This is a genomic window from Acinetobacter sp. CAU_H_S170_2 (assembly GCF_058890445.1).
In genome coordinates, this window is the sequence record NZ_JBZYAE010000001.1 from 2,818,966 (window position 1) to 2,934,308 (window position 115,343).

General features: G+C 41.4%; 113 protein-coding genes and 1 pseudogene (2 of these 114 only partly in view). 52 read left to right on the forward strand and 62 right to left on the reverse strand.

Annotation, left to right across the window (positions count from 1 at the left end):
* The 7 genes from arsB to AC5EUN_RS13870 all read right to left on the reverse strand — a co-directional run.
* Positions 1 to 47 carry the beginning of an ACR3 family arsenite efflux transporter gene (gene arsB, locus AC5EUN_RS13840; RefSeq protein WP_493352387.1) on the reverse strand. Its footprint begins 997 nt before the window's first position, so the window shows 47 of its 1,044 coding nt (coding positions 1-47); it begins with the start codon at positions 45 to 47; its stop codon lies beyond the left edge, outside the window.
* A 7-nt stretch (positions 48 to 54) separates the two neighbouring features.
* Positions 55 to 528, reverse strand: coding sequence for an arsenate reductase ArsC (locus AC5EUN_RS13845; RefSeq protein WP_493352388.1), 474 nt, complete (start codon positions 526 to 528; stop codon positions 55 to 57).
* A 6-nt stretch (positions 529 to 534) separates the two neighbouring features.
* The gene (locus tag AC5EUN_RS13850; protein WP_151707329.1) at positions 535 to 855 is read right to left on the reverse strand and encodes a metalloregulator ArsR/SmtB family transcription factor; all 321 of its coding nucleotides are present in this window, start codon (positions 853 to 855) and stop codon (positions 535 to 537) included.
* Between the two features lie 59 nt (positions 856 to 914).
* The gene (gene arsC / locus AC5EUN_RS13855; RefSeq protein ID WP_151707328.1) at positions 915 to 1,349 is read right to left on the reverse strand and encodes an arsenate reductase (glutaredoxin); all 435 of its coding nucleotides are present in this window, start codon (positions 1,347 to 1,349) and stop codon (positions 915 to 917) included.
* Between the two features lie 209 nt (positions 1,350 to 1,558).
* Positions 1,559 to 3,388: a ferrous iron transporter B gene (gene feoB / locus AC5EUN_RS13860; RefSeq protein WP_151707327.1), complete on the reverse strand. Its 1,830-nt coding sequence runs from the start codon at positions 3,386 to 3,388 to the stop codon at positions 1,559 to 1,561.
* Entirely contained in the window at positions 3,378 to 3,635 is a 258-nt protein-coding gene (locus AC5EUN_RS13865) for a FeoA family protein (protein WP_004655745.1), read from the reverse strand. Before AC5EUN_RS13865 ends, feoB begins: the two co-directional genes overlap by 11 nt.
* 10 nt (positions 3,636 to 3,645) lie before the next feature.
* Positions 3,646 to 4,941, reverse strand: coding sequence for a cation efflux transmembrane domain-containing protein (locus AC5EUN_RS13870; RefSeq protein ID WP_151707326.1), 1,296 nt, complete (start codon positions 4,939 to 4,941; stop codon positions 3,646 to 3,648).
* Between the two features lie 86 nt (positions 4,942 to 5,027).
* Here AC5EUN_RS13870 and cadR point away from each other — a divergent pair, with 86 nt between their 5' ends.
* On the forward strand, positions 5,028 to 5,420 hold the full coding sequence (gene cadR / locus AC5EUN_RS13875) for a Cd(II)/Pb(II)-responsive transcriptional regulator (protein ID WP_004655749.1): 393 nt from the start codon (positions 5,028 to 5,030) through the stop codon (positions 5,418 to 5,420).
* Positions 5,421 to 5,460: 40 nt separating this feature from the next.
* On the opposite strand, the gene AC5EUN_RS13880 is transcribed toward cadR, so the two are convergent.
* From AC5EUN_RS13880 to AC5EUN_RS13915, 8 genes are all read right to left on the reverse strand, one after another.
* The gene (locus tag AC5EUN_RS13880) at positions 5,461 to 6,354 is read right to left on the reverse strand and encodes a recombination directionality factor (protein ID WP_151707334.1); all 894 of its coding nucleotides are present in this window, start codon (positions 6,352 to 6,354) and stop codon (positions 5,461 to 5,463) included.
* A 105-nt stretch (positions 6,355 to 6,459) separates the two neighbouring features.
* On the reverse strand, positions 6,460 to 7,503 hold the full coding sequence (locus tag AC5EUN_RS13885) for a YqaJ viral recombinase family nuclease (RefSeq protein WP_151707325.1): 1,044 nt from the start codon (positions 7,501 to 7,503) through the stop codon (positions 6,460 to 6,462).
* A gap of 143 nt (positions 7,504 to 7,646) precedes the next feature.
* Positions 7,647 to 8,693 carry a DUF932 domain-containing protein gene (locus tag AC5EUN_RS13890; protein WP_493352390.1) on the reverse strand — a complete coding sequence of 349 codons (1,047 nt, stop codon included), beginning with the start codon at positions 8,691 to 8,693 and terminating at the stop codon, positions 7,647 to 7,649.
* Positions 8,694 to 8,773: 80 nt separating this feature from the next.
* Positions 8,774 to 9,073: a hypothetical protein gene (locus AC5EUN_RS13895; protein ID WP_151707323.1), complete on the reverse strand. Its 300-nt coding sequence runs from the start codon at positions 9,071 to 9,073 to the stop codon at positions 8,774 to 8,776.
* Between the two features lie 144 nt (positions 9,074 to 9,217).
* Positions 9,218 to 10,243, reverse strand: a complete 1,026-nt coding sequence (locus tag AC5EUN_RS13900; protein WP_010326927.1) for an IS30-like element ISAba125 family transposase — start codon at positions 10,241 to 10,243, stop codon at positions 9,218 to 9,220.
* 12 nt (positions 10,244 to 10,255) lie between these two features.
* Positions 10,256 to 10,675 (reverse strand): hypothetical protein, encoded by a 420-nt coding sequence (locus AC5EUN_RS13905; protein WP_493352391.1) that lies wholly within the window; start codon positions 10,673 to 10,675, stop codon positions 10,256 to 10,258.
* An 11-nt stretch (positions 10,676 to 10,686) separates the two neighbouring features.
* Positions 10,687 to 11,271 carry a hypothetical protein gene (locus AC5EUN_RS13910; protein ID WP_002116896.1) on the reverse strand — a complete coding sequence of 195 codons (585 nt, stop codon included), beginning with the start codon at positions 11,269 to 11,271 and terminating at the stop codon, positions 10,687 to 10,689.
* Between the two features lie 18 nt (positions 11,272 to 11,289).
* Positions 11,290 to 11,550, reverse strand: a complete 261-nt coding sequence (locus AC5EUN_RS13915; protein WP_004650270.1) for a hypothetical protein — start codon at positions 11,548 to 11,550, stop codon at positions 11,290 to 11,292.
* A 695-nt stretch (positions 11,551 to 12,245) separates the two neighbouring features.
* Between AC5EUN_RS13915 and AC5EUN_RS13920 the strand changes: the two genes are divergently transcribed.
* On the forward strand, positions 12,246 to 12,395 hold the full coding sequence (locus AC5EUN_RS13920) for a hypothetical protein (protein WP_171494569.1): 150 nt from the start codon (positions 12,246 to 12,248) through the stop codon (positions 12,393 to 12,395).
* 143 nt (positions 12,396 to 12,538) lie between these two features.
* Here AC5EUN_RS13920 and AC5EUN_RS13925 read toward each other — a convergent pair whose 3' ends face one another.
* Genes AC5EUN_RS13925 through AC5EUN_RS13935 form a run of 3 tightly spaced genes read right to left on the reverse strand, consistent with a single transcriptional unit; the run spans position 12,539 to position 14,601 of the window.
* Positions 12,539 to 13,078 carry an AbiH family protein gene (locus tag AC5EUN_RS13925; protein ID WP_493352392.1) on the reverse strand — a complete coding sequence of 180 codons (540 nt, stop codon included), beginning with the start codon at positions 13,076 to 13,078 and terminating at the stop codon, positions 12,539 to 12,541.
* Entirely contained in the window at positions 13,056 to 13,499 is a 444-nt protein-coding gene (locus AC5EUN_RS13930; protein ID WP_493352393.1) for an AbiH family protein, read from the reverse strand. Before AC5EUN_RS13930 ends, AC5EUN_RS13925 begins: the two co-directional genes overlap by 23 nt.
* A 1-nt stretch (position 13,500) precedes the next feature.
* Positions 13,501 to 14,601, reverse strand: coding sequence for a PIN domain-containing protein (locus AC5EUN_RS13935; RefSeq protein WP_151707318.1), 1,101 nt, complete (start codon positions 14,599 to 14,601; stop codon positions 13,501 to 13,503).
* Between the two features lie 201 nt (positions 14,602 to 14,802).
* On the opposite strand from AC5EUN_RS13935, the gene AC5EUN_RS13940 reads away from it, so the two are divergent.
* From AC5EUN_RS13940 to AC5EUN_RS13965, 6 genes are all read left to right on the forward strand, one after another.
* Entirely contained in the window at positions 14,803 to 15,204 is a 402-nt protein-coding gene (locus AC5EUN_RS13940; protein ID WP_493352394.1) for a hypothetical protein, read from the forward strand.
* A 39-nt stretch (positions 15,205 to 15,243) separates the two neighbouring features.
* Positions 15,244 to 16,272: an IS701 family transposase gene (locus tag AC5EUN_RS13945; RefSeq protein ID WP_007116247.1), complete on the forward strand. Its 1,029-nt coding sequence runs from the start codon at positions 15,244 to 15,246 to the stop codon at positions 16,270 to 16,272.
* Positions 16,273 to 16,481: 209 nt separating this feature from the next.
* A complete protein-coding gene (locus AC5EUN_RS13950) occupies positions 16,482 to 17,060 on the forward strand; it encodes a hypothetical protein (RefSeq protein WP_493352395.1) in 579 nt (192 codons plus the stop codon).
* Between the two features lie 666 nt (positions 17,061 to 17,726).
* Entirely contained in the window at positions 17,727 to 18,629 is a 903-nt protein-coding gene (locus AC5EUN_RS13955) for a YagK/YfjJ domain-containing protein (RefSeq protein ID WP_151706560.1), read from the forward strand.
* 12 nt (positions 18,630 to 18,641) lie between these two features.
* Positions 18,642 to 19,595, forward strand: coding sequence for a hypothetical protein (locus tag AC5EUN_RS13960; protein ID WP_151706561.1), 954 nt, complete (start codon positions 18,642 to 18,644; stop codon positions 19,593 to 19,595).
* A gap of 16 nt (positions 19,596 to 19,611) precedes the next feature.
* Positions 19,612 to 19,884, forward strand: coding sequence for a pyocin activator PrtN family protein (locus AC5EUN_RS13965; RefSeq protein ID WP_005059468.1), 273 nt, complete (start codon positions 19,612 to 19,614; stop codon positions 19,882 to 19,884).
* Here AC5EUN_RS13965 and AC5EUN_RS13970 read toward each other — a convergent pair.
* Positions 19,868 to 21,016 (reverse strand): site-specific integrase, encoded by a 1,149-nt coding sequence (locus tag AC5EUN_RS13970; protein WP_159153345.1) that lies wholly within the window; start codon positions 21,014 to 21,016, stop codon positions 19,868 to 19,870. The two genes, AC5EUN_RS13965 and AC5EUN_RS13970, sit on opposite strands and share 17 nt — an antisense overlap.
* 133 nt (positions 21,017 to 21,149) lie before the next feature.
* Here AC5EUN_RS13970 and dusA point away from each other — a divergent pair, with 133 nt between their 5' ends.
* Positions 21,150 to 22,172 (forward strand): tRNA dihydrouridine(20/20a) synthase DusA, encoded by a 1,023-nt coding sequence (dusA, locus tag AC5EUN_RS13975; protein WP_159153346.1) that lies wholly within the window; start codon positions 21,150 to 21,152, stop codon positions 22,170 to 22,172.
* Positions 22,173 to 22,234: 62 nt separating this feature from the next.
* Here the strand turns inward: dusA and AC5EUN_RS13980 are convergent, their stop codons facing one another.
* The 11 genes from AC5EUN_RS13980 to AC5EUN_RS14030 form a co-directional block, all read right to left on the reverse strand.
* Positions 22,235 to 22,744 (reverse strand): hypothetical protein, encoded by a 510-nt coding sequence (locus AC5EUN_RS13980; protein WP_058868931.1) that lies wholly within the window; start codon positions 22,742 to 22,744, stop codon positions 22,235 to 22,237.
* A gap of 64 nt (positions 22,745 to 22,808) precedes the next feature.
* Positions 22,809 to 23,918 (reverse strand): DUF695 domain-containing protein, encoded by a 1,110-nt coding sequence (locus AC5EUN_RS13985; protein ID WP_148826726.1) that lies wholly within the window; start codon positions 23,916 to 23,918, stop codon positions 22,809 to 22,811.
* A gap of 99 nt (positions 23,919 to 24,017) precedes the next feature.
* Positions 24,018 to 24,785, reverse strand: coding sequence for a tRNA threonylcarbamoyladenosine dehydratase (locus tag AC5EUN_RS13990; protein WP_010325913.1), 768 nt, complete (start codon positions 24,783 to 24,785; stop codon positions 24,018 to 24,020).
* A gap of 114 nt (positions 24,786 to 24,899) precedes the next feature.
* On the reverse strand, positions 24,900 to 27,653 hold the full coding sequence (gene acnA, locus AC5EUN_RS13995; protein ID WP_159153347.1) for an aconitate hydratase AcnA: 2,754 nt from the start codon (positions 27,651 to 27,653) through the stop codon (positions 24,900 to 24,902).
* A gap of 127 nt (positions 27,654 to 27,780) precedes the next feature.
* Positions 27,781 to 28,596 (reverse strand): TatD family hydrolase, encoded by an 816-nt coding sequence (locus AC5EUN_RS14000; protein WP_029574942.1) that lies wholly within the window; start codon positions 28,594 to 28,596, stop codon positions 27,781 to 27,783.
* A 12-nt stretch (positions 28,597 to 28,608) separates the two neighbouring features.
* Positions 28,609 to 29,559 carry an RsiV family protein gene (locus AC5EUN_RS14005; protein ID WP_159153348.1) on the reverse strand — a complete coding sequence of 317 codons (951 nt, stop codon included), beginning with the start codon at positions 29,557 to 29,559 and terminating at the stop codon, positions 28,609 to 28,611.
* A 54-nt stretch (positions 29,560 to 29,613) separates the two neighbouring features.
* Positions 29,614 to 30,432, reverse strand: coding sequence for a hypothetical protein (locus tag AC5EUN_RS14010; protein WP_159153349.1), 819 nt, complete (start codon positions 30,430 to 30,432; stop codon positions 29,614 to 29,616).
* A 91-nt stretch (positions 30,433 to 30,523) separates the two neighbouring features.
* Positions 30,524 to 32,113: a peptide chain release factor 3 gene (locus AC5EUN_RS14015; protein WP_062034954.1), complete on the reverse strand. Its 1,590-nt coding sequence runs from the start codon at positions 32,111 to 32,113 to the stop codon at positions 30,524 to 30,526.
* Between the two features lie 380 nt (positions 32,114 to 32,493).
* Positions 32,494 to 33,000: a hypothetical protein gene (locus AC5EUN_RS14020; RefSeq protein ID WP_159153350.1), complete on the reverse strand. Its 507-nt coding sequence runs from the start codon at positions 32,998 to 33,000 to the stop codon at positions 32,494 to 32,496.
* Positions 33,001 to 33,233: 233 nt separating this feature from the next.
* A complete protein-coding gene (locus AC5EUN_RS14025; protein WP_159153351.1) occupies positions 33,234 to 35,312 on the reverse strand; it encodes a bifunctional diguanylate cyclase/phosphodiesterase in 2,079 nt (692 codons plus the stop codon).
* Positions 35,313 to 35,575: 263 nt separating this feature from the next.
* Complete coding sequence (locus AC5EUN_RS14030) at positions 35,576 to 37,771, reverse strand: carboxy terminal-processing peptidase (RefSeq protein ID WP_159153352.1); 2,196 nt, start codon at positions 37,769 to 37,771, stop codon at positions 35,576 to 35,578.
* A gap of 241 nt (positions 37,772 to 38,012) precedes the next feature.
* On the opposite strand from AC5EUN_RS14030, the gene nagZ reads away from it, so the two are divergent.
* Both nagZ and AC5EUN_RS14040 read left to right on the forward strand, forming a co-directional pair.
* The gene (gene nagZ, locus AC5EUN_RS14035; protein ID WP_159153353.1) at positions 38,013 to 39,029 is read left to right on the forward strand and encodes a beta-N-acetylhexosaminidase; all 1,017 of its coding nucleotides are present in this window, start codon (positions 38,013 to 38,015) and stop codon (positions 39,027 to 39,029) included.
* A gap of 158 nt (positions 39,030 to 39,187) precedes the next feature.
* Positions 39,188 to 40,063: a class I SAM-dependent methyltransferase gene (locus AC5EUN_RS14040; protein WP_159153354.1), complete on the forward strand. Its 876-nt coding sequence runs from the start codon at positions 39,188 to 39,190 to the stop codon at positions 40,061 to 40,063.
* A gap of 59 nt (positions 40,064 to 40,122) precedes the next feature.
* Here AC5EUN_RS14040 and AC5EUN_RS14045 read toward each other — a convergent pair whose 3' ends face one another.
* Positions 40,123 to 41,454, reverse strand: coding sequence for an alpha/beta fold hydrolase (locus AC5EUN_RS14045; protein WP_159153355.1), 1,332 nt, complete (start codon positions 41,452 to 41,454; stop codon positions 40,123 to 40,125).
* 306 nt (positions 41,455 to 41,760) lie between these two features.
* Here AC5EUN_RS14045 and AC5EUN_RS14050 point away from each other — a divergent pair, with 306 nt between their 5' ends.
* The 3 genes from AC5EUN_RS14050 to pta all read left to right on the forward strand — a co-directional run bounded on the left by AC5EUN_RS14050 (position 41,761) and on the right by pta (position 46,919).
* Positions 41,761 to 43,026 carry a glutamate-5-semialdehyde dehydrogenase gene (locus AC5EUN_RS14050; RefSeq protein ID WP_004979082.1) on the forward strand — a complete coding sequence of 422 codons (1,266 nt, stop codon included), beginning with the start codon at positions 41,761 to 41,763 and terminating at the stop codon, positions 43,024 to 43,026.
* Positions 43,027 to 43,504: 478 nt separating this feature from the next.
* A complete protein-coding gene (locus tag AC5EUN_RS14055) occupies positions 43,505 to 44,722 on the forward strand; it encodes an acetate/propionate family kinase (protein ID WP_159153356.1) in 1,218 nt (405 codons plus the stop codon).
* A gap of 55 nt (positions 44,723 to 44,777) precedes the next feature.
* Entirely contained in the window at positions 44,778 to 46,919 is a 2,142-nt protein-coding gene (gene pta, locus AC5EUN_RS14060) for a phosphate acetyltransferase (RefSeq protein ID WP_159153357.1), read from the forward strand.
* 159 nt (positions 46,920 to 47,078) lie between these two features.
* Here pta and AC5EUN_RS14065 read toward each other — a convergent pair whose 3' ends face one another.
* Positions 47,079 to 47,381, reverse strand: coding sequence for a hypothetical protein (locus tag AC5EUN_RS14065; protein WP_228276900.1), 303 nt, complete (start codon positions 47,379 to 47,381; stop codon positions 47,079 to 47,081).
* A gap of 222 nt (positions 47,382 to 47,603) precedes the next feature.
* Between AC5EUN_RS14065 and AC5EUN_RS14070 the strand changes: the two genes are divergently transcribed.
* Positions 47,604 to 48,614, forward strand: coding sequence for a PM1805 family lipoprotein (locus tag AC5EUN_RS14070; RefSeq protein ID WP_159153358.1), 1,011 nt, complete (start codon positions 47,604 to 47,606; stop codon positions 48,612 to 48,614).
* A gap of 178 nt (positions 48,615 to 48,792) precedes the next feature.
* A complete protein-coding gene (locus tag AC5EUN_RS14075) occupies positions 48,793 to 49,203 on the forward strand; it encodes an NUDIX domain-containing protein (RefSeq protein ID WP_159153359.1) in 411 nt (136 codons plus the stop codon).
* 111 nt (positions 49,204 to 49,314) lie between these two features.
* Here the strand turns inward: AC5EUN_RS14075 and AC5EUN_RS14080 are convergent, their stop codons facing one another.
* A complete protein-coding gene (locus AC5EUN_RS14080) occupies positions 49,315 to 50,220 on the reverse strand; it encodes a DMT family transporter (RefSeq protein ID WP_058868914.1) in 906 nt (301 codons plus the stop codon).
* Positions 50,221 to 50,399: 179 nt separating this feature from the next.
* On the opposite strand from AC5EUN_RS14080, the gene AC5EUN_RS14085 reads away from it, so the two are divergent.
* Positions 50,400 to 51,269 (forward strand): helix-turn-helix transcriptional regulator, encoded by an 870-nt coding sequence (locus AC5EUN_RS14085; protein ID WP_159153403.1) that lies wholly within the window; start codon positions 50,400 to 50,402, stop codon positions 51,267 to 51,269.
* 22 nt (positions 51,270 to 51,291) lie between these two features.
* Here the strand turns inward: AC5EUN_RS14085 and AC5EUN_RS14090 are convergent, their stop codons facing one another.
* Positions 51,292 to 51,597, reverse strand: a complete 306-nt coding sequence (locus tag AC5EUN_RS14090) for a hypothetical protein (protein WP_227509185.1) — start codon at positions 51,595 to 51,597, stop codon at positions 51,292 to 51,294.
* A gap of 664 nt (positions 51,598 to 52,261) precedes the next feature.
* On the opposite strand from AC5EUN_RS14090, the gene AC5EUN_RS14095 reads away from it, so the two are divergent.
* Positions 52,262 to 53,788, forward strand: coding sequence for a fumarate hydratase (locus tag AC5EUN_RS14095; RefSeq protein WP_004692421.1), 1,527 nt, complete (start codon positions 52,262 to 52,264; stop codon positions 53,786 to 53,788).
* Positions 53,789 to 53,890: 102 nt separating this feature from the next.
* Entirely contained in the window at positions 53,891 to 54,439 is a 549-nt protein-coding gene (locus tag AC5EUN_RS14100; RefSeq protein ID WP_159153360.1) for a DUF2059 domain-containing protein, read from the forward strand.
* A 5-nt stretch (positions 54,440 to 54,444) separates the two neighbouring features.
* On the opposite strand, the gene AC5EUN_RS14105 is transcribed toward AC5EUN_RS14100, so the two are convergent.
* The 4 genes from AC5EUN_RS14105 to tig all read right to left on the reverse strand — a co-directional run bounded on the left by AC5EUN_RS14105 (position 54,445) and on the right by tig (position 58,788).
* Complete coding sequence (locus tag AC5EUN_RS14105; RefSeq protein ID WP_078425199.1) at positions 54,445 to 55,161, reverse strand: DUF2846 domain-containing protein; 717 nt, start codon at positions 55,159 to 55,161, stop codon at positions 54,445 to 54,447.
* A gap of 158 nt (positions 55,162 to 55,319) precedes the next feature.
* Entirely contained in the window at positions 55,320 to 56,630 is a 1,311-nt protein-coding gene (gene clpX, locus AC5EUN_RS14110; protein ID WP_159153361.1) for an ATP-dependent protease ATP-binding subunit ClpX, read from the reverse strand.
* A gap of 28 nt (positions 56,631 to 56,658) precedes the next feature.
* Positions 56,659 to 57,264 (reverse strand): ATP-dependent Clp endopeptidase proteolytic subunit ClpP, encoded by a 606-nt coding sequence (gene clpP / locus AC5EUN_RS14115; protein ID WP_004692427.1) that lies wholly within the window; start codon positions 57,262 to 57,264, stop codon positions 56,659 to 56,661.
* A 192-nt stretch (positions 57,265 to 57,456) separates the two neighbouring features.
* Complete coding sequence (gene tig, locus AC5EUN_RS14120) at positions 57,457 to 58,788, reverse strand: trigger factor (RefSeq protein WP_004979052.1); 1,332 nt, start codon at positions 58,786 to 58,788, stop codon at positions 57,457 to 57,459.
* Positions 58,789 to 59,060: 272 nt separating this feature from the next.
* Here tig and AC5EUN_RS14125 point away from each other — a divergent pair, with 272 nt between their 5' ends.
* From AC5EUN_RS14125 to rdgB, 9 genes are all read left to right on the forward strand, one after another.
* Positions 59,061 to 61,199: a TonB-dependent receptor domain-containing protein gene (locus tag AC5EUN_RS14125; protein WP_159153362.1), complete on the forward strand. Its 2,139-nt coding sequence runs from the start codon at positions 59,061 to 59,063 to the stop codon at positions 61,197 to 61,199.
* A gap of 340 nt (positions 61,200 to 61,539) precedes the next feature.
* Complete coding sequence (locus AC5EUN_RS14130) at positions 61,540 to 63,816, forward strand: TonB-dependent receptor (RefSeq protein ID WP_159153363.1); 2,277 nt, start codon at positions 61,540 to 61,542, stop codon at positions 63,814 to 63,816.
* Positions 63,817 to 63,931: 115 nt separating this feature from the next.
* Positions 63,932 to 64,615, forward strand: coding sequence for a Fe2+-dependent dioxygenase (locus AC5EUN_RS14135; protein WP_159153364.1), 684 nt, complete (start codon positions 63,932 to 63,934; stop codon positions 64,613 to 64,615).
* A 49-nt stretch (positions 64,616 to 64,664) separates the two neighbouring features.
* Positions 64,665 to 65,771 carry an alpha-hydroxy acid oxidase gene (locus AC5EUN_RS14140; RefSeq protein WP_159153365.1) on the forward strand — a complete coding sequence of 369 codons (1,107 nt, stop codon included), beginning with the start codon at positions 64,665 to 64,667 and terminating at the stop codon, positions 65,769 to 65,771.
* 358 nt (positions 65,772 to 66,129) lie between these two features.
* Positions 66,130 to 67,827: a 2-isopropylmalate synthase gene (leuA, locus tag AC5EUN_RS14145; RefSeq protein ID WP_004979043.1), complete on the forward strand. Its 1,698-nt coding sequence runs from the start codon at positions 66,130 to 66,132 to the stop codon at positions 67,825 to 67,827.
* 101 nt (positions 67,828 to 67,928) lie between these two features.
* Positions 67,929 to 69,089 (forward strand): homoserine O-succinyltransferase MetX, encoded by a 1,161-nt coding sequence (gene metX / locus AC5EUN_RS14150; protein ID WP_058868904.1) that lies wholly within the window; start codon positions 67,929 to 67,931, stop codon positions 69,087 to 69,089.
* A complete protein-coding gene (gene metW / locus AC5EUN_RS14155; RefSeq protein ID WP_004979039.1) occupies positions 69,089 to 69,682 on the forward strand; it encodes a methionine biosynthesis protein MetW in 594 nt (197 codons plus the stop codon). Before metX ends, metW begins: the two co-directional genes overlap by 1 nt.
* Positions 69,679 to 70,269, forward strand: a complete 591-nt coding sequence (locus tag AC5EUN_RS14160; RefSeq protein ID WP_004692440.1) for a tetratricopeptide repeat protein — start codon at positions 69,679 to 69,681, stop codon at positions 70,267 to 70,269. The genes metW and AC5EUN_RS14160 overlap by 4 nt, the downstream gene beginning before the upstream one ends.
* A 104-nt stretch (positions 70,270 to 70,373) precedes the next feature.
* Positions 70,374 to 71,000 (forward strand): RdgB/HAM1 family non-canonical purine NTP pyrophosphatase, encoded by a 627-nt coding sequence (gene rdgB, locus AC5EUN_RS14165; protein ID WP_159153366.1) that lies wholly within the window; start codon positions 70,374 to 70,376, stop codon positions 70,998 to 71,000.
* A gap of 122 nt (positions 71,001 to 71,122) precedes the next feature.
* Here the strand turns inward: rdgB and AC5EUN_RS14170 are convergent, their stop codons facing one another.
* Positions 71,123 to 72,007 (reverse strand): AEC family transporter, encoded by an 885-nt coding sequence (locus AC5EUN_RS14170; RefSeq protein WP_159153367.1) that lies wholly within the window; start codon positions 72,005 to 72,007, stop codon positions 71,123 to 71,125.
* A 159-nt stretch (positions 72,008 to 72,166) separates the two neighbouring features.
* On the opposite strand from AC5EUN_RS14170, the gene tatA reads away from it, so the two are divergent.
* The 4 genes from tatA to AC5EUN_RS14190 all read left to right on the forward strand — a co-directional run bounded on the left by tatA (position 72,167) and on the right by AC5EUN_RS14190 (position 76,119).
* Positions 72,167 to 72,388, forward strand: coding sequence for a Sec-independent protein translocase subunit TatA (gene tatA, locus AC5EUN_RS14175; RefSeq protein ID WP_148826751.1), 222 nt, complete (start codon positions 72,167 to 72,169; stop codon positions 72,386 to 72,388).
* A 17-nt stretch (positions 72,389 to 72,405) separates the two neighbouring features.
* Positions 72,406 to 72,861, forward strand: a complete 456-nt coding sequence (tatB, locus tag AC5EUN_RS14180; RefSeq protein ID WP_159153368.1) for a Sec-independent protein translocase protein TatB — start codon at positions 72,406 to 72,408, stop codon at positions 72,859 to 72,861.
* Positions 72,858 to 73,637 carry a twin-arginine translocase subunit TatC gene (tatC, locus tag AC5EUN_RS14185; protein WP_159153369.1) on the forward strand — a complete coding sequence of 260 codons (780 nt, stop codon included), beginning with the start codon at positions 72,858 to 72,860 and terminating at the stop codon, positions 73,635 to 73,637. Before tatB ends, tatC begins: the two co-directional genes overlap by 4 nt.
* A gap of 172 nt (positions 73,638 to 73,809) precedes the next feature.
* A complete protein-coding gene (locus AC5EUN_RS14190) occupies positions 73,810 to 76,119 on the forward strand; it encodes a PhoX family protein (protein WP_159153370.1) in 2,310 nt (769 codons plus the stop codon).
* Between the two features lie 41 nt (positions 76,120 to 76,160).
* On the opposite strand, the gene AC5EUN_RS14195 is transcribed toward AC5EUN_RS14190, so the two are convergent.
* Positions 76,161 to 76,943: an NRDE family protein gene (locus AC5EUN_RS14195; RefSeq protein ID WP_159153371.1), complete on the reverse strand. Its 783-nt coding sequence runs from the start codon at positions 76,941 to 76,943 to the stop codon at positions 76,161 to 76,163.
* Positions 76,944 to 77,036: 93 nt separating this feature from the next.
* Between AC5EUN_RS14195 and lgt the strand changes: the two genes are divergently transcribed.
* The 3 genes from lgt (at position 77,037) to AC5EUN_RS14210 (ending at position 78,705) form a co-directional block, all read left to right on the forward strand.
* Positions 77,037 to 77,849, forward strand: a complete 813-nt coding sequence (lgt, locus tag AC5EUN_RS14200; protein WP_159153372.1) for a prolipoprotein diacylglyceryl transferase — start codon at positions 77,037 to 77,039, stop codon at positions 77,847 to 77,849.
* A gap of 100 nt (positions 77,850 to 77,949) precedes the next feature.
* A complete protein-coding gene (locus AC5EUN_RS14205; RefSeq protein ID WP_125280825.1) occupies positions 77,950 to 78,333 on the forward strand; it encodes an AzlD domain-containing protein in 384 nt (127 codons plus the stop codon).
* Between the two features lie 3 nt (positions 78,334 to 78,336).
* On the forward strand, positions 78,337 to 78,705 hold the full coding sequence (locus AC5EUN_RS14210) for a hypothetical protein (RefSeq protein ID WP_062035003.1): 369 nt from the start codon (positions 78,337 to 78,339) through the stop codon (positions 78,703 to 78,705).
* A 39-nt stretch (positions 78,706 to 78,744) separates the two neighbouring features.
* Here AC5EUN_RS14210 and AC5EUN_RS14215 read toward each other — a convergent pair whose 3' ends face one another.
* Positions 78,745 to 79,254 carry a hypothetical protein gene (locus AC5EUN_RS14215; protein ID WP_010325875.1) on the reverse strand — a complete coding sequence of 170 codons (510 nt, stop codon included), beginning with the start codon at positions 79,252 to 79,254 and terminating at the stop codon, positions 78,745 to 78,747.
* Positions 79,255 to 79,751: 497 nt separating this feature from the next.
* Here AC5EUN_RS14215 and thyA point away from each other — a divergent pair, with 497 nt between their 5' ends.
* From thyA to msrA, 5 genes are all read left to right on the forward strand, one after another.
* Positions 79,752 to 80,594, forward strand: coding sequence for a thymidylate synthase (gene thyA, locus AC5EUN_RS14220; RefSeq protein WP_148826757.1), 843 nt, complete (start codon positions 79,752 to 79,754; stop codon positions 80,592 to 80,594).
* 163 nt (positions 80,595 to 80,757) lie between these two features.
* Positions 80,758 to 81,270 carry a dihydrofolate reductase gene (locus AC5EUN_RS14225; protein ID WP_159153374.1) on the forward strand — a complete coding sequence of 171 codons (513 nt, stop codon included), beginning with the start codon at positions 80,758 to 80,760 and terminating at the stop codon, positions 81,268 to 81,270.
* Positions 81,271 to 81,296: 26 nt separating this feature from the next.
* A complete protein-coding gene (locus AC5EUN_RS14230) occupies positions 81,297 to 82,349 on the forward strand; it encodes an Lnb N-terminal periplasmic domain-containing protein (RefSeq protein WP_159153375.1) in 1,053 nt (350 codons plus the stop codon).
* A 95-nt stretch (positions 82,350 to 82,444) separates the two neighbouring features.
* Complete coding sequence (locus AC5EUN_RS14235) at positions 82,445 to 82,903, forward strand: META domain-containing protein (protein ID WP_062035009.1); 459 nt, start codon at positions 82,445 to 82,447, stop codon at positions 82,901 to 82,903.
* 115 nt (positions 82,904 to 83,018) lie between these two features.
* A complete protein-coding gene (gene msrA / locus AC5EUN_RS14240; RefSeq protein WP_159153376.1) occupies positions 83,019 to 83,546 on the forward strand; it encodes a peptide-methionine (S)-S-oxide reductase MsrA in 528 nt (175 codons plus the stop codon).
* Between the two features lie 57 nt (positions 83,547 to 83,603).
* Here msrA and AC5EUN_RS14245 read toward each other — a convergent pair whose 3' ends face one another.
* The 5 genes from AC5EUN_RS14245 to AC5EUN_RS14265 form a co-directional block, all read right to left on the reverse strand.
* A complete protein-coding gene (locus AC5EUN_RS14245) occupies positions 83,604 to 84,008 on the reverse strand; it encodes an ExbD/TolR family protein (protein ID WP_004692473.1) in 405 nt (134 codons plus the stop codon).
* Positions 84,008 to 84,631: a MotA/TolQ/ExbB proton channel family protein gene (locus AC5EUN_RS14250; protein WP_004692475.1), complete on the reverse strand. Its 624-nt coding sequence runs from the start codon at positions 84,629 to 84,631 to the stop codon at positions 84,008 to 84,010. Before AC5EUN_RS14250 ends, AC5EUN_RS14245 begins: the two co-directional genes overlap by 1 nt.
* A gap of 19 nt (positions 84,632 to 84,650) precedes the next feature.
* Positions 84,651 to 85,418 carry an energy transducer TonB gene (locus tag AC5EUN_RS14255; protein WP_178896049.1) on the reverse strand — a complete coding sequence of 256 codons (768 nt, stop codon included), beginning with the start codon at positions 85,416 to 85,418 and terminating at the stop codon, positions 84,651 to 84,653.
* Positions 85,419 to 85,633: 215 nt separating this feature from the next.
* On the reverse strand, positions 85,634 to 86,500 hold the full coding sequence (gene purU / locus AC5EUN_RS14260; RefSeq protein WP_004692478.1) for a formyltetrahydrofolate deformylase: 867 nt from the start codon (positions 86,498 to 86,500) through the stop codon (positions 85,634 to 85,636).
* Positions 86,501 to 86,571: 71 nt separating this feature from the next.
* Entirely contained in the window at positions 86,572 to 87,273 is a 702-nt protein-coding gene (locus tag AC5EUN_RS14265; RefSeq protein ID WP_005400842.1) for a TetR/AcrR family transcriptional regulator, read from the reverse strand.
* 116 nt (positions 87,274 to 87,389) lie between these two features.
* Between AC5EUN_RS14265 and AC5EUN_RS14270 the strand changes: the two genes are divergently transcribed.
* The 4 genes from AC5EUN_RS14270 to AC5EUN_RS14285 all read left to right on the forward strand — a co-directional run bounded on the left by AC5EUN_RS14270 (position 87,390) and on the right by AC5EUN_RS14285 (position 91,262).
* Positions 87,390 to 88,838, forward strand: a complete 1,449-nt coding sequence (locus AC5EUN_RS14270; protein ID WP_159153378.1) for a coniferyl aldehyde dehydrogenase — start codon at positions 87,390 to 87,392, stop codon at positions 88,836 to 88,838.
* Positions 88,839 to 88,997: 159 nt separating this feature from the next.
* Entirely contained in the window at positions 88,998 to 89,234 is a 237-nt protein-coding gene (rpmB, locus tag AC5EUN_RS14275) for a 50S ribosomal protein L28 (RefSeq protein ID WP_000048256.1), read from the forward strand.
* Positions 89,235 to 89,246: 12 nt separating this feature from the next.
* The gene (gene rpmG / locus AC5EUN_RS14280; protein ID WP_003654787.1) at positions 89,247 to 89,402 is read left to right on the forward strand and encodes a 50S ribosomal protein L33; all 156 of its coding nucleotides are present in this window, start codon (positions 89,247 to 89,249) and stop codon (positions 89,400 to 89,402) included.
* 144 nt (positions 89,403 to 89,546) lie between these two features.
* Positions 89,547 to 91,262, forward strand: a complete 1,716-nt coding sequence (locus tag AC5EUN_RS14285) for a cation:proton antiporter (protein WP_159153379.1) — start codon at positions 89,547 to 89,549, stop codon at positions 91,260 to 91,262.
* A 56-nt stretch (positions 91,263 to 91,318) separates the two neighbouring features.
* Here AC5EUN_RS14285 and AC5EUN_RS14290 read toward each other — a convergent pair whose 3' ends face one another.
* The 6 genes and pseudogenes from AC5EUN_RS14290 to AC5EUN_RS14315 all read right to left on the reverse strand — a co-directional run bounded on the left by AC5EUN_RS14290 (position 91,319) and on the right by AC5EUN_RS14315 (position 96,344).
* Positions 91,319 to 91,597: a hypothetical protein gene (locus AC5EUN_RS14290; RefSeq protein ID WP_004692486.1), complete on the reverse strand. Its 279-nt coding sequence runs from the start codon at positions 91,595 to 91,597 to the stop codon at positions 91,319 to 91,321.
* Positions 91,598 to 91,702: 105 nt separating this feature from the next.
* Positions 91,703 to 92,206 (reverse strand): DUF6586 family protein, encoded by a 504-nt coding sequence (locus AC5EUN_RS14295; RefSeq protein ID WP_004978994.1) that lies wholly within the window; start codon positions 92,204 to 92,206, stop codon positions 91,703 to 91,705.
* Between the two features lie 75 nt (positions 92,207 to 92,281).
* Positions 92,282 to 92,645, reverse strand: a pseudogene (locus AC5EUN_RS14300) (ASCH domain-containing protein).
* A gap of 41 nt (positions 92,646 to 92,686) precedes the next feature.
* Positions 92,687 to 92,947, reverse strand: a complete 261-nt coding sequence (locus AC5EUN_RS14305; protein ID WP_004692489.1) for an RNA recognition motif domain-containing protein — start codon at positions 92,945 to 92,947, stop codon at positions 92,687 to 92,689.
* A gap of 98 nt (positions 92,948 to 93,045) precedes the next feature.
* Positions 93,046 to 95,034: an ATP-dependent helicase gene (locus tag AC5EUN_RS14310; protein ID WP_159153380.1), complete on the reverse strand. Its 1,989-nt coding sequence runs from the start codon at positions 95,032 to 95,034 to the stop codon at positions 93,046 to 93,048.
* A 155-nt stretch (positions 95,035 to 95,189) separates the two neighbouring features.
* Positions 95,190 to 96,344 carry a glycerate kinase family protein gene (locus tag AC5EUN_RS14315; protein ID WP_171519363.1) on the reverse strand — a complete coding sequence of 385 codons (1,155 nt, stop codon included), beginning with the start codon at positions 96,342 to 96,344 and terminating at the stop codon, positions 95,190 to 95,192.
* Between the two features lie 301 nt (positions 96,345 to 96,645).
* On the opposite strand from AC5EUN_RS14315, the gene AC5EUN_RS14320 reads away from it, so the two are divergent.
* The gene (locus AC5EUN_RS14320; RefSeq protein ID WP_148826765.1) at positions 96,646 to 97,095 is read left to right on the forward strand and encodes a carboxymuconolactone decarboxylase family protein; all 450 of its coding nucleotides are present in this window, start codon (positions 96,646 to 96,648) and stop codon (positions 97,093 to 97,095) included.
* An 84-nt stretch (positions 97,096 to 97,179) separates the two neighbouring features.
* On the opposite strand, the gene AC5EUN_RS14325 is transcribed toward AC5EUN_RS14320, so the two are convergent.
* The 7 genes from AC5EUN_RS14325 to AC5EUN_RS14355 all read right to left on the reverse strand — a co-directional run bounded on the left by AC5EUN_RS14325 (position 97,180) and on the right by AC5EUN_RS14355 (position 104,145).
* Entirely contained in the window at positions 97,180 to 97,749 is a 570-nt protein-coding gene (locus AC5EUN_RS14325; RefSeq protein ID WP_148826766.1) for an HdeD family acid-resistance protein, read from the reverse strand.
* Between the two features lie 119 nt (positions 97,750 to 97,868).
* Positions 97,869 to 98,627, reverse strand: coding sequence for a hypothetical protein (locus AC5EUN_RS14330; RefSeq protein WP_159153381.1), 759 nt, complete (start codon positions 98,625 to 98,627; stop codon positions 97,869 to 97,871).
* Position 98,628: 1 nt separating this feature from the next.
* Entirely contained in the window at positions 98,629 to 99,435 is an 807-nt protein-coding gene (locus tag AC5EUN_RS14335) for an NYN domain-containing protein (RefSeq protein ID WP_159153382.1), read from the reverse strand.
* A 96-nt stretch (positions 99,436 to 99,531) separates the two neighbouring features.
* On the reverse strand, positions 99,532 to 102,174 hold the full coding sequence (gene topA / locus AC5EUN_RS14340) for a type I DNA topoisomerase (protein ID WP_159153383.1): 2,643 nt from the start codon (positions 102,172 to 102,174) through the stop codon (positions 99,532 to 99,534).
* Positions 102,175 to 102,210: 36 nt separating this feature from the next.
* The gene (locus tag AC5EUN_RS14345; protein WP_159153384.1) at positions 102,211 to 102,660 is read right to left on the reverse strand and encodes an ammonium transporter; all 450 of its coding nucleotides are present in this window, start codon (positions 102,658 to 102,660) and stop codon (positions 102,211 to 102,213) included.
* Between the two features lie 70 nt (positions 102,661 to 102,730).
* On the reverse strand, positions 102,731 to 103,720 hold the full coding sequence (locus tag AC5EUN_RS14350; protein ID WP_159153385.1) for a hypothetical protein: 990 nt from the start codon (positions 103,718 to 103,720) through the stop codon (positions 102,731 to 102,733).
* Positions 103,721 to 103,899: 179 nt separating this feature from the next.
* Positions 103,900 to 104,145, reverse strand: a complete 246-nt coding sequence (locus AC5EUN_RS14355) for a SlyX family protein (protein WP_159153386.1) — start codon at positions 104,143 to 104,145, stop codon at positions 103,900 to 103,902.
* 35 nt (positions 104,146 to 104,180) lie between these two features.
* Here AC5EUN_RS14355 and AC5EUN_RS14360 point away from each other — a divergent pair, with 35 nt between their 5' ends.
* Positions 104,181 to 106,076, forward strand: a complete 1,896-nt coding sequence (locus AC5EUN_RS14360) for an ATP-binding cassette domain-containing protein (RefSeq protein ID WP_159153387.1) — start codon at positions 104,181 to 104,183, stop codon at positions 106,074 to 106,076.
* A gap of 51 nt (positions 106,077 to 106,127) precedes the next feature.
* On the opposite strand, the gene AC5EUN_RS14365 is transcribed toward AC5EUN_RS14360, so the two are convergent.
* Entirely contained in the window at positions 106,128 to 106,478 is a 351-nt protein-coding gene (locus AC5EUN_RS14365; RefSeq protein ID WP_159153388.1) for a hypothetical protein, read from the reverse strand.
* 249 nt (positions 106,479 to 106,727) lie between these two features.
* Between AC5EUN_RS14365 and AC5EUN_RS14370 the strand changes: the two genes are divergently transcribed.
* Positions 106,728 to 107,666, forward strand: a complete 939-nt coding sequence (locus AC5EUN_RS14370) for an LpxL/LpxP family acyltransferase (protein ID WP_178896054.1) — start codon at positions 106,728 to 106,730, stop codon at positions 107,664 to 107,666.
* A gap of 290 nt (positions 107,667 to 107,956) precedes the next feature.
* Here AC5EUN_RS14370 and AC5EUN_RS14375 read toward each other — a convergent pair whose 3' ends face one another.
* Positions 107,957 to 109,066 (reverse strand): endonuclease/exonuclease/phosphatase family protein, encoded by a 1,110-nt coding sequence (locus AC5EUN_RS14375; RefSeq protein WP_184117770.1) that lies wholly within the window; start codon positions 109,064 to 109,066, stop codon positions 107,957 to 107,959.
* A 185-nt stretch (positions 109,067 to 109,251) separates the two neighbouring features.
* On the opposite strand from AC5EUN_RS14375, the gene asd reads away from it, so the two are divergent.
* From asd to truA, 5 genes are all read left to right on the forward strand, one after another.
* On the forward strand, positions 109,252 to 110,370 hold the full coding sequence (asd, locus tag AC5EUN_RS14380) for an aspartate-semialdehyde dehydrogenase (RefSeq protein ID WP_183174993.1): 1,119 nt from the start codon (positions 109,252 to 109,254) through the stop codon (positions 110,368 to 110,370).
* A gap of 141 nt (positions 110,371 to 110,511) precedes the next feature.
* Entirely contained in the window at positions 110,512 to 111,879 is a 1,368-nt protein-coding gene (locus AC5EUN_RS14385; RefSeq protein WP_183174994.1) for a FimV/HubP-related protein, read from the forward strand.
* A 65-nt stretch (positions 111,880 to 111,944) separates the two neighbouring features.
* Positions 111,945 to 113,249, forward strand: coding sequence for a T4P machinery localization factor FimV (gene fimV / locus AC5EUN_RS14390; RefSeq protein ID WP_493352399.1), 1,305 nt, complete (start codon positions 111,945 to 111,947; stop codon positions 113,247 to 113,249).
* Positions 113,250 to 113,298: 49 nt separating this feature from the next.
* Entirely contained in the window at positions 113,299 to 114,267 is a 969-nt protein-coding gene (locus tag AC5EUN_RS14395; RefSeq protein ID WP_493352400.1) for an asparaginase, read from the forward strand.
* A 12-nt stretch (positions 114,268 to 114,279) separates the two neighbouring features.
* Positions 114,280 to 115,077, forward strand: coding sequence for a tRNA pseudouridine(38-40) synthase TruA (gene truA, locus AC5EUN_RS14400; protein WP_058868875.1), 798 nt, complete (start codon positions 114,280 to 114,282; stop codon positions 115,075 to 115,077).
* 88 nt (positions 115,078 to 115,165) lie between these two features.
* On the opposite strand, the gene AC5EUN_RS14405 is transcribed toward truA, so the two are convergent.
* Positions 115,166 to 115,343: the 3' portion of an AraC family transcriptional regulator gene (locus AC5EUN_RS14405; protein WP_005400861.1), read on the reverse strand. The gene runs 830 nt beyond the window's last position; only the last 178 of its 1,008 coding nucleotides appear in the window; the start codon falls outside the window, past its right edge — the gene reads right to left on this strand; the stop codon is at positions 115,166 to 115,168.

The following is a 115,343-nucleotide window of genomic DNA, read 5'->3' on the forward strand; positions in this document are numbered from 1 at the left end:
CATAGCGTGAGGTTACGATCTAAAAAAGATAATCTTTGTTGAGCCATGATGTTCTCATTCAATATCTGAGATGTGATTGATTGCAGCAATCAATTCAGGACGAGACATGTGCGCTGTATCGAGTGCCAACAATGCATCTAAACGACGATTAATATGGTCTACAGTCACTTGGAATGCTTTGAGCTTCTCTTCTTTCGGTAAGTCTAAGTGTGATGGATCAGCCAACCCCCAATGTGCCTTGATTGCTCCACCTAAATACAGTGGACATGCTTCCTGAGCGGCCGAATCACAAACCGTAATTACCACATCAGGTTGGTATTGTTCACAATCATCAATGGTTTTACTCCACAACCCTTCAGTTGACAGACCTAGATTTTCTAAAGTTTCTATGGTCAATGGATGTACTTGCCCTGATGGCTTACTACCTGCACTGTAAGCTATCCACCCTTCAGGCGCGCGGCTGTTAAAAAGAACTTCTGACAGGATGCTACGGCAACTATTTCCAGTACACAAAAAAAGAAATTTCATACTCTGTTACTCACAATAACTATTTATTTGGATATTTTGGGAAGCTTTATTCGCTATGGTTTGACTGCTTACCAAAAGATTCAGAACGTCATGACACCACGTTGGTAACTGCGGATTAATGCTGTAATACACCCATTGGCTTTGTCTTCTGTCCTGTAAGAGACCAGAGGAACGCAATAACGCTAAATGCCTAGAAATCTTTGGCTGACTCAGTTGCAACTTTTCAGTCAAATCACAAACACATAATTCTTTATTCTCAGTAACTAAAGTCACGATATTGAGTCGAGTTTCATCTGATAAGCATTTAAAAAAATTTACTTGGTCCATTCTTAATTCCTATTCACTCATTTGGATATACGGATAATCATATGCAAAAAGTAAATTTTTTAATTCACTCGTTGACCATTTTCATCAATCACTTTTTCACCATCCTCTTTCGTAAAGGCTCCCTTCTGAGGTAGTGGTAGAATATCTAAAACAACTTCTGAGGGACGGCTCAAGCGAGTGCCTAATTCAGTAACAACAAATGGTCGATTAATCAATATTGGATGATCAAGCATAAAACCAAGTAACTGCTCATCACTCAAATCACTACGATCAAGGTCTAAATCCCGATAAGGATCTACATTCTGGCGAATGGCCTCTCTTACTGTTAATTTTGCGTCCTGAATCAATTTAACTAATTCGTCATAACTAGGTGGTGTAATGAGATATTCAATCACAGTTGGCTCAATCCCTGTATTACGGATCAATGCCAAAGTATTCCTAGATGTTCCACAAGCTGGGTTGTGATAAATCGTCACATTTGATGAAGTTGTCATCGAATTGAGCTCTTTTGAGAATTTATAGCATCTTTATATTCGAATTTCCATATATATGCAATACCATATATTGAATTTTTAATAATGTCTTCGAAAATAAATACCATCTAAAAAAGCTTTTCACTATCAATTGAATGGCAATAATACAACTAAATTAAAAGCCTCTTTAGAAGGCGACTATTGATTTATGTCAACAGCCGCCTTTTAAATTAAAATCGACTTATGACTTGATAAGTTATAAAAGAAAATAGGTAAGCCAACGAAAATAGATAAACAGCCATTACGACTGGTTGTTTCCAACTCCCTGTTTCTCTTCGAATAGTTGCTAGTGTTGCTAAACAATGCGGGGCAAAGATAAACCAAACTAACAATGACATACCTGTCGCTAGCCCCCATCCATCTGGTCCAGATATTTGAGATAATAAGGTCTGGGTAACTGCATCTTCATCACCAGACATTGCATAAATCACTCCTAATGCAGCAATAATCACTTCACGAGCTGCCATTGCAGGAATCAAAGCAATACAAATTTCCCAAGTAAATCCAATTGGAGCAAATATTGGATGGATTAGATGTCCTAACTGTCCAGCAATACTATAATTGATTGGTGGCATTGTTGGATTATCAGGTGGTAAAGGGAACGTTACCAAGAACCATAATAAAATAGAAAGTGCGACAATAATTCCACCAACTCTTTTTAAGAATATAGTTGCTCTATCATAAAGCCCCAAAGCTACATTTCGAACATCTGGAATACGGTATGTAGGTAATTCAAAAATGAAAATACTTTCAGTTTTATCTTTTCTGACTAATTTCAGGAATAAAGAAACCAATAAAGCGGATACGATTCCTGACATGTAAAGCCCGAACAGAACTAGACCTTGTAAACTGAGCCAACCATAAACCAACTTGTTTGGAATGAATGCAGCGATCAGCAAAGCATATACAGGTAGTCGTGCAGAACACGTCATTAAAGGTGCAATCATAATCGTTGCTAAACGATCTCTTTCAGAGCTAATACTTCTAGTCGCCATGACTCCGGGAATTGCACAAGCAAAGCTCGAAAGTAACGGAATAAATGAACGCCCACTTAAACCAGCTTTAGACATCAGCTTATCTAACAAAAAAGCAGCTCTAGGTAAGTATCCCGATTCTTCTAAAATTAAAATAAAGAAAAATAAGATCAGAATTTGAGGCATGTACGCGAGTACACTACCAGCACCTGCAATCACACCATCAACGACCAAACTTCTTAAAAGTGGATGAGTGATCAGAGGTCCTATCGCTCCACCAAACCATGAAATCGAATCCTCAACGAAGGAAATTAATGGCTGAGCCCAGATAAAGACAGCCTGAAACATTACAAACATGGTAAAGGTCAATATTAATAATCCAAAAACTGGATGTAAGAATATTTTGTCCAAGAAAGCCGTTCGTTTATCACCATTATCATTTTTCAAGATGACTTGTTTTGTAATATATTTGATTTGGTCAAAGTGACTCAGATCAGAATGATAAGGGGCAACAAACAAATTCTTTTGATCCAATTGAGTCAATAGCCCCTGAATGCCTTTTGTTTTTACAGCTACTGATTCAACAACAGGAATACCTAAAAGCTGAGATAGCTTCGTTGTATCAATTGCAATCCCACGCTTTCTAACCTCATCCATCATGTTAAGAACAAGTAACATTGGTCTGTTTAAAGCCCTGACTTCAAGTACAAGACTTAAATGAAGATGAAGATTCGTAGCATCGACAACACATACAAAAATATCAGGTATGACTTCGCCTCTTAATTCACCAAAGCATACTGCTCTAGTTACCTCCTCATCTAAACTGCTCGGTTTTAAACTATAAGTCCCAGGCAAATCCAATACTCGAACGGTATCACCAGAAGGTAGTTTAAAAAATCCCTCTTTCCGTTCTACCGTTACCCCAGCATAATTTGCAACTTTTTGACGAGTCCCTGTGAGGGTGTTAAAAAGTGATGTTTTACCGCAATTAGGATTACCAACCAGTGCAATATTTTTAGTTTCCATTGGTAATCTCTACAAAAATTCGTTCTGCTTCATTTTTTCTTAAGGCGAAACGTGATGTTTCGATTTGAACCAACACAGGATCACCACCAAAAAGCCCTTTCGCAAGCACTTGTAAGGATTCACCTACTCTAAAGCCCAGCAGTTCTAAACGTTCCAGAACAGGATCATTTTTATCTTGATACTGTTCACCCTTTTTAAGATCAATGATTTTTACAGTCTGGTCTTGCTTTACTTGAAATAAATTCATTGTCTGCACCCTATTTCAACGCCAAAATTTTTCGAGCGCCATTCAGTACAAACAGTGAAACAAGAATACCAATAATCAAATCTGGGTAAGCTGAACCAGTCCATGCGACAAGTACACCTGCTAAAATAACCCCCATATTTACTATTACGTCATTAGCTGAAAAGATCCAACTCGCTTTCATATGGGCTCCGCCATCTCTATGCCCAGAAATGAGATACAAGCACGTCACATTGGCAATAAGTGCTAAGAAGCCAATAATGATCATCAAATCTGACTCTGGCTCACTACCGAACATGAAACGTCTGACAACATCAATAATAACGATCAAAGCTAATAAAAGTTGAATCCATCCTGCAAAATGAGCTGCTTTTAATTGGTATTTTGCCGCTTTCCCTACCGCGTAAAGTGCTATACCGTAAACGGCCGCATCAGCAAACATATCAAGAGAGTCCGCAATGAGACCCGTCGATGCGGCAATAATTCCACTTATGAATTCAATAAAAAAAAGAATACCATTAATCGCTAGTAATAATTTAAGGACTTTCGCCTGCTTAGTCGGATCTGGTGTTTCAGGCAATTCCCCAGTGGCTTTTACTGTTTCCACAAGCTTTGCACCAAAACCGAGGGCTTCAAGTTTTGTGGTAATTTCATTAATCCCATTTGTATGGAAAACAACTAACTGTCTTTGTGCCAAATCAAATGATAAACCTTTAACGTCATGCAAGGGAGAAAGAGCCATTCTGACCATTTGCTCTTCTGCCGAACAATCCATCTTTGGAATCAGAAAAGTACTGGCTTCTTGTGCGTGCTCTTTATTTTCATAAGCTTCAGTTTTATTTAATTTTGCTCCAAATCCAAGAGCTTCAAGTTTTGCAGTGATTTCATTATTTTCACCATTATGCAGAACTTTTAGGTTTCGGTTTGGCAAATCAAATACCAGCCTCTTAACATCTACTAATGAAGATAAAGTCATCCGAACCATTTGTTCCTCTGCGGAGCAATCCATTTTCGGGATGTTATAGTCACTGATGAAAGTCGCTGTATCTTCACTCCCCCGAATCGTTTCAGGTGAAGTTATCGAATCCGAACCACAACATAAATTCGACTGCGTAGAACACGGCTGGTTACTACCGCAAGTATCTTTTTCATCAGAGTTAGCTCCTTGCTGTAACTCATTACCACAACAAGAGCTTTTACTTACTTCAGTAGCTGAATCTTTACCTTTACAAGAATCTGTTTCTGATTCATTTTGTTTTTGCTTGGTATCGTCACAAGAACTTTCTTTATTACAACCGCAACCACTCATTGATGTGCCTATAGTCATATCTTTACTTATTGCATATTAAAATCCCTATAGCTACTATAGAGTCAAGCTAGTTTTTGTTGATTACCATGTTCTTAAAAATAGGTGAGTTATCTGAGAAGACCTCTTGTTCAGTATTAACAATCAGGTTCTATGAAAAAGAAGGTTTAATCCCACCACCTGAAAGAAATCAGGGTAACTATCGACTGTATTCTGAAAACTATATTGATAGACTAAAATTTATTGTCAATTGTCGAACATTGAACATGAATCTTAGTGAAATCAAGAAATTATTAACTTATAAAGATACTCCTGCCCAAAATTGTTCTGAAGTAAACGAACTTATTGATTCTCATATCAGAGATGTACAAGATAGTATTAGAAACCAACAGAAACTCATTGAGCAGTTGTTAGAAATTCGGAAAACCTGTGACGGTTTATGTACTGCTGATAAATGTGGCGTATTAAAGAATTTAGCTTGAGCTATTTATAGCTAAGGGAACTTAAAAGTTCCCTTAGCTTTTAAGTTAGTGCTTTAACATTACGAGCTAACTCTTGTCTCATTGTCGTTACACACGATAAAGTGCCGCATTGGTGAGGCTCCTCTTTCTCATTTGAATTATAAAACTCCTCAATAATATCTAAGCCCTCTTCACCTCCCACCTCAAAAGTAGCATTACCATAACCCTGTCGTGCCACATGATCCAAAGCCTCCTGATAAAATCCTGCTACCTTACTTTGTTCATCAATCTGTTTCGCTGACGTAATTGCTTCCTGCAAATTAACACCATCCCGTAAAGTTAAGTCTACGTAGTAGATCGGTGTACGGTAGCTTTGGGTTGTGCTTTTCCCCCTCAGAGTGAGTTGCAATGGCAAACATGAAAGCAAATCACCTGAAGCCGCATGGTAGTAACGAAGCCGTGCCGCCAAAGTTCGGATGCTATTAAAACCTGTGGTTCTAAAAATGAATGTACCCAACTCATCCGACTCATCTAAGTTCACGTAAAGTCGTCCATAAGGTTTGCACTGTCCACCTTGGGCCAAAGGACATAAATCAGGTGATGGACATTGGTGTTGTTCAACCCCGTTTTGTCCAAGTCGCTGACAAGTTTCACCATTTCCTGTACAAATTGGTCGGCCTGTTTGTCGATCAAAAAGAGTGTACTCAGCTCGTAGATTCAGTTCAGGATCATTAAAAATCATCCGTACTGGAATGGTTCTGAGTTTTTGATTGGGTGCTTTGGCACGAAGCTGCTCATCCAAGGGATGCTTCACCCATCCCTCTTTGCCTTGGATTTGACTGGTAATCGTGAACTGGTCATCCTTTTCGGGCAATCGTTTACCGTTCTTTTCGACCACTTTACCGATACTGATGCGCCCGAGTATAGGCGGTGTAATGGCTAAACCTTTAATCATGATGATTTCCTCTTTTGAGTAAAATAAATTAGACATAAAAAATCCCATGCGCTGAGGCATGGGATTTCTAGGTTGGTTGGATATTTTGCTTAGGCTAAATCGGCTTCAATCATCATTGGTATAGATATTGAAGCGCCGTGAACCTTGTTTACTTTGTGGAAATTGATTCAAATATTCAGGGTATTGCTTGAGTAAAGCCTTGCTGTCTAAGCTGATTGAGTCTTTAGACTTTTTCCACGTCACTGAGCCTGTTAAGAATGTTGCTCGTTCAGCCTGTTGCATCTTGGCTTGCAGTTGATGCTTAAGCAGATCGAATTGCTCCTGATGCTTTTCAATTTGGTTGCGTGCTTGAATCAGTTGTTCAAACTGTTGATTGGAACTTTCGTCTTCGGATAAATCTGTGGTGCTGAGTGGTACATGTTCGGGATAGAGTAGCTGTAAGGCTTTGGCTGCCGATTCACTGGCATCGGCTTCGGGTGGAACATCCTTTTCTACGCACTCCCAGAAATATCGTTCAGCATTGATGATGTGTTGAATCACCGATTCAGAACGAATGACTTTAAAGATGCGAGTTTCATGTCCACAAATCAATACGCAGATATGTGCGGCTTTCTTGCCTGTCACTGCCAATTGGTGTTGTACCTGACACAGTACGTATAAAGGCACACCATCTCGCCACAGTTTGGCGCCATATTCGCCTGCGGTTTTACATTCCAATATTTGTACATCGGCATCACCTGTTACGGAATAATCCAAATTGGCGAGCATGAAATGTTTATCAGCTTCGGGATGTTGTAACACCGCATTGACCCGACGGACTTTGTAGTTGGTGTGCATGCTGTAGTACTCAGCCACCAAGGGTTCAAGCCGTTTACCCCAGTACAAAGGCGCATGACCTTCACTTTCACCCTCAATGGATTGTTGAATCCGACCTGTTTTGATCATCCACAATTCGAGCATCGACATATAAGGATTGAGTCCACAAGCGGCAGCACAGTCACTACTGCCAATGCCTTGGCGACGCACTTCTAGCCATTCGGCTTGACTTAAGTTTTTGGTCTCTAAAAAGCGTTTTGGATGGCTGAGTTTAGGGCGGTGCGCATGGATATTTGCTCGAGTAGGATGAGGTTGAATTAAAGCTGAGTTCATATAGATGTCCTCTGATTATTAAATTTTAGACATAAAAAAAGCCACATCTGGAGATGTGGCAAAGAGGTATTCGAGTTCAAGGAGATTTACAGGATCATGTTGATCTGATGTGATCATCTTAAATCCCAAATGTGAATCTAAACTTAAACAATCAAACGCAACGCTTGTTCAAGTCCACGTTGTTTTAAGCCTGCTCCAGCACCGAACCATGCCGAATCTAAGCGATGATCCTGACTCATTGCTCGGCGCTCGTGATCTGCAAATTCCGTGATACTGCATAATAAGCCATACGCTGTGTCTTTGGCTGAACTGAGTTCTGCCCCACGGCCATGCCCATTAAACATGGTCATGACTTTTGACATAGAACGTCCATTCGGTTCAATCTTGTTGTCAGCTTTAGTAGCTGAGTTGGCTTGTGTGGCAACATTGCGATAGAACTGAATAATACTGTCATCTTGCTCGGTTGGACTGATGCTGGTGTTATTAAACACCGCATCGAAATAAGCTGCCGCTTCAGTCTGTGTGACTTTACGTTGACTGAGCTGTTTCATTTCATACATATGTTCGTTCCATGCCCGCACTGAAATCCCCAATTGCTGTTTAATCTTTTGCGCATCAAACTTGGTACTATGTGGCACTTTGACTACGCCTGCACTTGTGTTCTGACCTTTTAAGGCAATAGCTAGAGTGTTATTACACACCACGCGAATACTGGTAAATTGCGCCGTGGTCGCCAAAGTGCCATCACACGCCGTAGCTAATAAAATATAGCCATTGCTGACATCTTTGCCTTTTAAGGCAGAAGTCTGTCCTGTTTTGGCTAAAGCCCAGAATTTCTTGCCACCTTTCAGTACCCCTGCGGTTTCCAGTTCAAAGCCTGATTGTTCAGTCAAGTCTCGATAGAATTCTAGAATCTCTCGGGGTTGGACTTCCTGATAACGCTGACTGACCACCGATAAAGGCGCATGTGTGTCGGAACGGTATAAAACCCGCTGTTCATCATGCGGTAGGATCAAGCTTTGTCCTTTATGGTTTTCAGCCATATAACTCACATTCGAGCTTTCAATCTGCCAGTCCATGCCTGCTTGTTTGGCCCAGACTTCAATCGGTTGGTTTGGGGTAAGCTGATTGCCTAAACCATGCCAAGGGGTTTGTCCGACATAAGCCATTTGTTCAAGTTGATGTGCCATGGTGAACCTTCCTAAAATAAGTGTGTGATGTAAAGTTTTAAAGAATGTATGAATTCAACTATGTAAAGGCTGAGATGCGATTACTTCGCCCATGCAAAGGTTTGTTGGCAATCCAAGCAGACGTAGTGCACGGCATCGGTGTAATACTTTTCAAAGCAGTATTGGCTGATCACCACCAAAACCCCGCCGATGACCACCCCGATCGCCGCACCAATAAAAGGTGAAACGCCTGCTTTTTTGGCGACCTGCATGCCGAACATCGCCATCTGTGTGGGGGAAATACAACGTTGCAGTTGTTCAAAATAATTAAAGTTGGGATTGCCTGAATCGGTCTGTTGAACATGGACAGACTGACAAAAAGGACAGCGAATAAGAGACATTGAATATTCCAAGTAGACTGAATTCAGTACAAAAGCTGAATGGCGGGCATAAAAAAACCGCATCCATTAAGGACGCGGTTTGGTTTGGTGTGTAGCTTAAATTGAGTGCTTTGGCTTAGTGTTGAACTGAGTTATTGGGCGAATTCAAACATGAGGTGCGACAGTTTGAAAAGTCTTATGATAATCAACAAGCTGAGCAAATTTCTCTAATGGTGTAAGCCAATCTAACGCTTTTCTAGGACGAGTATTCAGTGACATGGCAACTTGATTTAAATAATGCTGATCTGCCTGATTTAAATCAATCCCTTTAGGTAAATATTGCCTAATTAAACCATTCATATTTTCGCATGTGCCTTTTTGCCAGGGTGAATGTGGGTCACAGAAATATACATCTATGCCTAAATCTTCTTCAAGTATTTTATGTTCTGCCATCTCGCGTCCACGGTCATAGGTCAACGTTTTACGCAGTTCTGCAGGTAAATATTTCAGAGCTTCAGTTAAAGCCTTGCGCACTGATTCTGCCTTTGCATCAGGTAATGTTGCCAAGATACAGAGCCGTGTATTTCGTTCAATAAGTGTTGCTATCGAACTTTTATTGTCTTTACCTTTAATTAAATCAGCTTCCCAATGACCCGGTATTTTTCTTTCTTGAACTTCGGCTGGGCGCTCATGAATAGTTTTAATATCCTGTAATATAGAATCTTTTTTAGGTTCACCGTTAGCTTTTCGCTTTTTATTTTCATGACGTAGACAGGATAATAAGTCTTTTTTCAACTCACCCTTGGGTAATGCTCGTATCGTTGAATAAATCGTTGTATGGCTTACATTCATTGTTTGATCCAAATCAGGAAATGTCTTTAAACGCTTTGCTATTTGCTGAGGAGACCATAAACAACGGATCGCTTCAACAATAAATTTCCAGAGGATTGAATCGATTTTGAGTTTTCTGTGACCACGTCTACGTCTAGCAAAAGTGTTATCAGAAGCATATCGAGCTTGATAAACGTCATTGATGCTATTTCTTTTAAGCTCACGATAGATCGTACTAGGATGTCTTTTAATAAGTTCAGCAAATTTTCTGGCTGAAAAGCCTTCTTTTCTTGACTCAAGCATTAATGCAGTACGATCTTCAAAGTTAAGATGATGGTATGACAATTTTATATACTCCATAAACCCTTTAAATTAATTAGGTGGTTTATGTCGCACTTCAAGTTTTACTCTGCCTTGAAAGCTATAGCTTGCAGTACCTTGGTCGGTTTCAACATCAACACGCACTACGTTGTCATAGCCACAGCCTGTTAATTTCAGTCTTAAACGCAGACCTATTTTAAAATGCTGTGGATATTCCAACGATCGACGATAGCCTTCATAACTGCATTCACCGTTGTTGATCAGCACATTGGTGACATCAATCGGATCTGCACTGTTAGAACGGATCGTCAATACTGTAGCGGATTGATTTTGTGCATACCAGTTACTGGTATCTTTGACATCGAGTTCTACCGTAAATGTATTTGGATCAAGGCCAGAATTACAGCCACCCATTAACATTCCTGTCGTTGCAGTCAATGCGAGTAGGATCGGTTTAAAAAATTGCGTCATAAAATTCATCCCTAGCAGTAGTTATAGCTCACGCCATAATCGCCCGTGTTTAAATCAATGCTGACCAGATGGATTTCACAGTCTGTGCCATTATCAAATTTATAAACGTAGTAACGATTGCCCGCCTGCTCCGATTCCAGTGCACCATGTTCCTGCAAGCTGAAGTCTTTCACTGATTTTCCTGTATCTTTTGCGGCTTTGGCGAAGACATAGCGTTGATACTTGTCTATGTTGTCCTGCTCAAACTGAGGCAGTTCGTCATAAGGCAGCATCGACAGTAAGGTATCGACAGACTTTAAGTTTTTATCAAATTCAAAACTCAGCAATTCAGGTTCATGATCTGATGGACTCAGACTTTTACTTCCCGTAGTCAATTCTTTGACATCGATCCCATCCACTTCTGCCGCTGCAATCTCGGTTGAAGCTGGCTCTGAACTGGCAGTTTCCAAAGACTGTGCAGAGCTGGCCTCCGAAGCACTAGCAGCTTGAACAGTTTTTTCAGATACGTGTTTGGGGCTAAAGAAATAGAAGCCCGCGATACTGATCAAGGTCAGGGCTAAAATCGCCGCCAAGCCCAATATGGTTTTTTGGTTCATCTTAAATGCTCCCCGTCTTTAGTTGGGTACAGTGACTTGACCATTCTGAGCATTAAAGTGAACAAAGCGCGGACAACCACCCTGAAAGTTCACCGTAAAATTACGCCAACCACGATTGCCCGGATTGGTTTTATACATGCACTGATACACCCCACCACCCAAATTACGGGCCTTAACAAAATAGGCTTCACTGGCTTGCGCAAACCAGCCTGCCTGCGCCAATGATGCGCCTGCAAGTAGTGATGAAATAAGGGCAGTTTTTAGGAAGGTTTTAAACATAATCATTTCTCTTTTTATAGGCATCACTCGTCTTGGTCTTAATCAAACGCAGTGCTCCCCATGCATGAATGTTGGAATGAATATCTCTGTTTTTTTGAAGTGTTATAGACGATAAAGCACACGGATCTATGCCCCTCAAAACAGCATGAGAGATTCATCTTCATATCGGTAATATGTACTTGAAAAAGTTTTATTCTTAGAAAGTTATCGACACAGCTATGCATTGATTGCACAGCATCAGGTCTAATCACCCATCGGCACAAACATGAAAAAAGAGAAATGTAAAAGACGGCATTGATGTAAGCGCATGGCGTACTCCTTTGTTTTTAAAAGAATCCTGCCAAATCACTGCTAATATGATGGTGGCAGAACGAAGGAGGGTTAGCAGACTGGTAACAAAGAAACCAGCACGCGCAAGCGCGTCCCCCCTCCGCCCTACCGCAAAGAAAGGGGGACGAACGGGTCCACAACATGCAAAATGAGATTTCGCATATTGTCTTTGTTAATGGGTCTGTCAAAACCCGCTGACGATGTAGGTCAGCAGGCTAAGGATAATCTGCGCACTGTAGAGCGTCAAGCAATCAACTAGTGCATAAAAATTTAATGTTATATTTCATCATCGGTAGTATTGAAACGTCAGACCTTTTTCTGCATATTGATCCAACTCAAATTTTTTTGATTAAAGGGGATCCAATATGAGACAAGATCTAAATCTTGAACAGCAAGAAGAAGATTATAGAGAAGCTCGAGAAAATGAGATTCAGAAAATTGCTGAATCGAATAATGTATCGAATGAAGTTGCTACTCAAATTTGGGAAGATCTTCATAGCTCTATAAACCAATAAAAAACATTAAAATCCTAACACCTTGCTCATATAGTAAAGGTGTTAGGTTCTAATATAAAATAGTTGCCTAAAACAAAAGCCGATAATGAAAATAATGCAATTTTTTTGCACTCCACTTTTGAATATAAGGCCCCTGAGAATTATTAGACCTCATTCATTCGAATTACTGATACATTGGATATATTAAGCGCTTTTAAAATATCCATGTGACGTTGTTCATCTTGAGAAGCATAAAATGTTGCAACCCATTTAATATCAGGCTTGACTGATTGTTTTAATTTACGGAAATATGGCAAATCAACATCAGCAAGTGAGTGACCAAGAATGTAGATTTCTTCAATATTATGGATACTTGAAAAGAATTTCTTATTATTCTCAATGATTTCTTCTGTACCTTTAAATGTTGCTGAAAAGTAGCGATTGATTGCATGTTTACCACGTTCAAAAGAATAATCATATTGAGCAGACTGATATTCCGCCCATTGTTCATACTCTTCATCATTTAACTCTTTAGGGGGTTCCACAGGTTTTTCTTTGAAATTCTCAGGATCAACACCATGACCAAGAATAAGTTCTTGATCATCATTTTCAGCCTTTCCATGTATGAACAAAATATTGTTATCTGGAATCCCGTAGTAATAAGTAAGAGTATCCGTATAATTAAAAAGTGAGATACATGGCATTTCTATCTAAATTGACGGCGTTTCCCAGATTAAATTCAGGAAATTCAACAGCTAATATAAATTCTTTAAAAGCCTTATACAGATCTGTTGTTAAATAACCCAAAATTCGCTCCATCTCAATTTCAAGCGTATACCGATCTCTATCTCTAAAATTATCTGATGCATAGTTGGGCATTGCATCCATATTTGCTTCCAAAACAGAATCTGTACTCAAACCAGACATGCTGCTCTCAAACTCTGACCATAATGGATCTAACATTGAGGAAGGAAAATCAGGATCTAAATCAGTAAAACCAAAGTGTTCTAACAAAAGATTGTACACATCTCTGTAATTTTTTTTGAGATACAAACCAAATGATGTATATTTTGTATCAAGCCCATGATGAACATCAAATCCATTACCTATTACATATAATTTCATTTTACTCCCCATTAACATCTAGTTCTTTGAAATAAAGAATTTCTGCATCATTATCTGTTAGCTCAAAATAAGATTCTTCGAAGTTAAGCTCGGCAATATCAGCTTTTACCTTTAATCCATCGTCATAGGTAAGCATTAAATGGGCTGTATAGGTTTCTTTGTGCTTAATTATGGATTCATTGTTAAGTACAAATAAATATTGTTTATCTTCAGGATCCCAAGGCGAACGATCATAATCAGAGAATTGGTAATTTGCTATAACAGTCACTTCAAACTCAACTGAATATTCAGCCCACTCCGCGTCAACATTTTGCAATGTTTTCTTCTTAATAGTTAATGAATCTATATCAATAGAACTTATAACATCGTCAAAAGGCTCAGTATTTTCATAATTAAACTCACCATCCTGTAAAGATTGTAAAGCAAGTGCTTTTATTTTCTCTTGCAAGAGCTCAAATACTTCGTCAGCAAACTTGGTTGGTTCTTCGTATGCTTTATCACTGCGAACTATCAAATCAATCAAATCATCTACAGATTCTAGATGTATAAAGCTACTCTCATTAGCACAGAATGACTTCATGTCACCGTCAGAGCTAACAATATAAACTGCATGCCCTCTTCGCAAGCTAATCTGTTTTACTGCTTCTAATGCAAACGCATCAGGGAATTCATGTTTTTTAGATTCTTTATCGAATGGTGGAAGGTTATGAAAATAAGCATTGAATACCACATTTGGGTCAACAGAACTTACACTTATAATTTCTACGCATCGCCCTTCCAAAAACTCTAAAAACTTTTTATGCACTAGATCATAAATTTCATCACCACTCACTTTAGTAAATATGCCATAACAATCTAGTTCAGATGCATTCCTAAGAAACATAGCATCTTTAGTTATATGCTTAATTTTTGATGCAGCCTCGACTGACTTCTTCTTTAAATGTGATTCAATTTCACTTTTCGTGACATCAGTGACCAAAAGGTGAATCTTTTCCTGCTCAATAAGCTCTTGAAGGCGCCCTAAAATATGTTGACCAAATTGATAATTCTTATTCTCATATGCAGATGTATCAATGAAAACCAACCTAGTTTCTAACTCCATACCCCCTCCTATAAAAGTCTAAATTACTGCCACTATCTTAAAAACACCAATTGATAATAAGTTGATTATTATTGTATTTATTTCACCTTTTTTAAAAATCACTTAAAAGATATTCGCTAATTACATTATCAGGTTTATCTTTTCAAGATAATGATTTATAAAATAAAATAACCAACTATGTACAACCTTTGAAGCCCAATTATGCCACTCACTCCCAAGAAAAAGAAAGTTGAATCAATAACAGGCGAATGCAAAACTTCAAATCATTTAAATCCATCTAAAAAAGACATCCGTAGCCAAAAAAAATTCTTAAATGAATTAATTGGCTATATAAGTACACACGAAGAAATCGTTCCTAATGCCAAAGCATTAAGCCAATCGCTTTCAGTTGACTACAAGAAATACGAAAAAATAAAATGTGTGCAAACGTGGGCTGAAACAACGGATATAACTGGCTTCCAATATTCCTATTATTCAGTTCTAGGAAAAACTCTCCCAGAGTTCTTAAATAAATCTATTCAAGAGTGTAGTTTTTTTGATGTTAAATTAATGAGAACTGGTGAAATTGTAACTAAAGATAAAATTATAGGACTTACGCATTGACGGATTCAAAAAAGTATTAAAATACTTTATAAAGTATCTGTGATCAGACGAATTAAACATGCTTCTACAGCAACTTGTACATTACCCATTTATATGGGCTTTCTCATGACAGAACCGAACTCTATTAGCTGCACACAACTTGCCGAGACTTATAACATCTCGCATGATAGTGTAAATCGCTTTCTAGAACGTGAAGACTACACACCTCACGACCTATATCAAGAAGCAATTCAACATATTGATAATAATAAACTTATAGTCAGTATTGATGATACTGTTTTAGATAAACCCTATAGTCAACATATGGACTTGGTTAGCTATTTTTGGTCAGGCAAACACCACCGATCCGTCAAGGGTATTAATCTCATTACCTTGTATGCGACAGATCAGAATGGTCAAAATATTCCAATTAATTTCCGAATTTATGACAAATCTGAAAGTAAAACCAAGAATGATTACTTTATGGATATGTTAAGTGAAGTACTCAGTTGGGGTGCAAAGATTCAATTTATTACAGGTGATAGTTGGTATTCATCGACTGGAAATCTAAAAACCATAAGAAAATATGGTATTCGATTTATGTTTGGTATCGACTGTAACCGTAAGGTTTCCCCAGAAAAAGGACAATGGTTTCAACTGCGTTTATTGCCAAATTTCCATCAGGGTCAAGTGGTCTGGCTCAAAGATTTTGGCTTTGTACAATTATTTAAGACTCAGTTAAAAGAACAGCAGAGGTTTTATATTGTGCATCAAGATGAAGATGATTTATTGTCCTTTGAGGGTTTTCATGAATTACATTCAAGTCATTGGAAAATAGAGCAATATCACCGGGTGATTAAACAGGTTTGTCATATTGAAAAGTTTCAAGTAAGACGATCTAAACTGATTTTGAATCATATTTTTTCAGCCTTGATGGCCTACGTCGAGATACAAAAGAACCAGTTTGAGCGGATCTTTGAAAATGTATATCGTTGGCAGAAGAAATTATTTAGACCAGTTATCAAAAACTTCATTGATGACTTTATTCTCGATAAAAATCATCTGCTACCACAGAGAATCTATAAATAATAGTGCGTAAGTCCTAAATTATTAACCTTTTCACAGCTATAGTAATTATTTTAGCCACAATCATCGAATCAATCTTAAAATCAAAACCTAGCGATTCATTAACTTTAGATAAAGGATTTCTACAGATTCAAGAGATTATCAACACATATGAAAAAGATAATCAACAGAAATACTATAAGCCTATTGCAGAGCTCTTAGTCGCTATAAAATTGTATAATCAACTTGATATTGTTGATAAAAATATTAGAGAGCCTAATTTTTTTGAGAAAAACCCAGATTATCCCTACTCTATCCAAGATGCTCAGAAATACCGTGATGAATTATACAATGAAGTAGTAGAACACTTAGAAAAAGCCATAAATCAGTGCATCACTATTGGTCTTTTTAAACAATACCAAAGATCTCCGAACTCAAATAAAAAAATAGAGAACATACCCGTTATATGTGAAGGGCATACTTTGTTAAACAATACAAAGTTACTTAAAAAACTAAATGGCTCATCATTAAATGCTGAAGGGAATTTAAAAAAGAAACACAATTTTGAAGCTATTGATAACAAAATTTTAGAACTTATCAAGCAAGACAAATTCAAGAATAAATATAAAAGCAAGAATGCAGCTGCTGAAAAAATAGCAGATGAGATTGCAAAGGAAATTGAGGTTTTCATGGAAAATGACCGTGGCAAAAATAACCACAATCAGCACATCAAGCTAGAGAACTTGCCAGATAGAATACTTAAATTCATCAACAAATATCCTGAGCTTAACGAGCACTTAATAAATAAGTAATTGATTTTTATGTTTAATCAGTTTTTTTTAATTACTTGGACGGCTCATAAATAGTTTTTCAATCAAGTGTAAATTTACTGTCATTGGATAGTGTCCTTTCTGCTTCAAGGTAGCTATTCAATTTAATGGGCTTTTTCCCATAACTAATCCAACATTTAGGACAGTAAGTATGTACACCGCAATATTTAAAAAACCTTCGGGTTCATCACAAGGTCAAAGTATAAAACCTCGATCAGGCCGAACCTCTGAATTAAGGATAATATTACTATTAAGTATCTATTATCCCAATAGGTGTACTACTTATCATCTGGGTAGTTTGTATATACCTATTCCAGTAGTGTTTTGTATAACACTACTGATTATTAATCAGTATAGATTTCACTGCTATAAAGCTAAGGGGTACACTCATGCCTCTTAAACCTTTCAAAGCTCAAACACCTGCGATTGTTTATCCTCTTATTAGCGATGGTGCATTTGAACTTCTGCCATCATCAGAGATTGAACAGACCATTTTATATCGTGACCACCGCTTGAAATGTATGCTCAATATAGTGTCATTCGTCAGGGAATGTTTAAACGCAAAGCGAATTTGCAGCCAAAGTTGAACCCGATGATTTCAACGAATTTAAGGGCTTCTTTTACTACGCTCAGTGGATAAGACCATTTGTGCCTGTCTTTGATGATATTACAGGCATTGATCTTAATTACCTGAAAGACTTTATAGTTTGTGAAGAAATATTATGTTTCTTCAAAGCAAAAGAACTTTTAAATACCGAATTAGATCTGATTGGGTTATTTGAACAACCAAATTCCCAACCTCTTGTACATATACAGCCAAGAGCAGATTTATTAAATCAATTCGTTCAACTGATTCGTGAGCAAATGGGTAGCACTATAGTAAAAAATGTTATCCGAAAACGTGAGGAAAAGGCTAAACAAAACTTAAAGTCTTGTCGTAAAGCGATAAACCAATGCTTTGCCAAATTCAGCAAACTTTTGGTTATACGTGTTGATTTTGCCTTTAAGCCACCTTTAGAGAACTTAACCCCCTATTGCCCAGATGAACTGCAACACCCCTTTCATTCTGAAAATGCCTTGCAATCTTTAAAAGAGCTAATTGCACAGTTATTACGGAATAGAAGGCATAACAAAATATTGAACCAAATCAAGGGTTATATTTTGAAGTTTGAACATGGGTTAAAAAAGGGCTTTCACGTCCACGCTCTGTTTTTTATGGATGGTAATTTACATCAAAATGATGGGTATTTTGCACATGAAATTACCAAGTACTGGAAAAAGCTTACGAACGATCAAGGCTGCACCTATAACTGCCACATGGCAAAAGACAAATACAAAACTCTATGTATAGGAATGATTGATCACACAGATACCGCAAAGCAAAAGGCGTTAGATGATTGTGTTCAATATTTCTGTAAAAAGGAACAGTACCTCATGTTTAACAAACTAAATAGCGTTAGAACAATTCAAATTAGTCAACCACCTCAACGACGCTCTAATGCTGGTCGTCCAAGAAAAGCTGTTAACACAACTTTGTTGAATAGCAAATAAGGAGGATTTCTAATGTTGACTAAGAAATATCTTTCAGTAGCTCATACTGCTTATTTTTGTAGCACTGGTGCACGATTAGCACTGTCACATCCAAGTCCATCTGATATTTATCAAGCAGCATCACTTATTGGAAAAGCATCTGCTAAAAGCATTGAAAAAGCCCTTAAAGGCTCAAATGTCGCTATTATGCAAGCAATACAAACAATTCCTTGGCTGAATAATGCACCATGGTTTAATGGCAATATGTCAAATATTAGCCTGAATCCATATAATGCAAACTTAGGTAATCTAGCTTATGAGCATGGCTTAATTCAGCAAAATCAAACTGCTACAATTAATCCACTTGCTGTATCTTATTTATCTGAGCATTTCCAATATCGCATACAAACTATTGAATTTACTAAGAGCCTTATCGAATGGTCTAAGCCTTTTGAAGGCTCAAAGCAAGAATTGGATACAATATTTCGAAATATTGAAAGAAGCTCTTCTGGTTTTGAGCTTCAAGAGTTCTGCCTTAATTATGATACGGATCAAAATAATACTATACATCTTAATGGGTTAGAGAAATTTATCAGCAATGAAATAAAAATTCAGCTGAATCATCTCGAGCCTGATAAATGTTTAGCCATTCTGTTAAAGAAAGAACCTTGTTTAAACAAGCGCATGAATCTGCGCTATATCGTAATCTTGCAGAAAGATTACATTGATGAACCATCAGGGTTTACAGACCTAAGCTTCTTTCAGAGTATAAAAAATACTGTTGAATCAAATAGCTGCTATTACTTTAACTATGATTCTGGATGCCTAAATGGGTTTCTTGCTAACAACCGTTTTAGTAAGAAAAACCCAAATTACAGAGAACGGATCAGATGTCTAAAAAGCTATCTTATAGGTACAGATGCATTATATAGAGTAGATGGATTACAGACTTCTCTTGAGATTTTGTACTCAAAATTTGTCAAATAGGGTTGAAAATTTAATAATGGGAATGTTTCAGCTTACCACTGCTGACTACCTCTTTATGAAATATCGCTCTATGACCGTTGAACTGATGACAATAGTTTCCGACTATTACCCTCACCTTAGTAAAGCCGAAGCACTGAGAAAGGCGAATAATCAAGAATTCCCTTTCTCAGTGTTTAAAATAGATCAAAGTAAACGTGCACCTTTTTTGGTGCACATTAAAGATCTAGCAGATATTTTAGACAGTAAGTATTCAGAAGCTTCTAAAGATTATGCTACGTTTCATCGATGAGGCGTAGCACCTCTTCAAACTGCATAGTATTTCTTCTTGCCTTCACTGACACATAACGCTGTAAACTACTCCAAGAGTCATGCAAGCTTACCTTCTGAATCTCAGGAATAGTAAAACTCTGTTCTGCTAAACGTGTACAGCCTTCGTGTCTCAAATCATGAAAGCGCAAATCATCAATACCTAACATTCGGCACGCTTCTCTAAACTCTTTGCCTAAACTTTTAGGATTCAACGGCAGTAGCAAATTTTCATCATGCCCAAGCTTCAACATCCGTTCACGAACTTCTGAGTGCTTTAATCTTTTAATCATTTCCTTACAAGGATCAAGGACATCAAATGATTTATGATTGCCTTTAGAACCATTGGGATTCTTTAGATCATGTACTTTCCATGTAGAATGATGTGAATCGTAATCTCGAAGATATAAACGAGTTAATTCAGCTTCTCGTCTGCATGAGAAAATAGCAAACCACATAATCAAATGCATTGGATACTTAGAGCCGTAACGGTTTAGCTTCCATCGCTCTGTAAAATATTTCGTCAATGCAATCAGCTCATCCGTTGAAGGAAGTCGGTCTCTTTTTTGACTAGAGGATATTTGGCGTGTTTTTCTTAACTGAGCCGTAGCCTTATCAAACCCATTTAAATCAATATCCATTTCCCACATAACAGCAGCATGAGAAAGCACACCACGGATATGTAAAAGTTCATGTTGCTGTGTACTAGTCGCAATAGGCTCAAGTTCTAGATGAGGGACACCTCCCTTCCTTAAAGCAACATGCTCGGCCAAATGTACTGATTTTATTTTTGTGATAATATTGCGCGCAATTGGTAGCTTCTTAATTAAGAGCAGAGAATAGCGTTTCGTCCTTCCGTACTCGCTCCCGACTTCATCCAAATATTTATCTATGGCATCTGATAAGGTCAGATCAATTAGCTTTTCTTTGCCAAGCAAAATATCAGGATTTTCTTGAATTTCGACTTCTCGTTTCTTAACCCAGTTTTCGGCCAACTTCTTTGAGTGGAATGTTTTACTTTCAGAGAAAGCAGGAAAGCCCATTCGATTGATTCGAATCGCAGCACGATAGTTAACTTTACCATCTGCACCTTTCCTTGCTGTAATTGACCCCATAATTTACACCACAACCTGTTTTTTTGATTATGGTGTAAAATTTGGTGTAAATGCAAACCGATTAACCCACCTAAACACAGGTTAAAACAGATTCGCGCAGGTTGCGAAACATAGATTAAAGGTATGATTTTTAATGACTATTAACAAAAACATTGAAAACACTCAATCTCCGCGAATCAGTGTTGCCCCGATGATGGATTGGACGACCAAGGACTATCGTTTCTTTGCGCGTCTATTTAACCCAAACGTCATTCTTTATACAGAAATGGTGACCACTGGCGCGATCCTGTTTGGCGGTGCAAATCGACATCTCGATTACAACAATGAAGAACACCCGATCGTTTTACAACTCGGTGGCTCAAACCCTAAAGACTTAGCCACTTGTACCAAAATGGCACAAGACTGGGGCTATGATGAAGTCAACTTAAATGTCGGCTGTCCAAGTGACCGTGTACAAAACAATAAAATTGGCGCATGCCTCATGGCAGAACCGGACCTCGTTGCAGAATGTATCGCTGAAATGCAAAATGCAGTAGATATTCCAGTGACGGTAAAGCACCGTATCGGCATTGATGACATGCATTCTTATGAAGAAATGCTGCATTTTGTCGATACTGTAGCCAAAACGGGCTGTGATAATTTTATTGTACACGCGCGTATTGCCTTACTTCAGGGGCTTTCTCCGAAAGAAAACCGTGAAGTTCCCCCACTGCGTTATGAAGATGTCTATCGACTCAAACAAGAACGTCCAAATCTATTGATCGAGATTAATGGCGGGATCAAAACCTTCGCTGAAACACAAGCACATTTAGAACATGTCGATGGTGTCATGATTGGTCGTGAGGCTTATCACAATCCCTACCTTTTGGCTGAACTTGGTCAATTGTGGAATTTAGATCTACCTGATCGTTTTGAAATTATCGACCAAATGCTGCCGTATATTGCAAAGCGTATGGCTGAGGGTGCGCCATTGTCGATTATCACGCGCCATATTCTTGGGCTATTCCAAAACCTTCCGGGCGCTCGCAAGTGGCGTCAGGCTTTAAGTGGTGGTAATGCCAAGACTTTTGCCGATGTTGAAAATGCAATTCTTAACATTAAAGACGCGATGCAACGCACCGAAGATTATTTAAAAGAACACACTCTAGCCCAGTAATTTAGAACGTTGATCTAACATAAAAAAGCGAAGCATCTGCTTCGCCTTTTTATGTTTCACCGTTATAGCCGAGTACAAGGTTTTACTAAAGAACGCTTTTGGATATTGGTCAAACATTTTATTGTTTCAGTTTTAAAATCATAATGATAAGAAATATACTTTCCTGCAATAAGCTCACTGACAAAGGACTCTTTTCTAAAGTAAGCCGTGGTTATACAACCATGTAAATCAGGTGTAGCATTCACTTTGATCTGTTCAACAAATTGACTTTTCTGACGTATTTGATCCTGTAATTTTAAAATACGATTCATATTTTGAAATTCTTCAGATTGCGCAATCTGTTGTATATTTTTTAAATGACAAGCCTGCGTTACATCATCATGATACTGATGCATTGACCAAACCAATAATGACTGTATATCACTCATCATTTCTTTGGCTTCATTGATCTGATTTAAAGCATAAAAATGGCGAACGGTTGAATAAATAGCATATGCAACACCGCAACTCAAAATGATCCCTATAGCCACTATTTTAACATCAAGTTTGGAATGCCCTGAAAGATCAGTCATGGAGTTGCTTTATCCCGTTATATTTTAAAAGTGCTTCAGGCGAACTCTTCTTTTAAATAAGAGCTTAACTGGTAAATTTACTCAGAGCACGCCAGTATTTGTCTTTAAACAAACTGACCTCTATTTCAAAGTTGCCTTTATATTTTTCAATCACTTGATCAATGACCTTGGATGGTTTTCTAAACTCTTTACACGCAAAATATATAGTTCTTAAGTGATTACCCGTTTCACGACCTATATTTAAATAGCCATCCACATCCTTAAGCTCTTGTAATAATGAATCTTCTATCAAATCCATCAGTTCATAATCTGTAGACGTAGGCATACCATTTGAATGCTGACCATCATAGGAGATTTCTATCAGCATCATCCACGGATGCGAAGCTTTTTGATCCCATGTTAAAAGTGTGCGATTTAAAGTCGCCAGCAACGGTACACCTTCATTGGTTTCACCTTCCAAACTGACAAATTCATCGGCATCCGTATTTGAACGGGTAATTTTGTCTAATCTTGAAATTTCACTACTTTTTAAAATTAAAATGTTTTTGAGCAAGTGAATCGGTAGCAATTCGTTTTCGGCATCTTGCTTAGACTGGACAGAAACATTGTCCAATTTGGTGACCGCATCGTACTCACCCAAATAGTTATCGAGAAAAATATACACAGCCTGTAAAAACGCATCGTTTTCAGCTGCATTATATTCATCATGTACCACGACCAGATCAATCTCATCGGGATACTCGGCTTGCTGGTTAAAATAAAAAGACAAAGTCTGCTGACTAAACTCATAGCCATGCATATTAATCCCGACTTGATGAATATCGCTTTCAGGTTTAAGCGCAGTGAACTTCCACCCTGCAATCTCTGGTGCAGCTGCAATCAGCTCTTCCACAAAAACAATATTTGGAATGATGCCATCAGGGGTAAGAATTAATTCAGCTGTTTGTGGGGTTAACATGCCCGTCAGAAAAAAGATGCCGCTATGGACTTTTTCCAGTTCAGGCGTCAATCGATCAAAGAAATCTCGCTCGATTTCAGTTTTACTGCCTTGATTCACAATGTGGTGAAAATGCTGTTGATGCTGCTGAAACCATTGCCAAAATGCAGTATATGCATTTTCATTCACAGGCGTTTTTTGTTTTTGAGAACCCCATAATTTTTTTAAAAAGCTCATTTTTCTTTTCTCTTTTTTCTATTGATTTCAATATTTTTTGTGGTCTATGGACTGTATCAATATATCGATGTATACAGTCCAATTAAACCTAAAACAGTCTTATTGTTTCGCTTTCATTCCATCTAATTTTTTCAGCACTTCCGCCACTGCCACCATCGCAAAGCTTGAAGTCACCACCACCGCAGAACCATAGCCACCACAGCGTAGGCCTGCACTTGGACACACATCTGCACTGGAAAATGGATTATCAATCGAATACACACAGCTAATCCCGAACTTTTCTTTTGGTTTTTTACAAATCCCCATGCCACGCAACTGGGTTCGAAGCTTTGCCAACATTGGATCTTGTTCAGTTTTAGACAAATCAGCCACTCGGATTTTCAATGGGTCGAGCTTACCCCCAGCTCCCCCTGAAACAATCAATGGGATCTTATTAAAACGACAGTGCAACATCAATGCTAATTTAGCTTTGACGTCATCAATACAATCTAAAATTAAGTCTGGTCGATGTTCTAAAATTTCTTTGACATTTTCTGGAGTCAAATAGTCATCGATCAAATTGATTTTGATCCGAGGATTGATGGATCGACAACGCTCGGCCATGACTTCAATTTTTTCATGGCCCAAGGTTGAGCTCATGGCTGGCAGTTGACGGTTAATATTCGAAGCCGCAATTGAGTCCATATCAACCAGTGTTAATTCACCGACCCCTGTACGTGCTAAAGCTTCGACTGCCCACGAACCGACACCACCAATGCCGATCACCATCACATGACTTTTTTCATAATATGAAAAGGCCTCGTCTCCATAAATTTTGGCTACACCAGCAAAACGGCGGTCATATTCATCATGTTGCAGATCAGTCATGCGTACATCTATATCGGTAAAATCGTGTTCATTTTACCTGAATACGACCTTGGATTGAATGTATCGCTACAAACAATAAAGCCCTGCTACTGACAGGGCTTTATTTCATTGAGATTAGGCTGCAATTAAATTACGCAGTACATAATGCAAAATGCCACCAGCTTTAAAGTATTCCACCTCATTCAAGGTATCAATACGGCACAACACTGTAAATTGGTCTTGGCTGCCATCTTCTCTAAGCACCTGAATATCCAAAGTTTGATGCGGCTGGATATCATCCGATAATCCATGAATCGAAAGTACTTCACGACCTGTCAAATTTAAGGATTGGCGCGTTTGTCCATCGACAAATTGCAATGGCAATACACCCATACCAACCAAATTCGAACGGTGAATTCGTTCAAAACTTTCGGCAATCACCGCTTTAACCCCCAATAAGTTCGTGCCTTTGGCAGCCCAGTCACGTGATGAGCCTGTGCCATACTCTTTACCAGCAATAATGATTAATGGCGTATGTTGCTGCTGATAAAACATAGAGGCATCATAAATCGGCAAGGTTTCTCCTGTTGGAATATAGATCGTGTTCCCACCTTCTTCTCCACCGAGCATTTCATTTTTAATGCGGATATTGGCAAAAGTGCCTCGCATCATCACCTCATGGTTCCCACGTCGAGACCCATAAGAGTTGAAGTCTTTGGGTTCAACCCCTTGCTCTTGCAAATAGCGTCCTGCGGGGCTGTCTTTCTTGATATTACCTGCCGGGGAAATATGATCAGTGGTGACCGAGTCTCCAAGCACAGCCAAAATACGTGCCTGCTCAATATTGGTAATCGGTTTCGGTGGCTGACCAATCTCTTCAAAAAATGGCGGATGGCGAATATAGGTTGAATTCTCTTGCCAAGCATAGGTCTGACTTTGAGGAATCTGAATTGCCTGCCATGCTGCATCACCATCAAATACCGCGGCATATTCTTTATGGAACATCGCGGTATTCACGCTCTGTAGCGCATGATCAATTTCAGCCTGACTCGGCCAAATATCTTTCAAGTAAACCGCTTGCCCATCTTTGCCGAGACCAATCGGTTGTGTAGTCAAATCTGTACGGATATTGCCCGTCAAACCATAAGCCACCACCAAAGGTGGCGAAGCCAACCAGTTGGTTTTCACTAGCGGATGTACACGCCCTTCAAAGTTACGGTTGCCTGAAAGCACTGAAGCAACATTGAGATCATGGCACTGTATGGCTTCTTCAATCGGTTCAGGCAGCGGTCCAGAGTTCCCAATACACGTAGTACAGCCATAACCGACCAAGTTATAACCCAACTCATCCAAATACGGTGTTAAACCAGCCGCAGCCAAATAATCGGTCACTACTTTAGAACCAGGCGCAAGCGAACTTTTCACCCACGGTTTACGCTGTAGACCTTTTTCAATGGCTTTTTTAGCGAGGAGTCCCGCGGCTAACATCACGCTGGGATTGGAAGTATTGGTACATGAGGTAATGGCTGAAATCACCACATCACCATGGTTCAATGGGTAAGATTTTCCATCAATAGTGCAAGATGGCTCCTCATGCGGTAGATTGGCTTTTTTAGCTTCAACAGCTGTGCCACCGCCTTCATTTTCTAAACGCTCTTTGGCTTCTTTGGCTGGCTTGAGATTTAGTTCCATCAAGTCATGAAAAGTTTTAGGTACATCTGCTAGCAAGACGCGATCTTGCGGACGTTTAGGGCCTGCCAAACTGGCCTGCACGGTGCTCATGTCCAAGCTCAACGTATCGGTAAAAACGGGTTCATCACCTGCATTTCGCCATAAGCCCTGCGCTTTACTATACGCTTCAACCAAATCAATCCGTTGTTGCTCACGACCCGTCAACGCTAAATAGGCCAAGGTCACGTCATCAATCGGGAAAAAACCACAGGTCGCACCATATTCAGGGGCCATATTGGCAATAGTCGCGCGGTCAGCCAAAGGCAAGTCGGCCAAACCATCGCCATAGAATTCAACAAATTTACCCACCACGCCTTTTTGGCGTAGCATTTGTGTGATGGTTAAAACCAAATCCGTTGCGGTAATGCCTTCATTGAGTTTTCCTGTGAGTTTGAAACCGATGACTTCAGGAATCAACATAGATACAGGCTGCCCAAGCATCGCCGCTTCAGCTTCAATCCCGCCAACACCCCAACCGAGCACGCCTAAGCCATTGATCATGGTGGTATGTGAATCTGTTCCCACCAAGGTATCAGGGAACGCAAAAGTTTGTCCCTCATCCTCCCCCAGCCACACCGCTTGGGCCAGATACTCTAAATTGACTTGGTGGCAAATTCCTGTACCGGGCGGGACAACACTGAAATTATTAAAGGCCGATTGTCCCCAGCGTAGGAATTGATAACGCTCACCATTGCGTTGCATTTCAATTTCGACATTTTCAGCAAAGGCATCTTTATCTGCAAAATTATCGACCATCACGGAATGGTCAATCACCAAATCGACAGGGGACAAGGGATTAATCAAATTCGGATCGCCACCCGCTTGTGCCATTGCGGCACGCATGGCAGCCAAGTCAACCACAGCAGGAACCCCAGTAAAATCCTGCATCAGCACACGTGCAGGCCGATATTGAATTTCTTGATCAGAGCTTCTGGTTTTTTGCCAATCGACTAGGGCTTGAATATGCTCTACTTTTACACTTTTTTGATCTTCAAAACGGAGTAAATTTTCGAGTAAGACCTTTAAAGACTTGGGTAATTGATCAATATTACCCAATGTTTGTGCGGCTTGAGGGAGGTTAAAAATTTGATAGGATTTTTCACCCACCGTGAGTGTTTGTAATGCATTGAAACTATTGATTTTGCTATATCTGGCCATTCGGTTGCCCTCCCAGTATTGGCGAATTTATTTATTATGATGTTCTTTCTTTAATGTAAGCCTGTTTAGAAAAGAATGTGTTCCCTTTTGGTTATCTTATTTTTATCGAGATTATTGTCTTATTCTTCTAAAATTTTAAATGCAACGCAGCCAATGAGTTCTGCCAGAGTTGAGTTGCTAACGACCGCTCAGACTGATCCAGTGTCTGTGCGAGACTCTCCAAAACACAAGGTAAATTCACCGGCGTATTGCGGGTGCGATGCTCAGTCGATGTTTGACAACACAACGGCGTCATATCTGGACAGTCCGTTTCAATCACCAAATGTTCACTACCAAGTGCTTGCACCACTTGATGCAATTTTTTGGCATTTGGATTGGTGATTTGCCCTGTCACCCCAATTTTAAAACCGAGTTTGACCAAGGCCTTGGCTTCCTCCACCCCACCACTAAAGGCATGAGCGATACCACCGAATTTAAATTTTTGGGCTTTTAAAATGGCAATGCTTTCTGCATGTGCTTTGCGAATATGCAATAACACAGGTTTTTGATATTGCTTAGCAAGTTCCAGTTGTTCAGAAAAATAAGATTGCTGCTTGGCGAAAAGTGCAGGCTGTTTATGCTCTTTTAAAAAGGTGTCTAAACCAATTTCACCCACAGCTACGCAGTCCTGCTGCTGCAGGACCTGCTCTAAACGTTGTAAGTGTTCGGTCTGATGCTGTTCGATATAAAACGGATGTAAACCAGGGGCAAGATAAGAGCACGGAACATTCTTCCAGCTTTTTAATTGCTGATGGGTCTGAATCAGCGTATCAAATCGTGATTCAAGAAAACCAATAAGGACCAGTGCCTCTACCCCAACATGTTTTGCTTGCTCAGCCAAATGCTGCCGATCAGTATCAAAATCGGCAACATCAAAATGAGTATGGGTATCGAACAGAGGCAAGCTCATGCTTGATTAGCTCTTGGCTTCAGAAGCAGCCTGTACGCTCTGTTTGGCTTTGGGTAAATACTCAGGCTTTAAAATTTTCTGGAGTTGATCATAGCCAATAGTTAAACGCGGTAAACCCACCACATAAGGGCCAATTTCATACTCGCCATATTGCAAAATCAGACCTTCAGTACCCAAGTAATAATTGTTACTCAAGCTAAACTTCCACGCTTGCTCATATTCATCGACATTGGTCGCTAACTTAGAGTCCACAACCCAAGCACGAAAGGCTTCATGCGCTACTCTATTTAACGCCGCCTTCTGATTCGGCAACAATAGATCATCCAAACTCACCAGCTTTTGCTGCTTCAAGTCAAAATTATAATAATGCTGTGACGATGAACCATGTGCACCGCCTAAGTAGCTGCTGGTGTTCAATACCACCGTAGCCAAAGGATCTTTGGCATTTAAAATTTTAGGCTTAATCATCAAACTAATTTGATGGTTAGAACTTAAGGCTTTCAACTCTTGGTCTAAACCCAGAAAAGCGGCCAAATAAGGTTGAACTTGTTTCTCTAGTTTCAGCTTAGGGGTTAGGACTTGGCCCACTACCGCAGGTTCAGAACTTGCAGCCACCGCACTTGATGCCGTGCTATCAGAACTGCTATGCATAGGCGAAATATCAATAATCTGCGAGAGATCTTTCACAATTTGTTGATCGATAAATTCATCAATAAAGGCTTGATTACTTTGCAAACGATCAATGTTTAATTCTGGGCAAGCATTGCCATCGCATTCAGGTAATTCGAATTGTAATTTTTCGGTGTCACCGACCAGTTTTAAAGTAGCGTCTACCTCTGAAGCCGCTGTGGTTTGCGTTGCAGGAGTTTGAGGCTCTTTATCTTTTGGTTGGCAGGCTGTCAAACTGATTGCAGCTGCAAGTACGCTGATTGTCAATATTGTTTTGCTTTTTAACATAAATAACCTATTACCTCTTACCTCGTGAAGCCAGCTCTTGCTTTGGCCAATGTGCTAAAACAACTGGGCATAAACATCGGCTTTTAATACCTGTTGAGTTTGTGCTTTCGTCAAATAAATATCAAGCTGGGTCCCATCTTTTACAACCTCATGAGTCCGATAGTGTAAACCGATGCCCTCTTGGTCAAAAAACCAATCTGCTTGCCCCCAGTACAACTTCGCTGGTGCAGATTTTCTCACTTCAGGTTCTTGTTTCTTCAGCCAGTCTTGATACGCTTTTTGCACCAAAACATTCATCGCCAGTTGCTGTTTCGGATGAATTAAATCTAATAATGCCACCGCTTTTTGGTTTTTACGATCAGCAACAAAGAAATAATAACGTTCCTTAACATTTACATTCTCTTGATTGGTATCAACCCCAATTTGCATGAGCACAAACTGATTGCGCTGATACGGTATACGCGTATACATCGCCAAGCTATAAGCCTTATTGCCCTTGAATTCAGCTTGCCATGTATCCGACTTTTTCACATAGGCATTAATGGCTTGCTGTAAGCTCATGTCTTGTTTTAAGCCAATTTGATCTTGAATTACGCGAGCCTGACTTTTGGCAATCCATTGGTTTAACCACGGATCTGCCGTTGTTAAGCTTTGCAGATCTAATTCAATACAGTTCTTGGTTTCACAAAATGGCTGTGCAATATCAGCCGCTTGTTGCTGAATATTCAAATACGGTAACACTTCAGCCTGCTCTGTTTTAAATACCGAGCTTTTGGCATCTGTGTCTGTTTCAGATTGTTTAGAGGAGTCACATGCCGTCAATAAGACAGTCAAACTCACCAATATTGTATAAATAGCCTGTTTCTGCAACATGCGTCTTCCATGAAATTCATGATTAAAATTAAAGTATCTTGCATAATAAAACAGCTTCACGAAGAAGCTGTTTTATTGTTTAACATCCCGATTAGTGTTCGCGGGTATTGCGGAACACGATGTCTGGATAGCGCTCTTGCATCAGTTGTAAGTTCACACGACTCGGTGCCAAGTAGGTCAAGTGACCACCACCATCTACCGATAATTGGTCATGTGCTTTTTTCTTAAATTCATTGAATTTTTTGTCATCATCACATGACACCCAGCGCACAGTGTTAATGCTCACAGGCTCGTAGACGCAGTCGACTTTGTATTCTTCTTTCAAACGGTATGCCACCACTTCAAACTGAAGCACACCCACTGCACCCACAATCAAGTCATTGCTATTTTGCGGCATGAAGACCTGTGTTGCACCTTCTTCTGAAAGTTCTTTTAAGCCTTTTTGTAACTGCTTCGACTTCAATGGATCTTTCAAACGTACACGGCGGAACATTTCAGGGGCGAAGTGCGGAATACCCGTAAATTGTAATTTTTCACCTGATGTAAAAGTATCGCCAATTTGAATCGTACCGTGGTTATGTAAACCAATAATGTCGCCCGGCCATGCTTCTTCTAAGTGCTGACGATCACCAGCTAAGAAAGTCAAAGCATCACTAATACGCACATCTTTATCCAGACGCACATGCTTCATTTTCAAACCTTTTTCATATTTGCCTGAACAAATACGCATAAAGGCAATACGGTCACGGTGTTTCGGGTCCATATTGGCTTGAATTTTAAAGACAAAACCCGTAAAACCTTCTTCAGTCGCTTCAACCAAACGATTTTCTGTTGGGTGCGCTTTAGGTTCAGGTGCATAGTTGCTAAATGCATCTAACACATGGTCTACACCAAAGTTACCTAATGCTGTACCAAACAATACAGGCGTTTGACGACCCGCAAGGAACTCTGTGTGGTCTAAAGGCTCATTGGCCATTTGCACCAACTCTAGAGACTCTTCAAATGCCGCCCAAGCCAGCTCACCGACTTTTTCACGTAAGTCTGGATAGTCATAACCATCACGGACTTCAATTTCGGTAATGGTTGAACCAAAACCTGCTTTATACACATAAAACTTTTCTTCGATCAGGTTAAACACCCCAGCGAAGTCACGACCTGTACCAAGCGGCCAAGTGATCGGCACACATTTGATTTTGAGAACGTTTTCAATTTCATCCAACAGCTCTAAAGGCTCACGGATTTCACGGTCCATTTTGTTCACAAACGAAATGATCGGTGTGTCACGCATACGACACACTTCCATCAGTTTCACAGTACGATCTTCGACACCTTTTGCACCATCGATCACCATCAAAGCTGAATCGACCGCCGTTAAGGTACGATACGTATCTTCAGAGAAGTCTTCATGTCCCGGCGTATCGAGTAGGTTGATCATCTTGTCTTTAAATGGAAACTGCATCACAGAGGTGGTGATCGAAATACCACGTTCTTTTTCCATTTCCATCCAGTCCGAAGTGGCTGCACGGTCCGATTTACGGCTTTTCACCATACCTGCAATCTGAATGGCTTGTCCCCACAACAGTAATTTTTCTGTCATGGTGGTCTTACCAGCATCGGGGTGGGAAATAATCGCAAAAGTCCTACGAGCCGCGACTTCTTTCGCCAATTGATCTTTAAACATAAGAGAAATCTTCAATAGGTACACGGTGTTGTACACAACTTATAAATGTGTATCCAACCCGTAAAGTGATAACTTAAAATTGGCGCAATTGTAGCAGATTTATGAATGAGATTTTATTGATAATTTTCCCTTAACCCATCAGCTTAGTACATCGCATTCATCGTCAATTCGAATGCTTTTTAGCTCTGGTAGTGGGTAAGAATAGAACGCTAGTGCTATCAGCGGCTACTTAGATGTACAGAAACATTGTTTGATCCTATCTGAACGTACACTTAACCACGCTGTACCCAATGACAACTTGGAGCAAAACTTCTGTTACTCCTCATACATCAGGCATTATTTTATCTTGTTAAGCCTAATCTGAGCCCATTTTATAAATTTCACTCAAACTCTGGATATACAAAATTATATTTCCCTGTTTTTATACGTTCTACTATAGCCAAAGGGGGCATAACCACACCTATTTCTGCTTTACGGTTTTCTCCCTCTAGGTTTCCAACATAAGTAAATTTATCATCATTAATGTGCCATACAAACCAATTGTGAGAAATTTTTATTGGTTCTTCCCCTACCATTACGCCATAATCATCTGTGTCTCTGAATAATATTGTAGAAGTTCCACCCACATCAGATATGTTTCCAACTTTCTCCCAAAGATTCATTTTTATGCCAAGCTTAGTGACGCAATGCGCATAAAAATCGACATCATCATTAACGATATCCAATAACGTAGGAGTTGCATGGATAGGGTACACTTTTTTAAATGCTCTGATCACATCACTATTTAATTGTGTTAAATCAAAAGCAATGAGCTGGAAATATTTTTTCACCTCATTATCCAACTTTACAGAAAAAACATCACCAACCTTAGTCACGACTCTAACCATAATTATTTAATTCCAAATTGTTCCCAATGTTTTGGGCTGATTTTATTTATTTTATTGAACAGCTTGGTATACGGACAACAGGACACTAAAACGAATAGATTCTAAAGAATACATAAAAAGCCGATATCACTAGATAGAGGCTTTTGCGAACACTGCTTATTTTTTATTAGACTCTCAACTGAATTACATCACCATAAAAGCGATCAGCCATCGGTACAAATTGTAGATATCGCTTAATTGAAATAAGTTGACGATGTGTACTCAAACTCTTCCAAGCGCTTAACATCCATAGGCATACCCAACAAATAGCCTTGTAATTGCTGACAGCCTAACCGTGATAAAATTTCCATTTGCAGAGGACTTTCTACACCTTCTGCTGTCACGACCAAACCCAAGCGAATCGCCAGATGAACAATACTTTCTAAGATCATTTCATCTTTTGAGCCAACGGTCAGCTCATGAATAAAGCCACGATCAATCTTTAGCTCATCTACAGGAAGATTTTTTAAATATAAAAAGCTGGAATGTCCTGTCCCAAAGTCATCAATCGCCAAACGAATTCCCATTTCACGTAACCGCTGTAAGGTACGAATGCTGCCTTCGATATGGTGCATGGCCGTACTTTCAGTGATTTCAATAATTAAATGATTTGGGTTGACTTTATACTTATCAAAAAGATGCTCAAGATTATTAAATAAATGCTTATGCTCAAACTGCACCGCCGATAAATTCACAGCTATTGGATACAGTTCAATTTTCTCTCGTTCCCAAATTTGTAGTTGCTTACATGCTTGCTCCAGAGCCCAATATCCCATTTGGATGATCAACCCCGTTTTCTCTGCGCCTTTAATAAACATATTGGGGGTCAGCAAGCCTAAAGTCGGATGCTTCCAGCGAATCAACGCCTCGACTCCACAAATCCGTTGATCTTGGATGGTAAATTTAGGCTGGTAATACAAAACAAACTGTTGTTCTTCTACGGCTTTATATAAGTCATTGATTAGCTTAGTTTGGCTTTTCGCTTCTTGTTGGTCAAAACTGTAGTTAAAAATAGAATAGGTATTTCTTCCCTGATATTTTGAGGTCAGCATCGCTGCATCGGCATTAATCAGTAAATCCTGCAAATTACTACCATGTTCAGGATACATCGCAATACCAATACTCGCAGACACATTAATTTCTTTACCCGCAATCAAAAAGCTATCTTGAATCAACTCCAGCACGTGCTCCGCCATTTGGCACGCTTGCTCAGGCGTCGCCTGTTCCAGCACCATCAGAAACTCGTCCCCACCAATTCTGAGAATTTTTTCATTTTTACTTAAGTGGCGATGAATCCGAGTGGTTAGTTGAACCAATAATTGATCCCCAACATGATGCCCAAAGACATCATTTACGGCTTTAAAACGGTCTAAGTCGATATATAAAAAGGCAATGCTTTCATTGCGGAAGCGTTGATCTGTAAACAAAAAATGGGCATATTCCGCCAAATACAATCGATTGGGCAGCTTGGTTAAATTATCCTGTACCGCCTGATTTGCCAACTCTTTATTGGCCAGAGAAAGTTGAATATTGCGCTCTTCTAAACGCTGCTCCAACACCGCAACAACAAATGCCGCCACCAAAATCAAACAGGTAATAAAGATAACAACAAATAAAACAATGCTTTGACCTGCTTCAAGGGTCATGACCAGTTTGTCACTATGGGTTGGATAGAACGAGACTGCAAGCATACCGGTATAATGCATACTTACGATGGTCAAGGCCATCATCCCTGCAACATACCATTGGTACAACAGTTTCTTACTGACTGCACTTTTATATTTAAAGATCAGCCAAAAGGTTAAACCCGAGCCACTAATGGCAAGTAAAATAGAAAAAACTGTTAATAAAGGATCGTAAACACTCTGATAGCCCTCAATAATCAGCCCCATCATGCCAGTATAATGCATGCCCGAAATACCAAGCCCCATCAATACCGACCCCAAAACCAATCTTAAAAAAGGTAAGGTCTGACGCGTGGTCAACCAAATTGAAAAAACAGATGCAATAAAAGCAATAAAAAAAGAAAGAATTGTCAGTGCAGGGTCAAAATAACTATGCGTCGGCAAATCACAAGCCAACATACCCACAAAATGCATGGCCCAAATGGCACAGCCTAAGAAAAAACTACTGAGTAAAATGAGCACTGTTTGAAATTTTTTACGCCAAGTACGAAATAATAAGCGTTCGGTCGACACTGCAAAAAAACACGCCAACAATGCCACAACAATTGAACCTAATACCAAACTAAAATCGTAATGCACATGCATCATATAAAATGTCCGTATTAATTTCTCTTTTTCTTCATTTATATCCTTTTTATCAAAGGCGAAAAGCATTACTACCCGATTAAGAATCTTATACAAACAGGTTCAGGTCAAGAAAAAATCACAGAGATATCATTAGAATTTATAGATTTATTTTACCTAGCAGATTGCTTTAGCAGCATGCCAATCCCACATTTGTGTTTTGAATCACAATTTAAATAAAAAGCCAGTCGAAACTGGCTTTTTAATACATTGCGTCAGAGATTAAACTATTTTGCAGTGCCTTTTTGCAACTTGGCATAATCTAATAAGACATTTGCAGATTCAGTCACAAATGCTTCCTCTTCAGGCAATGCAGGACGCTGATTCGCTTTCATTTTAGCGCGTGCTTCAACCAAAGCTTCCATAGAAGCTTGATAGCTTTCCCAGTTTGCATAAGGCTTTTGCCCTGCAATCTGACGGCGCTTGTTTTCCGAGTCTAAAGTCTGTTTTTCCAGTGCCAACAATTCAGCTTTACGTTGATCAATATCTAAAACCACACGTTTTTGATCTTCGGTCTTTTTCGAGATGTCTTTACGCTGTTCAAGATAGTTAAACTGCGGGTCGACTTTAACACGTGCTTGCGACAGCTCACCTAAACGTTTTACATACGGTGCAATACTGCCTTCACGTTTAAATGGTGCGGTTGGAATAGTGTCCCACTCAAGCGCATTTTTCGCTTTACGCTCACCAAACTCTTCATTGTAAATGTCTACCAATTTCACGTCTGGAATTACGCCTTTGTTTTGCGTACTGCCACCCGTTACACGGTAAAACTTACGTTGCGTTAGTGTCGCTTGACCATGCGCCAAGTTATCGAGCTGAACTTGTGCCGTTCCTTTCCCTGTGGTGGTGCTACCAATCACAATGCCACGTTCATAGTCTTGAATCGCAGCAGAATAAATTTCACTTGCAGACGCAGATGCTAAATTCACCATCACTGCCAGCGGACCCGCATAGGTTTGCGCACCATTGTCATCGTCTTCGAAAACGCTCACATTGCCGTTACCATCTCGAATTTGCACCACAGGACCTGACTTAATCACCTGTCCAAGCATACGCGCCACTTCTTCAAGTGATCCCCCTGGGTTATTACGTAAGTCGATAATAATCCCTGATACATTCTTGGCCGCTAAAGTTTTCAGCGCATTGTTGGTATCTTCAGATACAGAACGATATTCTGTGCCCGCACGACGTGCACGATAGTTCAAATAAAAAGACGGAATTTCAATCACACCAAAGGTGTATTGTTGTCCATCACGCGTTACATTCACGGTACGTGAACGTACCCCAGCATCTTCTTCTTGAATGACGTCACGGGTAATGGTCACATTACGCGCTTGGCTCATCGACGCACCCGAGCCGAGTAAACGTATGGTGACTTTGGTACCACGTTTACCACGGATTAAGCCCACAATTTCATTGCTCGGCCAACCGATGACATCCACCATTTTTTCACCATCTTGCGCTACACCAATGATGCGGTCGCCCGACTTCACCTGTCCAGACTTGCTTGCTGGACCACCTTCCACAATGGTTTCGATTTTGGTGTAGTCTTCATTGCCCCGTTCAGGTCGAATCGACACCCCAATCCCTTCAAGTTGCAAAGTCGTCTGACGATTCAATTCCATTGCATCGACAGGCGGGAAATAGTTACTGTGCGGATCATAGGTAAGCGTCATTGCATTGAGTGTTTTGTCTAACACATCATCGCTTTTCACTCGTGAAATACGTTCTAACTGGCGCGTATAACGCTTAGTTAAAGTCTGTACTGGGGTTAAATCTTCCGAGCTAGTGAGATCTTGTCCATTGGCCAATTCTGGGTTGGCTTTAAGCGCTTTTTGCTTCGCCAACTCTTCTTCTTTACTGATGGTCAAATTGATCAGCTGCGAAACCAACATTTTGTTCCAATGCTGACGCTGCGCCGCTTCATTGGCAAAATACGGTGCCTTTTCACGATCCGTTTCGATATAAACATTGGCTTGTTTTAAATTCTGCGGCTTTTTCAGCTCATCCAGCATATACGTATAAAACTGGGTCAAACGATCTCTATACTGTGCATGAATCGCATACGGTCCACTTAAGTCACCTGCTTTTAGAGCCGCACCTAAGTTTGAACCATATTTACGCTTATAACCGTCTACTTCAGAGGCAAGAAACAACGAATGATCTGGATCTAAACTGTCCAGATAGAAATCGAGAATACGCGCCGATGTTTTCGCATCTAAACGTTGATTGAGATAATGTTGACGGTCAACCAAGGTCGCCAGTTGACGAGACACCAAAGCCTGCTCCTGCGACGGAACAATAGCTTGTTTGATTACAGCGGTAGTTTCAGTCGCTGCAATGGCTTCATTAATGGCATGGGTGAAAAAGAATCCACCCGTTGCAATTGCAACCGCACAAGCAATGGTTTGAAGTTTCATAAATAATTCTTAGTTCCTTGGTTTTTGACCAAAATTACAATGTCATTTTTCGACATGAATTGAGAATATTCAAAATCTTAAACAACTTAATCTGTTTATGTCGTGTAGTTTTATCATAATCTGTGCTGACAAAATGTAGCAAATCATTGCAAAATTCGGGTATTGTTTTCGACGACCTGTTTCGCTCACCTTTCAGAGCCAAAACAGTCACTGACCAAAAAATCAAATACGGACACCCAATATGATTGGCGCATTGATGCTCGACATCGCAGGCACAGAACTTACTCAAGAAGATATTGCACTATTACAAGCACCGCAAGTCGGTGGCATGATTTTATTTGGACGAAATATTGAATCTCCTGCACAAGTTCGCGCTCTCACCGACCACATGCGCCGAATTCGTCCTGATATTTTGATTGCTGTCGATCAAGAAGGTGGACGTGTGCAACGCTTAAAACAGGGCTTTAGCCTACTTCCAGCAATGGGTAAGTTTGGCGAGCTATTCTTAAGCGAACCTGAAAAAGCCTTAAGCTTGGCAGAACAATCTGGTTGGTTGATGGCGACAGAAGTACTTGCCGTCGGTATCGACTTTAGCTTTGCCCCTGTACTCGACCTCAATGACATCAGTGATGTGATTGGTGACCGTGGCTTTGCCAAAAATATTCAAGACATCATACCGCTGGCCAGTGCGTTCCTAAAAGGGATGAAAGCCGCAGGCATGGCATCGACAGGCAAACATTTCCCCGGTCATGGTTCAGTCCAAGCAGACTCGCATGTCGCAGCAGCCATCGACGCACGCACGTATGATGAAATTTATGCTAAAGATATGCAGACCTTTATCAAACTGATGCCACAGTTGGATGCACTCATGCCTGCGCATGTGATTTATAACCAAGTTGATCCAAACCCAGCAGGTTTTTCACCGTATTGGATTCAAACCGTTCTACGTCAGCAACTGGGCTTTGATGGCGTCTTATTCTCAGATGATTTAAGCATGCAAGCAGCATGTGTTGCAGGCGGTGCAGATGCACGTATTCAAGCTGCACTCCATGCAGGCTGTGACATGGGGTTGGTGTGTAATGACCGAACTGCCGCATGTGTGGCTTTGGAGGGGATCAGCCAACTGGCGCTGCCAGACCAAGCTCGCTTAGAACGCATGCGTGGTCAGATTCCAAATATCAGCGTTCAATCAACGCTGCATTTAGGTGAAGATTGGGCCAAAGTACGCGACCAAGTGGAACTATTTAGATTAAGTTAAGCACTTCATCTTTGACTATTTCAACCGCGATATTTCGGACAAAGGGACATCACAAGATGTCCTTTTTTCATTATGATAAACTCAAAATAAATCAACAGGCTTGCTCCGCATTGCCCAAACAACAACGCTAAAACAACAAAATATCGGGTACGGATACCATGACAGATGCTTTATCGGCTCATCGCCACATCTCTTTTACTGCGCACTATACAGGCTATATTTGGTATAGCATGGGCATCTCACATCCTGTATTTGCCACCCGCAAAGGGAAGTTGCTGGCCAAACTGGTACACCCACTCGAAAGTTGGGCCGAAAAACACGTCGGTGGCAGCATGCGCACTACCTTAAAACAGCGTCATCAAATGATTGATGACCACCTCAGCGCGCTGATCCAACAGTACCCAAACTTACAAGTTTTAGAAATTGCCAGTGGCCTGTCTCCACGCGGCTGGAGCTTTCGCCAACAGTATCCCGAGATTGACTATCGTGAACTCGACTTACCTGACATGGCAAAAATGAAAACTCAGGCCTTAAAACAGATCGATCAGACCAGTCCAGCGGTTCTCTCTGCCGACTTATTTAGTACAGATTTTGCCCGTGCTTTTGAGGTGTTTGACCCAAACCGCCCCTTGGTGGTGGTGAGTGAAGGTTTGATCAACTACTTTAGCAAAGACATGCTCGCTCAACTGCTACAAGGCATTGTCCAATACGGACAGCAGTTTGATCAGTTATATTATCTGACTGACCTCTACCCTGAACCTGTGAAAAATAAGCTGGCTAACTTTATCTGGAGCAGTAGCAAGCTTTTAAAATGGATGTCCCGTAGCGCCTTTGGCTTTCACTTTATCAGTCCGCCTGAAGCGGCTCAGTTTTTCAAACAAGCGGGCTTTCATACTGTTACTGTTCACCAACCCACTTTAGCCTTCAATAGTACTCAGGCCGATACTTCAAACTTAGATCAGCAGGACCACTTAGGCGACTTGGTCTGGTTGATACATAGCCAATGGCAAAAGCCCAATCAACTCGAGCAATAAACTTAGTCCCCATAAAAAAAACAGCGATGACACGCTGTTTTTTTATTTTTGACTTTCACTTAACTCACGGCTTCGAGCAACGTCTGTTCTTGTTTCTGACGCCCCACAAAGCGAAGCAGTCGCTCCGCGAGTTCAAAACTGCCATGTTTAAATAAGGCACGAATATATGGTCCATCTTCCGAGAAAATTAAACATTCAATCTGAAACTCGCCTTCTTCATCGCTCAAGTGCAAAGCCAAATCACGCGGATATTTAGCCGCCACAGCAGCTAAGTCTGACTCAAAGCGTAAAAGCACCCCAAAGTAGTTCAAGTCCACCACTTCTGTCGCAATCACCAAGTCTGAATGTCGATAGCTTAAGAAAGTTTCGGGCTGTTGAATCTGAACTCGCTCTTCACCACGACGCTCCATTTCCAACATTTGTGCTCGACTAAAGGGGATAATCCCGTCTAAGTGTTGAATGGACTCGTCCTTCAGAAACGTCGCAAACAAGTGCATGGTTTCATTACGGCGTTGTAGCTGTGGCACATGGTCTGCATTGGCAATTTGCGCATATTCCATGTCAGGACATTGCAACGCAAAGTTGGCATTTTCATGTGGCAAGGTAAAACTGTCATATTGGCCACAGGCCACCAAGACTCTGCACTGTGGAATCGGCACATCGGTGAGGCGAAGCAAACGATTACAGTTGATTTCATAGCGCTCTTGTTCTGTTGCGGTAAACTCCGCCATCTGTCTGAAGAACAAACGCTTGGCTGTGGGTGACATTCTGGTTTTATCCATTTTGGCATGATTGACCAAATACAAAATCACGGCCTGACCAAATTCATCCATGCGTTGTTCACGCATTAAATGTAACGACTCTTCCAGCAACATCCGCCAACTTTTACGGGTCTTTTGCATCACGCCCATTAAAATCATACGGTCAATCAGTTCTGGTCGTTGATCGGCCAGACAAGACGCCACCACTGAGCCCAGTGACATGCCCATCACTGAAACTTTGTCTAATCCTTCAATATCGAACCAAATGCCAAGCATCTTCGCAAGATCACCCAGTTCTAATGTTCCTGCAGACAAGCCCGTATCGATATTACGAATTTGTTGATTGGCACCCATTGAAGGCAGATCAATCAGGACAATCGGACCGGCATCGAGCAATTGCTCAACACAGTATTTGTAGGAATTAAAGTTTTGAAACGCCCCACCAATAATCACGATAGGCGTGCGATGGAATGACTCTGGCCGAGCAATCGCCATATATTCGACTTTCCAGCCCTCAATCCATGTGGTTCGTGCAGGTTCTTTAAAGCTGTTACGATGGTAAACATCGAAAAAACCTAAGCGTAAATTCGCGTCATCCAGCTCGGCATCCCTTTGAATCATAGAATTCATGTTCCTTCCCTCTACTCTTGCCTGTACTTTTTGTTTTGCAAGAAATGCACGATCACGCCTGTCAACGGCAACAGGGTGTTCAGTGTTGTAATAATTATGCAAGGACTTCATGTCCTAAAATTCATTCTATACAGAGCACTGTTTTACACGCAACAGATTGTATAACCGCTCATCATGTTTTAGATAAAAAACAATTTCAAAATATGTATAAGCCCGCCTATACGCTGGATTTTTCATGTAGAGACTATGCGGTCGAGTGTTAGGCTGTTACTATCTTCTGTGAAATTTCTAAGTGATCAACCCGCTATGCAAGAGTCGATTGAACAATATATGCAAACGGTAGGACAGCAAGCACGTCAAGCTTCTCGTATTTTGGCGCGTGCCTCTACCGAAACTAAAAACAACGCGTTGTCAGCTATTTATACTGCTTTAGTCAACAGTGAGCCCACTATTTTAGCGGCGAACCAAGCAGATATGAACAAAGCGCACAGCAACAACTTAGACAGTGCTTTACTTGATCGCTTAGAACTGTCTCCCGCACGCTTTAAAGGCATGTTGCAAGGCTTAAAAGATGTGATTGGCCTCAAAGATCCTGTTGGTGAAATCACCGATATGGCCTATCGTCCGTCAGGAATCCAGCTCGGTAAGATGCGCGTTCCTTTAGGCGTGGTTGGCATGATTTACGAGTCTCGCCCAAATGTGACCTTGGAAGCCGCGTCTTTAGCACTGAAGTCTGGTAATGCCATTATTTTACGTGGTGGTTCTGAAGCGCTCGAATCCAATAAAGCCATTGCTGAAGCCATTCAACGCGGTTTAAAACTGGCGGGTTTACCTGAACATGCGGTTCAAGTCATTAACACCGCAGACCGCGCAGCCGTGGGGCAACTGATTACACTCACTGAATTTGTCGATGTGATTGTTCCACGTGGAGGCAAAGGCCTGATTGAACGTATCAGCAATGAAGCCCGTGTCCCTGTGATTAAACACTTGGATGGGAACTGTCACGTTTATGTTGAAGCGCAAGCTGACCTACAAAAAGCCCTACCGATTGCGCTCAATGCAAAAACTCACCGTTACGGCGTGTGTAATGCAATGGAAACTTTGCTGGTCGATGAAAAAGTTGCAGATGAGTTTTTACCGCGTGTCGCTGAGCTCTACACTGAAAAACAAGTGGAGTTGCGCGGCTGTGCTGAAACTCAGCGCATTTTAGGTGCGACAGTCAAAACGGCGACAGAAGAAGATTGGTACACGGAATACCTCGGTCCAATTTTAGCAGTGAAAGTGGTGTCTGGTATGGAAGAAGCGATTGAGCATATCAACAAATATGGCTCACACCATACTGATTCGATCATTACAGAAAACTACTCTCTAGCTCGCGAGTTCTTGGCTGCTGTTGATTCGAGTTCTGTCATGATCAATGCCTCGACCCGTTTTGCCGATGGTTTTGAATATGGCTTAGGTGCAGAAATTGGCATCTCAACCGATAAAATCCATGCCCGTGGCCCAGTCGGCTTAGAGGGCCTGACTTCACAAAAATGGATTGTGTTTGGTGATGGTCAAATTCGCCAATAGCGCGTCCAACTCATTTTAAAGCATGATGCTCAGCCCTCTTAAGAGGGCTGAGCATTTTTTATATCTAAACATTCTCTGCCTCTGCGAATCCTTAAAATCTAGAGGAAATCATGCTTTTTTTGATGGTCACATTGATTATGCATGTGATTATGTGTGAGTCTAAAATGAAATATCAAAAATAAACAGGAACGCCACAATATATTCAGCTCTTTTCAGCAGATAGCGTGTTATTTTTAAAGGGTTAAAGCTGATGAATAATTCAGCATCATTTCATGAATAAATGAAAATCATGAACCGATAAATTTTAATTATTATTCATCAGACGGTCGATAGTGCTTAAGTCTAATCACCTAAAGTCTATCTTGGACTAAAAATATACACATGATACAACATAAAAAATGATCAAGATTGCATAAGAACGTACTGCATGAAGATCAGTTCTAGGACGGATAATTCAATTAGAATCAGGTATTAAAACGTGTCTACATCAGTATTAGTAATTAACTGCGGATCTTCATCAATCAAATATGCGCTCGTTTCTGAACGTCGTGAAGATCGTATTTTCGGTTTAGCTGAGAACTTAGGTTCTGCTGACGCTCGTATCAAAGGCATTACTGCGGGTGGTCAACCCCTTGAATTGTCTATTCCACATGCCGATCATGAGAAAGCATTGGAAACCATCTTAGAACGCCTTTCACATTATAACCCTCAAGCCATTGGTCACCGCGTGGTACACGGCGGTACATTGACCAAAGCTGAGCTTTTAACAGAAGAAATTGTCGAACGCATTCGTGCAGCAACACCACTAGCACCACTACACAACCCTGCGCACTTGGTTGGGATTGACGCCACTATGCGTTTATTCCCAGAGCTACCACAAGTGGCTGTATTTGATACGGCATTCCACCAAACCATGCCTGCACATGCTTACCGCTACGCTGTGCCAAAGTTCTTATACACTGAGCACAATGTACGCCGTTATGGCTTCCATGGTACAAGCCATGCTTATGTGTCTGAACGCGGTTCAGAACTGGCTGGTAGCTTCAAACAAGGAGGCTGGTTAACTGCACACTTGGGTAATGGTAGCTCTACTTGTGCAATTTGGAATGGACAGAGTGTAGACACGTCAATGGGCTTAACTCCACTTGAAGGTGTCGTGATGGGCACACGCAGTGGTGATGTCGATCCAAGCTTACATAGTTTCCTTGCCAACAACTTAGGTTGGGATATTTATAAAATTGATAAAATGCTGAATAGCCAATCGGGCTTACTCGGCCTGTCTGATCTATCAAATGACATGCGTACTTTGATTGAAGCCTCTGAACAAGGCAATGAAGATGCGACTTTAGCTATTGAAGTGTTCTGCTACCGCCTCGCAAAATCATTGGCGGCACTGAGCTGCGGTCTACCACGTCTTGATGGATTGTTCTTCACGGGTGGTATTGGTGAGAACTCGGCATATATTCGTGAAAAAACAGTCGCTTTCCTACCGCACTTTGGTTTTAACTTGAGTAAAGAAGCCAATGACAGTTTAAAACGTGGTACCGAAGGTCGTATTGATACAGGTACAGGCCCACAAATTTGGGTTGTACCGACCGATGAAGAAGGCCGTATTGCCAAAGAAACTGCATTCGTGGCCGATGAGGTGATTCAAACTGCTGCAAAAAAGTCTGAAGACAATGTAGCGATCGCTTAAGCGGTCGTTACATTCACTCAAGTCTGTTTTAAATTCTTGTATGACGAATAAATATATGAAAACGATTTTACTTGTGCCCACTGGGGAAGGCGTCGGCTTAACATCTGCTTGCCTGGGTTTGGTTTATGCGCTGGAATGCCAAGGGGTTAAGGCTGGCTTTTTAAAACCTTTTTCTCAAGAACTCACCACAGGTGCAGACCGCACAACAGCGCTCTATCACCATGTTTCAAAAAATGAAACCGTTGAACCAATTAACTATCACACCATATTGCAACAACTCAGCGCAGGTGAAAATGATGAGCTACTTGAAGATGCGGTTCGTTTGCACCGTGCTATTGCGCGTAAGCACGACCTGATTATTGTTGAAGGCTTAGTCCCGAATAGCCGAGATTCTTTTGCCTCTGAACTAAATGCACAACTTGCGCAAGCACTCGATGCCAAAGTCATTATTGTCAGCAATGCAGACATTAATAAACCAAACGCGACGGCTGAAAAAGTCGATAGCCAACTACGCTACTTTGGCGGTGCCAGTTCAGAGCGAACTGCGGGCGTGTTATTGATGCGCACCAAAGGCTTGCCCGATGACTCAGCACACATTCCAGTGACGTTTGACCCTAGTCTGCGTTTAATCAGCGATACCAATAAATTTATTATTGAACTTCAAAAAACCCATCCAAAGCTCGGATCAGACAAACTCCCTGTAATCGGCTTGGTTCCATTTAGCAACACGCTCAGCGTACCGCGTATGTCAGACTTGGCTTCACACATTCAAGCGGAATGGATCAATCAAGGCGACGCTAACCAACGTCGTGTGTTGCATAGCAGTTTGATTGCATCGAACATTGAGCACGAACTTCATAAGTTTGTCGCAGGCGAGCTGATCATTAGTGCATCAGATCGTATCGATGTGCTTTTGGCATCCAGCTTAGCCAGCAGTAACGGTATTCCACTGGCAGGTTTGGTCCTAACTGAACACCATACACCAAACGAGCAAGTGCTTGCGTTCTGCCAAACAGCGATTAAGCAAGGCTTACCAATTTTACATACAGCGCTCAGCACGTTCGACACGGCGCAGAGCTTAGCCAATCTCAGCAATGAAATTCCTGTCGATGATACTGAACGTGCTGAACAAGTCACTCGTTTTGTTTCGAGCCATATCAATGAAGAATGGTTAACGGCAATGTTGAATGGCTCGTACCAACCTCGTCTCTCGCCTTCGGCTTTCCGCCATGAGTTGGTCCAAAAATCGATTGCTGCGAAAAAGCGGATTGTTCTACCTGAAGGCGATGAGCCACGTACAGTTCAAGCGGCGGCTATTTGCCAATCTCGTGGCATTGCACACTGTATCTTATTGGCAAAACCTGAAGCTGTCGTAGAGGTGGCAAAAGCACGTGGTATTGAGCTTCCACATGACTTAGAAATTATCGATCCAGATTTGATTCGTGAAAACTATGTCGAAAAGATGGTGGAATTGCGTAAAGGCAAACTGAACGAGCTGCAAGCACGTGAACAGCTGCAAGACACTGTCGTTCTGGGTACCATGATGTTGGCACTCGATCAGGTCGATGGTTTGGTTTCAGGTGCAATACATACCACAGCCAATACTGTACGCCCAGCCTTCCAACTGATTAAAACAGCGCCTGAGTACTCACTGGTCTCTTCCGTGTTCTTTATGCTGTTACCCGATGAAGTCTATGTTTATGGCGACTGTGCGATTAACCCAGACCCAAATGCCGAAGAGCTCGCTGAAATTGCGATTCAATCGGCTGATTCAGCAAAGGCCTTCGGCTTAGACCCACGTATTGCAATGATTTCATACTCTACGGGTACCTCTGGTGCTGGAGCTGAAGTTGAAAAAGTCGCTGAGGCAACACGTATAGCGAAAGAACGCCGTCCTGATCTGTTGATTGATGGGCCGCTTCAGTACGATGCAGCATCGGTTGAAAGTGTCGGACGCTCGAAAGCACCTGATTCTAAAGTTGCAGGTCGTGCCAATGTGTTTATTTTCCCTGACCTAAACACAGGCAATACGACCTATAAAGCCGTACAACGCTCTGCAAATGTTGTGAGTGTAGGCCCAATGTTGCAAGGTTTGAACAAACCTGTAAATGACTTGTCTCGTGGGGCTTTGGTGGATGATATTGTGTTTACGATTGCACTCACTGCAATTCAAGCGGAACAACAAGCAACAACTTAAAGTAACTTGATGTGATCCAAACCATCCAACGGAAAAGTTGGGTGGTTTTTGTTTTTAAAAGAGCTATGTTCAACGAAATAAATGTTTAGAAGAAGCCACACACCTTCAAAATTATTTAATAATTTATCAATATATTAGGTTGAAAACCTACTTCTTTACTTAAAATAATAATCCAATCAAAAAGAAGAGCACCCCCAAAATTGGAATGTAAATCCAATTTTTTCTTATCCATTGATTGATCTTAAAATCAATAATCCATCCACGGTCACCTTTCCTCATCATCTCTTGATACTGGTCATTTGATTTTTTTGATAAAGGAAATAAATTTGCTGTGTAAATTGGAAGTAATAATCCACCAACTATCAATAAACAACCAACTATTGAAAGAAATGAAAGCTCCATTATTTTCTTCTCTTGAACTATTTTAAAGTGTAATTTTGCGATTGCTACTGTAATCAGCACACGATGTGAAACCATTTTTCACTAAATACAAATTCGTCACTCTCCAGCATATACAATTGAACTGAGTGTAGTACCACCTAATCGTATAGCCTCTCAAACATTCGACTAATGTATATTTACGAGCATAGCCCAAACACAGATAAAACAGTAAAACTTTACTTTTCAGACACTTAAACAATATACTCAAGCGATATAATTAAATTCTAAATCATTGGTCTCATAATGAATAAAAAATTGCTTCCAATTCTAATAGTGACAACATTTTCACTGACAGCATGTAATGAATCTAAGCAGCACCAAACACCGTCAGACTCAACCACAGCATATAAAAACTTAAGTACCGCCAATCCAGCTGACATTAAAGCGGATCTTGATGCCCTAGATCAGATTTCGAATAAAAATTCTCAAGCCATTTTGAACGCACAAGATGCACTTAAAGCGGCTCGTCAAAATAAAGAAGTCGATACCATCCCCGCCCTGCTAGAACAACTGAAAACCCATTCTCTTGCGTTTAATACCGCACTAGATGCAACAAACTTCAAAAGCCAAGAGGGTGCTGCGTTACGTGAGAAATTTAAGCAAGTCCATCTTCTAGGAGTTGAGCTCGCACAAGAAAATACTAAAAACCCACCACAGATGGATCGTATCACTGGATTAGAAGCAAAAATTAGCGTCATACAACAAAGCTCTATCAGTGAAATGAGAGCCTTACAACGCATGGTATATCCTCAACTCAATACTGGGGCATTAGACAACACCCGACAACAAGCAAAATCAACAGCTGAGCTCAATGTTACGGCTCGCACTGCACCGCAGACCACCTCACATCTGAGTCAAGATAATGCCGCAGACATTAAACATGACCTCATTGCACTCGGGGCACAAACAAGTGCAGCTAAACAAGAAGCAGAAAACTCAATGTGGGAGATAAAACATGCGATGGAAAAAAAAGATCTGCGTGCTCTGAAAACTGCAATTGAAAAATCAAACAAGCGCATTCAAAGCCTGAATCAAAATTACGACATGGTATCTCTCAAAAGCTCAGAAGTAGTCGCAGCCCGTGAGAAACTCAAAAAAGACAATAATCTTCAAATTGAAATGGGTAATATTATCTTATCCAGCTCGCTAGATAGACAAAAGTTTGAGGAGTTGCAAAAGAAACGATCCAATTCTCAAAAAATGGTTGAGATTGAGATGGAAGCGCTTCGGATTAAAGCCAATACAGCATCATGATGAGCTCATGCAGATTTGGTTCAAGCTATTGTCAGTAGAAAAATTCCCTGACAGCTCTAGATACGACTATGTCCAGTATAGCCAATGATCATAGCGGTAAAGCTGTATACATTTATTTCGCCGAAGTTCTATTCTTTTAAATTGCTATAATGACCTACCTAGTTGATAAAATTGAAAAATGACATTAATAGAAAAAGTAGTCCCAGTTATATTTCGAAATATCAATCAAAGAACAGAAATATTAGTGTTTAAACATCCTATTGCAGGTATTCAAATCGTAAAAGGTACAGTTGAGACGAATGAAGAACTAGAAGAGGCAGCTTTGCGAGAGCTTTATGAAGAATCGGGGATTTCTTCTGCACACATTCACTCATATTTGGGTTTACATCATCCATCTGAGCAAGGTCCTAACTGGCATGTATTTATCTGCCATACCACAGAAACTTTAAAAGAGCATTGGACACATTTATGCAATGATGACGGTGGATTAGAATTTAATTTCTTTTGGCACCCTCTGTTTGAGTCACCAAGCGCTGAATGGCATCCATTATTCCAAGAATTACTAGCGTTTATAAAATCAAAATATTGAGCCGTAGCTTAGGGAAGATTTTGATTCACTAAAACTAACAGCTTATAGATTTAAAAGCCCAAAGCTCATGTCTGAGCTTTATAAACTGTAGTGTCTTTAGATCTTCATCACTCAGCTTCGCTTCAACATTTGACTCAGTCTAAACTTAGGCGTTTGAATAAAGAAAATTGCATTACCACATAAAATCAAAATCACCCCAATCACCGCATTCATATGCCATTGATAGCCTTCCCAGATGGTCGAAATCACCAAAGCCACCAAAGGAAATAACAAAGTACTATAAGCTGCCTTACCCGCACCAATCCGTCCAACCAAATAGAAGTAGGCGGTAAAGCCAATCACTGAACCAAAAATAGCCAAATACAATAAAGCACTCACCGCACTGAATTCCATAGCAGGCAAAAACTCGTCTTGTTTAAATCCAGCAATCAATGCCATCAGGATTGAACCATATAGCATGCCATAAGCATTGGTGGTAAAAATATCCAGACCTTTTTTTTGATGACGCGCACTGATCATATTGCCCAGTGAAAAACCATAGGTTCCCAACACACAAAGACCAATCCCCATCAGCGTATGATTGTTTAAGGTACTTCCCACCACATCATGCCAAAACAAGGCGATGATCCCCAATCCACCCAACACAGCCGCAGGATAAAAACGTGTAGACACCTGTTGTCCAAAGAACAGTTTAGCGTTGAGGGTATTAAAAATGACCGCCATCGAAAAAATAACTGCTTCCAAACCACTGCTGATATATTGAACCGCATAATAGAAACAAACAAAGTTAAAACCAAAAATACAGCACGCTTGCAACACACAAAACAGATGGTCTTTTACAGCCAGCTTTTGCAGTTTTCGGCACAACACAATAAAAGCAAACAACACCATAGCCGAAATAAAGAAGCGCCAAAATACGGCTACATTGGTCGATATTCCACTTTGTTGTTGCAGACTAATCGCAATCCATGTTGTTCCCCAAATCACCACCACCAAAGCATACAACAGCGCATTCATACTCTTTAAACCAAACTCAAACCACTCACGCTATTGTGCTTGGTTTAGGACTCTCATTTCTTGCACCTTCTTGTGGTCATTATCATGAACTTGTGATTTTTTATTGATTTTCTGCTATAGATGACAAAATGAAATCAAAGTCCTACACTAGATCTTCCATTTGGCACTGCGTATAGATGATGAAATATCAGATTCTAGATCAATTACAACAACATAAAGCTCAACTCCTCGACTCGGTCGAACTGGGTTCGGGCATGCAGTTAGCCATGTGGCAAAACAACCAAGACCGCGTCAGTGTTTGTAGTAACCACCATACACTCAGTATGTACATTCAAGGGGGATATCACAGCTATCAAAAGACAGCTCAAGGTTGGCATAATGGCGGTGGGCCAGATCATATGTGCTTGATGCCACAGAATTTTGAGTCGACATGGGATCTGCGTGACTCATTGACTTTTGTGCATCTGTACTATACTGAAAAACACTTACAACGCGTCGCTGAACAAGTGTGGGATCGTGAGCCAAGCCAAATTATTTTAAATCCGCAAAGTTTCGTGGCCGACCCACAGATTGCCATGATCTATCGACACTTTTTACTCAATGGGGCTTGGCAAAACCGTGAAAATCACTTGCAGATGAGTACTGCCACAACGCTTCTGCTCAACCATCTAATTAAAAATTATAGCCATACCGAGTGGCAAGCCCCTGAAGTCAAAGGCGGGCTGTCCCCGTATACCCTGAAGCAATTATTAGAATGGATTGATCAGCATATTCAGCAAAGCTTGACCTTATCAGATTTGGCCGAGCAAACTCAGCTCAGTGAATACCATTTTGCCCATATGTTTAAGCAATCTATGCACATGCCACCGCACCAATATGTGATGCAACGTCGACTTGAACTGGCACACCAAGCTCTACAGCACACATCTGCCAATATGACGGACATTTCGGAACAGTATGGATTTAGCTCCAGCAGCCATTTCAGTCATCGCTTTAAAAAGTACTTTGGCTATTCTCCATCCCAAATGCGGAAAAGTGAGAAAAATTAGATCGGATAAACTCACATTCAGCTTATTTATCTAACATCAAAATAAAGCCCATCATTAAACTCGACATTAAAAAACCGAAAAAAGCACTCATCAAATAAGCTTTCCGACGCTCTTGAGCAGATTGGCTCAGGACTTGATGGCGCATTTCCATATGTTGCTTTTCTTCAAAAATCGTCATCTCGACATCATTTTTAGGCGGAGCTTTTTTCAAAAGCAAAGGCAACATTGCAAGCATCATGCAGTAAAAATTAAATTTAAATATATCTTCGACAATGACATTGCCTGCATGCTTTTGAGCCATTAAATAAAACAGGAAAATAGACCACAAGAAAAAGCATCCGATAAATAGCAAGGATGAAGTAGAGGAATAGTATTTCATTGTATTTTTTTAAGATTTGAAACTGGAATCTTAAGGCGTTAAACAATTTTTAGCTAGTTGAAGATTTGAAGATTTGAAGATTTGAAGATTTGAAGATTTGAAGATTTGAAGATTTGAAGATTTGAAGATTTGAAGATTTGAAGATTTGAAGATTTGAAGATTTGAAGAAAGCTTAAAACAAAAAAAGAAGATAAAGCTTAAGCCTGATCTTCTTTTTGACCATACATCCAAGTCGCTGCGATATATACACAAAAGCCCGCAGCCATCACTAAACCTGTCAACATGTTCGATGTCCTATTGTTTGATGAATGCATTATGCGAAAGTTTTATGACAACTTTATGACAGTGCTGTCATATTTCGAATATTATTATTTTTAAAATATATTCAATATCTTAAGTAATAAATAATATTCACAATCCAAATTTAGACATGAAATATTTCATTAAATTTAGATATTTTTGTCATATTTACCACCCTTTATAACCTCATTTTCTCATCAATTTTGTTCAACTATTAAACTTTCGCCCAAAGGCTTCGCAAAACATCCACAACCTCGGCATTTTGTCTTATAATTTAGCCCGCTAGCTATCAGCCCGCTCAAGAGATATTTGTATGACCACTATTATCAAGCAAGATGATTTGATCACATCGGTCAAAGACGCGCTTCAGTTCATTTCTTACTATCACCCACAAGACTTCATCCAAGCGATGAGCCGTGCATATGATCGTGAAGAGAACAAAGCCGCGAAGGATGCGATCGCACAAATCTTAATTAACTCGCGTATGTGCGCAGAGGGTCACCGCCCAATCTGTCAAGATACAGGTATCGTTAACGTATTCGTTGAAGTGGGCATGGATGTTAAATTTGATTTAACTATGAGCTTAGACGATGCAATCAACGAAGGTGTACGTCAGGGTTACTTAGAAAACTCAAACGTACTGCGTGCTTCTGTATTGGCTGACCCAGCTTTTGGTCGTAAAAACACCAAAGACAACACCCCTGCTGTGATCTATCACAAACTTGTTCCAGGCAACAAAGTGGATATTACCGTTGCGGCAAAAGGTGGCGGTTCAGAAAACAAATCTAAACTGGCTATGTTAAACCCATCTGACTCAATCGTGGATTGGGTACTTAAAACTGTTCCAACTATGGGTGCTGGCTGGTGTCCACCAGGTATGTTGGGTATTGGTATTGGTGGTACTGCTGAAAAAGCCATGATGCTTGCGAAAGAATCGCTCATGGAAGAAATCAACATGGACGAATTACTTCGTCGTGGCCCTGAAAATAAAATCGAAGAACTTCGTATGGAAATCTTCGAAAAAGTAAACGCACTGGGTATTGGCGCGCAAGGCCTAGGTGGGTTAACCACAGTTCTAGATATTAAAATTAAAGATTACCCATGTCACGCTGCGGGCAAACCAGTGGGTATGATTCCAAACTGCGCAGCGACTCGTCACGCGCACTTCCAACTTGATGGTACAGGTGTTGCACACATTCAAGCACCTAAACTTGAAGACTATCCATCAGTCACTTGGGATTCATCAACCTCTAAGCGCGTTGACCTCGACACCATTACCCAAGAAGAAATGAACGCTTGGCAACCAGGCGACACTTTGCTTCTAAACGGTACAATTTATACAGGTCGTGATGCTGCACACAAACGCATGGTCGACATGCTGAACAATGGTGAAGAGCTTCCTGTCGACTTAAAAGGTAAATTCATTTACTACGTTGGCCCTGTAGATCCAGTCGGTGATGAAGTGGTTGGTCCTGCTGGCCCAACAACAGCAACACGTATGGACAAGTTCACACGTCAAGTACTTGAAGCAACCGGTATGTTCGGCATGATCGGTAAAGCGGACCGTGGCCCTGCAGCTGTTGAAGCAATTAAAGACAACAAAGCAACTTACTTGATGGCAGTGGGCGGCGCAGCTTACCTTGTGTCTAAAGCAATTCGTGAAGCTGAAGTGGTTGCTTTTGCTGACTTAGGTATGGAAGCGATTTACAAATTTGTAGTAAAAGACATGCCTGTATCGGTAGCAGTTGATGTGAATGGTACGTCTATTCACGCAACAGCACCAAAAATCTGGCAAGCCAAAATTGGTAAAATTCCAGTAGTCGATGCTGCAGCGGGCTAAAACTTAAGTTTTACTTTTTTGGATACCCTTAACATGCTAAGGTCATGTTAAGGGTATTTTTTTCCTACTTTTATAGACTTAATCAAAAGATATAGACCAACAATGAAAAAATTAAATCACATCCTTTGCGGTATTACCTTATGTGTCCTCAGCACAGCTTCTTTTGCCAAACCCGCGACCGAAGCATCGGTAGAGAAAGCGCTCAAACTCGGCGATATTAAAGGCACATTAGCACAGTCTCAGCAAGAAATGCGCCCCGTTTATGACCAACAAGCCGAAGAAATCATTAAGAATATTTTTAAAACATCAACACTCAATACTGAACAGCAAAAAGCAGCCAAGCAAATCGCTGAAATCACGGCATCGTTTAGCACTAAATTGATTTCAGATCCTAAATTTATGCAAATGCTTAAAAATGTATATATGCAGACCTTTACCGAAGAGGAAGTATTGGCCAACATTCAGTTTCTTGAAACACCTCTAGGCCAGTCTATCAATAAAAAAAGCAGCAAAATGATGAGTGAAATCATGCGTAATAGCATCGCCATGTCTGCTGAAATGATGCAAGATCCTGCTATTCAGCTGGAAATGAATCGTCAAATTGAAAAGACCCTGACACCATTATTTGAACAAGCCAAAAAAGTACAATAGCTCACTTACCAGGTTAAAGGATTCCACAGCTTAAAGGGCTTCATCAGCTGAACATCTTCACTTGGGTCATATTTGGCAGGTTTAAGTTTTTGCGCTTTCTTTCGTAGCTCACCCGTGTGTTGATCTTCCGCGACAAAGTTGTAGCTGTTGGACTTTAACTGGGTAAATGCAATTTCTTGAATCGCAATTTTTTCAGGGATAACCGCCAAAGGCCCCGAAACATCACGGCGTGTGGATAAGTTCTCTTCATCATACTTGATGAAATAAGACTGCCCTGCTTCTACGCTAAAATCGATATATTTCGGCTTTTGAAAATGGTTAATACCCAAAGGCCGACTACTCGATAAACGATAAGTCCCTGCGGGTAATTCGACCCAATAGTAATGATTGTTCAGCAGGCTTGGAATGCGCTCTTTATTGATAAATAAACTCGATGCCACAATTTCTTGTCGATTCCATTTTGAGTCTGGACGATACAGATAAACCATCGCCGCTTGTTCATGCTGGGGTTGGACACGCTGAAAACGCTGTCCTAATTTTTGGTTGACCCATCCACCTACACTAAACACCCCAATGCGATACTGCTCGACCATACCTGGATCGTGTTCAAAATCAATCTCATGACTGAGGGTTGATGTTAATTCAGGTTGTTCAACTGTCACTTTTCCATGACAACCCAATAAAATTAAACTGCTTAAAAGCGTAATCGTCATTGCACGCATGATTATTCCTCACGACGTATTTTTATTTTGATACTGAATTTTTAGTTTTAATCTAGGCATCCCAGCCTATTGATGCAGAGTAGCATTCCCTCTTTTTTTTGAATATAAAAAAACGTGTGAAAACACTCGATTTTCACACGTTTCGGATGAATAACAACTTAAGCGGATTTTGAGTTAATCACTTTTAAATCAACTTTAGCTGCATCTTTCTGTTCGATTCTTGGTAAACGCTCTGGCTTAAATAATGGTGCAGCCGTGCCGTTAATCACGTCTTCATTCACCACAACCGTACCAACATCGGTACGACTTGGTAAATCGTACATGGTTTCAAGCAGCGTATTTTCCAAAATAGAACGTAAGCCACGTGCACCCGTATTGCGGTCTAAGGCTTTTTTCGCCACAGCGCGTAGTGCTGAGTCTTCAAAAACCAGATCAACATTTTCCATATCAAACAAATGTTGATATTGACGGGTCAATGCATTCTTCGGTTCAGTCAGAATTTGCATCAAAGCTTCTTCGTCTAACTCTTCCAAAGTCGCAATTACAGGTAAACGACCAATAAACTCCGGAATCAGGCCAAATTTCACCAAATCGGTCGCTTCAACTTGACGGAACAAGTCAGACAATTTCTTGCCTTCATCTTTCTTCTTCACTTCAGCCGTGAAGCCGATTCCACCTTTTTCTTGGCGCTGTTGTACGATTTTCTCAAGACCCGAGAATGCCCCACCACAGATAAACAAGATATTTGAAGTATCAATTTGAATGAATTCTTGCTGCGGATGCTTACGACCACCTTGAGGGGGAATAGAGGCAACCGTACCTTCGATCATTTTCAGTAAAGCTTGTTGTACACCTTCACCCGACACATCACGCGTGATCGATGGGTTTTCAGACTTACGGGTAATCTTGTCGATTTCGTCGATATAGATAATACCTTTTTGCGCTTTTTCTACATCATAGTCTGCTTTTTGTAGAAGCTTTTGTACAATGTTTTCAACATCTTCACCGACATAGCCTGCTTCGGTAAGTGTCGTTGCATCAGCCATAGCAAAAGGAACATCGAGAAGACGTGCCATGGTTTGCGCAAGTAAGGTTTTACCCGAACCTGTTGGTCCTACTAATAAGATATTACTTTTTGCAATTTCAACAGCATCATCGTTTTTATGTCCACCATGTGTCGCTTTAAGGCGTTTATAGTGGTTATAGACAGCAACTGACAAGGTTTTCTTTGCCACATCTTGACCAATGACATATTGATCTAGTGCCGCACGAATCTCGTGAGGTTTAGGCAAGGGTTTTGCAGCCCAGTCACCCGACTCAACTTGTTGACTGGTTTGCACCAAGTCTAAGCATACGTCCACACATTCATTACAGATGTACGCGTCCTCGCCTGCAATCAGTTTCCCAACTTCAGACTGCGTTTTACCGCAAAATGAACAATGCTTTTGTCCTTGAGGATGTTCGGACATATTCACTCCAATTCTAAACTTTTAAAACTTATGGACGTTTAGATAACACTTCGTCCACGAGACCATATTCTTTTGCAGCTTGCGCTGTCATAAAGTTATCACGGTCAGTATCACGTGCCACAGTTTCATAGTCTTGACCACTGTGCTCTGCCATTAAACGGTTTAAACGTTCTTTAATGAACAGAATTTCACGTGCATGAATTTCAATATCAGATGCCTGACCACGGAAACCGCCTAACGGTTGGTGGATCATGACACGTGCATTTTCAAGGCAATAACGTTTACCTTTCGCACCTGCATTCAGCAAGAAAGCACCCATTGATGCTGCTTGCCCCATACAATAGGTCACAACATCTGGTTTAATAAATTGCATGGTATCGTAAATCGCCATACCCGCAGTCACCGAACCACCTGGTGAGTTAATGTAAAGATGAATATCTTTATCTGGGTTTTCCGCTTCTAAAAACAACATTTGCGCGACAATCAAATTCGCCATGTTATCTTCAACTTCACCAGTCATAAAAATGACGCGTTCACGCAAAAGACGTGAATAAATGTCAAATGAACGTTCACCGCGAGATGACTGTTCTACAACCATTGGAACTAAGGCATTATCGATAGTTGGAATATACATACGTTTACTTATTCCTAAATTTTTTGTTACTCAACTCATAGTCACAATATGAGGGATAATTGCTGAAAATGCAAAATATTCCCAAGTAAATAACAGATATTTTTTGCATAAGCTTTGTGAACGCAAGGCCTTTTACAAACCCAGATCACAATAAAAAAGGCGCTCAAAGCGCCTTTTTTACTTTAGCTAAACTTAGCCTTGTTGACGAGCTTGTTGCTCTTTCAATAAGTCTTCGTAGCTTACAGCAGTATCCGTTACTTTAGCAGACGCTAAGATGTGATCAACCACTTGGTCTTCTAACACAACAGCTTCGATTTGCGAACGTTGTTGTTTGTCATTTTTGAAGTATTCGATCACTTCAGCTGGATCTTCATAAGAAGAAGCCATGTCTTCGATGTAAGCATCAACACGTGCTTGATCTACTTCAATTTTAGCATCAGCTAAAACTTTGCTTACCAGTACGCCTAATTTTACAGATTTTTCTGCTTGTTCTTTGAATAATTCATCTGGAAGCATGCTTGAGTCAAATGCTTTCGCACCTTGAGCACCAAACTGCTGAGTGAACTGTTGGATCATTTGTTGACGTTGACGGTCAACTTCTTGAGCAACCATAGATGCAGGAAGTTCAACTTCGTTTGCAGCTACAAGTGCATCAAAAGCTGCACCTTTCACTTGATTACGCAAACCATTTTTCACTTCACGTTCCATGTTTTTACGAACGTCAGCTTTTAACTTCTCAATGCCTTCTTCTTCAGTTAGACCAAAGATTTTAAGGAATTCAGCATCAACTTCTGGAAGTTTTTGTTTTTCAACAAGCTTCACAGTAATTTTGAATTGAGCTGATTTACCAGCAAGGTTTTCAGCTTGGTAATCTTCAGGGAAAGTTACATCAATCACTTTCTCTTCGCCTTTCTTCATACCAACGATGCCGTCTTCGAAGCCAGGGATCATACGACCTGAACCTAAAACAAGTTTAAAGTCTTCTGCAGAACCGCCTTCAAACTTCTCACCGTCTACTGAACCTTCAAAGTCGAAAGTAACTTGCATGTCTTTTTTAGCCATGCCTTTCGTTTCAGCCCAAGAAGCACGTTGCTTCTGAAGGTTTTCGATCATTTGATCAACATCTTTGTCGTTTACTTCAGATGCTTTACGTTCAACTTCTAAACCATCAAATTTCACGTTAACTTCTGGATAAACTTCAACAGTCGCTTCGTATACAAGCGCGTCGTCTTTTAATTCAGATTTTTCAATGTTTGGCATGCCAACAGCATTGATTTTTTCTTGTTGGATCGCTTCAAATACTGTGTCACGAATAATGTCGCTTACGACTTCTTGGTAGATACCCGCGCCATATTCACGACGAACAACATTTACTGGCACTTTACCTGGACGGAAGCCGTTGATCTTCACAGTTTTAGCAGTGCGTTTTAAGCGAGCTTCGAACTGCTCGTTAACACGGCTCGTCGGTACAGATACATTTAAACGACGGGTAACACCCGAAACCGCTTCAGAAGTTACTTGCATGGCTTCCTCAATCTTTTGGTAAGAACAATTTTAAAAAGTGCCACATTATATGACAACATTGAACGATATACAAAACACCCGATTGAAACCACATATTTTTTTCGTCATTTATCGTTTTTATTTTGAATATTTTTAAATCGCTACTGATTAAGCGCAAAGTATTATATTTTTTATGGCTTTTTGTTGCAAATGATAAATATTACCATTAATATTTGCGTCAACTTTAATCGTTTTTTTCAATTTTTTTCTCGTCCATCATTGGAACTCTAGTTATGAGTAAGTTTAATCTACACCCTCTTTCATTGGCATTGCTTGGGGCAATCACCACTCCTGTTTTCGCAGAAACAACAACTGAAGATTCATCTACCCATCAGCTTTCCACCATTGTGGTTTCAGCTGCGGGTTTTGAACAAGATATTAAAAATGCACCAGCTTCAATTAGCGTGGTCAAAAAAGAAGATATTGAAAAGAAAAATGCAACCAACATTGCAGACCTATTAGCTGATATTCCTGGTATTGATATTCGTTCAGGGGTAGGAAAAACATCAGGTCTGAATATCAAAATGCGTGGCTTAGGCAATGACTATAGCCTGATTTTAATTGATGGTCGTCGCCAAACCACCTCATCAGATGTCACTCCAAACGGCTTTGGTGAAACATCAAATGGTTTTTTACCACCTTTAGCCTCTATTGAACGTATTGAAGTCATTCGTGGACCAATGGCAACACGCTATGGTTCAGAAGCCATGGGTGGTGTCATCAATATTATTACCAAAAAAATTAGTAATGAATGGAATGGTAATGTCACTGTCAGCGGCAATGTCATGGAACATGGCAGCGAAGCCGACTCATGGAAAACCAGCTTTGTGCTCAATGGCCCAATTATTCATGATCGTCTAGGCTTACAGCTCCGTGGTAGTTATTTAGACCGTCAACGCTCAGAACGCATTGTGGCTAGTTCAACCTCACGCGACCCACGCCCAAGCAAAGCTGAAAACTACGATGTTGGTGGAAAATTACAATTTACATTCGACGATAAAAACTCTTTCTGGGTTGATGGTTTTACCTCAAACCAAACCTATGACAACTCAGACCAACGACTAGGCAACTTTTTTAGCCGCGGTGGTATTGCAGGCTATGAAGATGAATTAGAGTTTAATCGTCTACAAATTTCGGCGGGACATGATGGTAATTATGATTTTGGCCAATGGAAAACGTACATTAGTCAAAATAAAACCGAAACCAAAGGTCGTACCATTCCAACTGATGCTTTCCCTGCTTTAGCTGGCCAACCACGATCTTTGGAAAATACCGATTTAGTCTTTGATTCACATTTAATTGCACCTATTGCTAACCACAAGCTAACAGTTGGCACAGAATATAAAGATGTTACTATTGCTGATGATATTGCAGGAATGGGCAAAGAGTTTACTCAAGATACTTGGTCAGTTTATGCAGAAGATGAATGGAGCTTATTAGATAACTTACATTTCACCTTCGGTGGTCGTTATGAAGATCATTCAGGATTTGGTGGTCACTTTAGCCCGCGTGCTTATTTAGTATGGAATACAACTGATGCTTTAACACTTAAAGGTGGTGTAAGCACAGGCTATAAGACACCGTCAGCAAAAGATTTATACAACGGTATTATTGGCTATAGCGGCCAAGGCACCACACCAAGTCTAGGTAACCCTGATTTAAAACCAGAAACATCAGTTAACTACGAGCTAGGCTTAAATTATCAACCTACAGATACATTAGACTTTAATGCCACTGCATTTTTTAATGTTGTAGAAGATAAAATCGTTTCTCGAAACTTTTTGTGCACAACTAATGATTGCTCAAACTTCAACAGCAACGTAACGTCTTATAGTAAGAGTTTCAATGCAGATGAAGCTGAAATCTACGGCTTAGAAACATCACTTAAGTATCAAATTATTCCTGAATGGGATATCAAAGCTGCCTATACATTTACCGAGTCTGAAATAACTAAAGGTGCAAACAAAGGTTATGCGCTCGAATCGACAGCTAAACACCTATTTAACCTAACATCGACTTGGCATATCAATAATAGTCTCGATGTTTGGTTGCAACATGAGTATCAGTCAGGACGTCCTCGTTATTTAGCTGCACCAACTGGTGGTGAAGTTAGTATTGAACAGCATACAGACAACAAATTCTCGGCTTATAACCTGTTCAATTTAGGGACAAGCTATCAGTTGAATAATAATGTTCGGGTCAATGCTGCTGTAAATAACTTATTAGATAAAGACTTTACTGAATATATGGACTATGTCGATACAAACGGTAATGTTCAGCAGGCCTATAAATACTTATCTATAGGTCGAAGCTCAGAAGGAACCTATTTGCCAGGTCGAAATTATTGGCTATCTGTTTCTTACGACTTCTAAAAATAGTCATATCTAAAGAAAACCCTGCTCCGGCAGGGTTTTCTTCGTACATAGCTAATATAGATCCAACATAATTTATACATATTCACTTGTAAAAATGCCTTTAAACTTGGCTTGCAAAAAGTAAATTTTAAATTCCAATAACATTACAAAAACATAATCTAATTTTCCAATTTAAATAAGAATCATAAACTTATGTTTAATTCATTACATTATTACATTTATTTTTTCTACACAAACACATCTGAGCATCGACAATTTCAATGTAATAGTTATGCTACAAAAAATAAGAATCATTATTATTCGCATACTAATTTACAACGTTAGAACTAGATTCGTTATGGCCTTCATCAAAACACGTAAAAAGCTGGTTTCTTCAGCAATCGCTTCAACACTCTCTGTGGTTGCAGTCAATGCTGTTGCGCAAGATCAAATCGCGCAATTAGAAACAATTCACACGGAAGCGGCAGCAGAACAAAGTTTGAAAGTAGACAAATCTGCAAACAGCAAGTTCGTTGCTCCCCTACTCGACACACCAAAGTCAGTATCTGTTATTTCTAAACAGTTGATTGAAGACACTCAAGTTACAACTTTAAGCGATGCTTTACGCACAGTGCCTGGTATCACACTTGGTGCAGGTGAAGGTGGTAACCCAAATGGTGACCGTCCATTTATCCGTGGTTATAACTCTGAAAGTTCAATGTACGTAGACGGTGTACGTAACTCTACTTCTCAAAACCGTGAAATGTTTGCGATTGAGCAAGTTGAAATTACTAAAGGTTCTGCATCTGCTATGGGCGGTGCAGGTACAACTGGTGGTAGCATCAACATGATTTCTAAAGTTGCAAAAAAAGGGGACTTTTTAGAAGGTTCTGTGGGTGCAGGAACGGATGATTACCAACGTATTACTTTAGACGGTAACAAAGATTTTGGTAATGGTATTGCTGCTCGTGTTGCCGTAATGGGTCACCACAATGACAAAGCGGGTCAAGAAGATGGTACTGAATATGCACGTGCAGGTATTGCGCCAAGTATTACTTTTGGTCTAGACAGCGACACGCGTGCAACTTTAAGCTACTACTACCTCAAAACTGATGATACCCCTGATTCAGGTGTGCCATACAACAATCCTACGGGCTATTCACAATACTCAGGAAAACCAATTGATGTAAAACAGGGTGTTTACTATGGTTGGAAAGACCGTGATTTCCAAAAACAAGAGAACCAAATAGGTACAATCAAATTAGAGCATGATCTTACCGATAATTTAACCCTTAGCAATACCGCTGTTTATAACAAATCAAAAAATGACTATCTTTGGACGAATCCAGATGATTCTAAAGGTAACATTTATAAAAATGGCAATGTATGGGCGCGTGTTAACTCACGTGTAGCTGATACTGATACCTTTACAGACCAATTGGCTTTAACAGGTAAATTTAATACAGGTCGCTTAAAGCACAGCTTTAACCTAGGTGCTGAGTACTCAGACCAAGAAACAGATCGTACGCAATATATTATCAATGGCGATAATACTACGGGAAGTGCCTACTCGGATTGTAGCAAGCCTGAAAATGTGAGCTCTGGTTGGTGCACCTCGGTTCAGAATCCTAATCGCGGACAATGGACAGGCAGCATTAGTACCGAAGATGCTGACCAATACAACACTCAAACAAAATCTACTTCTATTTACTTACTAGACAACATTGAATTCAGCCCTCAGTGGATTTTAGATTTGGGCTTACGCTGGGATAAGTTTGATACTGAACAGACCATGACTTATGGAGCTCGTAACAGTGCTGTTATTGCTAATCCTGCTACAGCAAAAGCCGGCGATAAAGTAAAAACTGAAAGTGATACCGACTTTTTCACATATCAAGCAGGTATTACTTTTAAACCTGTTGAAAATGGGTCTATTTACGCAAGTTATGCTACTTCTGCAAACCCTGTTGGTATCGATGCTGGTGACGGTTCAGAAGGCATTGGAGCGGCTTATAGCAACCTAGATCCTGAAGAAAGTCGTACTTTTGAAATCGGTACAAAATGGGACTTGCTACAAGATCGCCTAAATTTAACAGCTGCTATTTTCCGTACTGAAAAACAAAATGCTCGTATTCAACTGTCTCCTACAACCTATAGCAATATCGGTGAAAGTAAAGTGGATGGTCTTGAACTTGGTTTAAACGGTAAGATTACTGATAAATGGGATATTAGTGCTGGTTATACTTATTTAGACAGTAAAGCGACCAAAAATGGTGTAAGTTGCCGTGGTACAACATGTACAGACCAATCTATATTTAATGGCAACCAAATGCCTAACGTTCCTAAAAACAGTGCTACGCTATGGACAACTTACCAAATTGTGCCACAGTTAACTTTAGGTGCTGGCGCAATTGCGATGGACAAAGTTTATGGTGACTTAGCAAACACAAAATATGTACCAGGTTACGTTCGCTACGATGCTATGGCGCGTTACAACGTAAACAAAAATGTTGACCTTCAGTTAAATGTCAACAACTTGGCTGATACACGTTATTTCACTAAAGCTTACGCATCTCACTATGCAACTGAAGCTGAAGGTCGTAGCGCAGTACTGTCTCTAAACTTCAAATACTAAGTTTATAACTAAAATCTCTTTCATCCTGAGATTTGATAAAAATAGCCTCTCATTGAGGCTATTTTTATATATGCTTAAAGACTAAATAGATCTTTCATTTTCAGCAGGTCGCGTTGTGATCCATCATATTCCCAATGTATTAAGCAAAGAACAGGTACAATACTTTCGTAATGAAATGGCAAAAGTGGAGTGGATTGATGGTAAAAAAACCACAGGATCACTCTCAAAAAATGTAAAACAAAATCAACAGCTCCCCGAAGATCACCCTCTCACACAACACTTAGGCAATATCATCTTAGAAGCACTTGGACAACATCCACTCTTTATGTCCGCTGCCCTACCTTTAGATATTTTGCCGCCTTATTTTAACCGCTATGAACAGGGCGAAACTTTTGGCTTCCATGTGGACAATGCCATTCGCTGGGTAGCTGGAAGCAAAGATCGGATTCGTACTGATGTATCCTGCACTGTTTTTCTAAGCGAACCTGACGAATATGAAGGTGGCGATTTGGTAGTAGAAGACACCTATGGCTATCATGAAGTGAAACTACCCGCGGGTGATATGATTTTATATCCATCTACTAGCGTGCATGAGGTAACACCAGTGACCTCAGGCTGCCGTGTCGCTTCGTTCTTTTGGGTTCAAAGCATGATTCGAGATGATGCTGACCGCCATATCTTATTTAATCTTGATCAAACTATTCAGAACCTACGCGTGCAACTCAGTGATCAACATCAGGAAGTGGTTAAGCTCACCAGTCTGTATCATAACCTGATGCGAAAATGGGCTGAACTGTAAAACAATAATCCCAGCTCAACGTTAACTACTGTAGCAATTGGACCGCTCCATGACATCAAAAACTGTTTTGCCACCGCTCACCCAAATTCCCGCCTCATTGCAAACGATTGCAGACTATGAAATTGAGGCAGAAAAGCATCTGCCTGAGATGGTCTGGCACTATTTGCAAGGTGGTGCTATGGATGAGATCAGTGTTCGGAATAACCTCGCTCAGTTCCAAAACCTGCACTTGATACCACGCATGTTAAGAGATCTCACTCAAGGCAATACGAGCTGTGAAATCTTAGGACAAACCTTTCCACATCCTATTTTTGTGGCACCGATTGGACATCAACAGCAGTTTCATCCTGAAGCAGAAGCTGCAACCGCACTGGCAGCTGAAGTACTCGGTAGCAATATGATTTTGAGTACTTTTACCAACACGGACATGCGAACATTCAAACCTGAGAATCCTTACAAATGGTTCCAACTGTATTGGCAAGGTAACCGTGATAAATCTTTGGCTTTGGTTAAGCTCGCTGAGGCACAAAACTTCACCGCCATTGTCATCACTGTGGACTCACCACATACAGGTATCCGTGACCGAGAGCGTCGAGCCTTCTTTCACCTCCCTGAAAATATGCAGCATCCGCACACTCCTACCCATATTCCACTGCCTGAACTGCGAGAAGGCGATCATCCCGTGTTTAACGGACTAATGAAAATTGCTCCAACGTGGGACGACATCGCATGGATGGTTCAACAGACTGATTTACCCATCCTGTTAAAAGGCATCGTCAGTCCACTCGATGCACAACTGGCCATTCAACATGGCATACAAGGCTTAATTGTGTCTAACCACGGCGGTCGTGTTTTAGATACCTGTATTCCGCCACTAAAAGCCTTGCAACTCATCAAAAAAGCCGTTCCGCATGACTTCCCTCTTTTATATGATGGCGGTGTTCGTCGCGGCTCAGATGTGTTTAAGGCTATTGCCTTGGGAGCTTCCGCGGTTTTAGTTGGGCGACCATGTATTTATGGTCTTGCCACTGCGGGTGCCTTAGGCGTTGCCCATGTGCTTAAAATCTTAAAAGAAGAATTTGAGATCACCATGGCGTTGATGGGCACTGCAACACTTGCAGATATACAGCCCGATATGGTCATAGAGTTCTCATAACCTCTTCAAAAAAGTGAATGAAATAAACCAAATTCGAGAAATGAAGAAAAAAGATTAAACACATCTCAAAAATACACGGAAATATTTCCCCTATATATCCAATTAAAGGGAAATATTTTTTCAGATACGACTAAAAGCCATAAAAAAAGAAAAATCTTTTCGACCGAACTGGATTAAACTCTTAAATATAACGTTACAAGGTTACTCACGGTAAATCTAAGTCGTATCAAACATTTACGTTTACAAACACCCTGAATACTCCCTTGTAAATAGAGACCATAGACACAATCTATATAAATAGTAGGTTGCTTTTTATTACCCACTCAAATGCAACCCGTACTATGTAAGGAGTTACCTCATGATGTTGGCTGATCCAAGTAAAAAATATCGTCGCATGTATCAACGTGTTGACTTGCCAGACCGTCAATGGCCAAACAACGAAATTACAAAAGCGCCTATTTGGATGAGTACTGACCTGCGTGATGGTAACCAAGCGATTTTTGAACCGATGGATATGGAACAAAAATTTAAAATGTTCCAAATGTTGGTGAAAATTGGATTCAAGAATATTGAAATCGGTTTCCCTTCAGCATCTCAAATTGACTTTGACTTTACCCGTAAATTGATCGAAGAAAATCACATTCCAGATGATGTGTATATCGAGGTTTTAGTTCAAGCACGTGATCATTTGATCCAGCGTACTTTTGAGTCTTTAGCGGGTGCAAAACGTGCCATCGTGCATATTTATAATTCAAATGCACCAACCTTCCGCCAAAAAGTCTTAAATGTTGATGTTGCAGGTGCGAAGCAATTAGCAGTCAATGCAGCCAGCAAAGTCAAAGAATATGCAGCGCAATATCCTGAAACGGAATGGGTGTTCCAGTATAGCCCAGAGTGTTTCTCTGCAACCGAATTAGAAGTTGCAAAAGACGTGTGTGATGCAGTTACCGAAATTTGGGAAGCATCACCAACCAATAAAGTGATTTTAAACTTACCTGCTACGGTTGAAGTTTCAACCCCAAACGTTTATGCAGACCAAGTCGAATGGATGCACCGCAACATCGCGCGTCGTGATGGCGTGATTATCTCTGTACACTGTCACAACGACCGTGGCTGTGGGATTGCTGCCTCAGAATTGGCCATTATGGCCGGTGCAGATCGTGTCGAAGGTTGTGTGTTTGGTAATGGCGAACGTACAGGTAACGTCGATGTCGCTGCAATTGCTTTGAATATGTACTCTCAAGGTGTTGCGCCAAACTTAGATTTCTCAAATATCAATGAAATCATTGCAACGGTAGAAGAATGTACGGGCTTGCCTGTTCACCCTCGCCACCCTTATGCAGGTGATTTAGTCTTCACCGCATTTTCTGGTTCGCATCAAGATGCCATTAAGAAAGGTTTCGAGTTCCAAAAGAACGAAGAAATTTGGGATATGCCGTACTTACCAATCGACCCAAAAGACCTGGGCCGCGACTATGATGCTGTGATTCGCGTCAATTCACAGTCAGGTAAAGGTGGTATTGCTTACTTGTTAGAAGCAAATTACAACGTAGTATTACCGCGTCGTATCCAAATTGAATTCTCTCAAACCGTACAAAAACGTACCGATGAAGAAGGCACTGAAATTACCGCACAAGAAATTTGGAAATTGTTCAAAGAAACTTATGTAGACACCAAAGATACGCATTACTCGACTAAAAACTACCGTTTGTATGACAACAACGGCAAACAAGTGGTTGAGCTTGAAGTTGAAGTGAATGGTGAAACGCAGCAATTACGTGGCGAAGGCAATGGTCCAATCTCTGCAATGTTGGATGCTTTACAGTTACCAATCGACGTCTTGAGCTACGAAGAGCGTGGTATTAGCTCTGGGGCAAATGCTAAAGCCTTGGCTTTGGTTGAGTTACAAGTCAAAGGAACGGGGAAATCAGCCTTCGGTGCAGGTATTCACGACAACATTGTGACCTCATCGATTGAAGCTATTATTGCATGTACCAACCGCTTAATTGATCAAGGTGTGTTAAGCACAGATCAAGTGATTGCTGCTGCGGTATAAGTATTAGCAATAATAATTAGCACTAAAATGACTTTAGAAGGATACCCTCAAGTGGTATCCTTTTGTTTATTAACCCCAAAGATTTAAGGCGAATTATTCCTGTGTCTTTTCCTGCTGACTCCGTGGGTATCGTTAGTCCACAAAAGTTTACTTTTGAAGAGCCCTTAGAGCTCGAATGCGGTCGTATTCTCCCTCGTTATGAACTGATGGTTGAAACCTATGGTGAGCTCAATGCAGATAAATCCAATGCGATTTTAATTTGCCATGCACTATCGGGTCATCATCATGCTGCGGGTTACCATCATGCTGACGATAAAAAACCAGGTTGGTGGGATGCTTGTATTGGCCCAGGTAAAGCGATTGATACTTCAAAGTTTTTCGTGGTTGCACTGAACAATATTGGGGGCTGTAGCGGTTCAACAGGGCCAACTTCGCCAAACCCTGAAAATGATAACCGTCCTTATGGTCCTGACTTTCCTTTAGTCACCGTCCGTGACTGGGTTAAAACCCAAGCTATTTTATCCGATCATCTGGGTATTCAAGTCTGGAGTGCGGTGATTGGTGGTTCGCTGGGTGGTATGCAAGCCTTGCAATGGTCGGTTGATTATCCTGACCGTTTGCAAAAATGCGTGATTATTGCCAGTGCACCGAAACTGTCTGCTCAGAATATTGCCTTTAACGAAGTCGCACGTCAGTCAATTTTGTCTGATCCAGACTTCCATGATGGTCGCTATCTTGAAAATGACAGCTATCCAAAACGTGGCCTAATTTTGGCGCGTATGGTCGGTCATATTACCTACCTGTCTGAAGAAGCCATGAAACAAAAATTCGGCCGCGACTTAAAGTCAGGCAAATTTATGTATGGTTTCGATGTCGAATTCCAAGTCGAAAGCTATTTGCGCTATCAAGGTGAGCAATTTAGCCGTAACTTTGACGCCAACACTTATCTGATTATGACCAAAGCTTTGGATTATTTTGATCCTTCGCGTGAGTATGAACAGTCTTTAGTTAAAGCCATGTCACAGACCAAATGTCAGTTCCTCGTGGTGTCCTTTACCACCGACTGGCGTTTTACCCCGCAGCGCTCACAAGAGATTGTGGATGCGCTGATCACCAACCACAAACCAGTGAGCTATTTAGATATCGACGCTGAACAAGGCCATGACTCATTCCTGTTCCCGATTCCTTTGTATGTAAAAGCATTACGTGCATTTTTGGGTGGTTCTGAACACCTTCAAGCAACATCTCAGGAGGCTGTGTAATGCGTATTGATCATCAACTGGCAGAAAAATGGATCAAACCTGATTCCAGCGTACTCGATTTAGGTTGTGGTGACGGTGAATTACTGGCCCATATGAGTAAAAAGCACAATATTCGCGCATATGGACTGGAAATTGATCAAGAAAAGATTGCAATTGCGGTCGGTCGCGGGTTAAATATTATCCAACAAGACTTAAACTTGGGTTTAAGCCGCTTTGCAGACCAGTCTTTTGACTATGTCGTTATGGCACAAGCCTTGCAAGCGGTAGATGCACCAGATGTTTTATTACGTGATATGGTGCGTGTAGGGAAACAGGCGATCATTACTTTTCCGAACTTTGCCCACTGGAAGACCCGTTCTTTCTTGGCACTGAAAGGAATGATGCCCGTTTCTGAAGCTTTACCGTACATGTGGTATAACACACCCAATATCCACTTATGTACTTTCCGTGATTTTGAAGCACTTTGTGCGGAAAATAACATCAGAATTATTAATCGACTCGCTGTAAATGGGGATCAACAAGATAGTTTACTCAGTAAACGTCTCCCGAATTTGTTTGGTGAAGTCGCAATTTATCGAGTGAGCGCTCTATGAAAAAACTATTCTTAAGCACGACACTACTGGTTGGACTTTTGAGCATTCAGGCTCATGCAGATTATGTTTCCCCAACCACGTCTGTTGCGAGTCAAGCTGCACAATATTCTGTTATGGATATCAATAGCTTAATTAAAGCGGCAAAAGCAGGTCAGCCTGCTGCGCAGTTCTATCTTGCAACCAAGTATCAACAAGGTAAAGACATCTCTGCAGATGAACGACAGGCCTTTGCTTGGTACAAAGCCGCTGCAGATCAAGGTCTTTCAGCTGCTCAGCTGAATGTTGGCCGTATGCTTGCAGATGGCCTAGGCACCAAAAAAGATGAATCTTTAGCACGTCAATACTTTGAAAAAGCAGCCAGCCGTGGTGATAACCGCGCAAGCTTTAACTTGGCGATGATGGAAGAGCAAAAGAAAAACTACATGGGTGCTTATCAATGGTATGAGCTTTCAACCCGTGATGGCATGCTCGATAATAAAGTGATTACGCTTTCTGAAGGCAAGAAAACAGCCTTGGCGGCAAACTTAACACAAGATCAAATTCGCCAAGCACGTGACCGTGCAGACAAGTGGATTCAAGCTCAATAAGCTTTTATTTCCAAACTCAGCACCTTCGGGTGCTTTTTTATTGCCTATCCATGAGTCGGACTTGTTAAAATAACCGCATAATTTTTAAAGCACGGATCTTTCACATGGCATCAACTGATTGGTTATCTCAAGGTACCTTAGTCCTCGCAAGCAATAACAAAGGCAAAATTTCGGAATTTGAAAAATTATTTGCAGAGCTCAACTTACCTGTTGAAGTGATTGCTCAAGGTAAATTGAATATTGAAGATGCCATTGAAGATGGTTTGAGCTTTGTCGAAAATGCGATTATTAAAGCACGCCATGCTTCTAAAATTTCAGGAAAACCAGCCATTGCAGATGACTCTGGCATTTGCGTCCCTATTTTAGATGGTGCACCGGGGATTTACTCTGCACGTTATGCAGGCGAACACGGCGATGATGCTGCCAATAATCAAAAATTATTAGCTGAACTCAAGCCACTGCGTACAGACGGTCAAGCGATTGAAGGCATGTTTGTATGCGTTTTAGCGTTAGTACAACATGCTGATGATCCTCTTCCACAAATTTTCCAAGGCATTTGGAAAGGTGAAGTACTAGAAGCTGCACGTGGTGAAAATGGTTTTGGTTATGACCCGCTGTTCTGGTTACCCGAGTTAGGGCTTTCAAGTGCAGAAATGAGCAAAGAAGAAAAAAATAAAATCAGCCATCGTGGTCAGGCGATGCAACTGTTTAAAGCCAGTTTAGAACAATAAAAACTAAGCTGTGTAATGTTGCCCCTTCTCCCCTCGGGGAGGACGGTGGCGAAAGATTTTCCATATTCTCCTCTATCGCCCTTGCGTAGCAGTACTATGTATTTCTAGCTAAAAGTGAGTGCTTAGATCACAGCGAATACATGTAGCAATAAACCATAAATACTCACCACGACACAGCTGATGATCGTACCTGAAGCAATGTATTTTGCCGATGTGCCTGTACCTTGATAATGCGTTTCCAAAGCCACAATATTGGCTGCTGGCGGTAAACAGAACAATAAGAACATGACCCCAATATATTGTTCAATATTAGGAATAGCGAGGTAACGATAACTCAGCCCACACAGCACCACGCCACATGCTAATTTTAACAAAGCCGTCTGACCACTTTGCCACAGGTCCGCTTTCTCAACTTTGGTGTGCCTCAACCACATGCCCAATACACACATGCCAGAGAAGCTCATACCAAATTTGGCTGCACTATAAATCACATCAATCAGATCATGCTGTGACCAATGTTGTACCCCAACGGAACGCAAAATGAGGGCCAGAATCAAAGCAATCATGGGTGGAGCACAGAGCACTTTTTTTAAAATAAATGAAAAAGCTAACGGTGTCTGGCTCACAGCTGTCACTGCCCAGAGATTGCCAAAAATAGAACCACCGATATATAAGGCCACCATTGCTGGACTATTTTTTGTGCCAAACAACGCAATCGCAAAAGGAAAGCCTAGCCATGCCATATTGACATAACTAAAACACAGGGCGCTTAATTTATTCTTTGAAAAATATAGGAAAAAGTAAAATAAGAGCACGGCCACGACAAAACTGAATAACATCAGACTAAAGCTACCAGCCTGATAAAACACCATGTTGTAGACAATAACAATCGGAATAAAGCAACGTGCTAAAAGACTTGAAAAGCCTGTTTTCAACCGTGTTGCCAATGGAGTGGATGCAAGGAATAAACCACTAAGAAAGGCCAACAGAGGGAGCAGCAACGTCACTTCAATATCCTTGAAATTTCACCGAATCATCATAACACTGCTTTTTCTCAAAATCAGTGCGAAGCGATCGTTTTGTCTTGAAATTGAAACATCATCGTCACCGCAATGTCACACAAGCCTGTTGATATAGGGGAAACGAAAAATGATGAGGATCTACCCATGGCGGGATTATCAATTTGGCACGTACTAATTTTTGCAATTGTAGTTATTCTTCTTTTTGGTACAGCCAAACTTAAGAACTTAGGTAAAGATGTCGGTGGTGCGGTGAAAGACTTTAAAAAATCAATCCGTGATGAGGAAGCTGAAGCAGCTCAACTCAATGAGCCACGTACCTTAGAACATCAAAATAGCAACACAAGCAACTCAACCGTCAAACATTAAGTCATTGGAGTTTTGCAATGCTCAATATCGGCATGACAGAGCTTTTGGTGTTTGGCATTATCGCACTATTGGTTCTTGGACCAGAGAAATTACCTGAAGCAGCGCGCTTTGCGGGCAAGTGGTATGGCAAAGTCAAACGCATGGTCAGTAATGTGCAAAATGACATTGACCGTGAGCTACGGATGTCTGAATTACGTGAGCAAATGCAAAATGAAATGAAGCGAATTCAGGAGCTTGAACAAAAGATGCAAGCTCAGATGCAACACATACAACAACAAAATATTTTGGCAAATGAAAAACACCAAGAAACTGCCACACTCGATAATAAAAATATCTCCCATACTTATCAGTATGTAGATCAAAAAGCGCCTGTATTTACACTTCAACCTATGAAACACAAGTCATCTGTAGATTCGGTACCTTATTTAGGCTGTGTTCAAAATAGCTTTGAACCGATGCGGGAGGCTGTATGAAATCTAACAACTTAAGCCCTGTAGTGACTCAAGATTCAGAGCAACTGCTGCTTGAAGAAATGCCGATTACTAAGCACTTGATCATCTTAAGAGGTCATTTATTTAAAATCGTCGGTTTAATTCTCATTTTGTTTTTTTGTTTATTGCCTTTTGCCAATCATAGCTACCAAATGCTATCTGAACCCTTACGAGCACAACTTCCAATTAGTTCATCTATGATTGCAACGGATGTTACCGCTACCTTTATGGCGCCATTTAAACTGAACTTTTTTGTGGCTCTCATGCTGGCCATGCCTTTTATCATTTATCAGCTTTGGGCTTTTGTAAAACCTGCGCTATACGAAAAAGAAAAATCACTCGCAACGCCTCTTTTGATTGGTAGTATTGCTTTATTTTATGCTGGTGTGGCTTTTGCTTATTTCATTGCACTGCCATCCATTTTGCACTTTTTTATCAGTGTTTCCCCTGACACTGTGGCCCCAATGACAGACATCAACAGCTATCTCAGCTTCTGTCTAAAACTGTTTTTGGTTTTTGGCTTAACATTTGAAATTCCTATTGTTACCTTGATACTCATCTTGATTGGGGTGGTGAGCACACAACAATTGGTTGAAAAACGAAAATTCATTATTGTCGGCTGTTTTTTTGTTGCAATGTTTGTGACCCCACCTGATGCTCTTTCGATGATTATGCTCGCGATACCGATGTGGCTTTTATTTGAGATTGGTCTCTTTTTAGGAAAACTGATTGAAAAAAAGCGAGCTACTGAAGTTTAAGCTCCCCGATTTAAAACAATGAGCAGGCAAAATTGCCTGCTTTTTTTATGGCTAGATGTGCTACTGATCATTTCATGTTTTTGACATATAAGCTTCACCACGCTGTCATATTGACGCTTTACCTTGTTTGTAACTTTCTAAAAACGACCAAGCAAAGACGCTAGGAAAAGACATGACATACCAAACTCCATATCACGAAGATCAAGAACTCGATAACAATAACTCAAGCAATACACATTTTCGCGATATTTTAGAAAAACACATTTCACGCCGTAGCTTAATTAAGAAAACTGCAAGTGGAGCGGCTGCGTTAGCATTAGCATCAAGCTTAACAGCGTGTGGAGATGATGATAATTCTACAAACAATGAAACAACGCCTCCAACCGATCCAAACGTACGACCACAGAAATTAACATTTACCCCAGTAGATAAAAACTTAAATGACTGGGTTACGGTGCCTGAAGGCTATACAGCAACTGTACTCTATGCAATGGGCGATTCGATTAACCCAGCATATGCAGCATGGGATGATCAAAATGTCCCGTCTGGTCCGAGTTTCCAATTCCGTTCAGGTGATTGCCATGATGGTATGAGTTTTTTTGGTTTAAACAACTCAACTGGCCGTTATGATTCGTCTGCCTCAGAACAAGGTCTTTTGGTGATGAATCATGAATACATCAATCCAACATTCCTACATCCTAAAGGGCCAACTAAACCCAATGGCCGACGTCCTGAAGACGAAGTAATTCGTGAAGTCAATGCACATGGGGTTTCTGTCGTTCATATCAAGAAAGACAATACCAATCAAAAAGTTGAAATTATACAAAACTCGTTATTTAATCGCCGCATCACAGCATCCACGGTGATGGACTTTAACGGCCCTGTTGCCAACACTACTTTACTTGCGACCCAATACTCACCTGTCGGGACGAAAACGCGTGGTACGCATAATAACTGTGGCAATGGCTACACCCCATGGGGCACTTATTTAACTACTGAAGAGAACTTTATTGGATACTTTAAACGCGCTGGTGCAGATGAATATTCAGGCCGCTCAGAGAAAGAAAAAATCGCATTAAAACGTTATGGCTTGGGCTTAAGTATTGATTATCTTTATGAGAAAAATGCAGATGGCACCCCGAAGAAGAATGAAAAAGGACAAATTATTTACCTCCTTGATCTAGCAGGAAATAAAATCCCAAATAAAGATGAGCAAAATCGTACCGTTTATTTGGATACGAACTCACGTTATGCTTGGGAAACCGCAATTGGCGAAGCTGAGTCGCAAGATCTATATGACCGTTGGGATGCAACTATTAAAGGAGCAACTGCTATACAAGACTTCCGTAATGGGCCGAACACCTTTGGTTGGATTGTAGAAATTGACCCGTTTAACGCAGGTCAAAACCCTGTAAAACGTACTGCACTAGGACGTTTCGCACATGAAGACTGTCGTGCAAGCCGTGCAATTGAAGGCCAACCGTTTGCCTTCTACATGGGGGATGACTCTCGTGGCGAATACATTTATAAATTTGTCTCGGATGCAACTTGGGACCCGAAAGACATTAACACAGGTTACCGAGCAGGTGACAAATACATGAACAATGGCAAGTTCTATGTGGCTCAATTTAATGATGACGGTACAGGACAATGGGTCGAATTGGCTTATGGACAAAATGGCCTAAATGAACAAAACAGCATTTACCCATTTAGCTCTCAAGCAGAAGTCCTGACCTTTGCACGCTTAGCAGGTGACACGGTTAAAGCAACCAAGATGGACCGTCCAGAATGGGTCGCAGTTAACCCAGAAAATGGGGAAGTTTATGTTACGCTGACCAACAACTCAAACCGTGGTACAGCATATACAACCGATGCAGCGAATCCACGTAACTATAGCGACCCAGAAGGCGGTAAAGGCAATGTCAACGGTCATATCATTCGCTTCAAAGAAGAAAACTCAGCGGCAGAGACCTTTGAATGGGATATTTACTTATTTGGTGCTGAAGCTGCGATGGCGGAAAACATTAACCTCTCAGGTTTAAATGATAACAACGATCTGTCATCACCAGATGGGATGTGGTTTGACCCACGGGGCGTGCTGTGGATTCAAACCGATGATGGCGCGTATACCGACACAACTAACTGTATGATGCTTGCAGCCTTACCGGGTCAAGTGGGTGATGGCGGTGCTGCAACTGCTCCAAATGAACAAGCAACTATTGTGGGTGCAAAAGTTACAGATGAAAACTTACGTCGTTTCCTCACAGGCCCTGCTGAATGTGAAATCACAGGGGTAACCATGACGCCTGACCACAAAGCCATTTTCATTAATGTGCAACATCCGGGTGAAGACTCTAAGAGCTACGATGCACCAACCAGCCACTGGCCTGCAAGCCAAACCGATCGTACGAACCAAACTGCGCGTCCACGTTCGGCAACCGTGGTCATTACACGTAATGATGGCGGTGTGATCGCAGGTTAAGAAAAAAAACGCAGTAAATGCCGACATTATGTCGGCATTTTTTATGGTTTAAAGAATACCGTCTGTTCCGTGATTTTTCCTTTGAACTCACCCAGCTGCTGCTTTTCAAGCCAAGACCATTGTTCATGGGTCATGCGCAGGAAGTTAGAACAGCGTGTCCCATAAATCGGACTTTGAATAAAGGTCGAAGATAATAGCTCTTCCATATCCTGACTGATCCCAGTTTGTGGCAACAAGTCTGGAATAATCTTGCGTTCATCCTCCAAAATATCCCAAGCTGTCGCCTCTAACTCGCTTTTTAAGATGTTAGATTGTTGCAACATCGGTAGGAACTCTTGGGTAAAGCGCTTACGTAAATGTTTGGTTTTTTCCCAATGTTCCGTCATCAAACCATTCGACACCACATACACGCCTTTCGGAAGAACCTGTGGTGCTTCACCACGATTGCTCATATAGACCGCCTGATAGCGATCCCCCATAAAAAGATTAAAGCCAGCATAGTCACATTGTTTTTTCTCTAAGTCTTGAGCAAAACGAATCGGGGTTTGTTCAGACTCTAAAAAGGATTGAATCAAATGTCCACGAGACGTTGGATAGCTGGTTTGATCCTTTCCATCGCGAAAGTTGGTTAAAACTGCCCAACGTCCTGTTGGCGTTATACCCATCCATGTGCCGCCAGACTGCAAATCTTGCCCTGCAATAATCGGACTATTTTCCCATTGCTTTAAATGGCTCGAAGGGCGCTGATAGAACTCATCTCGATTTGAAATCAAACACAATGGCATCTCATCCAAGACCTGCCATGCTATTGCCACAATACACATAAACGATACTCATCATCTTTACACATTGAATGTACAACATTTTTCATCTCTTTCAGCTAAAATCTGTTCAAAACATAATGACTAGGAATATGCATGCTGACCTATCCAAATATTGACCCCGTCGCAATAGCACTTGGCCCTTTACAAGTCCATTGGTACGGACTGATGTATTTATTGGCCTTTTTGTTTGCTTGGGGACTTGCAAGCTACCGCGCGAAAGAACGTGGTTGGACACCGGATATGGTCTCCGATTTGATCTTTTATGGTGCTTTAGGTGTGGTTATTGGTGGTCGTGTCGGTTACGTCTTCTTTTATGGCTTTGAGCAATTCCTTGCCAACCCTATTTGGCTATTCCAAGTCTGGACAGGCGGAATGAGTTTCCACGGCGGCTTCTTGGGTGTAATGCTTGCCATGCTGTTCTGGTGCAAGAAATACAAAATGACTTGGTTCCAAACCCTCGACTTTATTGCGCCATGTGTACCTACAGGGCTCATGTTTGGCCGTATTGGTAACTTCATTGGCGGAGAGCTTTATGGTCGTCCTGTTGCAGACCCAAACTTTGCACTGGGTATGATTTTCCCAACGGATCCGCTACAGCTAATTCGCCATCCCTCTCAGCTCTATCAGGCCTTTTTTGAAGGGTTATTGTTATTCATCGTACTGTGGTGGTTCAGTTCAAAGCCACGTCCTCGTATGGCGGTTTCAGCTTTATTCCTAATCGGTTATGGTATGGCCCGCTTCATCGTCGAGTTCTTCCGTGAGCCTGACAACGGACAGTTGTTTATCGCATGGATGAGTAAAGGCCAATTCCTCAGTCTGCCAATGATTTTGGTCGGCGTGTGGATGATGTGGTATGCCTATCAAAAGAAAATCTATGATTGGGGTCCACAAAAGAATAATGGCTAATCCGATGAGCGGATTAAATATTGGGGGCATCATTGCCCCCTTTTTTAGGACCAAATTATGCTAAAGTGACATATGTTTGGTTTTTAAATACATCACTCCCATGCTCGAATTTTGGTTTAATCCATCAATTTCTATTCTTAAAAAATTACTTATTTTTATCGCAATTGCTGTTGTAACAGGTGTGTTGTATTGGATGGAACCCCTGAGCCTCAATGCCATTTTAATGTTCTTGGGTACTGGGATTGTTTTTCTGATTTGTCGTTACTGCAAAATCCATTTTGCCGCCAAAAATCCTACAGGTTTTTTATATCGTCTACTGACTTGGATTCCGATTGCCCTACTCTTGGCGCTGATTTTTATGAATATTAAAGATGGTGAACTGTTGATTCCAGGTGCACAAGGGATTGGTTTTATGGCGCTGGGGATTTGCCTATTTTCCCCCCTATCCCTTTTGCATAGCAATACTCAGCCTGAGTCCAAATAAACCATGTTGAGCTTTTGGTATTCGGAACGCTGTAGCCGTGAAATTAAACTCATCATTTGTATTGCAACTTGTGTGATGATTGTTATCGCAGCACAAGTTCAACAGCTTGGCGCAATTTTTATTGGTTTGAGTCTAGGGATTGGCATTACAACGCATCTGCTGCGCGGTGCGCACTTGAAGATTGCTCAGGGCAATCCGTATCAGGAAGGCTTTTCGCGTTTGGTGGTTTTTCTACCCCTAATTGCCCTGATTTGTTTGCTCGGCTATCTACCCGCGCAAGATAAAATTGCGCTGGCGCTTCAGTGTATCGGCTTTAGTGGAATTGGTTTATTTTTAGTATCGATTCACGCACAGCGTGAAAAAAGAATTTAATCGGGATGCGGAGTTGCTCTACATCCCGTCAACATCTGCTTAATCCATTCGATAATAGCTGTAGTTCACATTTTGGTTACGGTAAACCGCATAACCACTTTGTTTAAAATCAGAAACCCAGCCATTGCCTGAATAAGCGGCAATATGTCCATAACGGTTTTTTGCAGTACGGTCGATAATATAAATATCGCCTTTTTTAGGTTGATCAAAAGATAAGTTGATTTTACGATAACCAATGCTGGTTAAGGTCTTACCCCAATCTGCCGCAGCCACAGGATGACTCTTGAAGCGTGCACCCGCAGACTCTAAGCCAATGCGAATACTTTTAGCACATTTTTGGGTACTGGTTTGACGGGTAATATTTCTTAAAAAGCCTGTAAATTTTTCAATATCCACACGCTGATGGTTACTAATAGCCCTTTCTCGTGCCTGCTTCGAGCTTAAAATATCCGAAGCGGTGACATTTCGCTCTGACTGAGAACGTATTATGATATTGGTTTGCGCAGGCGCATAGACGTCATTCATATTTACGTTTTGATCATAAGGCATACTAAAACCAACTCTCCTCCCAATCATTAGGGGTGTGCAACTTTTCGAGTTCGAAATACTAACCGCTCAGCATTGAACTTTCATGTCGTAAATGTAATATTTTTTTTCAAAATGCAACACAACCTTTCTAAAGTTTTCTTTTCTCTGTACTTTTTGAAACCTAAATTAACTAAAAAAATTTAATCCTTCACCAAGTGCCTATTCGCCTCAAGCTCAAATGTTTCAACATCAGCAATGAAGTCCTTAGATATGGAATGGATTGCCCATCTAAACGACTGCCTATTTAGATCCAATATAATTAAATTATTTCAGTTTAAATCCTGTACAAAACCACTTTCAAAGCACCGAAAATACATAAAAACAGTCCCGACAGCAGAAAATTGAAGCATAAAAAGACAGCGGGCAATGCGGCTAAGCCCTATGCTGCCAAAGTTCCATCCTTGCTAAAAAACAGCTAGAATGCGCATAAGCAATCACCCCCAACATATGAGAGAAATATGCGTCAATATTTGGCCCTTTTACAACACATCCTCGACAACGGTGGCGACAAAGGCGACCGTACTGGTACAGGAACGCGGTCTGTCTTTGGTCATCAAATGCGCTTTGATCTTTCTCAAGGCTTCCCTTTATTAACCACTAAAAAAGTACACTTTCGTTCAATCGTGATTGAACTATTGTGGTTCTTAAAAGGCGATACCAATGTGCAATATTTACAGGACAACAAAGTCAGTATTTGGGACGAATGGTCAACCGCAGAACAAACTGCGCGTTTTGGTCGCCCAGAAGGTGAACTGGGGCCTGTGTATGGTCATCAATGGCGTAATTTCGGTGCAACAAAAAAAGCCGACGGTTTGTATGAAAAAGATGGTTTTGACCAAATTGCTTGGTTAATCAATGAAATTAAAACCAATCCAAACTCACGCCGTCTGATTGTATCGGGTTGGAATCCACAAGAAGCTGGGCAAGTTGCTCTTCCTCCGTGCCACACTCTATTCCAGTTCTTTGTCCATAACGGCAAACTGTCTTGTCAGCTCTATCAGCGCAGTGCCGATGTATTTTTAGGTGTGCCTTTTAATATTGCCAGTTATGCGCTACTCACCCATATGATCGCGCAAGTCTGCGGTTTAGATGTGGGTGACTTTGTCTGGACGGGTGGCGATACGCATTTATATGCCAACCATTTTGAACAAGCGAAGCTTCAGTTAAGCCGTGAACCTTTAGGGCTGTGCCAACTGAAACTCAATCCAGCGGTTAATGATATTTTCGACTTTAAATTTGAAGATATCGAAATCGTGGGTTATGAATCACATCCCGGGATTAAAGCACCTGTCGCTGTTTAAAATCTTTTACAGAATAAATATCTACTATTCTTAAGCGAACTTAAAAAATCGTAACTATTTAATTTCCTATTTTATAGTTACAATAACTAAATCCCATTTTATTAAGTTAAAGTGGGATTTATTTTGCTTTGCGTTGTTTAAATTTGGCTTGGATTTTAGAGTTATGACTTTCAGTAATTATGAAGTAGTACATGTGGTTGCTATGGACAACCAACAATGTATTGGTAAAGATAACGATCTTCCTTGGCATATTTCAGCAGACTTAAAACACTTCAAAGAAATTACGCAAGGTGGCGTAATTATCATGGGGCGTAAAAATTTCGACTCAATTGGGCGTGCTTTACCTAAACGCGTGAACTGGGTAATTACTCGTAATCCAAACTGGAGTTTTGATGGAGTCAAAGTTGCTCATTCAATTGAGGAAGCTTTAGAAAATTCTATTAAAGACGTTCAATCTTCCGAGAAACCTACAACTATTTTTATCATAGGTGGCGGCGAAATATTTCAACAAACCATTGATATTGCAGACCGTTTAGAGTTAACACATATTAATATAGATGCTATGGGGGATGTCTTTTACCCTGCCATTCCAGCAGCATTTAAAAAAGTGGCGTCAGAACAACATATGGATGACAAAACTGGAATTGCTTTTGAGTTCGCAACCTATCAAAAATAAAGCATATTCTTTTTGCTAAAAGCACGATGCATAACATGATCAAAATAGAATTTTGGCGGGCACTGGGCTTTGGATTACTCCACATCCTGTTTAGTATTTTTGTCTTGTTCAGTTCAATTTGGCTGTGTTTTGCATTGTGGATTCAAGCGCCTTGGGGTTGGTTGGTCAGCCGTATTTTTATTGGGATCTGGATTGCTTTTGCGCTCAGCATTTTAGGCATCTATATCACCCAAAGCTTTTTTGGTCGTCGCCTCGATATCATCTTTTATCTCCTTAGCTTTTTACTGGCGTTGTCTTGGTATTTTAGTTTAGATGCTCGCCAAGACCGCGACTGGCAACCTGAAGTAGCAAAAATCTTGCATTATGAAAAACAAGGCGACCATGTCACCCTTCATAATGTCCGCAATTTCACATGGCACCCAGACGGCTCCTACACTGAACATTGGGATACCCGCTCTTTCAATCTGAATCAAATCACTGGGGTCAATATCATTACCTCATACTGGATGGGGCCGCAAATCGCACATACCTTGGTCAGTTTTGATTTTGCCAATACTGCACCACTGACCTTTTCCATTGAAATTCGCAAAGAGAAAAATGAAGAATTTTCAGCGATTGGTGGTTTTTTTAGAAAATATGAGCTGAGTTTAGTGGCCTCAGATGAGCATGATATTGTGTATACCCGTAGCAATATTCGTCATGAACAAGTCTATTTCTTTCCTGTTCGCCTCGGACAGGCTGAAGGTAAAGCACTGTTTGTAGAGTATTTACATAAGGCAGACGAGCTCGCCAAACATCCTAAGTGGTATAACACCCTCACCAGTAATTGCACCACCTTGGTGTTTGATATGGTTCAAGCCGTTTCACATGACGCTTTACCAACCGACTATCGTATTTTAGCTTCAGGTTATTTACCGAATTATCTGTATGACTTAGGCGCGATTAGTCCACAGTGGGATATGAAAACATGGTATCAAAAAGCCTATATCAACCCACGCGTAAGTAAAGAAATAGAGTTAACCAGTCGTGAGTATTCACAGCTTATTCGTCAGGGTTTACCCGTTGACCAAACACGCTAAAGTCTGCAACGAAAAGCTGCAAGTTAAAACTGGCAATCCAGGACAAAATTTGCTTTGATAGTTCAGACGATACATCAAAATAAGAATCTGATCCCATGTTAAAAAAACTGATTGCAAGCAGTCTTTTAGCGAGTAGCTTAATCATGACTGGCTGCCAAACGACACCACCGCCATCCGACACCATTGAAATGGCCAACATTCAACAGCTTCAGCAACGGACTTGGATTTTGACGCAAATTGGCAATACCGAAATTAAAACAGCACCCAATGAACGTAATATTCCAAGCCTTCAGTTTTCAGCTGATAACCGCATCAGTGGTGCAGATGGCTGTAACCGCATTATGGGCAGCTATACCGTCGGGCGCGATACGCTCACCTTGAGCCAGCTCGCAACCACCCGAATGGCCTGTATCAATAACAGTACTCTCCCGCAACAGTTCCAAGAAGCGCTGGCAAAAGTGACGCATTACCAAGTGTTTGGTAAAACTCTGAAACTGCTCGATCGACATGGCAACTTGCTGCTACAGTTTGGCTCTGCCATTCAACCACGTTAAATTATTTCTATAAAAAAGCCTGTAATCACAGGCTTTTTTAATCTGTAGCAGACAACATTGTACTGCACCAATCAGCCCTTATATAAACAGATATAAACACAATTAGGATTTTAAAATGCAACAAGCACTCTTTGGTGGTGGATGTTTTTGGTGTGTAGAAGCGGTTTATTTAGAGCTTCAGGGCATACTTAAAGTGACCAGTGGTTATGCAGGTGGAGATACCGACAACCCAACGTATGAAGATATTTGTCGTGGCGATACCAACCACGCCGAAGTTATTTTAATTGATTTTGATGAAACTCAAATCAGCTATGCTCAGCTGCTTGATGTGTTTTTTGCCACTCATGATCCTACAACACTCAACCGTCAAGGCAATGATGTCGGCACCCAGTATCGTTCAGTCATTTACTATTTTAATGATGCACAACGTGCTGATGCAGAGCAAGCGATTGACGACTTAAAAGCAGAAGGTATCGATATTGTGACCGAACTCAGCCCTGTACCGACGTTCTATTCGGCTGAAGACTATCACCAAAACTTTTACGCTCGTAACCCATCTCAAGGCTATTGCAACTTTGCCATTCCACCAAAACTGATGAAGCTGCGCTCTAAGTTTCAGGCTTTATTGAAAGACAGCAAATAACTCAATCATTCACCATAAAAAAAGCGACTTCAAGAGTCGCTTTTTTTTAACATCAACTTAGTTATCGCTTACGAAAGCAATATCCGCCAGTCCAGCTTCACTCGCACGAGACATAACTTGTGCGACCATATCGTAACGAGATTCTTTATCTGCACGAAGTTGAACCGTTGGCTTGGTTTCCAACTCACCCGCTTCATTAAAACGCGTTTGTAGTTCTTCCAAACTAATCACTTGATTATCCCAAGCCACTTCGCCTTTTGCATTAATACTCACCGTAATGGCTTTAGGTGGAGGATCTACAATATCAGCCGTCGTTTTTGGTAAAGTTAATGGAATTGATGGGTTGGCAACGGTCGCTGTCACCAAGAAGATGATCATCAAAACCAGCATAATATCGATCAGCGGAATGAGATTCATCTCATTCATGCCAGCATCGTTATCGTCACCCAATTGAAAAGCCATTAAGCTTGACCTCCAACTAAACCTTGTTGAGTCGCTTTACTTTCTACTGCCGCAGGTGCTGAGTCTTGTTGCAACATGGTATCAATGAGCAAGCCGTGTGCTTGGTCTTGAAGCTCATGTGCCAAAGTACGGTTTACACGTGCACAGATGTTATACGCTAACACAGCAGGAATCGCGACAGCTAAACCCAAACCCGTCATGATCAGTGCTTCACCTACAGGAGTTGCAACTTGCGCTAAGCCCGCTTGACCACTTTTACCAACAGCAACCAGGGCATGGAAAATCCCCCATACTGTACCGAACAAACCAACGAACGGTGCAAGCGATGCAATCGTACCTAGAACTGAAACACCTTTCTCAGCATTCGCTTTTTCAGCAGAAATTTGACGAAGGAGTGCTTGTTCTGCAACAGCTTTACGTTGTTCAAAGTTCAATACAGCAAACTTTGATTTTAACTTAGCTAAAGCTTGCGAAAGTTGAGCATAAGCTTGTTGTTTCAATTGACGTGTACCCATGATACGTAAAACAAAGATGGTCCACGTTGCAATCGACATTGCCAACAAGATGAAATACAGTGTTTTACTGACTGCATCAGCATGTTGCCAATAAACTGAAAAGTTCATACTCGAACTCCTGATAAAGTTAGCGTTTTGTATTCAATTCTAAATCAAATGGTTGCTCAGCCCGAATTGGGTAAGCCACACCATTTTCTTTATAAGGTTTAAATTTAGCGCCTTTGACAGCTCTTAAAATCTTTTCATCTAAAGCAGGCACACCACTTGAGCGCGTAATACGGGCATTCACAATCGCCCCTTTTTCATTCGCCTCAATCAGCACCACGACTCGACGGTTTTCACCTTGTAAATCTTGATTACTATAAACTGGTTTTGGAGAGCGGCTCCATTGCACACCTGAACCACCAATCGACACCGACCGCGGTGAAGTATCGGCAGGCTCAGCTTGAGTAACAGGTTTCGCTTGTTCTTGTTTCTCGACAGGCTTTTCGACTTTTTTCTCTGTAATCGTCGTAGTGACTGTCGGTTTTACTGGGGTTTCGGTTGGTTTAACAACCGGTTTAACCACTTCTGCTTTTTTAACTTGTTGAACCTTTTCTACCTTTTTCGGTGGGGTCGGTTGTGGTTTCTCCACAATCTTCACTTCCTTCGGCTTAGTCGGTTCCTTTTTCGGTTCTTCCTTCGGCTTAGGTGGTAGCGGTTTTGGTGGTTCTTGAATTTTAACGAAGCGAACCTTCAAGGGTTCTTTTTCAATCGGTTTGAGTTCAGGAGCTTTCATGTGGTTCACTGCCCACAATACGCCCATATGGCCCACGACAACCGCGATCAAAGCAGCAAGAACTTTCTTTTTCATCGGGTTGGGAGTCTGCATAGGAGAAATAACTGTTGAACTCATTAAAATCGGTGACCTAATTTAAGCGAAGTGGCCACTGGGTTGGTTTCCACTATAACGCTTATCGGTTAGTACAATAAAGTAGCGCAATGATAAATGAGAAGTGTTTTCATTTGCAACTATTAATTTGTCACTTTTTATGGTTTTTTCTAATCGTACTCAAACAAAAAAGGCATACTTAATGTATGCCTTTTTCAGTCTTGCTTGCAACCAATTTTTTATTGGAAAACGACTGTTTTGTTACCATCAACAATAATACGGTCTTCTAAGTGCCACTTCACTGCACGTGCCAAGACGTTACGTTCAACATCCTGACCCAATTCACGTAATTGATCAACCGTAAAGTCATGGTTCACGCGCTCTACATCTTGCTCAATGATCGGACCTTGATCCAGATCCGCAGTGACATAGTGCGCGGTTGCGCCAATAAGTTTTACACCTTTTTCATGCGCTTGCTTATATGGGTTTGCGCCAACAAAAGCAGGTAGGAAGGAGTGGTGAATGTTGATCACTTTCATTTCCCACTTCTCGACAAATGCTTCATCTAGAATTTGCATATAACGCGCAAGTACCAATAAATCATTGCCTTGCATTAATTCATCAATTTCAGCATAAGCTTCGCGTTTATTGTCCTTCGTTACAGGGACAACTTCAAACGGAATACCAAAGTTCTCAACCGCTTCACGTAAAGTTTCATGGTTAGAAATCACTTTGGTAATTTCGCACGGCAAACCACCACGCGCATGACGCCATAATAGCTCAAGTAAGGCGTGGTCTACTTTAGACACCAAAATCCCGACTTTTTTCACGTCGCTGACCAGCGCCAAACGCCATTGCATTTCATAACGCTCTGCTACATTTGCAGCAAAAGTTTGAGTAATGCTTTCTTTACGAGACTGTAAATTGTCTAGTTCAAACTCAACACGCATAAAGTAACGTCCGCCCTGAGCTTCAGTCGCGTATTGATCAAGCGCAGTAATATTCGCGCCTTGATGATACAAAAAGCTCGATACAGCTTGCACGATCCCTGGCTTATCTTCACAAGTAATCAGTAAACGTGCCGTGTTAGCAGTTGTCATATTCATGTCAGTTTAAATCAGTAAAATGAAAATCAAGCCGAGTATTCTAGCGCTTTTTACTCAGCTGTCAAAACACCTTATGGCTTATCATCCGATTTAAATGACGCCAAGCTCGAAAACAGTTCAGACGGCCCCATCGTATCCAACAACCGCTCATACGTCTCACGACTTTCACCACGCAAATAGGCCCCTTCTAAGAACACCATTTGACGCAGTGCCTGCCAAACCCACTTTTCTTCTAATGTATTGGAGTCAGTGATATGACCCGACATATAAAGGAAGTTGGTCCAGTTGGTCAGTACAATCCATAAATTGATAATCAGGGCTTCAATTTCTGACGACGTCATTTGCATCAGACCGGCATCAACAAAGGCCTGATAGATCTTTTGCCCTTGTTGCATCACCTGCCCTGCAAAACGTGGATACATCTTGCGGAAGTCTTCATTGTTTTCAACCAAATGATAGACATCACGGTGTAAAAAGCGATAAGCCCACAACTGGCTGCTTAGCACCTGAAAATAACGAATTTTATCATTAGCATCTAACAGACGGTCATCGGGCAAAGCCAGCATCTGTAGCGTTTCGCCTTGATACTGTTCCATGAGCTCTTTGATAATTTCACTTTTATTGCGAAAGTGATAATACAAATTGCCCGGGCTCATATTCAATTCAGCTGCAATATGATTGGTCGTAACAGAACGTTCTCCACGCTCGTTAAAAAGCTGCAAACTGAGTTGCAAAATACGTTCTTTGGTTTTCAACGTTTTAGTTTGAGACATCCTAAAATAACCATTCATTCAGAGCATTAGAAGACTAACACATAAAGTAACTTGACTAATTAGAGCAATTACTCTAAAAATTAAACATAAATTGAAATTTGAAATGGTAGTGCGGCATGAACAGTCAAACAAAAACAACTTCATTGACACCACATTCTTATGATATTCAGCACCTACATGATGTGCTTGAACAGCAAAAGCACGCTTATTTACGTTATCCATTGCCAACCGCAAAAGAGCGTATTGACCGTTTGGCACGACTTAAGCGTATCTTAGTTAAGTATCAAGATCAATTTGCAGAGGCAATTAATCAAGACTACGGCAACCGTTCCACCAGTGAAACCAAAATTGGGGAATTACTCACCTGCCTTGAACACATCAAATATTATAGCAAGCATTTAACCACGTGGATGAAACCCTCGAAACGTCACGTTTCCATCATTCACCAGCCGGCTAAAGCATGGGTGCAATATCAACCTTTAGGTGTGATCGGCATTATTACCCCATGGAACTATCCTCTATTACTCTCGATTGGACCCTTAATTTGTGCTTTGGCGGCAGGTAACCATGCCATGATCAAGATTTCTAGTTCATCGGGTAACTTTGGTCGCATCCTTGAAAAAGCGCTCTCTGAAGCCTTCCCTCAAGAATTAGTTTCCGTGACCAATGGCGGTGGTGCGATCTCGGATGCCTTTTGTCGTCTGGCTTTTGACAAACTGATTTTCACAGGTTCAACCAATGTCGGTAAAACCGTCATGTCTGCTGCGGCAGAGAACCTCGTTCCATTGATCCTCGAACTTGGCGGAAAATCACCAGTATTAGTACATCCTTCTATTCATTTACGGGATGTTGCACAGCGGATTGCTGCAGGTAAACTGTGGAATGCAGGTCAAACCTGTGTGGCACCTGACTATATGTTCTTGCCTAAAGGTAAAACTGCCGAGTTCATTGAACACTTCCGCGAGTGTGTGGAAGAGATGTATCCTGACATTCTGCATAATCCAGACTACACTTCAATTATTAATGACCGCCAATACAACCGCTTGCAAGGTTATCTTGAAAATGCACGTGAGCATGGAGCACAAGTGGTTGAAATCAACCCAGCCCATGAAACCTTCTCCAATACACGTAAAGTGCCCCCTACACTGTTAACTGGCGTCACGCCTGACATGCGTATTATGCAAGACGAAATCTTTGGACCACTGCTGCCGATCATGGAATATGATCAAATAGACGATGTTATCGAGTTTATTAATAGCCGTCCGCGTCCACTTGCATTATACTACTTCGACTTTGATCAGGCGCGTGCAGATTATGTTGCACAGCGTACTCATTCAGGGCATTTCGGACAAAACACGGTTTTGACCCATGTCGCACAAGACGATTTACCATTTGGTGGCGTTGGTGCATCAGGTATGGGGAAATATCATGGTCCAGAAGGTTTCTTCAGTTTGTCGCATGAACGGTCAGTGATGTCGAATCCCAAGTTATATAGCTTGAAATTCATTCTCCCACCGTTTAACAAACCAATTCACAAGTTGATTTCAAAGACCCTTCTTCGCTAAATGATCAAGGCATGACCTATCGCACGGGTTCATGCCTAGTTTTAATGAAAATCGCTTGTCTTTTAAGCGCATTTTTGGTATAAAACGCCCCTTGAATGATTTCATCCGTTTACTTAATAACTAGCGCACAATCGGTGCTGTCTAGCAATGGAGTTCACCATGTCTAAGGTTTGCCAAGTTACCGGCAAGCGTCCAGTCGTTGGCAACAACGTCTCGCACGCCAATAACAAAACCAAACGCCGGTTCGAGCCGAACCTGCATCACCACCGTTTCTGGTTAGAAAGCGAAAAACGTTTCGTACGTCTTCGTCTAACTACAAAAGGTATGCGTATTATCGACAAATTGGGTATCGAGAAGGTTGTTGCTGACCTACGTGCTCAAGGTCAAAAGATCTAAGGAGTCTGAACAATGCGTGATAAAATTCGCCTAGTTTCTACTGCTGGTACAGGTTATTTCTATACCACAACTAAGAACAAACGTACTATGCCGGAAAAAATGGAAATCAAAAAATTTGATCCAAAAATCCGTCAACACGTAATCTTCAAAGAAGCTAAAATTAAATAATTTTAGTTTTTTGGAAAAAACGACCTGCTTTAGGTCGTTTTTTTTTGCTTTTTTTTCGTTCGACTTGTTAAACTTTTAATCTCTTTTGGCACCTTTTGTGCTTTGCTTCTTTTTCACCCTTAACTTTTGCTTAAGGAGTTTTTAGTGCCTCATGACGTAGATCTCATTATATTACTTGCTGTCGGTTTTGGGCTCGCGCTCATTTTCGGCTATCTTGCCGTACGCTTACGCCTTCCCCCACTCATTGGTTATCTGATTGCGGGTATCATTATTAGTCCCAATACCCCGGGTATTGTCGCGGACATTCATCTAGCGAACCAATTGGCTGAACTTGGGGTCATGTTCCTCATGTTTGGTGTGGGCATGCATTTTTCCCTCAATGACTTATTACAAGTTCGACGCATTGCACTGCCTGGTGCTATTTTACAAATTGCTGTCGCGACCCTGCTCGGAATAGGCGTCAGTATGATCTGGGGTTGGAGTTTTGGCTCTGCCTTGGTCTTCGGCTTAAGCCTGTCCTGTGCCAGTACAGTGGTATTACTCAAAGCACTGGGAGACCGTGGTCTACTCAATTCGGTCAACGGTAAAATTGCCGTAGGTTGGCTCTTGGTTGAAGATCTGGTCATGGTCTTGGTGCTGGTACTCTTACCCGCTACAGCAGTGCTACTCGGTGGAGAGGCCCTTGCAGGCGGTGCTGATGATAACATTTGGCTTACCTTAGGCATCACCTTACTTAAAGTGGTAGGTTTCATCGCTTTTATGCTGATCATCGGGAAACGTCTTGTTCCAATGATCATGCAATTTGTTGCTCGACTTGGTTCACGTGAACTGTTTACCTTAACCGTGGTGGCTGCTGCGGTCTCAATCGCCTTTGGCGCGTACAAAATTTTCGGTGTTTCCATGGCACTGGGCGCTTTCTTTGCCGGGATGGTCGTTAAAGAGTCTGACTTTAGCCACCGCGCCGAAGAAGAAACTCTCCCTCTACGTGAAATTTTTGCCATTTTGTTCTTTGTTGCAGTGGGCATGTTATTTGACCCACGCATCTTAGTGGAACAACCTGTGCATGTGCTTGCAGTCGTTGCAATTATTATGATCGGCAAAACCATTGCCGCTATGGCACTGGTGCTCTTTTTTCGCTACCCCATCAATACGGCACTCACCGTCGGTGCTTCACTGGCACAAATTGGTGAGTTTTCCTTCATCTTAGCCACACTCGGGGTTTCACTTAAACTATTGTCCCTAGAAGGGCAAAACCTAATTTTGGCAGGAGCACTCATCTCCATCACCTTAAACAGTTTTGTGTTCTCCGCAATTGAGCCTGTACAACGCTGGATTCGTGAGCGCTCGCATCTAGCACGCTTACTGGAACGTAGTGGTGACCCATTGGCAATGCTACCTGATGAAGTTTCACAAGACTATTTACGTGATCAAGTGGTGATTGTTGGGCATGGTGAAGTTGGCCGTCGCATTACCAAACAATTGATGGCTGAAGACATTAAAGTAGTGATTGCGGAAGAAAACCGTGAAATTGTAGAAAACCTGCGTGAAAAAGGCATTGCGGCTGTTTCTGGGATGGCGACAGACCCTGGCGTACTGATTCAAGCCCATATTCAACATGCGCGCCTGTTGGTACTTTCCCCGATGGATATTTTAGATATTCATAAAATCGTGGATATTGCCAAAACCCTCAATCCTGAGATTCAGGTTTTGGTATGTGCGGAAAGCAAAGAAGAAGCCGAAGTGATTCGCCGCGATCAAATTGGTGAAGTTTATTTTGCAAAAGAGGAAATGGCGAAAAATATGAGCAATCATATTTTAAATCAAATTCAGATTGCACATCATCAAGCACCCACCCACTAACCAACCAACACTGGATACAAAAAACGCACTGTTCAGTGCGTTTTTTCTTATTCGGCTTAGCTGAAGAACTGTGGCTTTTCGTCCACCACTTCCGCTTGCCACTCGCCTACTTGTTTTTCAAGTAAGCCGTATAAAGCCGCTTGCACCATCTGCTGAGCAACGACTGTTGTCTGGTCGCCCAATAATGCTTTGAGCTCTTCATTAAACTGGATCGTGACTAAAGGCGCACTCTCCGAACCTGCGTTACGTAGTGCGAGCTCACCACCTTCAAGTTGAACCAATTCTAAAATGGCTTCTTGATTTCCAAATAATTCTTTCAATTGTTCTATAGACATATTTCCTCCATGTTCAACATGGTGGCAAAGGCAGTTGCACTTTGCTTCGCTTAGACTTATTGATATAAGGACAAATTTTCAAACTTCAAGCGCTGGTCATCGCTTTTAGAATTCAACCATCTCATTCCGAAAGCCATCGATCAACGCCGTTAAGTCTCGATGCCACTCACGTAAAATTTTGGTATCGGGTAACCATGCCTGAGGGGTTTGAGTTACTTTGATGATCAGATTCGATGAAGTTTCTGACTCAGGTTCAGGTGTACTCGGCTCTGGCGCATACTGACACAAGCGATAAGCACGTTTTAACTCGGCAATGAAACCTTCTTTCGACAGTTGTTGCATCACAGTCACTTCAGGCGAGACTTGGCCTTTAGCTGCCATATGCTCTTCTATGGACTTCAAGGTCGGGGTAAAGTCATTTAAGCGGTAGTAACGGACCAACTCTTGTAGAAACGCAAGCACCGCGCCATGCAAGTGAAACACAGCAGCCTCACGGTAAGCCTGAGCTTGTTGCACATGATCAATTTGTTCTGCTTGTTGACATGAAAGTCGAGCAAAGTAGAGTTTTTGGTTAGTGCGATCAGCATGGTAACGGGCAACACGAGTCATGAAGGGTGTTCCTAAGTTTTGGCGTTTATAACAATTCTAAGAGTAATCTTTCTATACAGCAGTGCATAATAAAAATTATGCATGATCTATTTCAATAAAATAAATCTTTCTTTTTGCTATGACAGGCATCGAAATATGGATTGGACGCACATTTGTGAGTACCCAAGCCCAATATCCCTCTTCCGAATATGATGCCATCGCCGAATCAAGCTCATCTTCTCTCCATGAGTGAATCGACTCAACATCAACCATAGCAACAGCATACCCCCAACTCTTCATCGTCCTCGTGGGTTAAATAGTGCTTATTTTCCACAATAATCAAATCTTTGAGCGGCCATTGCTCTAGTCGCCAAGAACGGATCTCTAAGGTTTTATTTCCTTGAGAAATTTGTCGTCCCATCGGTGCAACAATCGATAAAGCTGGATAGATTTTTTTCATTTTATCCCATAAAAAAGGAGCATCCATTGCTCCTTTTTTACTTATGCTTCTGGCTTCTCAGGCTTATCTTCCGCCTGTTTGACGCGAATACCAGTGCCATGTAAACGTAGTGTATTAAGACCTTTAATGGCTTTAATCGCTTCACGTGCATGCGGCATTTCAACAAAAGCAAAACCTTTCGATTTACCTGTTGCTGCATCAAGGATTAAATTACATGATGCAACTGTGCCATATTGCTTAAATAATTCAAGCAGTTCAGCTTCAGCCACTGTACGCTCTAAATTACGAACTAAAATTTTCATCTTACAACCTTCAAAAATAGGCAAAATCATCAAAAAGCAATCGCCTACGCTACTTTCTGAACATTGCACAACAAATACCACAATGTAATCTGTTTAGTTTAATCGAGATTAATCCCAAAATCTAAATTAATCGATTGGCGCTCAATTAAAGCACTCTTTACCGTTTGCTGACGAGGCTTATGATGGGTTTCCATGCTACACAAATTTCGGGTCAGATCATTTAAAAAGTAGCTTTCAACTTTACGCCCTTGCTCATCAATCACGTCTCGTGCCCATAGACTTAAATTTTGCTTGGTTAAAATCAGCTCATTCTGAGCACGGGTCAGTGCCACATATAAGACCCGACGCTCTTCTTCGACATCACTAAAATCACCTTGGGCACGTGCATGTGGATATTGCCCTGGGGTGACATTGACGACATAACAGACCTTTTGCTCTGTGCCTTTGGCCGAGTGAATGGTAATCAGGGTGACGACATCACTATCGGACTGGCGTTCGATTTCAGAAATCGACACAGGATCAAGCACATATTCCTCTAGAAACTCACTCAATTGGGTATGTTTAGAAGCCAATTGCTTCACCAGCTCAAAGTCACCTTGGCGTCGGTTCCAGTCTTTTTTATAATTTTCAGCCAATTGTGCTTCAATCGCTTGAATACCTAAACCGACGCAAGCCTGTACTTCCTGTTTCAGTACCGTCATTTGCTTCATGATCAGCACAGTTTCAGCAGGAATCCGTCCAAATTTTTCTAATTTATCAAAAATCAAATCAAACTCAGGCTCCAGTAAAAGTTGCTGAGCAAGACGGCTTGCACCGACATCTCCCACCCCATTCCACAAGGTAAGAAAACGCATCCATGCAATATCATCCAGAGGATTGGCAATCACGCGCAACAAGCTCAGTAAATCTTTCACATGCGCGGTTTCAAGCAGTTTCATGCCCCCAATAAAGCGATAGGGGACATTGGCTGCAATACATGCTGCCTCAATATGCCGTGCTGCAAAGCTAGAACGGACCAAAACCATATGATCCGACCATATACTGCCTTGTAAGTAATGGCGCTCTTTAATGTCGATCGCAATCCATTTTGCTTCATCAAACTCATTTGGGAAAATGTGCATGCGAGGCTTCACGCCCTCACCCCGATGAGCATCTAGGCGTTTGTTATATTGAATCTCAGATTGATCGAGCAGCCAATTTGAAAGGTCTAAAATTTCTTGGGTTGAACGATAGTTTTGCTCCAATTTAAACACCTGAGCATTCGGCACACGGTCTTTAAAATGGTGAATATTTTCAAAATCTGCCCCACGGAAACCATAAATCGACTGTGCATCATCACCCACGCAGAACAGGCTCACTTTGTCTTTAAGGGGCTCAAGCAAGGCCCACTGCAAAGGGTTGGTGTCCTGCATTTCATCGACCAGCATGTGTTTGCAGAGCGATGCCACATAGTCGGCTAAACCGTCTGACTGGTCGAGTGCTGAGGCCACGATCGCAAGAATATCGTCATAATCTAAAAAGCTACGGGCACGCTTACGTGTCTCGTACTCTTTCATGATTTCCGCAATTTGATCTTTAAAAGCCAAATGCTCAGGATGCTGTTTTTCTAAGGCATCACTCAGCTTCTGACGCGTATTTCGTGCAAAAGAATACAGATCACACAGTTCTTGCGGTTTAGGCAGCTGATTGGGATTTTTCTTATCATCTTTCCCACGAATCAGGCGGAACATCATCAGCTGATCATCACGATCAATAATTGAAAACTGCTCTAAACCAAAGGCTTTCGGTACACGGCGCAGCAGATACATACAAAAAGTATGAAAAGTAGAAGCACGCAGCCCTTTTGCCTGCTCACCTAAAGCCAGCTCCACTCGCGCCACGATCTCACTGGCTGAACGACGGGTAAAGGTTAAAATCTGAATTTGGTTGGCAGGAATCCCTTGATCAATTAGGTACGCCGCTCGTGCCACAATGGTTTTCGTCTTGCCACAGCCAGCCCCTGCGAGCACCAGACTGTGTTGCGACTCAGTCGTGGCAGCTTGTTTTTGTTGCGGGTTTAATTCATCAATTAGGCTGGCTAAACTCATAATCACTCATCAATTCGTGGATGCTACTAGTCTAACAAATCTATGACGTCAATATGAGGCTCCAGCAATGATTATCCATTTCTATCTAAAATACACCTTCAAATCTAGGGCTAAGACCTCATGCTCGAATCGCTTGCTGCCTCAAATATTTAAAATTAAGCTTGCTCAGTATGATTTAAAAGCAAAAGTCGAGTGATATCCTCACAACTGTTTTGCAAATTCTGTTCTGCATTTTTCAATGCTGTTGCTAAATCGCAGTCAGGTTCATTAATCGAAACAATTTGACTAAACCCTTCATCAAATAATGCCTCAATATCCTCCCCGACATGTCCAGCAAAGGCAATCACTGGTTTATTCAACTGCTTGGCTAACTGAGCCACCGCCCACGGCGTTTTGCCAAACTTGGTTTGGAAGTCGATACTGCCTTCACCCGTGAAAACATAATCGGCTTGCTTTATTTTCTCCGCCAGTTGAGTTTGCTCAATCACCCACTTCGCGCCAGACTGGAGCTTAGCGCCTGTAAAAGCCATCAAACCAAACCCTAACCCACCTGCGGCGCCTGCCCCTGCGACATTCCGTATCTGTAGATTAAGTTGTGTTTCCACCACATCCGCAAAGTGACTCAAACTTTGATCTAACTGCTCAACCATCTCTGCACTCGCCCCTTTTTGCGGACCAAACACATACGAAGCGCCTTGCATGCCACACAGCGGATTAGTGACATCGGAGGCAATCAAAACTTGAATCTTTTGCAAGCGTGGGTCTAAAGCCTGCATATCGATCTGTTCAATATCTCGTAAATGACCACCACCAACGGGCACGTCCCGCCCTTGTGCATCTAAAAACCTTATTCCAAGTGCTTGTGCCATGCCACTGCCTGCATCATTGGTGACACTGCCTCCAAGTGCCAAAATAATTTTGGACACGCCTAGATCCAATGCATGCCGAATCATTTGCCCCGTTCCCAAAGTCGTAGTCAGCAATGGATTTCGCTGTGCGGGCTCAAGCAGATGAATACCATTAGCTTTGGCCATTTCAATAACAGCCGTTTGCCCGCCATCAAATAAGCCCCAATACGTTTTCACTCGTTGTGATGGCAAGGGCCCCGTTACTTCACATTCGACTTTTTGGCCTGCTAAAGATGTTAATAAAGCATCGACTGTGCCTTCGCCGCCATCGGCCATGGGTACATGTATACATACAGTATCAGGGATTATATTTTGAATCCCGCGCTGCATCGCCACACAAGCCTGTTCTGCTGTCATACTTTCTTTAAAAGAATCAGGCGCTAAAATAAAAGTTGTCATCATCCATCATTTTTTAGAAAATTTAATTTATTAATAACACGATTGATAAATTTCCCGCCCGCATTTTTCTCTTTTCATTGTCCTTGGCACAGTTCGTTATCATTGAAGTTGAGTACATTTCGATAAAGTTAAAATAGCCTCAATGATTTTTTAATTTTAAACATAGAAGAGCTTTACTGTGCTGTCACCAAAACGACCACCTTAGTTCATTTGGTTTTAATGCATAAATTAAACAAAGTGCAAATCAATTAGCCGATAAAATCATCACTAAACATTCAACGCTCTTAAAAAAAATAGGTGATGTATGCAACGTATCAATTTGGGAAAAGCCGCACCTGAACTGTATAAAACAGTATTAGAACTCGAAAATTTATCCATGCAAAAAGTCCAACAAGCAGGTCTTGAGATTGGGTTTTCACACTTGCTGAAACTAAGAGCCTCACAGATTAACCAATGCGCGTTCTGTGTGCGTATGCATACACAAGATGCCATGAAAGCAGGTGAATCAATCGAACGGATTGCCCTCATCAGTGCATGGCAAGAAAATGGATATTTTTCCGAAAAAGAACGCGCTGCGCTAATTTTAATTGAAGAAATTACACTCATTGCCCAGCAGCATTTCCCCGATTCGGCGTATCAAGAAGCAGCAAAAACCTTATCCGATGCAGAAGTTGCCGCTATTGAATGGATCGCGATTGTGATTAACACGTGGAATCGTATTGCGATTTCAAGTCAATATGCCGTCAATCCATAAGCCTGCCATTCAGCTTTACACATGATATAAAGCACACGAAAAAAGGGAGCCTGCATGAGGCTCCCTTTATTTTTTAATCATGCTTTATTCAGATTGGCTTGCTGGTGGAATCTGCTTAATGGCTGCCGCTAGAGTCAGATAATTAATCCCTTGGAATAAAATATCAAAAGCAAGGAATAAGCCCAGCACCCAAAATGGAGCATCTGGTGTGGTTAAAATCATAATGCCCGCCAGCAGGGTTAAAACACCAGAAAAAAGTGTCCAGGCCCAACCTTGGAATGCTCGAAATAAGATTGCATTAAAGATACGAATGACCCCTGCAATAATCAGGAAAACCGCCAAAACACTGGTCAAAACAATGGCTGTTTTCACAGGTGTGCTAAATGCATAATACCCCGCAACCAAATACAACACACCAAACAGTGCCCATAACCAGCGAAAGCCACCCTCAAAAATTTTAAAGGCTGCGATGAAGTGTAGAACACCACCTATCATCATCAGCACGCCAAAGATAAACACTACGGATAAGGTGGCAAAAGGCAAAGCGGCCAAAAGAACGAAACCAAACAACACCAGTAAAATTCCTAAACCCAAATACCATTTACGATTTTCATGGAGTTGATGGCGAACTAAATCATTACCGACTGTTTTCATCTTCTTCTCAAGTTTGATTTTCGTTCACTTAGTTTTAACATGTTTTGCAGCGAACTTGTAGGCTTGTGTTTATCCACACAATCAATCCATGCTGTGGATAAACACAGCATTATCCACAGTTACTTTTTCCACCCAATTTCAATCGCAGTGATTTCATTCACCAATGTTTCATCAATCGATTCAGGCATTTTACTCTGTGTTTGTGAGGTTGGAATGTGCCCGGCCATTAATTCAGCTTTGGCTTGAGGGAACAGTGGTTGTTGATTTGGATAAGCATAACCCGCAGGATACATCGGCTGTCCTGTGGCTAAGTCGTATTTATCACTGGCACCAAAGGCATGTAAAAGTTCATGTGCAAGCACGACTTTGTTTTGTTCGGTTTGCTTGTTAGATGCAAATAAATTCACCGAACCGATGCGACCTTTTTGCAAAGCTGTCGAGTGTTTCAGCTCTTTGGTCAGTGCTGGGTCATAATAGTTCAAATACAAAGTAACAGTTGGTGCACCATCTGAACCTTGATGGTTTTTCCATGCATAATAACGGAACTTTAAACTCCACAAGACCGTATCCAATAAACTTGCCTGCTCAGGCACTTTCGGCGGTAGCTGTTTGAGTTCGCGCCCAAGTTGGAAATAAATCGCAATCGGTTGGCCGCGATATGTCGCCGACATCTGCTCTAAATAACCTTGTACCCCTTTTAAGTTCGCAGGCGTCAATTGCTGTATATATTGCTGAGTTGTGCCTTGCCCATCTGCATTAACTGGATGCAGTAATACAATAATGGGCTTGTTCCAATCTTGGTTCTGATCCCTGTAAGCATTCACAGCGACCACCAATAAAATCAGCAGCAAGATTAAAATACGAAGTTTTTTCCACATATTAAGAGACGCTCTGCTTTTTCATTTTTCTTAAATACATTTGGCTTCCATTCATTTTAGTCTCAAAAATACCTAAAGCTTTAACTAAACTAGATAATTTATCAAAACCATAGTTTCTGGTATCAAAATCAGGTTTCACAGCATTAATATAACCACCTACTAACCCTAAATACGCCCAGCCACTATCATCCGAATTATCTTTAACTGCTTTATAAATCAAATTTAAGGTTGCCCTATCAACTGTTTCTGGAATAATTCTTTCTTTGGGTTGGATTGCTGCTTTTTGATCAGTTGCTTTCAAGGTTTCTACTATTTTTTTGGCCGTAGATTCAGAAAGGAACTCATCTTCAATATTTTTAAGATCACTATCTGAAATTAAATTTTCTATATAAATGAATTTATCACAAGCTTTCTTAAAAGCCTCTGGAGTTTTCTTTTTCCCAAATCCATAAACACTTAAGCCATTTTCACGGATACGAGATGCTAAAGGGGTAAAATCACTATCGCTAGAAACGATACAAAAACCATCCAAGGCCCCAGCATAAAGTAAGTCCATCGCATCAATAATTAAAATCATATCTGTAGCATCTTTACCTTTTGTATAGGCAAACTGCTGAACTGGCGTGATTGCATGAGGTAAGAGAACCTCACGCCAATTTTTCAAAGTGTCGCTGCTCCAATCACCATACACACGCTTGACACTGGCAATACCATATTTAGCTACTTCTTCAAGTACTGATGGAATTGCACTAATAGATGAATTATCAGCATCAATTAGCACTGCAAATTTTTTTGTTTGTATTTCCACATACACCCCAAATATTATGATTATTTGAGAATCATTTTGACATAAAAAATGCCCACCAAAGTGAGCATTTCTTGATTATTTCTAAGCAATTAAAACTTAAGCTTCAACCCATTTTCCATCATTGAACACCAATGACCATTTGGTTTGCTTACCTTCAGGCGTTTCAGAACCAATATATTGCGCTTGATTCTTACGGCTAAATTTCACCAAAGTTGGATTCCCTTCAGGGTCAACATCAGGTGCTTGCAAAATAAACTGATACTTCGGATCGAGCTGATCGGCAACACTACGAAGTTCCGAAACTTTTGGTGCACGTGTTTCACGTACTTTCGGGAACTTACTTGCCGCCAAGAATAAACCAGCCGCCCCATCACGTAATACAAAAAAGTCATCATGCTTAGTTGAACGTAAATGTTCCATCTTAATCGGGTCTACACGCGGAGGTGCAGGCTGACCACTTTTTAAGACTTTACGCGTGTTATCACAGCTTGAGCAAGCAAAATAAGGACCAAAACGACCCGTCTTCAGCTGCATTTCCCCATCACACTTGTCACATGGAATGGTTGGGCCATCATAACCTTTGATTTTGAACTCACCTTCTTCAAGCTCAAAACCAGCACAGTCTGGGTTATTACCACAGACATGTAGCTTACGACCACCATCGATCACATAGCTGTCCATCGCAGTTTCACAGATTGGACAGCGTTTTTTCGACATCAAATCTGCTGTTTCTGCTGCGTCATCATCAGAAAGTGCGGCAAGTGATTCAACTGGTGTTAAGTTCAACGTGCCTTTACAACGCTCTTTCGGCGGTAAGTTATAGCCCGAACACCCTAAGAAGACACCTGTGGTTCCCGTACGAATCTGCATTGGACGGTCACATTCTTTACAATGAACCGCTTCCACCTCTACAGGTTGATTGCGGCGCATACCGCCTTCACCTTGCGCATTGGTCAGACGTTTTTTAAAGTCGCCATAGAAGCTGTCGAGCAATTCTTTCCAATTGCGTTCGCCATCAGCCACTTTATCGAGCTGACCTTCTAAGTCCGCGGTAAAGTCATAGTTCATGAGGTTATTGAAACTTTCATCTAAACGATCAGTAACAATCTCACCCATTTTTTCAGCAAATAAACGACGGTTTTCCAGTTTGACATAACCACGGTCTTGAATGGTCGAGATAATCGCCGCATAGGTCGATGGTCGACCAATGCCCTTTTTCTCAAGCTCTTTCACCAATGACGCTTCAGTAAAACGTGCAGGTGGCTTGGTAAAGTGTTGCGATGGATCTAATTTTTCAAGCGTCAGGATTTCACCCACTTTCACCGCAGGCAATAACACATCATCGTCCGACTTGTTTTGACCACGGACTTTAGTGAAACCGTCAAAGACTAAGGTGCGACCTTTGGCTTTAAGTTCAACACCGTTGGCATCCACTAAAATAGTCGATGACAAGTATTCTGCTGGTGTCATTTGACACGCGACGAATTGACGCCAGATCAAATCATACAAACGTTGTGCATCACGTTCCACACCCACCAAACTGTCGCCTTTTAACGCCACATTCGATGGACGAATCGCTTCGTGGGCTTCTTGTGCACCGGCTTTGTTACCATAGCGGTTCGGCTTAGCAGGCAGATATTTCGCACCAAACTCGGTATCAATATGATGACGTACCATATTCACCGCATCGTCACTCAAAAAGGTCGAGTCGGTACGCATATAGGTAATAAAACCCGCTTCATACAAACGCTGCGCCAACATCATGGTTTTCTTCACAGAAAAACCCAGACGTGTACTGGCTGCTTGTTGTAAAGTCGAGGTGATATACGGCGCGCTCGGATTCACCTTGGTCGGTTTATCTTCACGTGCTGAAACTTTGTAATCTGCGTCTTTAATGAGCTTTAGTAAAGCATCGGTATCGGCTTTATTACGTAGCTTTAAGGCTTTACCTGCTTGTTTGACGGCTTCTAAACGAATCTCATCGGTCTGCGACTTAGTGTCTGCAAAAACTTGCCAGTATTCTTCGGGAATAAACGCACGAATTTCACGCTCACGCTCAACCACCAGTTTAACTGCGACAGACTGAACACGACCTGCCGATAAACCACGAGCAATTTTTTCCCAAAGTAAGGGCGAAATCATAAAGCCGACGACGCGGTCTAAAAAGCGGCGTGCTTGTTGCGCATTAACTTTATCGATATCAAGGCGAGCTGGATGCTTGAATGCATCTTGGATGGCATTTTTGGTAATTTCATTGAACACCACACGTTGATAACGTGAGTCATCCCCACCAATCACTTCTTTTAAATGCCAAGCAATCGCTTCCCCTTCACGGTCCAAGTCCGTTGCGAGATAGACCTCGTCAACTTGCGAAGCAAGCTTTTTCAGTTCAGCAACCACATGCTCTTTGCCAGGAAGCACTTCATAATGTGCTTTCCAGTCATGCTCAGGATCAACCCCCATACGATTGACCAGTGCATTTTGTGCTTTTTCAGCTTTCTGAGCATCGGTCAGTTTGGTTCGTGTTGCTGGCTTCTTTTCTGCGGTCTTACTAGAACCACCTGTAGGTAAATCACGCACGTGACCCACAGATGACTTCACAATGTAATTCGAGCCTAAATATTTATTGATTGTTTTCGCTTTTGCAGGCGACTCCACAATCACTAAAGCACGCTTTTTCCCAGCCTCAGGAGAATCTGCTGTAGTACTTTTGGATGTGGACCGAGGAGCTTTCGCCATATTAACCGTTAATCCTGTTTCAATGGGTCTGTAAAATTAAAGTTCAGCCAAAGACTGTAAATATGCTTTAATGGCATCTAACTGGGTTGCTCTTAAGTCAGAATGCTCATCCCAATAGAGTCCCACGCAGTTTGCTTGCATATCAATAGCATAAATACCCTTTAATTCAATGGGTAAATGTTTAAACTTGTCATCACCTGTAATGAGTTCAAGCTGTTGATCAACAACGCGAGCGCGCATTAAAGGTAGGCGTGCTTCTGGAATCAGTACACTGTAGTACGCCACCATGCTGGCACGGTTTTCCGAAGCCATCGGTATTTTCGTCCAGTCAGGTGCTGCGACTAAACGCGGGTGTAAACCCATCTTGCGCGCTTTATCACGCATTTCACCTAAAGCTTTTTCTCTTGGACTTACACGAAGTCCAAAAATCGAGCCGAGGATGAATAAGATGATAAATCCGACAACCCAAATTCCAGTATTTTCCATAGCACAACCTTTTTATTCCTTTATTAGAGTTGCATAAGCACAATATAAAACGCAAGTTTGAACGATAAAATTAATTTAAGAACATTTCATGACTATATAGAACTTCATGTCCATTCCAGTAAATATAGCCTTTATCGAGTAACTCTTTCAGTAACATACGTACATCTGACTTCGGAAACATTTGCTCAAGCAAATCACGTAGTGCATAGATATCTTTGGGTTTATTGGTTTTTAACTCGCGTAGTTTTCGTGCGACCTCAAGCTGTACAGGGTCAATCTGTGCAAAGTTTTTAAACAACTCTTGTTGCGCGGACTGCGTATCTACAGTTGGTTCAAGCTTATCCACGACACTGTCTTTTTGCAGTTGCTGTAGCGCTTGTTGCATGCTTTGTGGCTGTGAAATTGGGTCTTGTTCATCTAAATTCAGTGCCAACCACTGCTTCAACACTTTTTTACGAAAGCGAATCTGCTCATCATAGCGTTTGATGATTTTGAGATTAATCAACATCCCCACTACCCGCTGCGTCTTTTCAGGTACGAGTTGCAAAATATTACTTATTGAGTTTTTTAGACCGTTCAATGTGTTCGGCTTACCTGACATTTTCCCCAAAGCATCACAATATTTTTTGACCATTTTTAAATAAGGCTGATTTTTGATGCTGTCTAAACTGGGAAGATGACGTTGACTTGGTAACGCTTCAGACTGAATGAGGATCAAATTGCTCTGAATATCCGAAGATTGCATTAAGTCCAAAAGTATTTCTGTTGTATTGACCGCAGAGATAATTTCAACCTGCGTCTCTGGCTCAAGCAAAGCCATTAACTGCCCCACCACCACGGCATATTCGAACTCTTTTTGCTCGGCTTTGGGCGTGTCTAAAATCACCACTTGACCACTACTGATCCAAGCAGCCAGTTCCGTCAAATCTTGCAATGCATACTCAAATTGACCTTGGCAATGAAACAAATACAAAGTCGGATAATGCTCCACAATCTCGCGCAACAATTTGGCCGTCGGAACATTATTTTCAAGGTCAAGAAGAACAACTTTTTGAGTCATAGGACAGTTTTTATGGGATGCACCAGAAAGCGGGTATTAGAGTAGGAACTGCATCAAAGGTCAAATGATTTCGTCAGTCAAATCGAGCTTTGAGTTGGGTAAAACAAAAAAAGAGACAAGACTCAGCAATATCCACAACCCACATCACAGCTTTTTTTAGCCCCAGACAGCAAATGAACTTAATAATGTGGCGGACGATCAGCCATCGGGTCAAATGTCGCAATTCCATCGGACAAATCTGAAGATTCAACACGTTGATACAAAATTTGCATTTGTTTTTTTAAATCAGCAATTTCCAGCCCTTGAATCACCAATTGTTTATTGAGTTGTTCAACTAAATCATCTAAAAATGCAATTCGGACTTGCAAATCTTCAATGGGTGCGGACAATGGCGCTTGATTATCAATATTTTGTTGTTTAGACACTTCAAGTCCTCATTTGAGATTTTTCAGGAAACATTATGGCCTATATTACTTTAAGGGATGTCCAACTTGCGTTTGGTGGACCTGCCTTGCTTGACGGCGCGAACTTTTCATTGGAGCGCGGTGAACGAGTGTGTTTAATTGGTCGTAATGGTGAAGGTAAGTCTACTTTACTTAAACTGATCGAGGGAAGCCTATTACCCGATTCTGGTGAAGTTTCTCTACAAAATGGCATCACCATTTCGATGTTGGCGCAAGACGTGCCGATGGACTCGGGCAAAGTGGCGGATATCGTGGCAGACGGCGCAGGTGAAGCCGCAGATGTGCTCAGAGCTTATCATGAAGCTAGTGATGCTTGTGTACTTGGAGACATGGAAGCGTGTGACCGCATGGGTAACTTGCAACACAAACTAGATCAGTTAGATGGCTGGGCTTTAGAAACCAAAGTCAATTCTATTTTAAGTAAAATGGGCCTAGACCCAGATGCCGATTTGGCCGACTTATCGGGTGGTCGTAAGCGTCGTGTGCTGCTTGCTCGTGCGCTTCTTACCCAACCCGATGTGCTATTGCTAGACGAACCAACCAACCATTTGGACGTTGAAAGTATTGAATGGCTAGAGAAGTTTTTACTTGATCAAAATAATTTAACTTTACTGTTCATCTCGCATGACCGTTCATTTGTAGATAGTATTGCAACTCGTATTGTAGAGCTTGACCGTGGCACTTTGCGTAGTTACGAGGGTAACTACTCACGCTACCTCGAACTAAAAGCACAGCAAATGGAAGCTGAGGAAAAGCAGAATGCACTGTTTGACAAACGTTTAGCTGAAGAAGAAGTGTGGATTCGCCAAGGGATTAAAGCGCGTCGTACCCGTAACGAAGGTCGTGTACGTGCCTTAAAAGAATTACGTGAACAGTCGAAAGCGCGCCGTTCGCAGCAAGGCAAAGTCAGCATGGCAACACAAGACGCTAGCCGTTCAGGTAAAGTAGTCTTTGAAATTGAAAACTTAGCTGTGCAATTTGGCAACAGCGCTCCAATCATCAAAGATTTCTCGGCACTGGTATTACGTGGTGACCGTATCGGCTTAGTCGGTGACAACGGTGTGGGTAAAACCACGCTCATCAAAGCTATTTTGGGTGAGCAAGAACATACTGGTACTGTGAAAACAGGTACGCAATTGGAAGTGGCTTACTTCGACCAATTACGTAATGCTCTCGACCTTGAAAAATCAGTCAAAGATAACGTGTCAGAAGGTTCAGACCATGTCGATGTGAATGGTAACCGTCGTCACATTTACAGCTATTTGCAAGATTTCTTGTTCTCACCAGAACGTGCGCGTACACCAGTCAAAGCTCTTTCAGGCGGTGAGCGTAACCGTATTCTTTTAGCCAAGTTACTACTTAAGCCATCTAACTTAATCGTGATGGACGAACCCACCAATGACTTGGATATGGTGACACTAGAGCTACTAGAAGAAATGTTGTCCGACTACAAAGGCACCTTACTGCTTATTTCGCATGACCGTGCCTTTATGGATAACGTGGTCACCTCAACTTGGGTGTTCGATGGTAAAGGCAATATCGATGAATACATTGGTGGTTACCAAGATTACTTACAACAGCGACCAGACCAAACTGCGGTTGACCAAAAAAGTGCTGTGAAAAAAGCAGCGGCGAAAGCTGAAGCGAACGCAGCACCTGCTAAAAAAGTCAAACTCAGCTATAAAGATCAACGTGCGCTTGAACAACTGCCTGCCGAAATGGAAGCACTGGAAAAAGAGCAAGCGGAAATCAATGCCTCACTTGCAGATGGTTCATTATTTATTTCAGATGCAGACAAGGCGATGACGTTGTCGAATCGTTTGACTGAAATTGATGAGCTATTGCTGGAAAAACTGGAACGTTGGGAAGAACTGGAAAATTTAACCAAATAATTTTTCGTAAGCTCCATAAAAAAACTCCGCACAATGCGGAGTTTTTTATATTTAACGCGGCTGACGATGCCCACCACCGCCAGGATGTATGCCAGCACCTCCACCTGGATGTATCCCACCCCCGCCAAGATGAATTCCACCACCACCTGGATGACTACCTCCTGGATGCAACCCACCTCCACCAGGCTGCCCTCCTCCTGGATGGATATGATCAGGATGTTGCCCCCCTGGATGTCCACCGCCATGACCATTAGGTGGTGGACGATGGTCTTCTAGTGGAAAGGGTGCATACCCTGTCCAACCAAACCCATGATAATAATGATTATAATCATCATATGGACTATAGACACAGCCCGTTAAAGCAATAAATAGCACACCGCAACTGCTGATGTTTTTTAGCATTTTTATCTTCCTATTCTTATCTTTCTTCTTAGTATTGTGAATTTCACCCAAATTAAAACAAAACAAATGTTGCGAGATGTTTAGACCATGTTCTCCACTGAGCATGAATACAGTTTCACCCACCTCATAAAAACCATCACAACTTGATATGAGAAGGTCTTGTACAACAGCTTCATGGCGAAGATTGCATCTTCATTCTTGCTTCATGCTAAACTCGAAATATTCTTTTTTCAGCCTTTATCGCAATTTATGAGTTCAAAGCCAGACTATCAACCCGGTGAATTTCAGTGGTCTTTCCTACAACCTAAATATTGGGGTGTTTGGATCGGTATCGTCTTTCTCATGATATTGGCGATTCTCCCATGGGCAATTCAACACCGACTGGCAACCCTCTTAGGCAACCTCAGCTTTAAATATCTGAAGTCACGACGTAAAACCACTGTTCGTAATCTGGAGGTGTGTTTCCCTGAATGGTCGGCCCAAGAAGTCCTTGAAAATGCCCGTTTAGTTTTTGTCGATCAAATGCTGGGCGTATTTGAAACGCTGAATGCGTGGTATAGCCCAAAGTGGTTTACTGGCCGTGTCAGTATTGAAGGTTTAGAACATATTCAAAAAGCACAAGCAGAAGGTAAAGGCGCACTGCTTTTAGGAACCCACTCTACTTTGCTCGATGCGGGTGGTTATCTATGCGCACAGTATTTTGAACCAGATGTGGTGTATCGCCCACAAAATAATCCACTGCTGGATATGCTCATCTACCGCTGCCGCGCCACCATTTATGCACATCAAATTGATCATGATGACATGCGTGGTTTGGTCCGCAACTTAAAAAATGGCCATGCCATTTGGTATAGTCCAGATCAAGACTTTGGCTTAAAACAAGGTGTTATGGCGCCATTTTTTGGCGTTCCCGCAGCGACCGTTACAGCACACCGTCGTTTATTGAAAATGACCAAAGCCGCAGCCATTCCTCTGTATTTTTATCGTGATGGTGATATTAAAAACCCAAAATACAAAGTGTTGATTGAACCTGCGGTGGAAAACTTACCCAGTGAAGATGAAGTCGATGATGCGACACGCGTGAATCAAATTATTGAAAATCAACTCCGTATTGCTCCGACTCAATATATGTGGTTCCACCGTCGCTTTAAAACTCGCCCTGCAGGCTATGACAAGATTTATTCTTAACAAAAAGGGCTGATTAAAAAAAGTAGAACCCGAGTTCTGCGTCCTGCAAAACTCGGGTACATGAGGTTGTGCTTTCAACGTTATTCTTGTTTTATTCGGTGGCATTCCATACCTACATCATATCCATGATGATTTCCATCAGCTTCAACTTCCATACTGGGATGATCCATTCCCGCTCCATCTGCTGATGAGACTAGAATACGGGCATACCAAATGACTAACCATTCGTCAGATTCCCAAATCCCTGTAAGCCATATCCTACACTGATGAAATCCGAGCGCCCCATATGTTTACTGGTAATCTTTGGCAATTTTATCTGTCACCTGCTTACCTTCTCGTTCCGCTTTCTCAATTCCATCTTCAATCGCCTCCTGCGCTTCTTGCTCATCGGCTTCGGTTTGCTCTAGCTCTTCTTGCACTTGCTCAAACACCCGACCAGTTTGAAGCACCACATATACAGGGAAATGATCTGAACCAATATGTGGTAAACGCTGCATCTGAACTAAGGCAAAATCCGTACTGTGAAAAACATGATCCAGTGACCAGCGCAGTAAGGGATAGTCTGCATGAAAAGTATTGACAAAATGTCGTCCGACTCGGGGGTCTAGCAGCCCACTGATCCGTTGAAAAAGTCGTGTCGTGCGCGACCATGCCACATCATTCAAATCCCCCATCACAATGCAGCTCTCATCCAAATCTTTAATCTGATCCCCGACTATCAATAATTCAGCATCACGTAAAGTAGAGTCTTTGGCTTCGGTCGGACTTGGCGGTTTCGGGTGTAAGCAGTACAGTTGTACTGGTTGTCCTGACCTTAATATGACTGTGGCATGAATCGAAGGAATTTCATCGCTCAAAATAAACTTAACTTCAATATCTTTAAGCGCTAAACGACTGTACAAATGCATGCCATACAGATTATCCAAAGGCACTGCAACCCGATAGGGATAGTCATCTTCCAGTTCACTCAAGGCTTGTTCCCAATGTGCATCCGACTCTAAAGTCAAAATCAAGTCCGGTTGATGCTGATGAATCTGTTGCAGCAATAAGTGATATTGAGTATTGGGCGTTAGTACATTCGACACAATTAAAGAAATCTGACGTTCTGGCTGTAACTCTGTTTTAGCAACCGTTTTCACCTGCTTTTTCCATACAAAGGTATAAGGCAACACCATTTTGAGTTGGTACGACACTGCCGCAATTAACCCCAGCAAAATGACTTCACGCACCCAATTCCAAGGTGCATCCCAAATCAACATCAAGATAAATGCAATCAATCCCAATGCCAAAATCTGTAAGCGTGGAAAATCTGCGCCTCGAAACCACCATTCATCTCGTGGAATCAGTGACCAGAAGCTTAACCAAATCACAACACATGCCAGCAACTCAACCCAGATCATAGATAGCCACTCTTATATTCTTAATTTTTTGTAGATTCATAAATTAATATCAATTTTGCATGTAACATAAACAAGATATATTGCACAATATAATTGCTGTTTTCATTGTGTAGTGCTTGCAGTTAAGCGCTCTTTTGATACACTCGAATCCCCTTTTAATTTTTAACGCACCGAGGCAAAGTGACATGAAAGTAGGTCTGGTCGGTTGGCGCGGGATGGTTGGTTCCGTCCTAATGCAACGTATGGTTGAAGAGAATGATTTTGCTCATTTTGAGCCATTTTATTTCTCTACCAGTAATGCAGGCGGTGAAGCGCCTGCGTTTGGCGGTAAAACTGCCCCAGCACTTATGGATGCATCAGACATTAACAGTCTGAAGCAAATGGATGTCATTATTACCTGCCAAGGCGGCGACTATACCTCAGAAGTTTTCCCGAAGCTCAAAGCAGAAAACTGGACAGGCTATTGGATTGATGCGGCATCTACACTTCGTATGGAAGATGAAGCCATCATCGTACTTGACCCTGTCAACATGAACGTGATTAAAGATGGTTTAGTGAACGGTACCAAAACATTCGTGGGCGGTAACTGTACAGTTTCACTGATGCTGATGGGCTTAGGCGGTTTATTCCAAAACAATTTAGTGGAATGGGCAACCTCGATGACTTATCAAGCAGCATCGGGTGCTGGTGCGCAAAATATGCGTGAACTCATCTCTGGTATGGGCTATTTGTACAACAACACCAAAGATTTGTTAGATGACCCACGCTCTCCAATTCTAGATATCGACTCTAAAATTGCGGAATTACAACGTGGCGAAGGTTTCCCTTCAGCAAACTTTGGCGTGCCATTAGCAGGCTCACTCATTCCTTATATCGACAAACAATTAGACAGCGGTCAGTCGAAAGAAGAATGGAAAGGTCAAGTTGAAACCAACAAGATCTTGGGCAACCAGCAAATCGTTCCGATTGACGGTCATTGTGTACGTATTGGTGCGATGCGTTGTCACTCTCAAGCTTTAACATTAAAGCTGAAGAAAGACGCGCCTCTCGATGAAATCGAAGATATGTTACGTAGCGCAAACCAATGGGCAAAAGTGGTTCCAAATACCCGTGAAGCGTCTATGACTGACTTAACACCTGTGGCTGTAACAGGCACATTAACAGTTCCTGTTGGTCGTCTACGCAAATTGAATATGGGCAAAGAGTACTTAGGTGCTTTCACTGTCGGTGATCAATTGCTTTGGGGTGCTGCGGAACCCTTACGTCGTATGCTCCGTATCCTGATTGACTACAAAAATACTTAAGCATTTACCCGCTAAAGTATTAAGCCGATCACACTTGATCGGCTTTTTTTTGTAACCCTGATGTTAACGTTTTACAAATAACACACAACTCGCTAATCTATAATTTTCGCTTTGCGATCTGTGACCGAGCTAAAGATTAAGATGACCGTAAATAACAAATTAAAGATAGCCATTTTAGCCATTATTGCTTCGCAAAATGTGAATGCGATCATTGTTGATCCTATTCAAATTCAATCTGCACCTGGGGAACTGTTGTATGCAGAATTGAACTTTCACGATGCCGATCCGAATGCTCCGATTCAAGCCAGTCTAGCTAGCGCAGAAGATTTAATGTCTCTTGGTGTCATGCATCAGCCGCCCAGTAATCTGAACTTTTTTACCCGTCGTACCAGTGCCAGTACAGGTGTAATTACGATTACTTCTTCACGTCCTTTAACGGAAGCAGAACTCAACATTGTCGTCAAAATCAAAGAAGGCAATGCGGCACGGCTACAACATATTAAAACAGCCAATAAACGCTCAGCAGCACTTCAAGCACGCGCGAATAATAATGAAAAAGCGTTAAAACCGGTGGTGATTGTCAACGAAAAAGATATTGCGCTGAACTTACCTGTCAGCACACAATTCAATAGCTTAAAAACAACAGCTGCGCCGACGACAAACACGACACCACTCAAACTCAATAACCATACCCCACCAAGCATGAGTGCGACCGCTATTACAGCGCCAACGCAAGTTATTTCAGTAGCGTCTACACAAATTGCAGCAGCTGCTCAAACATCAACTCCACGTGTTGAACCGATTACTCAAGCGAAAAAATCGGCAGATCCGTTAGTGCAAAAGTATGCCGATTCAGTTCAAAAATCAGATGCGCCAATTTCAGCACAGGCTAGCCCTCAAGCTAGTCCATCGACAGCAAAAACAATACCTGCTGCCCCTGCAACTACTGCACGCCAAGCCGCACCTCAAAGTGCCCATGTAGTTCGGTCAAATGAATCTCTCTGGGGCATTGCATCGCGCATTGCTGCTGAAGAAAACCGTCCTGTCGGTGAAGTCATGCAACAAATTAAAGCCAAGAATGAACATGCCTTTATTCAAGGTGACGTAAATCGCTTACGTCGTGGTGCCAACCTCAATTTAACAGGTTTACAAACAGCAAAATCAGAACAAAAAGTCTCCGTTTCATCACTTCCAAAACAAAGCTCACAGCAATCTGGCAAGGCGAAATACCGCCTCAATCAAGCCGAGATGAGCTTGGTGGCAGAGAAAGAGCAAGATTCAAGCCACGGTTCTGCCAAGAAGTCGACACAAAAGAATCAAACATCAAACGAGTTGTCATTAAAAGTTATGACATCCCGTGAAAAAACCGTTAAATTACAGAGAAACGTAACACAATTAGAAGTGGCACTTAATCAGAAAGATCAGAGAATTCAATTACTAAACGCTCGTCTTGCACAATTGCAACAACAATTGAAAGCACAACAAACTGAGAAAAAGCCAACACACTAAAGTGTTATTTTGATTATTTGATTTTGGATGAACTTGCACAAAGACAAGTTCAAAAGGGGTAAAACATGCTTATTTATGTGATTCCATTTATCTTACTATTGGTTGTTGCCATAGTCTTAAAAAAGCGTGAGGCGAGTAAAGAAACAGAACCAAAAACTCAAAAAGCGGTTACTGCAAAAAACAAAGTTAAAAAAACCAGTTCGTCTAAAAAATCCCCGCAACAAACTCAAGTCGTTGAAGATGTTGTTGCTAAAAAAGCCACGACACCACTCGCTACAGATCTACGTAATAAAATTGAAGGCCAAATTCGCGACCGCAATTTCTTCTCAGCTGAAGCACAAATCAACCAAGCCCTAAATAAAGACAATTCACAACACGAATTATATTTACTGCTGCTCGATATTCACTTGCTTCAAAAAGATGAGTTTGCCATCAGCCAATTACTGAATCATTTACGTTCTTTAGAACTGGATGATATTTTGGCACAAGCAGAAGCCAAAAAATCGGATTACGATCAATTACATCAAAATAGCCGTGACACGATTGAGTTTAAACCGACTGAAATTGCACCATCTACACCAAAACCTGTAGAAGCAATCAATACTGCTGACTTTGATGCCCTGATGTCATCAAATAATCCTGCGCCCTCTCCTGTGCAGGCTTCTGTTGTTGAACCGGTTCAAGACATTAAACCGCTTGATTTTGATACCTCAGCATTTACCACCACAACAACGGCTCAACCTGAACCAAGCATCGAAGTTCAAAGCTTAGAATTTGATATCTCTAGTTTAAATACACCAACAGCAGAACCAACCAAATCTGCTGAAGAACTTAAACCGCTCGATTTCGGTTCACTTTCTTTAGAAAGCAGGCCTATTCAACCAGCAGAAACTGCTGCAGCCGACATCCAACCTTTAGATTTTTCGTTCAATCTCGACACAGCGCCGACAACAACGCCAGAAGCAGAAATTTCACTGCCTGCTGTAGATGAGCGTCCTGAATTTACATTTGATTTTTCAAGCGAATCTACGGCTGAAGCGGCAAAAGACATCCCTGCTTTTTCTTTCGATACGGTGAGCCCAAGTGAAGCGATAGTAGAAGAAATACCAGCAGTTGTTACGCCAAACCTCAGTTTTAGTCTAGAGTCTACTGCACCTGCCAATACGGTGGATCAAAGCGATCCTCTGGTACAGTCTTTCCCTCAACTGAGCGAAGTCAATGAAATACAATTAAACCTTGAATTGGCTGAGCAATACATTCAACTTGGCGCTTTCGAAGCTGCACGTAAAATTTTGGTTGAACAAGAACCAAATTACTCTACGGAACAACGTCAGCAAGTAGAACAGTTACTGAGCCGCATAGCATCCTAAGCCATTTCGTTTTAAACTAAAGCAGTCATCACCGACTGCTTTTTTTATAATGAAAAAAATTGCGCTTATCTATATGGGTGGAACCTTTGGCTGTATTGGCGAACCCTTACAACCAATGCCTGCCGAAGACTTTATTCCCAAGCTCACACATGTCTTGCCGATTCATCTCGACATTGAATGTTTTATTGCACCTGTCATTAAAGACAGTAGCGCCTGTACGGCTGCAGACTGGTTATTGCTAATTCAGCAGATTCAACAATTGCAACTGCAACAATTCCAGCATTTTGTCGTGATTCATGGCACAGATACCTTAAGCTATGCCAGTGCTGTCGCTGCACACTTTATTGCAGACTCCGCACGCGTGGTTTTCACAGGTAGCCAATATCCATTGCTTAATGTACAAGGCACAGATACGCGTGAATTTAGCGATGCGATCAGTAATTTGAATTTTGCCTTAGATGCGGTGATGAAACATCCTGTCGGAGTGTATCTGGCTTTTCATCAACAGGTATTACATGCACAAACCGCGTTAAAACGACATACCACAGAACTGGATGCTTTTACAGGCGTCATGGCTGAACAGCCGATTCCACATAGCTTAAAAACACACATAGTACAAACAAATGATGTAGAACAATCCCACCAATTCAATTGCCTCAATCTGATGATGCAACCTGTTGCCTTAGCGCAACAATTGCAGAATTTGAAAAACCTGCTTACAGCCCCACCACATTTCCTCATTTTGCAAGGTTTTGGAACGGGTAATTTAGCTGTGAATGCCGAGTTGATGGCACTTTTCGATGAATTTTGCGCACAAGGCTGTGTTGTTATCTTAAGTACCCAAGTTCCTTTCGGGCGTACTGATCAGCGCTATGCAGTTGCCGCGTGGACAACTCAAGCCAAAATAATTGTCAGTGATTGCCTCGGGCACGCAGATCTGTATGCCAAAGCCCTCAAAATGTATTTACAATACCCCACTGCTGAAGCGCGCTTCAGCCATTGGCATGATTTGGGTTAATTTGAGGTACATATGCAACGTTTTGCGATCGGCATTGAGTTTTGTGGTACACACTATCGTGGTTGGCAAACCCAGCAAACAGGTGTGATCAGCGTACAAGAGACGATTGAAAAAGTACTGTCTAAAATTGCCAATGAACCGATTAGCTTACATGGTGCTGGTCGTACCGATGCGGGCGTCCATGCCACCAATATGGTGGCGCATTTTGATAGCTCGGCACTTCGTTCAGAGCGCGGTTGGTTAATGGGTAGCAACAGCCAACTGCCAAAAGATATCTCGATCCAATGGATCAAAGCGATGGATCAAGACTTTCATGCACGCTTCAAAGCGCAGGCACGTCGTTATCGTTATGTGGTCTATAACCACCCACAACGCCCTGCTCTTATGTATAAACAAGTCACACATGCCTATTATGCGCTAGATGTGGCGAAGATGATGCAAGCCGCGCAAAAGTTCGAAGGCACGCATAACTTTGAAAGCTTCCGTGCAGCCGCATGCCAATCCAATCAACCTGTCCGCCATGTCAGCCATTGTCGCTTAATTCAACATGGTCCATATTTGGTCCTCGACATTCAGGCTGATGGCTTCTTACACCATATGGTCCGCAATATCATGGGTTGCTTACTAGAAATCGGGCAAGGTATGTATGAAGTCGAGCATATTGAGGCTATTTTCGCAGCAGAAGACCGTAAAGCCGCAGGCATTACTGCCCCCCCTGATGGGCTATATTTCATTCATGCCGACTATCCAGCGCAGTTTGAGCTACCAAAGCAGCCGCTTGGGCCACACTGGCTCAATATGCCTGAATAATTTATTTTTTAATCCTCCCACTAGCCTGCTTTTTCAAAGGAAAGGGAGAAATTCCTCCCTTTTATAAAGGGAGGTTAGGAGGGATTTCTTAACGCTGCTTACGCTTGCGATATTCCACTGGGGTTTCATTGGTCCAGCGTTTAAATGCACGATAGAAGGTACTTGGCTCAGAAAAGCCCGTCAAATACACGATACGCTCTACACTTTCAGCCGTATTGGCCAAAAGTTTTTTCGCCAACCGGCAGCGATAATCAGACAAAATTTGC

What these genes read in the sequence shown, in the direction of transcription:
- AC5EUN_RS13845 (WP_493352388.1), bottom strand. Translation starts at nt 528, where the DNA reads ATGAAATTTCTTTTTTTGTGTACTGGAAATAGTTGCCGTAGCATCCTG.
- AC5EUN_RS13850 (WP_151707329.1), bottom strand. Translation starts at nt 855, where the DNA reads ATGGACCAAGTAAATTTTTTTAAATGCTTATCAGATGAAACTCGACTC.
- arsC (WP_151707328.1), bottom strand. Translation starts at nt 1,349, where the DNA reads ATGACAACTTCATCAAATGTGACGATTTATCACAACCCAGCTTGTGGA.
- feoB (WP_151707327.1), bottom strand. Translation starts at nt 3,388, where the DNA reads ATGGAAACTAAAAATATTGCACTGGTTGGTAATCCTAATTGCGGTAAA.
- AC5EUN_RS13865 (WP_004655745.1), bottom strand. Translation starts at nt 3,635, where the DNA reads ATGAATTTATTTCAAGTAAAGCAAGACCAGACTGTAAAAATCATTGAT.
- AC5EUN_RS13870 (WP_151707326.1), bottom strand. Translation starts at nt 4,941, where the DNA reads ATGAGTGGTTGCGGTTGTAATAAAGAAAGTTCTTGTGACGATACCAAG.
- cadR (WP_004655749.1), top strand. Translation starts at nt 5,028, where the DNA reads ATGTTCTTAAAAATAGGTGAGTTATCTGAGAAGACCTCTTGTTCAGTA.
- AC5EUN_RS13880 (WP_151707334.1), bottom strand. Translation starts at nt 6,354, where the DNA reads ATGATTAAAGGTTTAGCCATTACACCGCCTATACTCGGGCGCATCAGT.
- AC5EUN_RS13885 (WP_151707325.1), bottom strand. Translation starts at nt 7,503, where the DNA reads ATGAACTCAGCTTTAATTCAACCTCATCCTACTCGAGCAAATATCCAT.
- AC5EUN_RS13890 (WP_493352390.1), bottom strand. Translation starts at nt 8,693, where the DNA reads ATGGCACATCAACTTGAACAAATGGCTTATGTCGGACAAACCCCTTGG.
- AC5EUN_RS13895 (WP_151707323.1), bottom strand. Translation starts at nt 9,073, where the DNA reads ATGTCTCTTATTCGCTGTCCTTTTTGTCAGTCTGTCCATGTTCAACAG.
- AC5EUN_RS13900 (WP_010326927.1), bottom strand. Translation starts at nt 10,243, where the DNA reads ATGGAGTATATAAAATTGTCATACCATCATCTTAACTTTGAAGATCGT.
- AC5EUN_RS13905 (WP_493352391.1), bottom strand. Translation starts at nt 10,675, where the DNA reads ATGACGCAATTTTTTAAACCGATCCTACTCGCATTGACTGCAACGACA.
- AC5EUN_RS13910 (WP_002116896.1), bottom strand. Translation starts at nt 11,271, where the DNA reads ATGAACCAAAAAACCATATTGGGCTTGGCGGCGATTTTAGCCCTGACC.
- AC5EUN_RS13915 (WP_004650270.1), bottom strand. Translation starts at nt 11,550, where the DNA reads ATGTTTAAAACCTTCCTAAAAACTGCCCTTATTTCATCACTACTTGCA.
- AC5EUN_RS13920 (WP_171494569.1), top strand. Translation starts at nt 12,246, where the DNA reads ATGAGACAAGATCTAAATCTTGAACAGCAAGAAGAAGATTATAGAGAA.
- AC5EUN_RS13925 (WP_493352392.1), bottom strand. Translation starts at nt 13,078, where the DNA reads ATGCCATGTATCTCACTTTTTAATTATACGGATACTCTTACTTATTAC.
- AC5EUN_RS13930 (WP_493352393.1), bottom strand. Translation starts at nt 13,499, where the DNA reads ATGAAATTATATGTAATAGGTAATGGATTTGATGTTCATCATGGGCTT.
- AC5EUN_RS13935 (WP_151707318.1), bottom strand. Translation starts at nt 14,601, where the DNA reads ATGGAGTTAGAAACTAGGTTGGTTTTCATTGATACATCTGCATATGAG.
- AC5EUN_RS13940 (WP_493352394.1), top strand. Translation starts at nt 14,803, where the DNA reads ATGCCACTCACTCCCAAGAAAAAGAAAGTTGAATCAATAACAGGCGAA.
- AC5EUN_RS13960 (WP_151706561.1), top strand. Translation starts at nt 18,642, where the DNA reads ATGTTGACTAAGAAATATCTTTCAGTAGCTCATACTGCTTATTTTTGT.
- AC5EUN_RS13965 (WP_005059468.1), top strand. Translation starts at nt 19,612, where the DNA reads ATGGGAATGTTTCAGCTTACCACTGCTGACTACCTCTTTATGAAATAT.
- AC5EUN_RS13970 (WP_159153345.1), bottom strand. Translation starts at nt 21,016, where the DNA reads ATGGGGTCAATTACAGCAAGGAAAGGTGCAGATGGTAAAGTTAACTAT.
- dusA (WP_159153346.1), top strand. Translation starts at nt 21,150, where the DNA reads ATGACTATTAACAAAAACATTGAAAACACTCAATCTCCGCGAATCAGT.
- AC5EUN_RS13980 (WP_058868931.1), bottom strand. Translation starts at nt 22,744, where the DNA reads ATGACTGATCTTTCAGGGCATTCCAAACTTGATGTTAAAATAGTGGCT.
- AC5EUN_RS13985 (WP_148826726.1), bottom strand. Translation starts at nt 23,918, where the DNA reads ATGAGCTTTTTAAAAAAATTATGGGGTTCTCAAAAACAAAAAACGCCT.
- AC5EUN_RS13990 (WP_010325913.1), bottom strand. Translation starts at nt 24,785, where the DNA reads ATGACTGATCTGCAACATGATGAATATGACCGCCGTTTTGCTGGTGTA.
- acnA (WP_159153347.1), bottom strand. Translation starts at nt 27,653, where the DNA reads ATGGCCAGATATAGCAAAATCAATAGTTTCAATGCATTACAAACACTC.
- AC5EUN_RS14005 (WP_159153348.1), bottom strand. Translation starts at nt 29,559, where the DNA reads ATGTTAAAAAGCAAAACAATATTGACAATCAGCGTACTTGCAGCTGCA.
- AC5EUN_RS14010 (WP_159153349.1), bottom strand. Translation starts at nt 30,432, where the DNA reads ATGTTGCAGAAACAGGCTATTTATACAATATTGGTGAGTTTGACTGTC.
- AC5EUN_RS14015 (WP_062034954.1), bottom strand. Translation starts at nt 32,113, where the DNA reads ATGTTTAAAGATCAATTGGCGAAAGAAGTCGCGGCTCGTAGGACTTTT.
- AC5EUN_RS14020 (WP_159153350.1), bottom strand. Translation starts at nt 33,000, where the DNA reads ATGGTTAGAGTCGTGACTAAGGTTGGTGATGTTTTTTCTGTAAAGTTG.
- AC5EUN_RS14025 (WP_159153351.1), bottom strand. Translation starts at nt 35,312, where the DNA reads ATGATGCATGTGCATTACGATTTTAGTTTGGTATTAGGTTCAATTGTT.
- AC5EUN_RS14030 (WP_159153352.1), bottom strand. Translation starts at nt 37,771, where the DNA reads ATGAAACTTCAAACCATTGCTTGTGCGGTTGCAATTGCAACGGGTGGA.
- nagZ (WP_159153353.1), top strand. Translation starts at nt 38,013, where the DNA reads ATGATTGGCGCATTGATGCTCGACATCGCAGGCACAGAACTTACTCAA.
- AC5EUN_RS14040 (WP_159153354.1), top strand. Translation starts at nt 39,188, where the DNA reads ATGACAGATGCTTTATCGGCTCATCGCCACATCTCTTTTACTGCGCAC.
- AC5EUN_RS14045 (WP_159153355.1), bottom strand. Translation starts at nt 41,454, where the DNA reads ATGAATTCTATGATTCAAAGGGATGCCGAGCTGGATGACGCGAATTTA.
- AC5EUN_RS14050 (WP_004979082.1), top strand. Translation starts at nt 41,761, where the DNA reads ATGCAAGAGTCGATTGAACAATATATGCAAACGGTAGGACAGCAAGCA.
- pta (WP_159153357.1), top strand. Translation starts at nt 44,778, where the DNA reads ATGAAAACGATTTTACTTGTGCCCACTGGGGAAGGCGTCGGCTTAACA.
- AC5EUN_RS14070 (WP_159153358.1), top strand. Translation starts at nt 47,604, where the DNA reads ATGAATAAAAAATTGCTTCCAATTCTAATAGTGACAACATTTTCACTG.
- AC5EUN_RS14075 (WP_159153359.1), top strand. Translation starts at nt 48,793, where the DNA reads ATGACATTAATAGAAAAAGTAGTCCCAGTTATATTTCGAAATATCAAT.
- AC5EUN_RS14080 (WP_058868914.1), bottom strand. Translation starts at nt 50,220, where the DNA reads ATGAATGCGCTGTTGTATGCTTTGGTGGTGGTGATTTGGGGAACAACA.
- AC5EUN_RS14085 (WP_159153403.1), top strand. Translation starts at nt 50,400, where the DNA reads ATGAAATATCAGATTCTAGATCAATTACAACAACATAAAGCTCAACTC.
- AC5EUN_RS14095 (WP_004692421.1), top strand. Translation starts at nt 52,262, where the DNA reads ATGACCACTATTATCAAGCAAGATGATTTGATCACATCGGTCAAAGAC.
- AC5EUN_RS14100 (WP_159153360.1), top strand. Translation starts at nt 53,891, where the DNA reads ATGAAAAAATTAAATCACATCCTTTGCGGTATTACCTTATGTGTCCTC.
- AC5EUN_RS14105 (WP_078425199.1), bottom strand. Translation starts at nt 55,161, where the DNA reads ATGCGTGCAATGACGATTACGCTTTTAAGCAGTTTAATTTTATTGGGT.
- clpX (WP_159153361.1), bottom strand. Translation starts at nt 56,630, where the DNA reads ATGTCCGAACATCCTCAAGGACAAAAGCATTGTTCATTTTGCGGTAAA.
- clpP (WP_004692427.1), bottom strand. Translation starts at nt 57,264, where the DNA reads ATGTATATTCCAACTATCGATAATGCCTTAGTTCCAATGGTTGTAGAA.
- tig (WP_004979052.1), bottom strand. Translation starts at nt 58,788, where the DNA reads ATGCAAGTAACTTCTGAAGCGGTTTCGGGTGTTACCCGTCGTTTAAAT.
- AC5EUN_RS14125 (WP_159153362.1), top strand. Translation starts at nt 59,061, where the DNA reads ATGAGTAAGTTTAATCTACACCCTCTTTCATTGGCATTGCTTGGGGCA.
- AC5EUN_RS14130 (WP_159153363.1), top strand. Translation starts at nt 61,540, where the DNA reads ATGGCCTTCATCAAAACACGTAAAAAGCTGGTTTCTTCAGCAATCGCT.
- AC5EUN_RS14140 (WP_159153365.1), top strand. Translation starts at nt 64,665, where the DNA reads ATGACATCAAAAACTGTTTTGCCACCGCTCACCCAAATTCCCGCCTCA.
- leuA (WP_004979043.1), top strand. Translation starts at nt 66,130, where the DNA reads ATGATGTTGGCTGATCCAAGTAAAAAATATCGTCGCATGTATCAACGT.
- metW (WP_004979039.1), top strand. Translation starts at nt 69,089, where the DNA reads ATGCGTATTGATCATCAACTGGCAGAAAAATGGATCAAACCTGATTCC.
- AC5EUN_RS14160 (WP_004692440.1), top strand. Translation starts at nt 69,679, where the DNA reads ATGAAAAAACTATTCTTAAGCACGACACTACTGGTTGGACTTTTGAGC.
- rdgB (WP_159153366.1), top strand. Translation starts at nt 70,374, where the DNA reads ATGGCATCAACTGATTGGTTATCTCAAGGTACCTTAGTCCTCGCAAGC.
- tatA (WP_148826751.1), top strand. Translation starts at nt 72,167, where the DNA reads ATGGCGGGATTATCAATTTGGCACGTACTAATTTTTGCAATTGTAGTT.
- tatB (WP_159153368.1), top strand. Translation starts at nt 72,406, where the DNA reads ATGCTCAATATCGGCATGACAGAGCTTTTGGTGTTTGGCATTATCGCA.
- tatC (WP_159153369.1), top strand. Translation starts at nt 72,858, where the DNA reads ATGAAATCTAACAACTTAAGCCCTGTAGTGACTCAAGATTCAGAGCAA.
- AC5EUN_RS14190 (WP_159153370.1), top strand. Translation starts at nt 73,810, where the DNA reads ATGACATACCAAACTCCATATCACGAAGATCAAGAACTCGATAACAAT.
- AC5EUN_RS14195 (WP_159153371.1), bottom strand. Translation starts at nt 76,943, where the DNA reads ATGTGTATTGTGGCAATAGCATGGCAGGTCTTGGATGAGATGCCATTG.
- lgt (WP_159153372.1), top strand. Translation starts at nt 77,037, where the DNA reads ATGCTGACCTATCCAAATATTGACCCCGTCGCAATAGCACTTGGCCCT.
- AC5EUN_RS14205 (WP_125280825.1), top strand. Translation starts at nt 77,950, where the DNA reads ATGCTCGAATTTTGGTTTAATCCATCAATTTCTATTCTTAAAAAATTA.
- AC5EUN_RS14210 (WP_062035003.1), top strand. Translation starts at nt 78,337, where the DNA reads ATGTTGAGCTTTTGGTATTCGGAACGCTGTAGCCGTGAAATTAAACTC.
- AC5EUN_RS14215 (WP_010325875.1), bottom strand. Translation starts at nt 79,254, where the DNA reads ATGCCTTATGATCAAAACGTAAATATGAATGACGTCTATGCGCCTGCG.
- thyA (WP_148826757.1), top strand. Translation starts at nt 79,752, where the DNA reads ATGCGTCAATATTTGGCCCTTTTACAACACATCCTCGACAACGGTGGC.
- AC5EUN_RS14225 (WP_159153374.1), top strand. Translation starts at nt 80,758, where the DNA reads ATGACTTTCAGTAATTATGAAGTAGTACATGTGGTTGCTATGGACAAC.
- AC5EUN_RS14230 (WP_159153375.1), top strand. Translation starts at nt 81,297, where the DNA reads ATGCATAACATGATCAAAATAGAATTTTGGCGGGCACTGGGCTTTGGA.
- AC5EUN_RS14235 (WP_062035009.1), top strand. Translation starts at nt 82,445, where the DNA reads ATGTTAAAAAAACTGATTGCAAGCAGTCTTTTAGCGAGTAGCTTAATC.
- msrA (WP_159153376.1), top strand. Translation starts at nt 83,019, where the DNA reads ATGCAACAAGCACTCTTTGGTGGTGGATGTTTTTGGTGTGTAGAAGCG.
- AC5EUN_RS14245 (WP_004692473.1), bottom strand. Translation starts at nt 84,008, where the DNA reads ATGGCTTTTCAATTGGGTGACGATAACGATGCTGGCATGAATGAGATG.
- AC5EUN_RS14250 (WP_004692475.1), bottom strand. Translation starts at nt 84,631, where the DNA reads ATGAACTTTTCAGTTTATTGGCAACATGCTGATGCAGTCAGTAAAACA.
- AC5EUN_RS14255 (WP_178896049.1), bottom strand. Translation starts at nt 85,418, where the DNA reads ATGAGTTCAACAGTTATTTCTCCTATGCAGACTCCCAACCCGATGAAA.
- purU (WP_004692478.1), bottom strand. Translation starts at nt 86,500, where the DNA reads ATGAATATGACAACTGCTAACACGGCACGTTTACTGATTACTTGTGAA.
- AC5EUN_RS14265 (WP_005400842.1), bottom strand. Translation starts at nt 87,273, where the DNA reads ATGTCTCAAACTAAAACGTTGAAAACCAAAGAACGTATTTTGCAACTC.
- AC5EUN_RS14270 (WP_159153378.1), top strand. Translation starts at nt 87,390, where the DNA reads ATGAACAGTCAAACAAAAACAACTTCATTGACACCACATTCTTATGAT.
- rpmB (WP_000048256.1), top strand. Translation starts at nt 88,998, where the DNA reads ATGTCTAAGGTTTGCCAAGTTACCGGCAAGCGTCCAGTCGTTGGCAAC.
- rpmG (WP_003654787.1), top strand. Translation starts at nt 89,247, where the DNA reads ATGCGTGATAAAATTCGCCTAGTTTCTACTGCTGGTACAGGTTATTTC.
- AC5EUN_RS14290 (WP_004692486.1), bottom strand. Translation starts at nt 91,597, where the DNA reads ATGTCTATAGAACAATTGAAAGAATTATTTGGAAATCAAGAAGCCATT.
- AC5EUN_RS14295 (WP_004978994.1), bottom strand. Translation starts at nt 92,206, where the DNA reads ATGACTCGTGTTGCCCGTTACCATGCTGATCGCACTAACCAAAAACTC.
- AC5EUN_RS14305 (WP_004692489.1), bottom strand. Translation starts at nt 92,947, where the DNA reads ATGAAAATTTTAGTTCGTAATTTAGAGCGTACAGTGGCTGAAGCTGAA.
- AC5EUN_RS14310 (WP_159153380.1), bottom strand. Translation starts at nt 95,034, where the DNA reads ATGAGTTTAGCCAGCCTAATTGATGAATTAAACCCGCAACAAAAACAA.
- AC5EUN_RS14315 (WP_171519363.1), bottom strand. Translation starts at nt 96,344, where the DNA reads ATGATGACAACTTTTATTTTAGCGCCTGATTCTTTTAAAGAAAGTATG.
- AC5EUN_RS14320 (WP_148826765.1), top strand. Translation starts at nt 96,646, where the DNA reads ATGCAACGTATCAATTTGGGAAAAGCCGCACCTGAACTGTATAAAACA.
- AC5EUN_RS14325 (WP_148826766.1), bottom strand. Translation starts at nt 97,749, where the DNA reads ATGAAAACAGTCGGTAATGATTTAGTTCGCCATCAACTCCATGAAAAT.
- AC5EUN_RS14330 (WP_159153381.1), bottom strand. Translation starts at nt 98,627, where the DNA reads ATGTGGAAAAAACTTCGTATTTTAATCTTGCTGCTGATTTTATTGGTG.
- topA (WP_159153383.1), bottom strand. Translation starts at nt 102,174, where the DNA reads ATGGCGAAAGCTCCTCGGTCCACATCCAAAAGTACTACAGCAGATTCT.
- AC5EUN_RS14345 (WP_159153384.1), bottom strand. Translation starts at nt 102,660, where the DNA reads ATGGAAAATACTGGAATTTGGGTTGTCGGATTTATCATCTTATTCATC.
- AC5EUN_RS14350 (WP_159153385.1), bottom strand. Translation starts at nt 103,720, where the DNA reads ATGACTCAAAAAGTTGTTCTTCTTGACCTTGAAAATAATGTTCCGACG.
- AC5EUN_RS14360 (WP_159153387.1), top strand. Translation starts at nt 104,181, where the DNA reads ATGGCCTATATTACTTTAAGGGATGTCCAACTTGCGTTTGGTGGACCT.
- AC5EUN_RS14365 (WP_159153388.1), bottom strand. Translation starts at nt 106,478, where the DNA reads ATGCTAAAAAACATCAGCAGTTGCGGTGTGCTATTTATTGCTTTAACG.
- AC5EUN_RS14370 (WP_178896054.1), top strand. Translation starts at nt 106,728, where the DNA reads ATGAGTTCAAAGCCAGACTATCAACCCGGTGAATTTCAGTGGTCTTTC.
- AC5EUN_RS14375 (WP_184117770.1), bottom strand. Translation starts at nt 109,066, where the DNA reads ATGATCTGGGTTGAGTTGCTGGCATGTGTTGTGATTTGGTTAAGCTTC.
- asd (WP_183174993.1), top strand. Translation starts at nt 109,252, where the DNA reads ATGAAAGTAGGTCTGGTCGGTTGGCGCGGGATGGTTGGTTCCGTCCTA.
- AC5EUN_RS14385 (WP_183174994.1), top strand. Translation starts at nt 110,512, where the DNA reads ATGACCGTAAATAACAAATTAAAGATAGCCATTTTAGCCATTATTGCT.
- fimV (WP_493352399.1), top strand. Translation starts at nt 111,945, where the DNA reads ATGCTTATTTATGTGATTCCATTTATCTTACTATTGGTTGTTGCCATA.
- AC5EUN_RS14395 (WP_493352400.1), top strand. Translation starts at nt 113,299, where the DNA reads ATGAAAAAAATTGCGCTTATCTATATGGGTGGAACCTTTGGCTGTATT.
- truA (WP_058868875.1), top strand. Translation starts at nt 114,280, where the DNA reads ATGCAACGTTTTGCGATCGGCATTGAGTTTTGTGGTACACACTATCGT.